62 protein-coding genes, 3 tRNA genes and 2 pseudogenes are annotated in these 84,398 nt (G+C 26.1%); 50 read left to right on the plus strand and 17 right to left on the minus strand.

What is annotated here, in order from left to right:
- Positions 1 to 573, minus strand: a 573-nt coding sequence (gene mobA / locus FD726_RS02120; protein ID WP_159989949.1) for a molybdenum cofactor guanylyltransferase MobA, incomplete at its 3' end; no start/stop codon positions are given.
- A gap of 127 nt (positions 574 to 700) precedes the next feature.
- Between mobA and FD726_RS02125 the strand changes: the two genes are divergently transcribed.
- The 3 genes from FD726_RS02125 to FD726_RS02135 all read left to right on the plus strand — a co-directional run bounded on the left by FD726_RS02125 (position 701) and on the right by FD726_RS02135 (position 4,113).
- On the plus strand, positions 701 to 1,318 hold the full coding sequence (locus tag FD726_RS02125) for a DsbA family protein (RefSeq protein WP_159989950.1): 618 nt from the start codon (positions 701 to 703) through the stop codon (positions 1,316 to 1,318).
- A 22-nt stretch (positions 1,319 to 1,340) separates the two neighbouring features.
- Positions 1,341 to 2,204: a 5'-3' exonuclease gene (locus FD726_RS02130; RefSeq protein WP_159989951.1), complete on the plus strand. Its 864-nt coding sequence runs from the start codon at positions 1,341 to 1,343 to the stop codon at positions 2,202 to 2,204.
- Positions 2,205 to 2,283: 79 nt separating this feature from the next.
- The gene (locus FD726_RS02135; protein WP_159989952.1) at positions 2,284 to 4,113 is read left to right on the plus strand and encodes a DNA polymerase; all 1,830 of its coding nucleotides are present in this window, start codon (positions 2,284 to 2,286) and stop codon (positions 4,111 to 4,113) included.
- Between the two features lie 20 nt (positions 4,114 to 4,133).
- Here FD726_RS02135 and yihA read toward each other — a convergent pair whose 3' ends face one another.
- The gene (yihA, locus tag FD726_RS02140; RefSeq protein ID WP_159989953.1) at positions 4,134 to 4,742 is read right to left on the minus strand and encodes a ribosome biogenesis GTP-binding protein YihA/YsxC; all 609 of its coding nucleotides are present in this window, start codon (positions 4,740 to 4,742) and stop codon (positions 4,134 to 4,136) included.
- 312 nt (positions 4,743 to 5,054) lie between these two features.
- Between yihA and typA the strand changes: the two genes are divergently transcribed.
- Positions 5,055 to 6,869, plus strand: a complete 1,815-nt coding sequence (gene typA / locus FD726_RS02145) for a translational GTPase TypA (protein ID WP_159989954.1) — start codon at positions 5,055 to 5,057, stop codon at positions 6,867 to 6,869.
- 26 nt (positions 6,870 to 6,895) lie between these two features.
- On the opposite strand, the gene recG is transcribed toward typA, so the two are convergent.
- The 3 genes from recG to gmk form a co-directional block, all read right to left on the minus strand.
- Positions 6,896 to 8,974, minus strand: a complete 2,079-nt coding sequence (gene recG, locus FD726_RS02150; RefSeq protein ID WP_159989955.1) for an ATP-dependent DNA helicase RecG — start codon at positions 8,972 to 8,974, stop codon at positions 6,896 to 6,898.
- 400 nt (positions 8,975 to 9,374) lie between these two features.
- Entirely contained in the window at positions 9,375 to 9,605 is a 231-nt protein-coding gene (gene rpoZ / locus FD726_RS02155) for a DNA-directed RNA polymerase subunit omega (protein ID WP_159989956.1), read from the minus strand.
- Positions 9,606 to 9,657: 52 nt separating this feature from the next.
- A complete protein-coding gene (gene gmk / locus FD726_RS02160) occupies positions 9,658 to 10,290 on the minus strand; it encodes a guanylate kinase (RefSeq protein WP_159989957.1) in 633 nt (210 codons plus the stop codon).
- 345 nt (positions 10,291 to 10,635) lie between these two features.
- Between gmk and prlC the strand changes: the two genes are divergently transcribed.
- Positions 10,636 to 12,684 (plus strand): oligopeptidase A, encoded by a 2,049-nt coding sequence (gene prlC / locus FD726_RS02165; protein ID WP_159989958.1) that lies wholly within the window; start codon positions 10,636 to 10,638, stop codon positions 12,682 to 12,684.
- A gap of 60 nt (positions 12,685 to 12,744) precedes the next feature.
- On the opposite strand, the gene pitA is transcribed toward prlC, so the two are convergent.
- Together pitA and metK are read right to left on the minus strand one after the other, a co-directional pair.
- Positions 12,745 to 14,253: an inorganic phosphate transporter PitA gene (gene pitA / locus FD726_RS02170; protein WP_159989959.1), complete on the minus strand. Its 1,509-nt coding sequence runs from the start codon at positions 14,251 to 14,253 to the stop codon at positions 12,745 to 12,747.
- Between the two features lie 187 nt (positions 14,254 to 14,440).
- Positions 14,441 to 15,589 carry a methionine adenosyltransferase gene (gene metK, locus FD726_RS02175; RefSeq protein WP_159989960.1) on the minus strand — a complete coding sequence of 383 codons (1,149 nt, stop codon included), beginning with the start codon at positions 15,587 to 15,589 and terminating at the stop codon, positions 14,441 to 14,443.
- Between the two features lie 581 nt (positions 15,590 to 16,170).
- Between metK and tkt the strand changes: the two genes are divergently transcribed.
- From tkt to serA, 7 genes are all read left to right on the plus strand, one after another.
- Complete coding sequence (tkt, locus tag FD726_RS02180; protein ID WP_159989961.1) at positions 16,171 to 18,174, plus strand: transketolase; 2,004 nt, start codon at positions 16,171 to 16,173, stop codon at positions 18,172 to 18,174.
- 122 nt (positions 18,175 to 18,296) lie between these two features.
- Positions 18,297 to 19,316, plus strand: coding sequence for an erythrose-4-phosphate dehydrogenase (gene epd, locus FD726_RS02185; RefSeq protein WP_159989962.1), 1,020 nt, complete (start codon positions 18,297 to 18,299; stop codon positions 19,314 to 19,316).
- Positions 19,317 to 19,378: 62 nt separating this feature from the next.
- Positions 19,379 to 20,551 (plus strand): phosphoglycerate kinase, encoded by a 1,173-nt coding sequence (locus FD726_RS02190; RefSeq protein ID WP_159990008.1) that lies wholly within the window; start codon positions 19,379 to 19,381, stop codon positions 20,549 to 20,551.
- Entirely contained in the window at positions 20,544 to 21,623 is a 1,080-nt protein-coding gene (gene fbaA, locus FD726_RS02195; protein WP_159989963.1) for a class II fructose-bisphosphate aldolase, read from the plus strand. The genes FD726_RS02190 and fbaA overlap by 8 nt, the downstream gene beginning before the upstream one ends.
- 86 nt (positions 21,624 to 21,709) lie before the next feature.
- Positions 21,710 to 22,540 carry a small-conductance mechanosensitive channel MscS gene (gene mscS / locus FD726_RS02200; RefSeq protein WP_159989964.1) on the plus strand — a complete coding sequence of 277 codons (831 nt, stop codon included), beginning with the start codon at positions 21,710 to 21,712 and terminating at the stop codon, positions 22,538 to 22,540.
- Positions 22,541 to 22,707: 167 nt separating this feature from the next.
- On the plus strand, positions 22,708 to 23,370 hold the full coding sequence (gene rpiA / locus FD726_RS02205; RefSeq protein ID WP_159989965.1) for a ribose-5-phosphate isomerase RpiA: 663 nt from the start codon (positions 22,708 to 22,710) through the stop codon (positions 23,368 to 23,370).
- A gap of 121 nt (positions 23,371 to 23,491) precedes the next feature.
- Positions 23,492 to 24,715 carry a phosphoglycerate dehydrogenase gene (serA, locus tag FD726_RS02210; RefSeq protein WP_159989966.1) on the plus strand — a complete coding sequence of 408 codons (1,224 nt, stop codon included), beginning with the start codon at positions 23,492 to 23,494 and terminating at the stop codon, positions 24,713 to 24,715.
- On the opposite strand, the gene FD726_RS02215 is transcribed toward serA, so the two are convergent.
- Complete coding sequence (locus tag FD726_RS02215) at positions 24,716 to 25,309, minus strand: 5-formyltetrahydrofolate cyclo-ligase (RefSeq protein WP_159989967.1); 594 nt, start codon at positions 25,307 to 25,309, stop codon at positions 24,716 to 24,718.
- Positions 25,310 to 25,569: 260 nt separating this feature from the next.
- On the opposite strand from FD726_RS02215, the gene pepP reads away from it, so the two are divergent.
- The gene (gene pepP, locus FD726_RS02220; RefSeq protein WP_159989968.1) at positions 25,570 to 26,892 is read left to right on the plus strand and encodes a Xaa-Pro aminopeptidase; all 1,323 of its coding nucleotides are present in this window, start codon (positions 25,570 to 25,572) and stop codon (positions 26,890 to 26,892) included.
- 53 nt (positions 26,893 to 26,945) lie between these two features.
- Here the strand turns inward: pepP and ygfZ are convergent, their stop codons facing one another.
- Positions 26,946 to 27,887 carry a tRNA-modifying protein YgfZ gene (ygfZ, locus tag FD726_RS02225; protein WP_159989969.1) on the minus strand — a complete coding sequence of 314 codons (942 nt, stop codon included), beginning with the start codon at positions 27,885 to 27,887 and terminating at the stop codon, positions 26,946 to 26,948.
- A gap of 308 nt (positions 27,888 to 28,195) precedes the next feature.
- Between ygfZ and recJ the strand changes: the two genes are divergently transcribed.
- From recJ to lysA, 4 genes are all read left to right on the plus strand, one after another.
- Complete coding sequence (recJ, locus tag FD726_RS02230) at positions 28,196 to 29,941, plus strand: single-stranded-DNA-specific exonuclease RecJ (protein ID WP_159989970.1); 1,746 nt, start codon at positions 28,196 to 28,198, stop codon at positions 29,939 to 29,941.
- Positions 29,942 to 30,043: 102 nt separating this feature from the next.
- Positions 30,044 to 31,142 (plus strand): peptide chain release factor 2 gene (gene prfB, locus FD726_RS02235; protein WP_236260981.1). Its coding sequence is split into 2 segments (ribosomal slippage): positions 30,044 to 30,112 and positions 30,114 to 31,142, totalling 1,098 coding nucleotides; the frame shifts between segments, so codons are not numbered across the junction.
- 8 nt (positions 31,143 to 31,150) lie between these two features.
- Positions 31,151 to 32,677 (plus strand): lysine--tRNA ligase, encoded by a 1,527-nt coding sequence (gene lysS, locus FD726_RS02240; RefSeq protein ID WP_159989971.1) that lies wholly within the window; start codon positions 31,151 to 31,153, stop codon positions 32,675 to 32,677.
- Between the two features lie 249 nt (positions 32,678 to 32,926).
- Entirely contained in the window at positions 32,927 to 34,201 is a 1,275-nt protein-coding gene (gene lysA, locus FD726_RS02245; RefSeq protein WP_159989972.1) for a diaminopimelate decarboxylase, read from the plus strand.
- Between the two features lies 1 nt (position 34,202).
- On the opposite strand, the gene mutH is transcribed toward lysA, so the two are convergent.
- Positions 34,203 to 34,859 (minus strand): DNA mismatch repair endonuclease MutH, encoded by a 657-nt coding sequence (gene mutH, locus FD726_RS02250; RefSeq protein WP_236260982.1) that lies wholly within the window; start codon positions 34,857 to 34,859, stop codon positions 34,203 to 34,205.
- A gap of 305 nt (positions 34,860 to 35,164) precedes the next feature.
- Here mutH and lgt point away from each other — a divergent pair, with 305 nt between their 5' ends.
- From lgt to recB, 4 genes are all read left to right on the plus strand, one after another.
- Positions 35,165 to 36,028, plus strand: coding sequence for a prolipoprotein diacylglyceryl transferase (gene lgt, locus FD726_RS02255; RefSeq protein ID WP_159989974.1), 864 nt, complete (start codon positions 35,165 to 35,167; stop codon positions 36,026 to 36,028).
- Positions 36,029 to 36,032: 4 nt separating this feature from the next.
- Positions 36,033 to 36,824 (plus strand): thymidylate synthase, encoded by a 792-nt coding sequence (thyA, locus tag FD726_RS02260; protein WP_159989975.1) that lies wholly within the window; start codon positions 36,033 to 36,035, stop codon positions 36,822 to 36,824.
- A 72-nt stretch (positions 36,825 to 36,896) separates the two neighbouring features.
- The gene (gene recC / locus FD726_RS02265) at positions 36,897 to 40,265 is read left to right on the plus strand and encodes an exodeoxyribonuclease V subunit gamma (protein WP_159989976.1); all 3,369 of its coding nucleotides are present in this window, start codon (positions 36,897 to 36,899) and stop codon (positions 40,263 to 40,265) included.
- A 107-nt stretch (positions 40,266 to 40,372) separates the two neighbouring features.
- Entirely contained in the window at positions 40,373 to 42,937 is a 2,565-nt protein-coding gene (recB, locus tag FD726_RS02270) for an exodeoxyribonuclease V subunit beta (protein WP_159989977.1), read from the plus strand.
- Positions 42,938 to 43,169: 232 nt separating this feature from the next.
- Here recB and argA read toward each other — a convergent pair whose 3' ends face one another.
- The 3 genes from argA to queF all read right to left on the minus strand — a co-directional run bounded on the left by argA (position 43,170) and on the right by queF (position 45,871).
- Entirely contained in the window at positions 43,170 to 44,501 is a 1,332-nt protein-coding gene (gene argA, locus FD726_RS02275) for an amino-acid N-acetyltransferase (protein ID WP_159989978.1), read from the minus strand.
- A 245-nt stretch (positions 44,502 to 44,746) separates the two neighbouring features.
- Positions 44,747 to 44,823, minus strand: a tRNA-Met gene (locus FD726_RS02280).
- A gap of 208 nt (positions 44,824 to 45,031) precedes the next feature.
- Complete coding sequence (queF, locus tag FD726_RS02285; RefSeq protein ID WP_159989979.1) at positions 45,032 to 45,871, minus strand: NADPH-dependent 7-cyano-7-deazaguanine reductase QueF; 840 nt, start codon at positions 45,869 to 45,871, stop codon at positions 45,032 to 45,034.
- A 310-nt stretch (positions 45,872 to 46,181) separates the two neighbouring features.
- On the opposite strand from queF, the gene FD726_RS02290 reads away from it, so the two are divergent.
- Genes FD726_RS02290 through queE form a run of 3 tightly spaced genes read left to right on the plus strand, consistent with a single transcriptional unit; the run spans position 46,182 to position 49,821 of the window.
- Positions 46,182 to 47,804, plus strand: a complete 1,623-nt coding sequence (locus FD726_RS02290; protein ID WP_159989980.1) for a CTP synthase — start codon at positions 46,182 to 46,184, stop codon at positions 47,802 to 47,804.
- Positions 47,805 to 47,860: 56 nt separating this feature from the next.
- Positions 47,861 to 49,138: a phosphopyruvate hydratase gene (gene eno, locus FD726_RS02295; RefSeq protein ID WP_159989981.1), complete on the plus strand. Its 1,278-nt coding sequence runs from the start codon at positions 47,861 to 47,863 to the stop codon at positions 49,136 to 49,138.
- 11 nt (positions 49,139 to 49,149) lie between these two features.
- Complete coding sequence (queE, locus tag FD726_RS02300; protein WP_159989982.1) at positions 49,150 to 49,821, plus strand: 7-carboxy-7-deazaguanine synthase QueE; 672 nt, start codon at positions 49,150 to 49,152, stop codon at positions 49,819 to 49,821.
- An 80-nt stretch (positions 49,822 to 49,901) separates the two neighbouring features.
- Here queE and queD read toward each other — a convergent pair whose 3' ends face one another.
- On the minus strand, positions 49,902 to 50,264 hold the full coding sequence (gene queD, locus FD726_RS02305) for a 6-carboxytetrahydropterin synthase QueD (RefSeq protein WP_159989983.1): 363 nt from the start codon (positions 50,262 to 50,264) through the stop codon (positions 49,902 to 49,904).
- A gap of 228 nt (positions 50,265 to 50,492) precedes the next feature.
- Between queD and cysJ the strand changes: the two genes are divergently transcribed.
- From cysJ to rpoS, 10 genes are all read left to right on the plus strand, one after another.
- Positions 50,493 to 52,286, plus strand: coding sequence for an NADPH-dependent assimilatory sulfite reductase flavoprotein subunit (gene cysJ / locus FD726_RS02310; RefSeq protein ID WP_159989984.1), 1,794 nt, complete (start codon positions 50,493 to 50,495; stop codon positions 52,284 to 52,286).
- Entirely contained in the window at positions 52,286 to 54,001 is a 1,716-nt protein-coding gene (gene cysI, locus FD726_RS02315; RefSeq protein WP_159989985.1) for an assimilatory sulfite reductase (NADPH) hemoprotein subunit, read from the plus strand. The genes cysJ and cysI overlap by 1 nt, the downstream gene beginning before the upstream one ends.
- Positions 54,002 to 54,006: 5 nt before the next feature.
- Positions 54,007 to 54,750 carry a phosphoadenosine phosphosulfate reductase gene (gene cysH, locus FD726_RS02320; RefSeq protein ID WP_159989986.1) on the plus strand — a complete coding sequence of 248 codons (744 nt, stop codon included), beginning with the start codon at positions 54,007 to 54,009 and terminating at the stop codon, positions 54,748 to 54,750.
- A gap of 246 nt (positions 54,751 to 54,996) precedes the next feature.
- Positions 54,997 to 56,415 carry a siroheme synthase CysG gene (gene cysG / locus FD726_RS02325; protein ID WP_159989987.1) on the plus strand — a complete coding sequence of 473 codons (1,419 nt, stop codon included), beginning with the start codon at positions 54,997 to 54,999 and terminating at the stop codon, positions 56,413 to 56,415.
- Between the two features lie 9 nt (positions 56,416 to 56,424).
- Positions 56,425 to 57,333, plus strand: a complete 909-nt coding sequence (gene cysD / locus FD726_RS02330; protein WP_159989988.1) for a sulfate adenylyltransferase subunit CysD — start codon at positions 56,425 to 56,427, stop codon at positions 57,331 to 57,333.
- A 12-nt stretch (positions 57,334 to 57,345) separates the two neighbouring features.
- Positions 57,346 to 58,776: a sulfate adenylyltransferase subunit CysN gene (cysN, locus tag FD726_RS02335; RefSeq protein ID WP_159989989.1), complete on the plus strand. Its 1,431-nt coding sequence runs from the start codon at positions 57,346 to 57,348 to the stop codon at positions 58,774 to 58,776.
- Positions 58,777 to 58,778: 2 nt separating this feature from the next.
- Positions 58,779 to 59,375, plus strand: coding sequence for an adenylyl-sulfate kinase (gene cysC / locus FD726_RS02340; protein WP_159990010.1), 597 nt, complete (start codon positions 58,779 to 58,781; stop codon positions 59,373 to 59,375).
- Positions 59,376 to 59,475: 100 nt separating this feature from the next.
- Positions 59,476 to 60,189: a 2-C-methyl-D-erythritol 4-phosphate cytidylyltransferase gene (gene ispD / locus FD726_RS02345; protein WP_159989990.1), complete on the plus strand. Its 714-nt coding sequence runs from the start codon at positions 59,476 to 59,478 to the stop codon at positions 60,187 to 60,189.
- 2 nt (positions 60,190 to 60,191) lie between these two features.
- Entirely contained in the window at positions 60,192 to 60,677 is a 486-nt protein-coding gene (gene ispF, locus FD726_RS02350; protein ID WP_159990011.1) for a 2-C-methyl-D-erythritol 2,4-cyclodiphosphate synthase, read from the plus strand.
- 820 nt (positions 60,678 to 61,497) lie between these two features.
- On the plus strand, positions 61,498 to 62,484 hold the full coding sequence (rpoS, locus tag FD726_RS02355; RefSeq protein WP_159989991.1) for an RNA polymerase sigma factor RpoS: 987 nt from the start codon (positions 61,498 to 61,500) through the stop codon (positions 62,482 to 62,484).
- Positions 62,485 to 62,512: 28 nt separating this feature from the next.
- Here rpoS and mutS read toward each other — a convergent pair whose 3' ends face one another.
- A complete protein-coding gene (gene mutS, locus FD726_RS02360; RefSeq protein WP_159989992.1) occupies positions 62,513 to 65,083 on the minus strand; it encodes a DNA mismatch repair protein MutS in 2,571 nt (856 codons plus the stop codon).
- Positions 65,084 to 65,313: 230 nt separating this feature from the next.
- Here mutS and pncC point away from each other — a divergent pair, with 230 nt between their 5' ends.
- The 14 genes from pncC (at position 65,314) to tyrA (ending at position 78,623) form a co-directional block, all read left to right on the plus strand.
- On the plus strand, positions 65,314 to 65,808 hold the full coding sequence (gene pncC, locus FD726_RS02365; protein WP_159989993.1) for a nicotinamide-nucleotide amidase: 495 nt from the start codon (positions 65,314 to 65,316) through the stop codon (positions 65,806 to 65,808).
- 41 nt (positions 65,809 to 65,849) lie between these two features.
- Positions 65,850 to 66,893 (plus strand): recombinase RecA, encoded by a 1,044-nt coding sequence (gene recA / locus FD726_RS02370; RefSeq protein ID WP_159989994.1) that lies wholly within the window; start codon positions 65,850 to 65,852, stop codon positions 66,891 to 66,893.
- 147 nt (positions 66,894 to 67,040) lie between these two features.
- On the plus strand, positions 67,041 to 69,686 hold the full coding sequence (alaS, locus tag FD726_RS02375) for an alanine--tRNA ligase (protein WP_159989995.1): 2,646 nt from the start codon (positions 67,041 to 67,043) through the stop codon (positions 69,684 to 69,686).
- 253 nt (positions 69,687 to 69,939) lie between these two features.
- Positions 69,940 to 70,122, plus strand: a complete 183-nt coding sequence (csrA, locus tag FD726_RS02380) for a carbon storage regulator CsrA (RefSeq protein ID WP_159989996.1) — start codon at positions 69,940 to 69,942, stop codon at positions 70,120 to 70,122.
- 190 nt (positions 70,123 to 70,312) lie between these two features.
- Positions 70,313 to 70,402, plus strand: a tRNA-Ser gene (locus FD726_RS02385).
- Positions 70,403 to 70,417: 15 nt separating this feature from the next.
- Positions 70,418 to 70,491, plus strand: a tRNA-Arg gene (locus FD726_RS02390).
- Positions 70,492 to 70,796: 305 nt separating this feature from the next.
- Positions 70,797 to 72,359 (plus strand): glutamate--cysteine ligase, encoded by a 1,563-nt coding sequence (gene gshA / locus FD726_RS02395; RefSeq protein ID WP_159989997.1) that lies wholly within the window; start codon positions 70,797 to 70,799, stop codon positions 72,357 to 72,359.
- Positions 72,360 to 72,671: 312 nt separating this feature from the next.
- Positions 72,672 to 74,033, plus strand: coding sequence for a signal recognition particle protein (gene ffh / locus FD726_RS02400; RefSeq protein ID WP_159989998.1), 1,362 nt, complete (start codon positions 72,672 to 72,674; stop codon positions 74,031 to 74,033).
- Positions 74,034 to 74,172: 139 nt separating this feature from the next.
- On the plus strand, positions 74,173 to 74,418 hold the full coding sequence (gene rpsP / locus FD726_RS02405; RefSeq protein ID WP_159989999.1) for a 30S ribosomal protein S16: 246 nt from the start codon (positions 74,173 to 74,175) through the stop codon (positions 74,416 to 74,418).
- An 18-nt stretch (positions 74,419 to 74,436) separates the two neighbouring features.
- The gene (rimM, locus tag FD726_RS02410; RefSeq protein ID WP_159990000.1) at positions 74,437 to 74,991 is read left to right on the plus strand and encodes a ribosome maturation factor RimM; all 555 of its coding nucleotides are present in this window, start codon (positions 74,437 to 74,439) and stop codon (positions 74,989 to 74,991) included.
- Between the two features lie 27 nt (positions 74,992 to 75,018).
- Positions 75,019 to 75,765 (plus strand): tRNA (guanosine(37)-N1)-methyltransferase TrmD, encoded by a 747-nt coding sequence (gene trmD / locus FD726_RS02415; RefSeq protein WP_159990001.1) that lies wholly within the window; start codon positions 75,019 to 75,021, stop codon positions 75,763 to 75,765.
- A gap of 18 nt (positions 75,766 to 75,783) precedes the next feature.
- Positions 75,784 to 76,131 (plus strand): 50S ribosomal protein L19, encoded by a 348-nt coding sequence (gene rplS / locus FD726_RS02420; RefSeq protein WP_159990002.1) that lies wholly within the window; start codon positions 75,784 to 75,786, stop codon positions 76,129 to 76,131.
- Positions 76,132 to 76,434: 303 nt separating this feature from the next.
- Positions 76,435 to 77,499: a 3-deoxy-7-phosphoheptulonate synthase gene (locus FD726_RS02425; protein ID WP_159990003.1), complete on the plus strand. Its 1,065-nt coding sequence runs from the start codon at positions 76,435 to 76,437 to the stop codon at positions 77,497 to 77,499.
- Between the two features lie 17 nt (positions 77,500 to 77,516).
- A complete protein-coding gene (tyrA, locus tag FD726_RS02430; RefSeq protein WP_159990004.1) occupies positions 77,517 to 78,623 on the plus strand; it encodes a bifunctional chorismate mutase/prephenate dehydrogenase in 1,107 nt (368 codons plus the stop codon).
- Here tyrA and pheA read toward each other — a convergent pair.
- A complete protein-coding gene (gene pheA / locus FD726_RS02435; protein WP_159990005.1) occupies positions 78,620 to 79,801 on the minus strand; it encodes a bifunctional chorismate mutase/prephenate dehydratase in 1,182 nt (393 codons plus the stop codon). The two genes, tyrA and pheA, sit on opposite strands and share 4 nt — an antisense overlap.
- 367 nt (positions 79,802 to 80,168) lie before the next feature.
- Positions 80,169 to 80,900 (minus strand): outer membrane protein assembly factor BamD, encoded by a 732-nt coding sequence (gene bamD / locus FD726_RS02440; RefSeq protein WP_159990006.1) that lies wholly within the window; start codon positions 80,898 to 80,900, stop codon positions 80,169 to 80,171.
- A gap of 99 nt (positions 80,901 to 80,999) precedes the next feature.
- Here bamD and rluD point away from each other — a divergent pair.
- A pseudogene (rluD, locus tag FD726_RS02445) lies at positions 81,000 to 81,952 on the plus strand (23S rRNA pseudouridine(1911/1915/1917) synthase RluD).
- Between the two features lie 301 nt (positions 81,953 to 82,253).
- A pseudogene (locus tag FD726_RS02450) lies at positions 82,254 to 84,386 on the plus strand (AAA family ATPase); the annotation flags it as partial.
- Positions 84,387 to 84,398 lie beyond the last annotated feature (12 nt).

Raw genomic sequence — 84,398 nt, forward strand, 5'->3', positions numbered from 1 at the left:
ATTTTTTAAATCTAAAGGAGTATTAATATTGTAAAATGATAATTCATTATCAATAAATAATATTGAATGTCCTCCATATTTTTTAAAAAATTCAATTAAACTATATCTATTAAAATCATTTTTTTTATATTTAATTTCTGAATTATATAATTCAATTACTTTTCTATTAATTAATGCCAAAGTAGGATGATTTCTTTTTTCTGATCTTACCCATAAAATTGAATAAGAACTTCTCTGTTCAAGAAGTTTTTGTATGTAATTTAATGGTATGTTAGGAGTATCACATGGACAAAATGCTGCCCAATCTGTATTAATAAAATTAAAAGCGCTTATTATACCACACAAAGGACCATTTATATCTTTAAATGAATCTTGAAAAACATCATATCCACTTAGTTTATAAAAATTAATATTATTATTAGCATTTATTATTATGTTATTAACTTGCGGTTTTAACCTCTTAAGAACATGTTGATAAAGTGGGATTCCATTTAATAATATAGTCCCCTTATCTTGCCCTCCCATGCGTAAACCTTTTCCACCTGCAAGAATTATTCCAGTTATTAAATCCATATTAAAAGTACCATGTTATTTATTATAAAATAATGAAAAAATATATTGCGTAAATATATCAAAACATCATCATTATAATTAAGCATTTAATTTATATCAAAAACAATAATAATGAGGAAATTTTAATATGAAAAGAATTTATATAATGTTTATTGGAATACTAATAACATTTAATGTATTTGCTACACAATTTATTGAAGGGAAACACTATATTACTTTGTCTAAACCACTTTTAAATCAACCTCAAGTGGTAGAATTTTTCTCATTTTTTTGTAAATATTGTTATAAATTAGAAAATCAGTTAAGTGATTATCCAGCACCAAAAAAAATTAAAATATCTAAATATCATATTGATTATATGGGAAAAGATTCTGTAATAACTCATGCTTGGGCTATTGCTATTGCTTTAGGTGTTGAAGATAAAGTGATGAAACCAATTTTTAATAGCACAAAACAAATGCAAGATCTTACAAATACCGATATAGTAAAAAATATATTTTTAAAAACTCTGAATATTTCTTCTGAAGAATATGAAGCACTATGGAATAGCTATACAGTAAAAATCTTAATTGATAAACAAAAAAAAGCATCTGAAGATTTTAACATATTAAATATACCAGTTACATTTGTTAAGGGAAAATATATGATAAATATTAATGAATTAGAGATAGAAAAAAATAAAAATAATAGTTATGTAATTAAGAATTATTTCGATATAATAGAGTTTCTAATCAATAAAAAATAGAATTTAAAAGATAATTATTATTGTGAATAAATTACTGAAACATTTGATTTTAATTGATGGATTATCTATCTTATACAGAGCATATTATGCTTTCCCTTGTCTAAGTAATAGTAAAGGTGAACCAACTGGTGCAATATTTGGTTTTATTAATATATTAAAAAATATAATTAATCAATATAAACCAAGTCATATTGCTGTAATATTTGACAGTTATTCAAAAACCTTTAGAAATAAAATATTTGATGATTATAAGTGTAACCGTTTACCTATGCCTAATCATATGCGTATACAAATTGAACCATTATATGAAATTATATTAGCAATGGGTTTAAAAATTATTCAAGTAAATGGCGTAGAGGCAGATGATGTTATTGGAACGTTAGTTCATAAGTGGTGTAATAAATTGGATATTTTTATATTAATTAATAGTAATGATAAAGATATGGCTCAATTAGTCAAACCTAATGTAAATATAATTGATAATACCACTAAAACAATTTTAGGTCCTGATGATATTAAAAAAAAATATGGTGTTGCTCCTGAATTAATTGTAGATCTGCTAGCCATTATGGGTGACAGTTCAGATAATATCCCTGGAATACCTAAAATAGGAAAAAAAACTGCATTAATATTAATAAAAGAGTTAGGAAATATAGAATCAATATATTCTAATATTAACAAAATATCTTTCATGTCATTCCGTGGTGCAAAAAATACCGCTATTAGGCTTAATAAATATCGTGAAATAGCTTTCTTATCATATAAATTAGCAAAAATCAAAACAGATGTTATAGTTAATGTAGAATATGAAGATTTGATTATTAATCATATAAATATTATAAAACTAAAAAAATTGTTTAATCGTTATGAAATTAAAAGTTTTTAGGTATTTGATTTAATGAGAAAGAAATATATGAATTATTTCATCAATTTTTTATTATATTAAATATAGTAAAATAAGATTAATGAAAAAGTTTCATCTAATCCTTGATTATAAGATGTTAAGTTTTTGGCTTGAAAAAATCAAGAAAAATAGTATTTTTGCGTTTCGTTTAACAACTAATTCAATGGATATATTTTCTAATGAAATTATAGGAATTAGTTTTTCTACAATATTAGATGATACTGCAGTTTACTTACCACTGGCTCATGATTATAAAGGTGTGCCAAAACAACTAGATACTAATTTCGTATTAAAACATCTAAAACCATTATTTGAAAATGTAAAAATATATAAAATAGGTCAAAATATAAAAGAACAAATATTAATTTTAAAAAATTATAATATAGAAATAAATAATATTTTTGATATTAACATTGAATCTTATGTTCTTAATAATTTATTAAGTAAATGCGATTTAGTTGGTTTATCTAGGATTTGGTTGAAAACTTATGAGATAAATTACTTTGAAAATATTTTTAATAAATTCAAAAATCAAAACAATTTTAGTAAAGTTCCTTTGGATATAACTGCATCTTATTTATGCGAAAATGTAAATATTATATTGATGTTACATTTAATAATGTGGAACAAAATAAAAAAAGATTTGCAATTAAAAAAAATATTGACAAAAATAGAAATACCGATGATAAAAGTTCTCGCATGCATTGAAAGAAATGGTGTTTTTATAGACCAAAAATTCCTTTTAGAAAAATCTAGATTGATTAATATTAATTTAAATAATTTAAAATTACAGGCACATAAAATATCAGGAAATGAATTTAACTTATCTTCTCCCAAACAAATTAGAGATATTTTATATAACATTAAGGAAATAGATATAACTAGGAAAACTCCTAGAGGAAACCTATCCACTAGTTACGAAGTTTTATCTAAATTAAAATCAAATCATCCTTTATTAAAGATAATATTAGAATACCGAAGTTTATTGAAGTTAAAATCTGCATACATTGATAAATTAATAAGCATGATAAACCATACTAGTTATCGTATTCATACTTCCTATCAACAATCATTAACAGTAACAGGTAGATTGTCATCTGTATCTCCTAATATACAAAATATTCCTCTGGAAAATCATTACGATATATTTATTCGTAAAGCATTTATTGCTAAAAAATTTAGTAAAATTATTTCTGCTGATTATTCTCAAATTGAGTTACGTATTATTGCACATTTATCCCAAGATCAAAATTTATTAAGTGCATTTAATAATAAAGAAGATATTCATTATTCAACTGCAGCGGAATTTTTTGATTTACCTATAGATAAGATAAATAGTAAACAAAGACGTATTGCAAAAACAATAAATTTTAGTTTAATTTATGGAATAAGTCCTTTTGGATTAGCATATAAATTAAATATTAATATTAAACAAGCAAAAGAGTATATAGATATTTTTTTCAATAGATATCCTCGTGTGTTAGAATATATAAGAAGCACTTATCAATCAGCAATGGATAAAGGATATATTAAAACCTTAGAAGGACGTAAGTTATATATATATAAAAACAAAAAATTAGGTAATTTAATGCATAACAAGTCTATTGAACGTACTGCTATTAATTTTCAAGTGCAAGGAACAGCGGCTGAAATAATTAAAAAATCTATGATTCATATAGATAGTTGGTTAAAAAACAAGGATAAACATGAGATCAAAATGATAATGCAATTACATGATGAGCTTGTATTTGAAATACATGATAATTATATAGAAAGATACATCAAAAAAATTAAATTTTTCATGGAACATAGTGCTAATTTATATCCTCCCTTATTAGTTAGAATAAGTATAGGATTAAATTGGCATGATATTCATTTACAAAATATCTAGACATAGAAAAATATAAAATTTTATGATTGAAACAATATATTTAGTTTTTGACGTATATTTTCAATACCTATATTCTTAATTGATGAAACTATTTCTACAAAAACATTATCATTAGTTATCAAATTTGACAAAACTTCTTTTGTTGAATTTAATTTCATTTTTCTTTTAGAAATATTTAATTTATCTGCTTTAGTTAATAAAATAAGCAAAGAAATGTTTTTTTTATTAGCTAATTTAATAATTAATTTATCAAAATCGTTAATTGTAGAATTAATATCTAATAATAAAAATAATCCCTTTAAGTTTTTATTATTTTTTATATATTCTATAATCATTACTTTCCAATGTTCTTTATCTTGTTTAGAAACTCTAGCGTATCCATAACCTGGAAGGTCTATTAAATATTTATTTTTCATTACTTCAAATAGATTAATTAATTTTGTACAGCCAGGAGTTTTACTAGTACGTGCTAAATGTTTTTGTTTTGTCAATTTATTTAATAAACTAGATTTTCCAGAATTAGAACGACCTATAAATGCTACTTGAATATGATTCATATATTTTGGTAAATAATTTAAGCTAGGAATGCTTATGAGAAAACGAGTATTTTGATAATTTAATTTGAGCAAAATAATATAATCCAAAATAAATGTATAAATATTAATAAAAATTAAATAAAATATAATTTTTATTATACTTGAGAAAATATCAATTTAAAAACATAAAAACTTGTTATGTTATTTATAGATAATATAATTTGGATTTATTATAAAGTATAAATATATAAATTATCCACAAATCTTATATTTTTTATTAGTTTAATATTCATTATTAAATCATAGTATATTTATAATATTTAATATGTGATAGTTATTTTTATAGGATCTATATTTAAAATATTTTAAGTAACATGATATTTATTATTAATATGAGGTAATATTTTGGTTAAAAATATACGTAATATAGCAATTATTGCACATGTAGATCACGGAAAAACTACACTAGTTGATAAATTACTTCAACAATCTGGTATATTTGATATCCATGATGCAAATATTGATAGAGTGATGGATTCAAATGAATTAGAAAAGGAAAGAGGAATTACTATCCTTTCAAAAAATACTGCAATTAAATGGAATCATTATCATATAAATATTATTGATACTCCAGGACATGCTGATTTTGGAGGTGAAGTTGAACGTATTTTATCAATGGTAGATGCAGTTTTATTAGTTGTAGATGCTATTGATGGTCCTATGCCTCAAACAAGTTTTGTTACCAAAAAATCATTGGAATATGATTTAAAAATCATATTAGTTGTTAACAAAATAGACAGAAATGGTGCTCGTCCAGATTGGGTTGTTAATAAAGTATTTGATATGTTTTTTAATTTAAACGCTAATGATGAACAATTAGATTTTCCTATAATATATACTTCTGCTTTATATGGAACGGCAGGATTAAACTATAATAATATGTCAGAAGATTTGACTCCTTTATACAACATAATTATTAAAAATACACCTCCACCAAAAGGTGAATTACATGCTCCTTTACAAATGCAAATTTCCCAACTGCATAAGGATAATTATCTAGGTTTAATGGGTATCGGACGTCTAAGAAATGGTGTAATTAAGCAAAATCAAAATGTAATAGTAACAAATTGTAATGGAAAAATGATTCAAGGTAAAATTAATAGAGTTTTATGTTATTTAGGATTAAAACAAATCAACGTTAAATCAGCTGAAGCAGGAGATATAGTAGCCATTACTGGCTTAAATGATTTAAATATATCTGATACTATATGTGATCCAAAACATGTAAAAACAATGCCTAATTTGAAAGTTGATGAACCAACAATTTCCATGTTTTTTAATGTTAACACTTCACCATTTTGTGGTAAAGATGGTAAATATTTAACTTCACGCAAAATTTTAGAACGTTTAAAAAAAGAAGCAATTTATAATGTTTCGCTTAAAATAGAAGAAACTGACAATTCTGATGTCTTTCGTGTATGTGGTAGAGGAGAGTTTCATCTTTCAATTTTAATAGAAAATATGAGACGTGAAGGTTTTGAATTAGCAGTATCGCGTCCAAAAGTAATTTTTCGTGAAATAAATGGACGTAGGCAAGAACCATTTGAAGAAATAATATTAGATATTGAAGAAATACATCAAGGATCAATAATGCAAGCAATAGGAGAACGTAAAGGTACACTGAAAACAATGGAAACCAATAAAAAAGGCCGAATAAGACTTGATTATATTATTCCTAGTCGTGGTTTAATTGGATTTCGTAATAAATTTATGAAAATGACTTCAGGTAGTGGTAATTTATATTCTACATTTAGCCACTATGATGAGGCATATAAATGTAATATCAGACAACGTAAAAATGGTGTTTTAATTTCCAATAGTCAAGGTAAGACAGTAGCATTTGCATTATACGGTCTTCAAGAACGTGGTAATTTGTTCATTGATCCAGGAACAGAAGTATATGAAGGACAAATAGTTGGTGTTCATAATCGTTCTAATGATTTAACTGTTAACTGTCTTGCAAGTAAAAAATTAACTAATATGAGAGCTTCCGGTTCAGATGAAACTATAAGTCTTACTACTACTTTAAAAATGACATTAGAGCAATCCATTGAATTTATTAATGATGATGAACTTGTAGAAGTAACTCCTAAAGCAATTAGAATACGAAAACTTTATTTAAAAGAAAACGAACGTAAACGAGCTTCACGTAATAATTGATATTATTTTAATAATATTTAAAAAAACTAAATATTTGTATCAAAAAATCTTTGTGAGATCCAACGTTCAATTATATCAATAGCTTTTTTAGGATAGTATTTATGAATATAACACGCTGTGTTTTGTGCTTCTGATATCATTTCTTGATGACGTAAAATATCTACTATTTTAAATTCAACAGTACCTGTTTGTTTTGTACCAAGTAATTCTCCTGGACCACGCATTTCTAAATCTAGTTGTGCTATCATAAATCCATCGTTAATATTTCTTATTGCTTCTAATCTTTTTTTTGCTACTTTACTTAGTGGTGGTTTATATAATAAAACACAATAAGATATAGAAGAACTCCTTCCTACTCGACCACGTAATTGATGCAATTGTGCTAAACCTAACCGTTCTGCATTTTCTATAATCATTAGAGTAGCATTAGGGACATCAACGCCTACTTCTATTACTGTTGTGGTAACTAACAATTGCAATTTATTGTTTTTGAAGTTATTCATGGCTAATTGTCTATCGGCTAATTTCATTCTTCCATGTACTAAACCAATATTTAATCCCGGTAATGTATTATTTAAAATTTTCCAATTAACTTCTGCTGCTTGTGCTTCTAGTAATTCTGATTCTTCAATCATAGAGCATACCCAGTAAACTTGACGACCTTCTAAACAAATATTTTTGACACGTGAAATAATTTCGTTTCGTCGAATATCTGGAATTACTATAGTACACACTGGAGTACGTCCGGGAGGAAGTTCATCTATAATAGAAATATTTAGATTAGAATAAGCAATCATTGCTAAAGTACGTGGAATTGGAGTTGCTGTCATTATTAACTGATGAGGACGAGAATTTTTTTTTTCTCCCTTTTTCCAAAAAGCTAAACGTTGATGTACCCCAAAACGATGTTGTTCATCTATTATAATTAAAGCTAATTTATTAAATTGTATTTTTTGCTGAAATAATGTATGAGTACCTACTACCATAGAGATATCACCATTAGAAATCATATCTACTTGTTCCTCTCTCTCTTTGCATTTTTGTTTTCCTACTATCCAACCTACTTTAATGCCTAGAGGAGTAAACCATTGACGTAAGTTATCAGCATGTTGTTCTGCCAGCAATTCAGTGGGTACCATTAATGCTACCTGTTTACCATGAGCTATAACATTAAGTGCAGCTAAAGCTGCTACTAATGTTTTACCAGAACCAACATCGCCTTGCAATAAACGTGTCATAGGATGATTTTTGAACAAATCTTGTTCTATTTCTTTAAGTACTTTTTTTTGAGAATTAGTTAAGGAGAAAGGAAGATTAGATAATAGCTTATTTATTAATTTATGATCTTTAGGTATTGGTGAAGCAGAGTATTTTTGTATAGCATCTTGTGCTATTAACATTTTAAGATTATAAGCTAATAATTCTTCAAAAACTAATCTGTTTATAGCTAAATTAACCTGTTTTTCTGCTTTTTCGGAATTATTATTTAAAGGAGGGTGATGTATAATATGCAAAGCTTTAGTAAAGCTAATTAAATTTTTATTTAATTTTTCAGGAATAATTTCATTTAATTTTTGTTTATCTAAGACAACTAATGCTTGATCTATTAAGGTGCGTAAAACTAATTGGCTAATACCTTCAGTAGTTGGATAAATAGGAGTTAACTTTTTCTTTATTACTATATTACTTTTTGTTTTATAAACATTATACTCAGGATGTATAAGTTCAATTCCATATATGCTGTTCTTTATTTCTCCATAAGCAATAATATATCGACCTGGAATCAAAATATTTTCTATTTTAGTATTAAAATTAAATAACTTAATTGTTAAAATACCGCTACCGTCACTAATTTGACATAACATAATACGACGACGGTGATAAGTTATCTTTGTTTGTATAACTTTTCCAACTACTGTAGTACATAAACCTAAAACTAAATTTTTAATTAGATGAACTTGTGTTCGATCTTCATAACGTATAGGAAAATGAAATAGTAAATCCTGAACGGTTTTTAAACCCATTTTAGTTAATTTTTTTATTTGAAATAAACTAATCTTGTTTAAGTCATGTATTGGTATATTATTTAACAAGCATTTTTTCATTTCAGAATTATTTATTATATTAATAAACTTTTTAAATATTCCTGTATAATATTATTTGCAACAACTAAATGTACAATAGGTTATTATATTAAATATTAAATAAATACATAGATAACAATAATCGTTTTATGAAATTAAAATTTTATAAGGTTATGTTTATAATTACTGTAAATTAGATAGTTAGTATAATTTATTTAGTGACTTGATCTTAATTTCATTTTTAAAACAATAAATAAGTCACTAAATAAAATAAATTAATTGCTCAAAACTATATTATTAATTTTTTATAAAAATATATTGCTATAATAGCTTATCGTATTTGATTTTAACTACTAACATGCATTATTTTTAATTAGTAATACAGTTTATTTTGTTAATCAACATTATTATAGAAAAATAATTAATTATTTTTTGTTTTCTTCAGATTATCGTAATTATTTAAAATTTGTTTTGTAATTAAATTTTTTTCAATTTCACGCAATGCTATTACAGTAGGTTTATCATTTTCTGGTGACACTAAAGGTTCAAGTCCTCCTACTTGCATCTGACGTGCTCGACGAGCCGCTACTAACACCAGATCAAAACGATTACCAATTTTTTCTACCGCTTTTTGAACTGTTATTCTTGCCATTTTAATATTTACTCTTATTATCATAATAATAACTAGTATTATATTAAATTATTTAATAAATTGCTAATAAATTATTAATTAAATTACTGTAACGTATTGTTTGCCGTAATATATTCAATCGTTCAGCATAAATAATTGATTTAAGTTCTGATAATGCTGTATTAAAATTATCATTTATGATTAAATAATCATATTCTTTATAATGGCTCATCTCTTCTATTGCTTTTTTCATTCTAAGTGTTATTACTTCTTTATTATCTTGACCCCGTAGAAGTAATCTTCTTTTGAGTTCAATTTTTGATGGAGGTAAAATAAAAATACTTTTGTTATTATAGATTTTATTACGAATTTGCTTAGCACCTTGCCAATCAATATCAAGTAAAACATCGCATTTTCTAGAGATTATTTGTTTAACTTTACTAAAAGAAGTTCCATAATAATTTTTAAATACTTTTGCATATTCAAGAAAATCATTATTTGCAATCATTTTTTTAAATTCTTCTTTTCTGACGAAATAATAATGTTTCCCGTGTATTTCTCCAGGACGTATGTCACGTGTGGTGTATGAAATGGACAATTGTGTAGAATACATTTTCTGTTCTGTTTGTTGTAATAATGCTTGAATTAAGCTAGATTTTCCTGTTCCACTAGGTGCTGAAACGATGTATAAAATACCATGAGACATTGTATTATTATAATTTAGATATATATGTTTATTGTTTATAAGATATTATACAACGTTAATAAAATTTAACTATGCAAAATTTGTTATATATTTAGATTTATTATACATTTAGTATGTATAACATTGTGTTTGTTTCATTTTGAAAATTATCATAAAAATTAATATAATGATTTAAATACATAATATTTTCAATAATATAATCGTAACTATTAGTCAATATATCTTTTGTCTTAAAAATTGTTTGATTTAATTAAATTTAATTATATGATAAAATTTTTGATTAACAATCAATTTAAGAAAATAATTAAAAGATATTGATACATAATATTCAAGGAATATGTTTTTATGACTAATCCATTACTTACTCCTTTTAAACTTCCACCATTTTCTAAAATTCAACTTAAACATATTATGCCAGCTATTACCGAAATTTTAAAAGATTGTAAATTGACTGTAAAAAAAGTATCTTCTAAAGAAATCAATCATAGTTGGAGCAATGTTGTAGAACCTATCGATGAAATAAATGATCGACTAAATAGGATTTTTTCACCAATTAATCATTTAAATTTAGTTAAAAATAATCCAGAATTACGTGAAATACATGAAAAAGTTTATTTACTAATTTCAGAATATAATACTTGGCTAAAACAAAATAAAAGTTTATATAAATCATATTTATCTTTAAAAGAACAAAAAAATTATTCATTGTTAAATAATACGCAAAAAAAACACTTAGAAAATATATTAAAAGATTTTAAATTATCGGGTATTAATTTAGAACAGGATAAACGAAATAGATATCGTGAAATTATTGATCGGTTATCTCAATTACAGCTAATGTATAGTAACAACTTATTAGATTCTACTATGGCATGGGAAAAATTGATCAATAATAAGGAAGAACTATCTGGAATAAATGAAAATATATTATTTTCTATTTATCGCAATGAAAAAAATAGTTCACAAGGAAATTGGATATTAAAGTTAGATTTTCCAATCTATTATTCAATAATAACTTATTGCGATAATAGAGAATTACGAAAAGAAATACACTTAGCTTATTCCACTCGTGCTTCTGATCAGGGACCTAATGCAAATAAATGGGATAATACTAATATTATTGATGAACAATTATATCTTAGATACGAATTGGCAAAATTATTAGGTTTTAAATCATTTGCTGAAAAAAAATTATTTGAAGAAACTGCTAAAGAACCACAAAAAGTAATGGATTTTCTAGAAGTTTTATTAAGATCTATTGATAAAAAAGTAAATAAAGAAATAGTACAATTAAGAAACTTTGTAAAAAAACAATATAATGTAGATAAATTACACGCATGGGATTTTGCTTATTACAGTCAAAAACAAAAACAATATATTTATAATTTTAATGATGAGCAATTACGTCCATATTTTCCTGAAACACGTGTTTTATCTGGTTTATTTAAATTAATCAATCGTATTTATGGAATTAATATTGTTCAGCGTAATCATATAGATTCGTATCATCCAGATATAAAATTTTTTGATGTATTTGATGAACAAGAAGAGTTGATAGGAGGTTTTTATCTTGATCTTTATTCTCGTAAGAACAAGTGTAGCGGAGCCTGGATGGATATCTGTACAAATAAAATGCGTAAAAATGGAAAAATACAAAAACCTATAGCTTATATTGTTTGTAACTTTACTGCACCTGATAAAAATAAGATAGCATTATTCACTCACAATGAAGTAATAACTTTATTTCATGAGTTTGGTCATTGTCTTCATCATATTTTAACATCTATAGAAATACCTGCAATTTCAGGAATTAATGGAATACCTCTAGATATAATTGAATTTCCTAGTCAATTCATGGAAAATTGGTGTTGGGAACCAGATCTAATTTTATTAATATCTGGACATTATGAAACCAATGATCCTATACCTAGTGATATTTTATACAAAAAATTACAATCAAAAAATTATCAAACAAGTTTATTTATCCTTCGTCAATTGGAATTTAGTTTATTTGATCTAACTTTACACTATAAATTTCATCCTGAAAAAAATAAAAATGTACTAGAAATTTTAAAAAAAATAAGACGACGTATTTCTATTATTCCTTATATAAATCAAGATAGATTGCCACATTCTTTTAGTCATATTTTTAGTGGTGGTTATGCCGCACGTTATTATAGTTACTTATGGGCTAATGTTTTAGCTTGTGATGCTTATTCTGTGTTTAAAAAAAATGGTATTTTCAACCCTGAAATTGGTAGATCTTTTTTAAATAATATATTAAGACTTGGTGGTTCAGAAGATTTTATGACTATGTTTAAAAGGTTTCTCGGTCGTGAACCAAACATAGAAGCATTACTTCAACAATACGGTATAGAAATAAATGAAAAATAACATATTCTGCTTTATTAAATTAATAATGGCATGTTAAAATCAAAACATGCCATTATAATGTTAGGTTGTTAATAATTTTAACATTATCAAATAAACTAAACCAGATAATAAAATACATATTGGAATAGTTAAGATCCATGCCATAATAATATTTTTAATTGTACGCCAATGTAATCCTCCTCCATCAGCTAGCATGGCTCCAGCTACTGAAGAAGAAAGTATATGAGTAGTGGATACTGGCATCCCTGTATAACTTGCAATTCCAATTGAAATTGCAGCTGTTATTTGTGCACACATTCCTTGAGCATATGTCATACCTCTTTTCCCTATCTTATTACCTATAGTAGCAGCTACTCGACGCCAACCAATCATTGTTCCAATTCCTATTGCTAAAGCCACTGTAATTATAATCCATAGAGGTGCATATTCTACTGTACATAATAAATCTTTTTTTAATTTATTAAGCAAGTTCTTATCACTTACATTTATATCTGGTAATTTTACAAATTTATCAATAGTATCAGCCATACATAACAGTAAATATCTAATTTTGATCTTTTTACTAACTGGTAGACTGTCATAGTTCTGTAAATTATCAAATAATATTTTAGTTTGTTTTATTGTATCTAATTCATTAATAGAATTACAATGAAATTTTTTATCTTCTTTATTATCTTTATCTGTAGATTTTGAAATATCTGATTTATTTAATTGGTGTAATACCTGTAAATATACTGCATGTTTATTACAATAATTTTCTAGGTTTATGATAGCATCATGAGTACGTGTAATTTCATAATTAGAAGCATCAATGTTAACTACAAATCCTGCAGGAACAACACTGATTAATACTAACATTATTAAACCGATTCCTTTCTGTCCGTCATTAGAACCATGTGAATAACTAACACCCATAGCTGATAAAACAAGAATAACTCTTGTCCAAAATGGTGGTTTTTTTTTCCCATCTATTTTTTTACGTTGAGAAGGAGTCATATGAATACGTACGTGTTTTTTACTATTTTTATAACAATGACGTAAAATAAAAATTAATCCACCTGAAATTAATAAACCTATAATTGGTGATATTACTAATGAACTAAAAACACTAATAATTTTGGAAACATTAAGAACATTAATCAATGAAGAATCAGTTAATATTGTGTTTGTTAAAGCGATGCCAATAATTGCGCTTATTAAAGTATGAGAACTAGAAGTAGGTAATCCTAAATACCATGTACTAAGATTCCAAATAATAGCAGTCAAAAGCATAGAAAATATCATAATAAGTCCATGACATGATCCTATATTTAGCAACAAATCTGTAGGAAGTAAATGTACTATGGTATAAGCTACACTTAATCCTCCTAACAAAACACCAAAAAAATTAAATATGCCTGACATAATTACAGCAAGTTGGGCATGCATAGTACGTGTATATATCACTGTTACTACTGCATTAGCCGTGTCGTGAAAACCATTTATTGCTTCGTAACATAATACAAATATTAGAGCTATAATTAATAGTAATCCAGTATTTATATTCATACCAGCAAATAGATGTAACATAAATTTTACGCCATTTTTAGAGAATATGAACAATATATTATATTATCCATGACGATCTTCTCTATCTAGAAAAAGAAAAAATTAGTGTTAATTTAATGATGAGTTATAATTATTTCGAATATAGTTCATTAAAAAACCAAAAATAAAATAATTTAATAATTATTTTTAAATAAAAATTTACTATATTTTAATACAGAGCATCTCTTAATTGTTTTACTTTATCAGTTTTTTCCCAGGGAAAATTTTCTCTACCAAAATGACCATATGATGCTGTTTTTTTATAAATAGGATATTCTAAATTAAGCATTTTTATAAGTCCATAGGGACGTAAATCGAATAAATCACGTATTACTAAATTTAATTTTTGAACAGAAATCTTTTCAGTACCAAAAGTATTTATCATAATAGAAGTAGGATCAGCAATTCCTATAGTATAGGATAATTGAATTTCACAGCGGTCTGCAAGATTAGCCGCAACTATATTTTTAGCAATATAACGAGCAGCATATGCTGCTGAACGATCAACCTTAGAGGGATCTTTTCCTGAAAAAGCTCCACCACCATGTCTAGCCATACCTCCATAAGTGTCAACGATGATTTTTCTTCCTGTTAAACCACAATCACCCATGGGTCCACCAATAACAAATCTACCTGTCGGATTAATATGATATTTGGTTTGATTATGTAACCATTTTTTAGGTAATACTGGTTTAATAATATTTTCCATGATAGCTTCTTGTATGTCTATTTGTTTTACATAATTTGCATGTTGAGTAGATAGTACAACAGTATCAATTCCAATAATTTTATCATTTTTATATTGAAAAGTAACTTGGCTTTTTGCATCTGGTAGCAACCATGGTATTGTTCCATTTTTTCTTAATTCAGCTTGACGTTTTACCAAACGATGCGCATAAGTTATAGGAGCTGGCATAAGTACATCAGTTTCATTTGTAGCATAGCCAAACATTATACCTTGGTCACCTGCACCTTGGTTAAATGGATTACCATTATCAATACCTTTATTAATGTCTTGAGATTGTTTGCCAATAGCATTTAAAATGGCACATGAATTAGCATCAAAACCCATATCTGAATTGGTATATCCAATTTCTCTAACTGTATTTCTAATAATTTCTTCAACATCTATTCGAGCATTAGTATTAATTTCTCCTCCAACTAAAACCATACCAGTTTTAACGTATGTTTCGCATGCTACACGACCTTTACTATCTTGTTCAATAATTGCATCAAGAATAGCATCAGAAATTTGATCCGCAATTTTATCTGGATGACCTTCTGATACAGATTCAGATGTAAATAGAGTTGTAGCCATTGTGTTTTTTATGCCTTATAAAATAATTTTTGTTAGATTGCGTTCCAAATATAAAATAATATTTATATTATCTTATCAATTTGAATTTTCATATAATAAATTTATTATCCTAATTATAAAATGCGATATAATTAATTCGACAAAAATTAAATATAATTTATTTGTTAATATATTAATATTAATTAATAATCTACTCTGTAATATATACATAACTTATTAAAATAATAAAATATTTAATGAATTTATAAATTTATTTTATAAAATAATATATTAACAATACAAATTTCATTCAAAAAATAAAATAACATAAATGTATTATCGCATTACTATAAATTATTTAAGTAAATATTATATAATAATTAAAATATTAATTAATATCTTAAGAAAATTTAATAAAATTATTTTACCTATAATTCAAACATTCATTACAAAACAGTTATGTTAAAAAATCTTAAATTTATATAAAATATTTAGTAATAACGTTATTTTTAGTATATAAAAATATGCAATTAATTTTATGATTATAATTTTTATTTTAATAAAAATACTATATTTATATTAATCTATTTTTGGAGTACAAAATGCCATCTCATAAAGAACTTGCTAACGCTATTAGAGTATTAAGTATGGATGCAGTGCAAAAAGCTAATTCTGGTCATCCTGGTGCTCCAATGGGTATGGCAGATATTGCAGAAGCGTTATGGAGAAAACATTTAAATCATAATCCCAATAATCCACTTTGGTTTAATCGTGATAGATTTGTGTTATCCAACGGTCACGGTTCAATGTTGATTTATAGTCTTTTACATTTAACTGGATATGATCTTCCTATAAGTGAAATTAAAAACTTTCGGCAATTAAATTCCAAAACCCCAGGTCACCCTGAATACCAACATACAATGGGTATTGAAACTACAACTGGTCCATTAGGACAGGGACTTGCGAATGCTGTAGGATTTGCTCTTGCAGAAAAAACATTATCAGCACAATTTAATCGTTCTGATTGTAATATTGTAGATCATAATACCTATGTATTTGTAGGAGATGGTTGTATGATGGAAGGAATATCACATGAAGTTTGTTCTTTAGCAGGAACTTTAAAATTAGGTAAATTAATAGTATTTTATGACGATAATGATATTTCTATTGATGGAAAAACTAAATATTGGTTCACAGATAATACAGCTAAGCGTTTTGAATCTTATAATTGGCATGTAATAAAAGAAATTGACGGACACGATCATCATAGTATAACACAAGCAATAGAACAGGCAAAAAATATTCATAACAAACCTTCTCTATTGATATGTAAGACCATAATTGGCTATGGATCACCAAATAAACAAGGAACTCATGATGTTCATGGATCACCCCTAGGAGAAAACGAAGTAATACTTACTCGTAAATTTTTAAAATGGAAATATCCGCAATTTGTAATTCCAGCAGAAATATACAATGAGTGGGATGCAAAGGTAAGTGGTCAAAATTTAGAAAAAAAATGGAATGAAAAACTAAAGTATTATGAAAAAAAATATCCGAAATTAGCTGTTGAATTTAAGAGACGTATAAATAAAATACTACCAGATAATTGGGATACTATAACAAAAAAATTTATAAAAATTTTACAAGAAAATCCCGAAAATGTTGCTGGTAGAAAATCTTCCCAAAATACTATTGAAGTACTAGGAAATATTTTACCAGAATTAATTGGTGGTTCTGCTGACTTAACACCTAGTAATCTTACTATGTGGTCTGGTTCTAATCCAATTAATAGAAATATTGATGGAAATTACATTCATTATGGCGTAAGAGAATTTGGTATGACTGCAATTGCCAATGGTATTTCAATATACGGTGGTTTTTTACCTTATACTGCTACTTTTCTTATGTTTAGTGAATATGCAAGAAATGCTATACGTATGGCAGCATTAATGAAACTTCGTCATGTTATGGTATATACTCATGACTCTATTGGTGTAGGAGAAGATGGACCTACTCATCAACCAATTGAACAAATTTCTAATTTACGTATGATACCTAATATACATCTATGGCGTCCTTGCGATCAAGTTGAATCTGCAGTAGCTTGGAAATGTGCTGTTGAAAGGCAAGATGGTCCAAGTATTTTAGTCCTTTCTAGACAAAATTTAGTACAACAAAGTCGAACTATAGAGCAGTTAAAAAATATAAAAAGAGGTGGTTATATATTAAAAGATTGTAATACAAAAGAACCTGATATTATCTTAATAGCAACTGGTTCAGAAGTGGAATTAGCTGTTAATGCTTATTATAAATTATCTTATCATGATAATCTAAAAGTTCGTGTAGTATCTATGCCATGTACTAATATATTTGATCAACAAAGCGAATATTATCGTGAATTAGTTCTTCCAAGTAAAATAAAAATTAGAATTGCTATTGAAGCAGGGATAGCTGATTTTTGGTTTAAATATGTTGGTACTAACGGTAAAGTAATTGGAATAAATAGTTTTGGTATGTCAGGATCAACTGATAATTTATTTAAATTATTTGGTTTTACCGTGGATAATATTATATCTACAGCGCAAAGTTTATTAAATTGTTAAAATATTTTTAATTTTAATTATTTTTCCTTTACAATATTCAAAAAATTATTTTTAGATATTTTCGGTATATATTTAATAATAATTAAAATATAATTGTATTTTAATTACTTATTGGTATAAATATGATTGTTAAAGTAGCAATTAACGGTTTTGGACGTATAGGACGTAATATAGTACGCGGATTATACGAAAGTAAAAGAAATAAAATAATCAAAATAGTTGCCATCAATGAAGTAGCTGATTCAATTGGAATGGCTTATTTACTTAAATATGATACCACTCATGGTACTTTTTATTTTAATGTACGTCAAGAAAAAGATACAATTTGGATTAATGATGATCTTATTCAAATTTTTCATCATCACAATATTAATGAATTACCTTGGAATAAACTTAATATTGATGTTGTATTAGACTGTACTGGGATTTATGGTACACGTAAAGATGGTGAAGCACATTTAAAAGCAGGTGCTAAAAAAGTGCTATTTTGCCATCCTGGAGATAACGATCTTGATGCAACCATAGTATACGGAATTAATGAAAAAACAATTTCAACAGAACATCGCATTATTTCTAATGCATCATGTACTACTAATTGTATTATTCCTATTATTAAATTATTAGATGATGAATTTAGTATTAAATTTGGAACAATTACTACTATCCATTCATCAATGAATGATCAAAAAGTAATAGATTTTTATCATAATGATGATTTACGTCGATCTCGTTCTGCTAGTCAATCTATCGTACCAATTAATACACATTTGGCAGATGGAATTTATAGAATCTTTCCTAAATTTAAGAATTGTTTTGAGGCTATATCTCTACGGGTACCTACTATTAATGTTACAGCAATTGATTTTAACGTAGTGGTTAGCAAATCTACTGATTCAAATAAAGTTAACAAATTATTTAAAAATGCTGCAAAAAAATCATTAAAAGGTATTATTGAATATAATGATTTACCATTGGTTTCTATAGATTTTAATCACAATTCACACAGTGTTATAATAGATAGCACTCAAACTAAGGTAAGTGGTTGTTATATGATAAAAACTTTACTATGGTGTGATAACGAGTGGGGATATTCAAACAGAATGATAGATACATTGATATACATATCTAAACTTGGCAAGTGAAACTAATTTTAGTATTAGATAATTTTCAGTATTAATTTAATAATGAAACATAAGGATATAATATATTTATGATAACAATGGATGAATTAGATATTAATAATAAACGTATATTAATAAGAGTAGATTTTAATGTACCAATAAAACAAGGAAATATTATATCACATACAAGAATTATTGCTGCTTTGCCTACTATTAAATTTGCTCTAAAAAAAAATGCAAAAGTTATGGTTATGTCTCATTTAGGTCGTCCATATGAAGGTATTTATGACGATGAATTTTCTTTATTACCAATAGTAAAATATTTAAAACATAAACTAGCAAATACCAAGATAAAATTAATAAAAAATTATTTAGACGGAATTGAATTAAATAATGGTGAATTAGTTATATTAGAAAATGTTAGATTTAATAAAGGTGAAAATATAAATGACGAGTTATTAGCGAAAAAATATGCTGCTTTATGTGATATATTTGTAATGGATGCTTTCGGTGCTGGACATAGGATACAAGCTTCTACTTGTGGAGTAGCTAAATTTGCTAAAATTTCATGTATAGGCCCATTATTTTCATGTGAGCTAAATATTTTGAGTAAGGCAATTAAAAAACCAAAACGTCCGTTAGTTGTAATTGTAGGTGGTTCGAAAATTTCTACTAAATTTAATTTATTAAATAACTTATCTAAAATTGCAGACAACGTTATTGTAGGGGGAGGTATTGCAAATACTTTTTTAGCTATAGAAAATAAAATAGGTAAATCATTATATGAGCCAGAATTTATTGAATTAGCTAGAAAACTACTAGATAAATATAATATCCAAATTCCTCTTGATTTACGAGTATCAACAGAATATTCTGAAAATGCTTTAGCTATTACAAAAAATCGTACAGATATTTCAGATAATGAATTTATTTTAGATTTCGGAGATAAAACTATACAATCATTGGTAATATTACTTAAAAAAGCTAATACAATTTTATGGAATGGTCCTATAGGAGTTTTTGAATTTCCAAATTTTTGTACAGGTACTAAAATTATTGCTCAAAATATTGCTAACAGTAGTGCTTTTTCTATAGCAGGAGGCGGAGATACGTTAGCTGCTATTGATTTATTTGGCATTAAAGATAAAATATCTTATATTTCTACTGGTGGAGGTGCATTTCTAAAATTTATTGAAAGCAAAACATTACCAATTATTTCTATAATACAAGAAAATGGATATAACAAGGATGTCTAAAATTTTAAGTTTTTTAAATGCTGGAGTTGTTAATGGTAATGATCTTAAAAAAATATTTAAGATAGCAAAAAAAAATAAATTTGCTTTACCTGCTATAAATTGCATTAATACTGATTCTATAAATGCTGTTTTAGAAGTTGCTTCTAAAGTTAAATCTCCTGTAATAATTCAATTTTCCAATAGTGGATCAGTATTTTTTGCTGGAAAAGGATTAATATCTAAAAAACCGCAAGATACAGCTATTATAGGTTGTATTGCTGGTGCTCATTATGTACATTTTATAGCAGAAAAGTATAAAGTTCCTGTTATTTTACATACAGATCATTGTACAAAAGATTTACTACCATGGATCGATGGACTTTTAGAGGTTAATAAGGAATATTTTCTTAAAACAGGGAAACCTTTGTTTTCTTCTCATATGATTGATCTTTCAAAAGAACCATTAAAAGAAAATATTGATATTTGTAGTAATTACTTAACACAAATGTCTAAAATAAATATGACTTTAGAAATAGAATTAGGATGTACAGGCGGTGAAGAAGATGGTATAGATAACAGTTATATAGATCCCTCTAAACTGTATACTAGTCCTGAAGATGTAAATTATGCATATGAAACATTAAGTAGCATTAGCAATAATTTTACAATTGCTGCATCATTTGGAAATGTTCATGGTGTTTATACAAAAGGAAATGTTAAGTTAAAACCAATAATATTATATAATTCTCAAAAGTTAATTTCTAATAAACATAATTTACCCAATAACACATTAGATTTTGTATTTCATGGAGGTTCTGGCTCTTCTGACAAAGAAATTAAAGAATCTATTAATTATGGTGTAGTGAAAGTTAATATAGATACAGATTCTCAATGGGCAACATGGAATGGGTTACTTAGTTACTATAAAAATAATTTTAATTATTTACAAAATCAATTAGGTAATCCAAAAGGTTTAAATATGCCTAACAAACAATATTACGATCCAAGAACCTGGTTACGTTATACTCAATTATCTTTACAAGATTGTTTAGAAAGATATTTTAAAAAACTTAATGCAATCGATTTGTTATAAATAAATATATAATCTAATTATATTAAGACAGTTCTTATAAAATAAAAATGATCTTGTAAACTTATTAATAATAAAAAATTTTAAACATGACAAACTCATATATACTTAATAAAATAAATGAATTAACGTGTTGGGTTTCAAATAATCAGTCAATTATTCTAATTCATATTTTTAATATAGTTTCTGCTATATTAATAATTACAATTGGTGTATTAATTTCTAGGATAATATCTAATGGAATTAGACACATATTGCTCGTGCGTAATATTGAAATCACTGTTGCTGATTTTCTGTCCGGATTAATAAGATATAGTATAGTTGCTTGTGTTATTAGTGCAGCTCTAGGTAGAATCGGTATACAATCCACATCTTTAATTACTGTATTGGGAGCTGCTAGTTTAGCTGTAGGATTAGCTCTACAGGGTTCACTGGCAAATTTAGCAGCTGGAGTTTTATTAATAACATTTTATCCATGTCGAGCAGGAGAATTTGTTGATATAGGTGGAGTATCAGGAAGTATTATAAAAATTGAAGTTTTTTCAACTACTCTAAAAAGTTATGATGGTAAAATTATTATTTTACCAAATAGTAAAATTATCAGCAGTGTTATAGTGAATTTTTCGAGAGAGCAAATTAGATGCAATGAATTTACTATTAATGTGGCATATGAAGCTAATATAGATAAAGTGATAAAATTATTAAGAGAAGTTGTTGAATCAGATAAGCGAGTGTTAAAAGATAGAGAAATTCAGATTGGTTTAAATGAAATTAATACATCATCAATGAAATTTATTGTTAGGTGCTGGTGTAAAACAGATGATTTACAAAACGTTTACTGGGATTTATTAAAAGATTTTAAAATTATGTTAGATAATAATAACTTCAGTATTCCATATTTTCGAAATATTAAAAATTAGAAAATATATCTTAAGCTATAATCAATATTTATTTCATATTAAAATATATTACTATATACTCCAATTTTCAATTAGACATTTTTTATGTTTATTGATAATTAACAAATTATTAGTACAATGAAATTTATAATGTTATTCCACTTTATTTTTTAAGGTTTAAATACATCATGGATCGGGATAGCTTAAAAAAAGCTGTAGGTTTAGCTGCAATTAAATTTATACAAGCTGATAGCATAATTGGAATAGGTACAGGATCAACAGTTGATCATTTTATTAATGCATTGGATTTTATTAAATATAAAATAAAAGGTGTTGTATCTAGTTCAGAACAAACAACAAATAAACTAAAAAAATTTGGAATAAAGATATTAAATTTAAATGAAGTAAAAATTTTACCTATTTATATTGATAGTGCAGATGAGATAGATCATCAAATGTGTATGATTAAAGGTGGTGGTGCAGCATTGACGAAAGAAAAAATTATAGCATCTGCAGCAAAACAATTTATCTGTATTGCGGATATTTCTAAAAGAGTTAATATTTTAGGAAAATTTCCTCTACCAATTGAAATAATAGATATTTCTCGTAGTTTAGTTACTGAGGAAATAGAAAGAATAGGAGGTACTGTTAGGTACCGTAAGGGAGTAATAACAGAAAATGGAAATATCATTTTAGATGTATATAATTTATCTATTAAACAACCTGAAGTATTAGAGCAACATATTAATAGTATACCTGGTGTTGTTACCGTAGGTCTTTTTGCTGCTCGTAAAGCAGATCTTTTGTTAATTAGCAATCCTAGTAGTGGTATTGAGACTATTACAAGATGATTTTTAAAATATATAACAAATAATTATTGGTTAATACAATAACTTATAAACCAATTTATTTGATAATATTTTTTAAGTATATTCCCATCAATTAACTTTATATAAATATATTATATAGGATATGGAAAAAAATAAAATAAAATTCTTATTATTAGAAGATATACATCAAAGTGCAAGAGATAATTTACAATCTGCAGGTTATTCTAATATTGAATGTTACAAAACAGCTCTAGATATGAAATGCTTAACCAATTCTTTAAATAATGTACATTTTATTGGTATTCGTTCTAGATCGCAAATAAATCAGCATGTTTTATCTTTAACAAAAGAACTACTAGCTATCGGTTGTTTCTGTATCGGTACTGATCACATTGACTTAAATGATGCAACTGTTAGAGGTATCCCAATTTTTAATGCACCTTTTTCAAATACTCGTTCTGTTGCAGAATTAGTTATCGGTGAAATGTTGATTATGTTACGAGGAATTCCAGCATTTAATGCAAAAATGCATCGTAATATTTGGTATAAAACTTCACAAGGTTCCTACGAGGCGCGTAGTAAAAAAATTGGTATTATTGGTTACGGTCATATTGGTACTCAATTAGGCATATTAGCAGAAAGTCTGGGAATGCATGTCTTTTTTTATGATATCGAAAACAAACTGCCTTTAGGTAATGCTGTGCAAGTTGATAAAATGCATGAATTACTTAAGATAAGTGATGTAGTTAGTTTACATGTACCAGAAACTAAACTAACTAATAACATGATTAGTACTAAAGAATTAGCTTATATGAAATCAACAGGTCTATTAATTAATACTTCACGTGGTAATGTAGTAAATCTAACTGCATTATATAATGCACTAAAAGATAGAAAAATAGCAGGTGCAGCTATTGATGTGTTTCCACATGAACCCACGAATAACAGTTCTTTTATTTCTTCTTTAGAAGAATTTGATAATGTTATTCTCACTCCTCATATAGGAGGTTCTACAGAAGAAGCACAGGAAAATATTGGAATAGAAGTGAGTAGTAAATTAATAAAATATGTTAACAACGGTTCTACAATATCCGCTATAAACTTTCCAGAAGTTTCATTACCTATTCATAAATATAATATTAGTCGCTTTATACATATACATAAAAATCGTCCTGGAATATTGAAAGCTATTAATAAAATTTTTGCTGATAAAAACATTAATATTTCTTCTCAACATCTTCAAACTTCATTATCTATAGGTTATGTAGTAATAGATGCGATAAATACTAATAAAAAAACACTTAGAACAGTTTTGCAATTAATGCAATCTATTGAAGGAACGATCAGAACTCGGTTGTTGTATTAATTAATAACATTTCCATATTTTCGAAGGAGTTATTATTATAGGTAAAGGTATATCCCATTTTTTTTTAGGTATTTCTTTTGTTAACTGAAAATCATATGCTAATCCAATAGGCAGAAATGAATATTTTTCCCAATATTTTAAAATACGGTCATAAAATCCCCCTCCAAAACCTAAACGTTGACCACTTATATCGAATGCTACTAACGGTACTAACATGACATCGATATTCTCAAGATTTATTAAATTTTTAGCGTTAAATTCTGGTTCTGGAATATTAAATTTATTTAAAATCAAATTAGTTTCTAATTCATATTTTATAAATAAAAGATTATGAGGTTTACAAGGATCCAATATAGGAAGAAAAATGTTTTTTCTTTTTTGTAAAAATATATATGTTGCAAGATTAGTATCTATTTCACCATCTACAGATAAAAAAGAAGCTATGTTATTTGCTTTTATTAATGAAGTATAATTCACTAAAAGTTTAGTTAATTTTGTTGATGATTCTAGTTGTTGTTTTTTTGATATTGAATTTCTTAAATTTCTCATGTATTTTCTAATATCATTTCGTTTTAGCAAAAAATTTTTTAACATTATATTTTCTATTTTAATAAAATATTTTTGTTTTTTCGATATAAAATAAATTATAAGTTTAATAAATATCTTTAAATTGATTTGTAGTTTTTTAATTTAGTTATATTAAAAGTTTGTGTAAACTGTAATGATTATTATTTTATTATATTTGTGTTACTGTATTTAATTTAATTATTATACCCTTTAAAATTGTTTTTTAACAGATATTGGATAAATTATAATTTATTTAACATTTAGATGTGAATAATATAGGAAAATATATGATTCCAATCAATATATTAAAATCCCGCCGAAAAAAAATTTTGTCAAAAATGATTTCAGGAAGTGCAATATTAATATTTGCAAATCCAAAAAATAATAAAAATAATAGCTATCAATTTTATCAAAACAAAAATTTTTGGTATTTTACTGGTTTTAATGAACCTTATTCTTTATTAATCATGATAAAACAAGATAATAAAGACAATCTAAAAATACTATTTAATAGAGCTAGAAATGTAGATGAAGAAATTTGGGTTAGTCGTCGTTTAGGACTAAATGAAGCTGTAACTAAGATAGATGTTGATTATGCTTTACCGTGGGATAGTGTACATGAACATCTTTTTAAATTATTGAATGGATTAAAAATAATATATCATGCATGGGGAGAACATAAATATGCTGATAAATTAGTATTTAATGTACTTGAAGATTTACGTTTAAGAACATTAAAACATCAAGATTATATAAGTCCGAGTACGATTATTGATTGGCGTCCCTTAGTTTATGAAATGCGTTTATTTAAAGATCCTGAAGAAATAAATTTACTACGTACTTCTGGTAAAATTAATGCATTAGCACACACTAGAGCTATGAAATGTTGCCGACCGGGTATGTTTGAATATCAATTAGCAGGAGAAATCCATCACGAATTTAATCGTAATGGATCAAGGCGTTTATCTTATGATACAATTATTGGTTCTGGAGAAAATACATGTATTCTACACTATACAAAAAATGAAAATCAAATGCAGGATGGCGATCTAGTATTAGTTGATGCAGGATGTGATTTTAATGAATATGCTAGCGATATTACTCGCACTTTTCCAGTAAATGGAAAATTTAATAAACAACAAAAAGACATATATAATATTGTTTTAAATTCATTAAATACTGCAAGATCAATGTTAAAACCGAATATTAATATGCAAGATATTAATAATCATGTAATACATATAATAATTAATGGTTTAATTAAATTAGGTTTATTAAAAGGTAAAATAGATGAATTAATTGCTACACATGCTTACCATAAATTTTTCATGCATAATTTAGGTCATTGGTTAGGACTTGAAGTACATGATGTTGGTTTTTACGGTAAAACAATTAATAATCAAATTCTTAAACCAAATATGGTACTTACAATAGAACCTGGAATATATATTTTACCAAATAAAAAACATATTCCAGTTGAATACCATGGTATTGGTGTTCGTATAGAGGATAACTTCATTATTACTGAAACAGGAAACGAGTGTATTACTGACGGTGTTGTAAAAGAAATTAAAGATATAGAAAATATAATGAGAATATTAAATAAATAGATATATGTTATATTTCCATTATTTAAAAGCCTTTGTTGTTTTAATATAATTGATTATATAGGTTTAATTTTTAGAAAACTATGTCTATCATCTTTAACGCGAAAAATGCTATTTAGACAAATATCTTTATTTAATACTGCTTGCACCCAAACAAGGTTACTATCTAATTTTACTGATGCTAAAACTTTACCAATATTTTTCCAATTTTCATTTATTTTAATTTCTAAACAATCACTTACTAATGGTAAATGATTAGATTTTCCTTCTAACCAATATAACTTTTTTTTATTAATTTCAAGATATTTAGCACGAGCTATTATCTCTTGTCCTATATAACAACCTTTACTAAAATCTATACCACCTAACATATGTAAATTAGTAGCTTGTGGTATAAATTTACCAGCATTTTTAAAATCTATTACAGGAATACCAGATTCAATATCTAATGCTAACCATTGTCTACTATCTTTAAAATCAACTGTACTTGACAATTTCTTTTTTAAAATATTTCCTTTTTCATAACTAATAATTATTAAAAAACGTTCTATTGGATTTTGAAACCATAAGATGGTAGTGTCATTATGATGGACTACTGGAATATCTATATTAGGAACTACATTAAAAAAATTTTTTAATATTTTATTTGCTTGCGGTCCAGCTAAACCTAATAATAATTGTTCATTGTATACAAAATTTACTTGTGAAAATAATGAATATTTTTTTATCTCTTTTAGTTGAATTTCAATTAGTTCTCTACGTATAATATATGCTAAATTTTTGCTAAAATGGAAAATACGCAAATTACTCCACATTTTTCCAGAAGAATTACAATGTGCTGTTAAATAGTGTTGATTTTTATTTATTTTTGTAATGTCTAAAGTTAATTGAGTTTGTAAATATTTAGCTGTATCAGCACCATGTACTGAAATTAAAGCCCAATCATCAAGAGCCATTAAAGTTAGTGGCAAAAGTGAAGATTCTGTAGGTAGTATCATAAGTTATTTAAAAGTTGACATTAATAATGAATTAATTATAAATATAAAAAATAACTTTTATTAAAGCTAGTAAATTTTATATATTATTACTATAAAATTATTTTTATATATATACAAGTCAAATTATTTTTATATATTAATTGTTAACATAATATTATTTATAAAACAAATATTAACTACATATTAATTAACAAATTAATGTTATGATATATAAAGACTATTGATTGAAAAATTACTAATTATGTATGTTAATTGTTTATAAAATACATATACATGAAACTTAATGAAGTTAATATAGTGAATAATCAGTGTTAAATTATAAAATTGAATTACGTAGGCGCAAAGCTACTATTAATAATAGTTTACCATCACACTTACCGCCACTGATAAAGCGTGTTTACTTAAATCGTGGATTATGTAATTCTGAACAGTTAGAAAGGGGTACAAAAAAACTATTTTCATTTAGATCACTATATAACATAGATAAAGCAGTAGTATTAATTCATGATATGTTATTAAATAATCGCAAGATTGTAATTGTAGGAGATTTTGATGCAGATGGAGCAACTAGTACTGCATTAGTTGTATTAGCATTAAGAAGTATGGGATATAAGAATGTACAATATGTTATACCAAACCGCTTTAAAGATGGATACGGTTTGACCGAACAAATAGTAACTAACTTACATAAAAATGGTGCTGATATGATAATTACAGTGGATAATGGCATCTCATCTCATGAAGGTATTACATGTGCTAAAAAATATAATATACCTGTAATTATTACCGATCATCATCTTCCTACTGATAATCTTCCGGATGCTCAAGTTATTATAAATCCTAATATTTCAAAATGTTCATCTGCATTATGCTCATTAGCCGGAGTTGGAGTTGCTTTTTACTTAATGATAGCTCTGAGAACATATTTACGTGAAAAAGGATGGTTTAGTAAAAAATGTATGGATCCTCCAAATTTAGCAAATTTATTAGATCTTGTTGCTTTAGGTACAGTTGTAGATGCAGTACCTCTTGATCTCAATAATAGAATTTTAGTTTGGCAAGGATTAAATCGAATTCGATCTGGAATATGTCGTCCAGGTATAATAGCTTTATTAGAATTATCTAACTGCAGTTTTGATGAATTATCAACATATGATCTTAGTTATGTATTAGGACCTCGTATTAATGCAGCTGGCAGATTACATGATATGTCCAAGGGAGTTGCTTTATTATTAACAGATGATTTAAATCAAGCTCGAATGTTATCTGCTGAATTAGATATTCTGAATCAAAATCGTAAAAAAATAGAAACTGTTATGCAAAACGATGCATGGAAATTATGTAATATATTACATAAAGAAGAAAAAAATCTGCCTCCTGGTATTACAGTTTATCATCCTACATGGCATCAAGGAGTAGTTGGCATAATAGCTTCACGTCTAAAAGAACGTTTTCATCGACCAGTGGTTGCATTTGCACCTACAGGCATTGGAGATGGTATTTTAAAAGGTTCTGGTCGTTCTGTAGAAAATTTACATTTAAGAGATATACTTTCACATTTAAATATGTTAAAACCAAAATTAATGTTAAAATTTGGTGGACATGCTATGGCTGCTGGTTTATCTATTAAAGAATCAGATTATTATGAATTTAGCAAACACTTTTCCAAAGTGGTTGAAAAATTATTTAAAGATAAGTCAGTTTCATGTATTGTCTGGTCAGATGGTTGTTTAAAACCTTCAGATTTTTCTGTTGAAACTGCTGATTTATTACAAAAAGCAGGACCTTGGGGAAATTCATTTCCTGAACCAACTTTTGATGGAAAATTTGAATTAATCAAACAACGTTTGATAAACAAAAAACATTTACATGTTTTATTAAGAATTTTTGAAAATGGCCCTGTGATTAACGGAGTATCATTTAATGTAGATACAAACTATTGGCCAAATAATAACATTAATAAAGTTGAATTATTGTATCGATTAGATATAACAAAATACCGTGGTAAACGTTTTATTCAACTAATCATAGATTATTTATGGCCTATATATTAATAAAAAATTCTAATATATTAATTTTAAGTAAAAATATGATTTAAATCAGCATTTAAATTGGTACTATTATATAATTTAATTTTAAATAAAGAGCTAACTATAATGATTGAATTTCAGTTAATTAATAATCTTATTCATAGTCTACACGAACGAAATAATAGACTTAGGAGTTGTTTTTGATTATATAAATAAAAAAAATCGGCTTGAACAAATTAATGTTGAATTAGAACAATCAAATATATGGAGTAATCACAATTTAGCACAAGCTTTAAGTAAAGAAAGATCTATTTTAAAATTAATAATTAACGATCTTGATAAAATTTCTTTAAAATTACGTGATGCAGAAGATCTTTTTGAATTAATAAAAAATGTTAAAGATGAATTTAGTACTAAGGAAGTTATAAAAGAACTAGACACAATAAAAGATGATTTAGAAAAATTAGAATTTAGGAATATGTTTTCAAACGATAATGATAAATGTGATTGTTATATAGATTTTCAATCTGGTTCTGGTGGAACTGAAGCACAAGACTGGACCAGTATATTGATGAGAATGTATCTCCGTTGGTTAGAATTTAAAGGTTTTAAAAGTCAAATTATTGATGAACATCCAGGTGATATTGTTGGTATAAAATCATCTACCATTCATGTGTCTGGTAATTATGCATTTGGATGGTTACGTACAGAAACAGGCATTCATAGATTAGTAAGAAAAAGCCCTTTTGATTCAGGAAATCGCAGACATACTTCATTTAGTTCAGTTTTTGTATATCCAGAATTAGATAACTATATTAATATTGATATTAATTTATCAGACTTACGTATTGATGTTTATAGAGCATCAGGTGCTGGAGGACAACATGTTAATCGTACTGAATCAGCAGTGCGTGTTACTCATATGCTTACTGGTACTGTTACTCAGTGTCAAAATAACCGCTCTCAGCATAAAAATAAAGAGCAAGCAATCAAACAAATGAAAGCTAAATTATATGAAATTGAGATGAAAAAGAAAAACGATGAAAAAAAATTTTTAGAAGATAATAAATCTTGTATAAGTTGGGGTAATCAAATTAGATCTTATATACTAGATGATTCCCGTATTAGAGATCTAAGAACTGGAATAGAAGTACGTAATACCCAAGAAGTATTAAACGGTAATTTAGACCCATTTATTAAAGAAAGTTTAAAATTAGGTTTATAGGAAAAAATATGGTTGAAAAAAAACAACATATTTATAAAACAGATGAAGAAAATATCAAATTAAATGCTGAATTAAAATTACGTAGAGAAAAATTAAATATATTACGTAAAAATGGTTTTGTTTTTCCTAATAATTTTAGAAGGAATTGTACTTCTGATCAATTACATATTAAGTATGATCACATGACTGATAAACAAATAAAAAAATTAAGTAATGAAGTAAGTATTGCTGGTCGTATGATAACAAGAAGAATTTTAGGTAAGGCTTCTTTTATTACTTTACAGGATGTTGGTGGTCGTATTCAATTATACGTAACCTGTCAGGATATATCAGAACATATTTATACTAATCATTTTAAAAAGTGGGATATAGGAGATATTATTGGTGCTTGTGGACAATTATTTAAAACAAAGACAGGAGAACTATCCGTCCATTGTTCAAATATTTATTTATTAACTAAATCTCTTCGTCCATTACCTGATAAATTTCATGGACTTAATAATCAAGAATTAATATATCGCCAACGTTATTTAGATTTAATTGTAAATTATAGATCTAATAATATCTTTAAAATGCGTGCTCATATCATAAAAATTATTCGCAATTTTATGACAAATCATAATTTTATGGAAGTAGAGACTCCTATGATGCAAACTATACCAGGAGGAGCTACAGCGCGTCCATTTATTACTCATCATAATAAATTAAATATTGATATGTATCTACGTGTTGCACCAGAATTATACTTAAAACGTTTAGTAGTAGGAGGATTTGAACGTGTATTTGAAATTAATCGAAATTTTCGTAATGAAGGAATATCACCTATTCATAATCCAGAATTTACTATGATGGAACTTTATATGTCTTATGCTGATTATAAAGATTTAATAAAGTTAACAGAAGAACTATTTCGTTTAATAGCTAAAACTGTTATTGGTACAACTACTTTATCTTATGGTAAACTAAAATTTGATTTTAATAAATCATTTGAAATATTAACTATGAAAAATGCAATAAAAAAGTATTGCAATCAAATAACCACCGATATTTTAAAAGATTTTGATAAATTATCTAGGATAGCTAAATGCATGGATATTGAATTAAAAAGTAATTGGAAATTGGGTCATATAATAAATGAAATTTTTGAAAAATATGTAACTCCAAATTTAATTCAGCCTACATTTATTACAGAATATCCAATAGAAGTTTCTCCTTTAGCTCGTAGAAATGATATCAATCCTGAAATAGCAGATAGATTTGAATTTTTTATTGATGGTTATGAAATTTGCAACGGTTTTTCAGAACTTAATGATCCAGATGATCAAGCTGAGAGATTTATGCAACAATTTGGAGATAAATACCCAACAAGTGATAAATCAATATTTTATGATGAAGATTACATTACAGCTTTAGAGCATGGTTTACCTCCTACAGCTGGCTTAGGTTTAGGTATTGATCGAATTATCATGTTATTTACTAATAGTAATAACATTCGTGATGTTATTTTATTTCCTACACTTCGACCAAAAAAATAGTTGAATAACTATTTTTTTATTAATAGAATAATTTTCTAATAGTGCATTATTTACAATAATATTTTATTAATTATACCTTAGTTATCTTATCTACAAATATAAAATTTCATTTTTATAAATGATTACAAAATAGATGCTGAAATGTTTATTAAAAAAATCGTATATATTTTATATTAGATAATACCTAAATGTTATAACCTTTTGGTAATTATAGTATATTTTTATATTCAATATTAGAAGAGATTAATTATGCCACTTCCTTTAGAAAGCAAAAACACAGCACTAAACTATAAAAATTTATTACCATTAGCAAAATATTACAAAAGCCCATTTTGGGCTTATGATGCCCAGATTATAAAATCTCGTATTGCTCAACTACGTAATTTTGATGTTATACGTTTTGCACAAAAATCTAATTCAAATATTAATATTTTACGTTTAATGCGTTCAGAAGGTGTAAAGGTTGATTCTGTTTCTTTAGGAGAAATAGAACGTGCTTTAGTGGCTGGTTATAAAAATCATAATGATGACATAGTTTTTACTGCAGATATATTTGATGAAAATACATTAAAACGTGTTGTTGAACTGAAATTACAAGTAAATATTGGATCTATTGATATGTTAATTCAACTTGGATCAATATCTCCTGGACATTCAATTTGGTTACGTGTAAATCCTGGTTTTGGTCATGGATTTAATCAAAAAACTAATACAGGAGGAGAAAATAGTAAACATGGAATTTGGTATAATCATTTATTTTTAGCACTATCAATAATTAGAAGATATAAATTGCGTTTATTAGGTATTCATATACATATAGGTTCTGGTACAGATTATAAGCATTTAAAGTTGGTATGTAATTCAATGATACGCATAGTTATAGAGTTAAACCACGATTTAGAAATTATTTCTGCAGGAGGAGGATTGTCTATTCCTTATCATTTTGATGATACTACAGTAGATACCGAATGTTATTTTCGCATGTGGAATAGAGTAAAACAATGTATTTCAAATTATCTGGGTCACTCAGTTAAATTAGAAATTGAACCTGGTCGTTTTCTAGTAGCTGAATCAGGAGTATTAGTATCACAGATAAGAGCTATAAAAAATATGGGAGATAAACATTTTATTTTAGTCAATGCTGGTTTTAATGATTTGATGAGACCATCAATGTATGGCTGTTATCATCATATATCCTTAATGACCAAGGACAATCGTTTTATAGATACAAAAAAAACTGATAGCATAGTAGCAGGACATTTATGTGAATCTGGAGATATATTTACTCAATCAGAAGGATATACATTGCAAACTCGTGCTCTCCCTTCTTTAGCACAAGTAGGAGATTATTTGGTATTTCATGATTCTGGTGCATATGGTGCATCTATGTCTTCTAATTATAATAGTCGTCCATTAATTCCAGAAGTATTATTTGATAATGGTAAATGGATAGAAATTCGTAGAGCACAAACAATTCAAGATTTGATATCTTTAGAACTAATTAAAAATCCATATGATATTTAAGTTAAATATGATGGCCTGATATTATTATTTTAGTAAAAAATTTTTTTAAATAAAACTTTCTAGGCAAAGTTAAAATTATCATATCTTTATTTTCAATATCTTTATTTAATAATTTACTATTAAGGGTTTTAGCTCCTAGTTGTAACAGTAATCCTGTATACTTATTAATATGATTAATTTTACCAAAAATTATCAAATTCATAATTTCTTCCCAATCTTTACGTAACATCATATCTTCTTTTATGCTAGGACTCCAAAGAAAAGGTCTACCAATTCTACGTATTTTTAGAGGAATATTTTTATCACCTTCTATAGGAATCCATAGAATTTTTGACAGTCTATTTTTTATATTACTTGTTCTCCAAGTAGTATTTTTATTCTTTATTAAAGAAGCTGTACATATGAAAGTATTTTCTGTTGGATTTCCTAATGAATCTATAGGTATAGTTTTTAGCTCTATTCCAAGATCTATAAAATCTTGTTCAGATTTATTGTATGAAATTACACCTAAATATATTTCTATTAATCTTCCAATCCAACCCTTATTAATTTTTAAATCACTAGGAACTAACAAATCAGCATTTCTAGCTAAATTTCCTATAGTAAATCCTGCTAATGCTTGTGCTCTTGACAATAAAGTAAATTCGTTTTTTGGCATATTTTGGAAATATTTCATATTATTTTTATTAACCATTAATATAACTAATAATTTAATATAGGCATTGTAATTGGAAAAAATAAAAATTATCAATAATTTCTCTATATTAATTTATTTTAATTATTAAAATAAAAAATAAATTATAACAATAATATTTTAGTTTATTAATAGTTTGTTTAACATAATAATTATGTCAATAAAAAGATTTAAAGATATAATGTTAGTTTATTTTGTTTACAATAGGTGGTATGCTATCGCTGATAGTGAAAATAAATTTGATAATATTTAGTTAAACTTTAAAATATATGAATATACATTGTATACCTTTTCCTAAGATTAATCCTATTATTTTTTCTATTGGACCAATTTCTTTTCGTTGGTATGGTCTAATGTATTTAATAGGATTAATATTTGCTCTTTGGCTAGCTAATCGTCGTATCAATAATAGTCCTTTTAGGGACATAAAAGAAATAGAAAATTTGATATATCTTTGTTTTTTTGGTGCGATTATCGGTGGTAGAATAGGTTATATGCTGTTTTACAATTTGCCATTACTGATTGAAAAACCTTTAAATTTAATTAAAATTTGGGATGGAGGTATGTCTTTTCATGGAGGATTAATGGGTGTTATTTTGGTTATTTTTTATTATTCATATAAAACCAAACGTATGTTTCTTGAAATATCAGATTTTATAGCTCCATTAATTCCATTTGGACTAGGTGCTGGACGTTTAGGAAATTTTATTAATGGTGAATTATGGGGTAGAGTAGATTTAAATTTTCCATTTACAGTATTATTTCCTAATGCATATTATGAAGATTTAAAACTTTCTATAGAAAATCCAAAATACCAAGTATTATTAAACCAATACGGATCTTTACCACGTCATCCTTCTCAATTATATGAATTTATTCTAGAAGGAGTAATTCTATTTTTTATACTAAATCTATTTATACATAAATGTAGAAATACAGGTATCATATCTGGTATTTTTTTAATTTTTTATAGTATATTTAGAATCTCAGTAGAATTTTTCCGTGAACCAGATATTCAATTAGGATTGTTTTATAATAGTATTACTATGGGACAAATTTTATCTTTTCCAATGCTAATCATAGGTGTAATTATTGTCTTATGGTCTAACTATAATTTAAAAGAAAAGAACTAAATAAATGCAAAAATATCTAGAATTAATAAAATATATATTAAAACATGGAGTTATAAAACCTGATCGTACTGGTATTGGAACAAAATCTATATTTGGTTATCAAATGAGATTTAATTTAGATGATGGTTTTCCATTAATCACCACTAAAAAATGCCATTTTCCTTCGATAGTTCATGAATTAATTTGGTTTTTGCATGGTGATACTAACATTAAATATTTGAAAGAAAATAAAATTTCTATTTGGAATGAATGGGCTGATACAAAAGGAAATTTAGGACCAATCTATGGAAAACAATGGCGTAATTGGAATACAAAAACAGGAAAGATAGATCAAATACAACAAGTTATTGATACATTAAATATCAATCCACATTCTCGTCGTATTATTGTTTCTTCATGGAATGTTAGTGACTTAAACGATATGGCATTACCACCTTGCCATATTTTATTTCAGTTTTATGTATCAGATAATAAATTATCATGTCATTTATATCAGCGTTCATGTGATGTTTTTCTAGGATTACCTTTTAACCTTGCAAGTTATTCACTATTATTACACATGGTAGCACAGCAATGTAATTTCAGTACTGGAGAGTTAGTTTGGAGTGTCGGAGATGCTCATCTATATCAAAACCATCTAGAACAAGCTTATTTACAAATCAATAGAAAACCGCGCGAACTGCCCAGTTTAATTATCAAAAGAAAACCAAATACAATATTTAATTATAATTTCAATGATTTTAAAATCAAAGGTTATTATCCTTACCCAATAATTCAAGCACCTGTTGCTATTTAATCACTTTAATATCAATTATACATTTTATATATTGATATTAAAGAATAATTATATTTAATAAAAAAGGATTTTATGCTTTACATATATCATTCTAATCAACTTGATATTCTTAAAAGTTTATTACATTCAACGATTAATACTACAATTAATAATCATACTTTTAAATCAGAATATATACTTGTACAAAACTTAGACATGATAAAGTGGTTAAAAAAAGGAACAGCATTAGAACTTAATATGTCTACTGATCTTAAATTTAGTGTATTTATAAGTTTCATTTGGGATATTATGGATCAAATATCTCCTCATGTAATTACAAAAAATTTTTCTAATAAAAATAACATGGTTTTTATGATTATATGTAGAATGTCAAAAATATTAAAAAAAAATTATTTTCCTTTCCTTTGTAATTATCTGGATAATTGTTGTAATGAAGACAATTTATTCCACTTGAGTGTTATTACAGCAAATATTTTTGAAAAATATATAATATATCGCCCAGACTGGATTAATCTTTGGGAAAAAGGGAAATTAGTTGATTATCTTGGAGATGAACAATTATGGCAAGCAGCAATTTGGAATGATTTAATATCTGTATATGCAATTAAATCAAAAAAATATAAAGTTCAACAAAATAACTTTTATGATATTTTTATTCAAAAATTACACAAAATTTCTAAAATAAAAAAATTTTTGCCATCGCGATTGTTTATTTTCGCAATATCATCTTTTTCTCCTTATCATCTACAAGTTTTGCATGCAATGAGTAACTATATTGATATTCATGTATTTTTTATAAACCATTGTAGAAACTATTGGGGAGATATTCAAGATCATATTTTTCTATCAAGAAAATCAAAAAATGACAAAATCATTATGAATGATGATCAAATTGAAACTAGTAATTATTGGTCAGATTTTTTTAATAATATGTATGAACAACACATTAATAATCCATTAATAGTATCATGGGGAAAAATAGGTTGTGATAATCTCTTTCTTATTAACCAATTAGAACCCAGTAATCATATTGATAATTTTATAGATATTAAAGAAGATAATTTATTACATTGTATTCAGAATGATATTTTAAATCTTAAAAATAGTAGTGTAATTGGATTAACTTGCAAAGATTTAAAATGTAATGACCAAAAAAGACCAATAGATATTGATGATAGATCAATTTCAATTAATATTTGTCATGATATACAACATGAAGTACAAATATTACATAATTATTTACTATATTTAATGAATTCTAATTTAGATATTAAAGAAAATGATATTATAATAATGGTAGCCAATATTGATACTTATATGCCATTTATAAAATCAATATTTTTCAATAAATGTATTAACAATATTTTATCTGTTAAAATATCAGATTATAATATTATAAATAAAAATCCAATAACTGTTGTTTTTTTTAAATTATTATCTTTATTTGATAATGATTATGTTATTGAAGATATATTAACCTTATTAGATGTAAGCACTTTAGCAAAAAATTTTTCAGTCGATGAAAATCAATTAATTTTATTACAAAATTTAATTGATAATATTAACACTTACGAAAAATTGAATGAGTTTAAAACTGCATCATTAAATAAAAATATTCAAGATAAAGCAATCATCATAGTTCATATTAAACAATTTTTATTAAATTACCTAAATAATTATTTACAATATATTTCATTATCTAAAATACCAATAAATAATTTGTTAGATATTTTATTGAAAAATTTATGTAACATTATTTTTAAAATTAATAAGTGGACTATCATATTTAAAAAAAATTATCTATTACAAGATTGGTTATTTCTATACAAACAATTAATTAATGATTTTTTTCATGTAGATAATACATCTAAATCGATTTTTTTCTTCATGGAACATAATTGGAATCAATTAATACAAAATAGCAATAATTTTATCTTTAAAGAAATTTCAATTAAATTGTTAAAAAATATGTTTTTCAATCAGTTAAAACAGAACAATAACAATAATTTTTCTTTTTGTGATGGAACAGAAGTGAATTTTTGTAAATTAACTTATACTCGTTTTCTTCCTTTCAAAGTTATATGTTTGCTAGGGATGAATAAAGACGATTATCCTAGAAAATCAAATTTTAATGAATTAAATTTAATGCATAAAAAACCACGTAAAGGTGATTGTCATATTATCGACGAAGATCAATATTTATTTCTAGATATTTTAATGTGTTCTAAAATGAAGCTTTATATCAGTTATATTGATAGATCTAAACAGGAAAGCACAAAATATTACCCTTCTAATTTAATAACTGAACTATTAGAATATATTGGACAAAATTTTTATCTTAAAGGAGATGAGAATCTTGAAATAGATAAAAGTCATGAAAATATTAAAAAACATTTATTACAATATCACGACTATAACCTATTATTACCGTGTAATATATCCAATAATATTAAGATAGTCAATTATATTGATGAGGTATTTCCTGCAATAAAAATTCTAGAAAGATCACAGTATAGATTCATTAATGAATTAAAAATACCTAAAATGGATTTTTTAAATATAAAACAATTATTATATTTCTGGCAACATCCAATACGTGCTTGGTTTAATAATAGATTAAATGTATTTTTTTCTTTAAATCAATATTTATCAAAAAATGAGTCCTATTATTTTAATAAGTTAAAACTTTACCAACTTAAAAATGAGTTATTGAATGCATTAATAGAAAAAAATGATGAAAATATTGAAAATATTTATAATCACCATAAAAAATTTGATTACTTCCCTCCAGGTATTTTTTCAGAAATATTTTGGCAAGATCAAAAGAAGGAAATGCAACAAATAGCAATAAAAGTTCTTGATAATTTACAAGAAATGACAGAATGGAAAATTAATTTAAAACTTTACAATATAACTTTAACAGGTTCATTAAAACAAGTGCAAAATAATGGATTATTACGTTGGTGTCCAAATAAGCTTACAATTAAAGATGGCCTTATATTTTTATTAGAACATCTTATATATTGTGCAACAGGAGGGAATGGGAATAGTAAAATATTTGGTATGTCTAAAAGTTATTGGTATTTCAATAATATAAAAAAAAATATAGCTATTGATTTTTTAAATAACTATATTTTTGGTTATATTTCTGGAATGACTAAACCTTTATTGTTATTAAACAAAAGTAGTAGCACTTGGTTAAAATATTGCTATGATAAAAAAACAAAAAAATTAGTCACTGATAATGTTTCTATAACAAAAGCGCATCATAAGTTATTAATTTCTTTAAATGGAGAATATAAAATTTCTGGAGATAATGATGATCCTTATGTAAAACGTTTATATCGTAATTTAAGCAATGTAGAGATCAAAAAAATTAAACAATGTTCAGAAATTTGGCATTTACCGGTTTTACAGATCCATGAAAACATAATATGGTAACAAAATATATCATAAATTTTATATTTTGCTATCTAGTAATTGATACAAATCAATAAAAATAAATAGGATTAAATTATTAAAAATACTGGAAATATAAAATAACATCCATGAATCATCAAGATAATATCAAAATATTAAATCCTATAATAGTTCCATTACAAGGAAGTAGTCTTATTGAAGCTTCAGCAGGAACTGGTAAAACTTTCACTATTAGTTTACTATATTTAAGATTAATATTAGGATTAAAAAATAAAGATGAATGCCCTAGACGACCTTTATCTGTTGAAGAAATTCTAGTAGTAACTTTTACTGAAGTTGCTACAAATGAATTACGAAAACGTATAATAGATGATATACATCAATTACGTCTAAGTTGTATGCGAGGAAAAAGCTGTAATAATATGCATCAATCATTACTAGAACAAATTGATGACACTCAAAAAGCCATAGAAATATTATTGCGTGCAGAATCAAACATATCTAATGCAACTATTTATACTATACATAGTTTTTGTAGAAAAGTTCTTAAGGTTTTTAACTGTGAATTTAACATATCATTAAAAAATGAAATAATACATGATGAATACAACTTATTAAAGAAGATTACTTTTAAATTTTGGAACAATAAATGTTGTTCAATGTCATTAGATTTAGGACGTATTATTATAAATGAATGGAAAAACGCCGAAGATTTTTTATCTACTTTATATCCTATATTTAAAAATAAATATATACAAAGTACTGATGACTTATATTACCATAGTAATAATTTAGAATTACAACATATTGAAAATTTAACTTATATTAATTCAATAAAAAACGTATGGAAAATGTTTTACAAGGATATGTTGATATATATAAATTCCGTTAATATTAACAAACATATTTATAACATTAAGAATTTAAACAATTGGATTGATAAAATAACAATATGGGCTAATAGTATTACTTATGATTATGAAATACCTAAAGAATTAACAAAATTTAGACAATCTGTAATCGAAAAAAATATAATTGGTTCTTTTACTAAACATATATTATTTGAACATATAGATAACTTTTTATCTTTAGATCTATCATTAAGAAATATTTTTATTAAAGAAGCGTTTATTAAAATAAGTAGTGATTTAAAAAAAGAAAAAAATTTACACGGATTACTCAGTTTCGATGATTTATTATATTTTTTAGATAAAGCTTTAAAGAAATCAGATGGCGATTTATTAGCAAATAAGATTAGAAACTATTTTCCAGTGTTATTAATTGACGAATTTCAAGATATTGATCCACAACAATATCGAATATTTCATAAAATTTATCTAAATCAACCAAAAAATATATTAATCATAATAGGAGATCCTAAACAAGCAATTTATGCTTTTCGTGGTGCTGATATATACACATATCTTAATATGCGTGATAATATTAAAAATGTTTATACTTTAGAAATAAACTGGCGTTCATCACCAGAAATGATTGAAAGTGTTAATTGCTTATTCTCACAGAAAAAATTACCGTTTATCTCTAATAAAATTTCTTTTAATCCTGTGAAACCTACCATTCATAATAAAACATTAAAATTTATTCTTAATAAAAAAAAATATCCTGCTATGCGTTTTTGGATCCATCCTGTTGATAAAATTAATATAATTAATTTCGAACAAGATATTGCTAAACAATGTGCATCTAACGTAAAAAATTGGCTCATATCTGCAAATAAAAAACAAGCTTACTTAGTAAAAAATGATGAATTATATGTATTACAGCCTAGTGATATTGCAATTCTAGTCCGTAATCGTCGCGAGGCTAATATAATTAGCAATGCACTTAATTTGTTTAAGATTTCATCTGTTTATCTTTCTGATTTTAATAGTGTTTATAATACAATAGAAGCGCAAGAACTATTTTATCTGTTAAAAGCAATACAATATCCTACACAAAAGAGATGGATTTGTACTGCGTTAGCTACTTCTATTTTTTTTATAGAATCAGCTTACATTGAATCATTATCAACAAACGATACAAGAATAAATATTTGGATAAATCAATTTTCTACGTGGAAATTATTGTGGCATAAATATGGTTTATTACACATGATACGCACCATAATATCAAATAATATTATGATTTTAGATCATTCTAAATGTAAATTAACTAATTTAGTACATTTATGTGAATTACTGCAAGTAGAATATATTAAATCGACTGGTCCAAACCAATTATTAAATTTTTTTTTAAACCAAATTAAAAATCCAGATAATCACGATATCAATCAACAAATACGTTTGGAAAAAGATTTAAATACCATCCGTATTATTACTATACATAAATCGAAAGGATTACAATATCCCTTAATATGGTTACCTTTTGCAGTCAATTTTGCTGCTAATAATAAAAATTTATATTTTTTTAATAAAAATTTTAATCAAAAAGAACGAATAGAAAGTATAATTAGTGAGGATATAAGACTTCTTTATGTTGCTGTTACTAGATCTATTTATCACTGTAGTATTGGTGTTTCTACTTTTACGAAAGGAATCCACAAAGAGTCAACCGACCTATATAAAAGTGCTTTAGGTTATTTATTAAATTGTAATAAAGATGTTGATTTACAAACATTTATTAATTATATTAATAAGTTAAATATTATTGATATTAAATTAATAGATTTTTAATTAAAATTTAATAATTATTTAAAAACTGACAAAAGCATTTAATAAAAAATGAAATTTTAAGTAATATATTAATCACTATAAAATAAAAAGTAAAAAATGATATTTTAAAACATACATTAATTTTATTATTATTTGATAATATAAAACATAAGATTACAGCTATAAAAATTTTTTAATTTCATAATGTATTTATTTTTTAATAAGATATATTATAATACAAAGCATATATTTTTTAATTTAAATCAGTAATAAGGATTCTAGAACGTCTTTTATAATTGTAAATTTCTTTTTTTATTTTAGGTAAAAATTCAATACCTGCTGGTCTAAAACCACGTTCTTGAAACCAATGAATACTTCTAGTTGTTAAAACAAAAATTTTTTTTAATCCTATTTGACGAGCTTGTAATAGTATCTTTTGTAATAATATTTCACCACGAGATGAATTACGGTAGTCAGGATGAACAGCTAAACAAGCCATTTCACCTATTTTATCTTCAATAAAAGGATATAACGCTACACAAGCAATAGTTAAATTATCTCTAGTAATTATTGTAAATTTATCTATTTCTATTTCTAATTGCTCTCGGGATCTCCTAATTAAAATACCTTGCTGTTCTAAAGGATGAATTAATTCTAATATTCCACCAATATCATTAATTGTTGCTCTTTTTATCTGTTCAGATGATTCCATAACTATTTGTGTGCCTATACCATCACGTGAAAATAGTTCTTGTAGTAAAGCGCCATCTTCTTTATAACTAATTAAGTGACAACGATACACTCCATTTCTACATGCTGTAACGGATCCTTGTAGAAAACGTACAGTATCTGATAAATGATAATTTTTAGTTTTTTGCATAATATTTATATAATATTCTGCTTTTTTTGGAAGCAATTCAGAAATTATTTTTCCGGTGTTACTTATAACTCCTTGTTCAGAACAAAATCCAATCATTTTTTCTGCTTTCAGTTTAATAGCTAAGTATGTAGCAATTTCTTCGGAATTTAAATTGAAGCTTTCTCCAGTTACGGAAACTGCTACTGGTCCTAATAATACAATAGTGTGATTATCTAGCTGATAGTTAATTGCTTTTTCATCAATACGACGTATTTTACCACTATGACAATAATCCACCCCATCATCTATACCTAATGGTTGAGCAGTAATGAAATTACCACTAACAACATTAATATTAGCTCCTTGTAGTGGAGTATTGCTTAATGACATAGACAAAAGAGAAGTAATATCAAGTTGAAGACGACCTGCTGTTTGTTTTACTATTTCAAGTGTTTTTTTATTGGTAATACGATTATATTTATAATATGTTGATTTTATTTTATTAATTGACATACATTCATCTATTTGCGGACGTGCTCCGTATACTAGTACCAACCGAATTCCTAAGCTATGTATTAAACCTATATCATTAATAATATTATAAAAGTTATTGGTTGCAATAGCTTCACCACTTAGCATGATTACAAATATTTTTCCTCTATGAGCATTAATATATGGTACTATATGGCGGAAGCTGCGAATTAATTCATTGCTACTTTTTTTCACATATGACCTTTACTAAATTAATATATGTTTATGCATAAATATTATTGATTATTTTAAAGAAATAAAAAGAACTAATCTTATCAGATTAAGTGAAAAGGTGATTTGTAGTATTATTTTTATGCTAATTTTTGATATCATTCATTTAAAACTAGCATATTATAATCATGGAATAATATAGCTTATATACCATTTGATTATTCTATATAGATACATGCTAATAAATAATATAATAATTGTATTATCTGTGGTTGCGGGGGCTGGATTTGAACCAACGACCTTCGGGTTATGAGCCCGACGAGCTACCAAACTGCTCCACCCCGCTATATATAATATATGTTAAGTATACTTAATATTGAATTTTATTGCAAATTTTAATTTTTTAACAAAATTTTTGTTAAAATTAATTATAAATAAAATACTGTAACTATTATATAATTATAAAAATAACATTTCAATACAATTAAAACTATTTTTTGTATTAATTATATATCTGATAATATATTAAAATTAAATTTTTATAAATATACTTTTTATTGACGTACTAAACGTAAACAAACAGGAGAGAAAGGCACATTACTACGCCAAGGATTTATATCTATACCTCCTCGACGAGTATACCTTGCATATACTGTTAGTTTTTCAGGATGACAGAAACACAATATATCATTAAATATTCTTTCAACACAATGTTCATGAAATTCATTTTGATTACGAAATGAAATTAAATAACGAAGAAGTAATTCATAGTTAATACTTGATCCTGTATAACTAATCATAATTGAACCCCAATCTGGATGATTAGTAATAGGACAATTAGATTTAAATAAATGACTAATCAAAGTTTCCGTAACTATTTTATTGCTTGTTGAGTTTGATAAGTAATTTGGATTTACATAATAGTCGTCAATTTCTATGTCCTGTTCATCAATACAATAACCACTAAAATGATTTATGGATTGTACTTTAATTTCATTTAAACGAAATAATGATACGCAAACTTTACTTTCAGTACAAATGCTTAAATCACGTTCTAAAATTTCACGTATATCACTCCAGCTATTAAATTTGTTTTGATTAAAACTATGCATATATAATTTTAGACTTTTAGATTCTATTAAATTTTTGCTATTAGCATTAAATATTATTTTTCCTATACTTATCTGAGGTAATCCCTTATTATTTAACCAAGATAATTCATATAGGGTCCAAATATCATTTCCAAAAAACGGGATAGTTTTGGAACACCAGCCAATATTTTTGCGATGTAAACTACGTGGTATTGATTTTAAAATGTCACTGCCATAATTTTTTTTAATAATATTGTTTCTTAACAAGATATTATTTGATATATTTTTTTTATATATAGACATAATTATTTCCGACAATTACATGTATTAGTTGTATTTTTTTAATATTATGAAATTGAGCAATATAATGTTGCGTAAAATATATCATTCATATGGGTGGAATTTCATGAAAATACACATCATTACTGTATAATACAAAATAATATACATTGTAACTAATATAACTTAAATTATTAATTATATCTATTTTTTATATATACTGTTTTTATATAAAAATATTAAAATAATAATCAATTGTTAGTATAAAATATTTAATATATAATATTAATCCGTCTTGGTTATTACATTTTTAATTTAACATTTAGAATTCACTATGAAACAGAATTATATTTTTATAACCGGCGGAGTTATCTCGTCTTTAGGTAAAGGTATTACTACAGCTTCTCTTGCAGCTGTTTTAGAAGCTCGTAATTTTCATGTAACTATAATTAAATTAGATCCTTATATAAATGTAGATTCCGGTACTATGAATCCTAATCAACACGGTGAAGTCTTTGTCACTGAAGATGGAGCAGAAACTGATCTAGATTTAGGACATTATGAACGTTTTATTAATACAAAAATGTCAGGTAAAAATAATTTTACTACTGGTCAAATATATTCAGAAGTATTATATAAAGAACGCCAGGGTGATTACCTAGGATCTACTATTCAAGTTATTCCACATATAACAAATATTATTAAAGAAAAAATTATTTATGGAGGAAAAGGATATGATATTGTTTTAGTAGAAATCGGTGGAACAGTAGGCGATATAGAATCTTTGCCGTTTTTAGAAGCCATCCGTCAGATGTCAGTAGATATGGGTAGTGAACACATTATTTACATACATTTAACTTTAGTTCCTTATATATCTACAGCTAATGAGTTAAAAACTAAGCCTACACAACGATCTGTAAAAGAACTGCTTTCTATTGGAATACAGCCAAATGTTATAATATGTCGTTCTAGCCGTGCTATTCCTGAAAGTGAACGTAACAAAATTTCTTTGTTTTGTAATGTACCAAAACAAGCGATTATCTCTTTAGAAGATGTTGATTCTGTATATAAAATACCAGGAATGATAAAAAGTCAAGGTTTAGATAACTATATCTGTAATTTTTTTAAATTAACAGCACCCGCAGCAAATTTATCAAAATGGGATAGAGTAATCTATGAAGAATCTAACCCTATAGGTAAAGTGAATATTGGAGTAATAGGTAAATATGTTACTCTACCAGATGCTTATAAATCAGTGATTGAAGCTCTAAAACATGGTGGCTTAAAAAATCGCATTGCTATTAATATAAAATTAATTGATTCTCAAAAAGTTGAATTATATGGTGTAAAATTATTGCAAGAAGTAGATGGAATTTTAATACCTGGAGGTTTCGGTTCCCGTGGTATCGATGGTAAACTAATGGGCATAAAATATGCTAGAGAAAATAGAATTCCTTATTTAGGTATCTGTTTAGGTATGCAATTAGCGATATTAGAATTTGCTCGTAATGTTATAGGAATAGAAGAAGCTAATTCTACAGAATTTATGCCTAACTGTAAAAATCCTCTAATTTTTTTAGTAAAAGACAAAAATAAAAAAAATAATATAATTGGTATTAAACCAAATAAATTAATAGGTAATATGAGATTGGGAAGTATAAAATGTAAGTTAATAAATGATAGTAAAGTAAGACAAATATATAACACTGATAAAATTTTTGAAAGACATAGACATCGTTACGAAGTAAACAATTTAATTTGGGAAAATACCCAATATCTAGGTTTAAAAGTTACTGGACGTTCTAAAAATAATAAATCCATTGAAATTATAGAAATACCAGATCATCCTTGGTTTATAGCTTGTCAATTTCATCCGGAATTTCAATCTAATCCACGTTATGGTCATCCACTTTTTATTGATTTTATTAAGGCTGCATATAAATACCAAAACAGGTAGGAAATATTTTTATTTTTTAAAACTATGGAATTTCTATATAATATTAAGGAATAATAATGTCTAAAATTATAAAAACAATAGGTCGCGAAATTATAGATTCACGTGGATATCCAACTATAGAAGCAGAAGTTCATTTAGAAAATGGTTCAGTGGGTATAGCTTCTGTACCATCAGGTGCTTCTACAGGATCAAGGGAAGCAATAGAATTACGTGATGGAGATCCATGTAGATTTTCAGGAAAAGGTGTTATTAAAGCTACTAATGTAATTAATGATATTATAAGCCAGTCAATAAAAAATAAAGATGCTAGAGATCAAGAAAATATTGATAATATCATGATTACTTTAGACGGTACTGAAAATAAATCTAATCTTGGTGCAAATTCTATTTTAGCTGTTTCATTGGCTAATGCTAAAGCTGCTGCTGTTTCAAAAAATCTATTGCTCTATGAACATATCGCTGAATTACATGGTACACCTAAAACATATTCTATGCCTCTACCTATGATCAATATAATTAATGGAGGAAAACATTCAGATAATAATGTTGATATACAAGAATTCATGATTCAACCTATTGGTGCAAAAAATATTAAAGAAGCTATTCGTATGAGTGCAGAAATATTTCATAATTTATCTATAGTACTTAGAAATAATGAAATGAGTACAAATGTAGGAGATGAAGGAGGATATGCACCAAATTTAAAATCTAATACCGAAGCTTTAGACATTATAATTGAAGCTATAATAATGACTGGTTATGAATTAGGTACCGATATCACTTTAGCTATAGATTGTGCTGCCTCTGAATTTTATAGAAGAAATTTATACCATTTAAAAGGAGAAAATAAAACATTTACCTCAGAAAAATTTACTGATTTTTTAAGAGAACTAACTGAAAAATATCCAATTACTTCAATAGAAGATGGTTTAGATGAATCTGATTGGGATGGATTTGCTTATCAAACTAAAATTTTAGGAAAAACAATACAATTAGTTGGTGATGATTTATTTGTAACTAATACTAAAATTCTTAAAAAAGGCATAGATCAAGGAATTGCTAATTCCATATTAATAAAATACAATCAAATTGGTTCACTAACAGAAACCTTGGCGGCCATTAAAATGGCAAAAAATGCTAATTATAAAACAATAATATCTCATCGTTCTGGAGAAACAGAGGATACTACAATAGCTGATTTAGCAGTAGGTACTGCAGCAGGTCAAATTAAAACAGGATCATTAAGTCGTTCAGAACGTGTAGCTAAGTATAACCAATTACTTCGTATAGAAGACAATCTTAGTCATAAAATAACTTTTAATTATTTTAAGTAAATGTATTTAAGATGATTTATCCAATTAATGAAATATTTCATACTATACAGGGTGAAGGATTATATACTGGTATTCCGGCTATTTTTATTCGTTTTCAGGGATGTCCAGTAAATTGCAGTTGGTGCGACACTAAATATACCTGGAAAAAATTAAAAAGTAGAATTGGTTTATTAGAAGATATTTTATCTAAAAAAACAGAAAATAATATTTGGTGTTATTTAAGTTCTACATTTATAGTAAAGATAATTGAACGACAAAAATGGAATATAAATCATATAGTAATTACTGGTGGTGAACCGTCAATATATGATCTTCGTCCGTTGACTTTTGCCTTAGAAAAAGCCGGTTTTTTTTGTCAATTAGAAACAAGTGGTACTTATAAAATTTACTGTTCTGAGAAAACATGGGTAACTGTTTCACCAAAGATCAATGTAAATAAAGATTATCCGATATTATCACAACCTTTATTCAGATCAGATGAAATAAAATATTTAGTAGAAAATGAAAATGATATTAATTTATTAGATTCAATTTTACTACAAGTTAACGATAATAAAAAACGTATTATTTCCTTACAACCTGTTAGTTGTAGTCAAATTGCAACTGATATTTGTATAAAAAATTGCATATCTCATAATTGGCATTTATCTATTCAAACACATAAGTACTTAAGTATTAAATAATTTTAATTATAAATAATATATTGCCTACAAAAACTATAATTTCAATGTTTTTTATATGTTATTAACAATAATATTTCATATTATTTTCCTCTATATGTGCATCCACAGGTACATGTTTCTTGAATCGTTACTGCACTTAAAAAAGGCAAATTAGGTCTTAGTTGATTCCAAATCCATTGTGCTAAAATTTCACTAGTAGGATTTTCTAATCCCGGAATTTCATTAAGATAACTATGATCCAACCGATCATAAATTGGTTTAAATATTTCAGTTACTTCAGAAAAATCTATTAACCACCCAGTTTTTGGGTTTATTTCTCCGGTGATTTCTAATGTTACTAGAAATGAATGTCCATGCACCTTACTACATTTGTGGTTAGTTTTTACATAGGGCAAGAAATGTGCAGCTTCAAATTTAAATTTTTTGAATAATATCATCGGCATATATAGTATTTATATTCATTTTGTTTTTTAATTAAATTTTTAATAGATTATATATAAAAACTTCTATTTTTTGAAGCAAACATTAACAATAAATATTTTATTTTATTGTCTATTTAGTTATTTAATATATTTAAGGTTTATTTAATTATTAAATTATAATTTGCTAATTTTAACTTCAAAATATCAAATTTACAAATAAAATTACCAAATAGTGGCACTATTAATTAGATGAACAATTATGAAAGATTTTCTGATCTTAAAATTCCAATTAATTTGGAACAAGTAGATAAGTTGCATTCTATTATAAAAGATTTATCAGACGATCAATTATTATGGATTTCAGGATACCTTTATGGTGTAGCTGACAAAAATATATCTACAAAAAAAAATATATCTATAAAAAAAGAAATACCTAAAATAACAATTTTATCTGCATCACAAACAGGTAATGCTAGACGTTTAGCTCAGTGGTTTAATGAAAAACTTAAACTAGCTAAATTATCTACTAACTTAATTAATGCTAGCAACTATAAATTTAAAAAAATACATCAAGAGAAAATACTACTAATAATAATATCTACTCAAGGGGAAGGTGAACCTCCAGAAGAATCTATATCTCTGTATAAATATTTAATGTCAAAAAGAGCTCTGAAAATGAATAACACTTCATTTGCAGTATTTGGTTTAGGAGATTCATCATATGAATTTTTTAGCAAAGCTGGGAAAGATTTCGATAATAGACTATCTGAATTAGGCGCAAAAAGATTAATAAATAGAGTTGATGCTGATATTGACTATGAAGATCAAATGCAAATTTGGTGTGACTCAATAATAAAAAAACTTAATAGTCATATAACTAACAAATCATCACTGGAACAACTTACAAAAAACGATAATAAAGGTTTTATAAATCATTACAATAAACAAAATCCGTTTAATGCTAATTGTTTGATAAATCAAAAGATAACTGGTAGAAATTCAGAGAAAGATATACGTCATATTGAAATTGATATAAGTAATTCTGATATATTGTATTATCCAGGTGATGCAATTGGAGTATGGTATAAAAATAATAATAATCTAATTAGTGAAATATTACATTTAGTCGGTTTACAAGGTAATGAACCAATTAAAATTAAAAATGATATTGTATTAATTAAAGATGCTTTAAAACATAATTTCGAACTAACAAAAAACAGCAATAGTATAGTAAAAAAATATGCTGCACTATCAAAAAATGAAAATTTACTTTCCATATCACATGATAAGAGTAAATTAAAGGAATATGCAAATTTTTATCCTATCGTTGATATGATTCGTTTGAATCCAATTAATTTATTGCCAGAACAATTAATTAGTTTATTGCGTCCTTTAACACCTAGATTATATTCTATATCTTCATCACAAGATGAAGTTGAAGATGAAATACATATTACAGTTAGTATAGTTAATTTTAGTATTGAAAATTATTGTAGAGGTGGAGGAGCATCCACTTGGTTAGCTAATTGTATAGAAGGAGATCAAATAAGTTTATTTATAGAGAAAAATGATATTTTTCGTTTACCGACAGATAAAACAATGCCAATAATTATGATTTGTACTGGTACTGGTATTGCTCCTTTTAGATCATTTATGCAACAGCGTGAATATGATAATGCTTCTGGTAAAAATTGGCTATTTTTTGGTAATCATTGTTTTACAGAAGATTTTTTATATCAACTTGAATTGCAAGAATATGTAAAAAAAGGTGTTATTAATAAGATAAGTTTAGCATGGTCACGTGACCAATCTGAAAAAATTTATGTACAAGATAAAATTCGTAATAATGGAAAGGATATATGGAATTGGATTAATGAAGGAGCATATATTTATGTTTGCGGAGATGCTAACGGTATGGCAAAAGATGTTGAAAAAGCTCTAATAGAAGTTTTTTCTAAACAAGGTCATATGGAAGTTGAAAAAGCTGAATATTTCCTAAACGAGTTACGTGTTAAACAACGGTATAAAAGAGATGTTTACTAATGAATGAAAAATATCAAACCAATGTTTTAGTTGTCAAAGGACAATTAGAAGATGCAGAACGTGTAAAAGAACAAAGTAACTACTTGCGTGGTACTATTATTCAAGATCTTGAAAATGAAATTACCGGTGGTTTTACTGGAGATAATTTTTTACTGATTCGTTTTCATGGTATGTATCAGCAAGATAATAGAGATATTAGAATTGAACGCATGCGACAAAAATTAGAACCATTATATTCTGTAATGTTACGCTGTAGATTACCAGGAGGTGTTATTACAACAGAACAATGGCTGAATATTGATAATTTTGCTAGTAATAAAACCACTTACGGTAGTATTCGTTTAACAAATCGTCAAACATTTCAATTTCATGGTATTCTTAAGAAGAATATCAAATCCACTCACAAAATGTTACATAAAATAGGTCTAGATTCATTGGCTACTGCTAATGATGTTAATCGTAATGTACTATGTACTTCTAACCCTCTTGAATCAACGCTACATCAAAAAGTTTATAACTTAGCAAAAAGACTTTCTGATCATTTTTTACCGCGTACAAAAGCATATGAAGAAATTTGGTTAGATAAAAATATAAATATAAATACAGATATAGAACCTATATTGGGTAAAACTTATCTACCACGCAAATTTAAAACTACAATTGTGATTCCTCCTCATAATGATGTTGATTTACATGCAAATGATCTTAATTTTATATCTATTGTAAAAAATGGAGAATTAATCGGTTTTAATTTATTAATAGGAGGAGGTTTGTCTATAGAACATTGCAATAAAAAAACTTATCCTCGTACAGCTACTGATTTTGGTTTCTTCTCAATTGAAAAAATACTAGATGTTGCTACTGCGGTAATTACTATACAACGAGATTGGGGTAATCGTACCAATCGTAAAAATGCTAAAACCAAGTATACATTAGAACGTGTAGGTATTGAAATTTTTAAAAAAGAAATAGAATTAAGATCCGGTATTAAATTACAACCCAGTATTCCTTATCAATTAAATACTAGAGGTGATCGTATTGGATGGATTAAAGGTATAGATAAAAAATGGCATTTAACATTATTTATTGAAAATGGACGTATAATAGATTATCCGAAATATCATTTAAAGAAAGGAATAGCTGAAATAGCAAAATTTCATCGAGGATATTTTCGTATCACAGCTAATCAAAATTTAATTATATCTGGAGTTGAAGAAAATAAAAAAACAAATATTGAATCCATTGCACTTAAATATGGTTTAATAAATAACATATCAGCACAAAGAAAAAATTCTATGGCTTGTGTTTCTTTCCCTACTTGTCCGTTGGCTATGGCAGAAGCTGAACGTTTTTTGCCAAACTTCATCACAAAAATAGAAAAGATAATGCAATCTAATGGTATAGGAGAAAAATACATAATATTAAGAGTTACAGGTTGTCCTAATGGTTGTGGTAGAGCTATGTTAGCTGAAATTGGTTTAATAGGTAAAGGTATTGGACGTTATAACTTACATATAGGAGGTAACAGAATAGGCACAAGAATTGCTCGAATGTATCGTGAAAATATCAATGAAATTGAGATTATTTCTCACATTTCCGAATTGATAAAACATTGGTCAAAAGAAAGTTATAATGATGAAGATTTTGGTGATTTTGTAATAAGAGCTGGAATAATAAAACCAGTTTTAGATCCAGCTAGAGATTTTTGGGAATAAAAGATATGATTGCATTAAATTTTTCAGATTTTTCAATTTTTGAAACAATATCAAAATCAGAACAAGAAAAAATATTACTTGAAATAAATGTTCAGTTGGAATCTTATTCAGCAGAAGATAGAATTTCTTGGGCTTTAGAAAATTTACCTAGTGCTCATACTTTATCTTCTAGTTTTGGCATTCAAGCTTCTGTTTGTTTACATTTAGTGACAAGTTTAAAGCCCGATATTCCAGTAATTTTAATAGATACTGGATATTTGTTTCCAGAAACTTATAGATTTATTGATGAATTAGTTAATCAATTTAGTCTAAATTTATGTGTTTTTCGCCCTAAAATTTCTCCTGCATGGCAAGAAGCACGCTATGGAAAATTATGGCAACAAGGCATAAAAGGAATCAATAAATATAACCAAATAAATAAAATAGATCCTATCAACTTTGCTTTTCAATCTCTAAATATAAAGAGTTGGTTTGCTGGTTTACGTCGTACTCAAGCTATCAGTAGGTCTAATTTATCGGTATTAACAATGCAACGTAATATTTTTAAGATATTACCTATTATAGATTGGGATAATCATAAAATTTATAAATATTTGAAAAAACATAACTTAAAATACCATCCTTTATGGGATAAAGGCTACTTATCTTTAGGAGATATTCATACTACTAGCATTTGGAAACCAGGCATGAAAGAAGAAGATACTCGTTTTTTTGGTATAAAACGTGAATGTGGAATTCATGAAAATTAATTGTTTATAATAAGGATTATAATTTTAATTTTATTTTATTTCTTAATCTAAATAATTTAATTGATTTTATATTTATAATTATAAAAAGTAATTTATATATTTTTAATATAGTATTTTAAGATAGCTTTCAATCAAATATTTATTCTATTCAGTAACTACTCATAATAATTCATCATTTAATTGTAATAAATACCCAGAGGTATAATTCAAGTTAAAAAATAATATGTCATTATGGTTAATGTTAAAGTGAATTATTTACCCATATTTGTTAATTTGCATAGCCGTCCAGTTCTAGTTATTGGTGGAGGCATTATAGCTAAAAGAAAAATTGATCAACTACATCGTGCCGGTGCTTACATTAAAATTGTTGCAAGTAACATCTGTAATGAAATAAAGGAACTTATGGAAATATATCATATTGAATGGATATCTACCAAATTTGATCCTATACAGATAGATAGTGTATTTTTAGTAATAGCAGCAACAAATGATACTGTTCTTAATAAGAATATATATTTAGAAGCAAATATCAGATATAAATTAGTTAATGTAGTAGATGATAAACTAAATTGTAATTTTATATTTCCTTCTATTATAAACCGCTTCCCTATAATATTAGCCATATCTTCTAGTGCAACATCCCCTATATTAGTTAGAGTATTAAAAGAAAAATTAGAAGCATTATTACCAAAAAATATAAATGAAATTGCTATAATAGCTGGCAAATGGCGTAATAAAGTTAAAAAAAAATTTTTTTCTTTATCCGACAGACGTCGTTTTTGGGAAAGAATATTTAATGGACCTTTAGTTAATCAAATATTAAAAAGCAATTCAAAAGAAGTAAAACTAATTTTAAATCATTCATTAAATAATCAATCAAACTATACAGGTGAAATTTTTTTAGTAGGTGCCGGACCTGGAGATAGTGGTTTGTTGACTCTACGAGCTTTACAAGTAATGCAGTTAGCAGATGTAGTATTATATGATAATTTAGTCAGTAAAGAAGTATTAGAGCTAGTACGTAAAGATGCTGATTTTATTTTTGTTGGTAAAAAAATTGGATCTCATTTATTTTCACAAAAAGAAATTAATGCAATTTTAGTCAAATTAGCATTACAGGGAAAATACGTAGTACGACTAAAAGGTGGAGATCCATTTATTTTTGGAAGAGGAGGTGAAGAAATTCTAGCCGCAAAAGAAGCTGGTATTCCATTTCAAGTTGTTCCTGGAATAACAGCAGCAACAGGTGCTACTACATATGCTGGTATTCCACTAACTCATCGTAATTATTCTCAAAGCGTTACTTTTATTACAGGTCATTATCATTTAGAAAATAATCTTAATAATTGTGTTGCTCTTATACTTAAAGGTCAAACATTAGTTATTTATATGGGAATCATAACAGCAACCAAGATTAGTAATCTATTAATTTATAAAGGTTGCACTAAATCTACTCCAGTAGCAGTTATTAGTAAAGGAACACTACAAGATCAAAAAGTATTAATTGGAACATTAGAGCAATTAGGATCTTTAGCAGCCTCAGTATCTACTCCTGCAATAATAGTAATAGGAGATATCGTTAATCTTCATAATAAACTTTCATGGTTTAATGACAAAGTTAAATATAAACCTCCTAAATCTTCTTGTATTATTAACTTATCATGAGGCAATAATATGACATCTGAGAAATTAAATCACATATATCAATTAGAAGCAGAAAGTATATATATAATTCGAGAAGTTATATCAGAATTTACAAATCCAGTAATGATGTATTCTATCGGCAAAGATTCTTCAGTAATGTTACATTTAGCACAAAAAGCATTTTATCCTGCTCCAATTCCATTTCCTTTATTACATATAGATACAGGTTGGAAATTTAGTGAAATGTATGATTTTCGTGATCGTATAGTTCAATCAATAGGAGCAGAATTATTAATTCATCGAAATTTAAAAGGGATTAATATGGGTATTAATCCTTTTATACATGGTAGTACAAAATATACTGACATAATGAAAACAGATGCTTTAAAACAAGCTCTAAACAAATATAGATTTGATGCAGCATTTGGTGGAGCACGTCGTGATGAAGAAAGATCTAGAGCAAAAGAGAGAATTTACTCTTTTAGAGATAGGTTTCATCGATGGGATCCTAAAAATCAAAGACCTGAAATGTGGAACAACTATAACGGACAAATTAATAAAGGTGAAAGTATTCGTGTATTTCCCTTATCAAACTGGACTGAACTAGATATATGGCAATATATTCTTTTAGAAAAAATTAAAATTGTACCACTTTATTTAGCAGCGAAACGTCCTGTTCTAAAAAGAGGTAATATGATTATTGTGATTAATGATAATAGAATAAATCTAGAAGAACATGAATTAATAGAAAAGCGTATGGTACGTTTTCGTACTCTAGGATGCTGGCCTTTAACTGGTGCTGTTGAATCCACTGCACAAACACTAGAAGAAATTATAGAAGAAATGATATTATCTAGAACTAGCGAACGTAAAGACCGATTAATTGATGTAGATCAATCAAATTCCATGGAACATAAAAAAAGACAAGGATATTTTTAAGGAATTAAGTAGATGAATGATGTAGTAGAAGATATTAAGAATAATATTAAGAAAAATGGTATTAAAAATTGGTTATTTGCACAAAAAGATAAAGATCTACTACGTTTTCTGACTTGTGGTAATGTAGATGATGGTAAAAGTACTTTAATTGGTCGTCTGTTGCATGATTGTTGTTATATACATGAAGATCAGCTATCGTTGTTGTATAATGATAGTAAGCGTTATAGTATTCAAGGTGAAAAACTTAATTTAGCACTGCTTGTTGATGGATTACAGGCTGAACGGGAGCAAGGAATTACAATTGATGTAGCATATAGATATTTTTCTACTGCAAAAAGAAATTTTATAATTGCTGATACTCCTGGACACGATCAATATACTAGAAATATGGTAACTGGTGCTTCTACTTGTCAATTAGCTATAATATTAATAGATGCCCGCAAAGGAATAGTTGCTCAAACTCGTAGACATAGTTTTATATCTACTTTATTAAATATTAAGCAATTAATAGTAGCTGTTAATAAAATGGATTTAATTAATTATGATTTTGATATATTTAATAAAATTAAAAAAGATTATATTGATTTTTCAATAAAATTACCTAAAGATTTAAAAGTTGATTTTGTTCCAATATCTGCTCTTAGGGGTGATAATGTAGTGTCTAGAAGTACAATAATGACTTGGTATAATGGTAATACTTTATTAGATATATTAGAAAATACTGATTTACATAAAGTAATCAATGATCAACCTATGCGTTTTCCAGTACAATATATAAACCGTTTTAATACAGATTTTCGTGGTTATTGTGGGACTGTAGCTTCAGGTAACATAACTATGGGACAAAGTATAAAAGTTCTTCCATCTGGTTTAGAGTCTAGCATAGCACGTATTGTCACTTTTGATGGTGATTTAAACAGAGCAACTGTTGGTCAAGCGATTACTTTAATTTTAAAAGATGAAATTGATATCAGCAGAGGAGATTTAATTTTAGATGTCGACGATAATATAAAACCAGTAAATAGCGCATTTGTTACAATTGTTTGGATGTCAGAAAAACCTATGAAAGTAAATCAAAGTTATTATATTAAAATAGCTAGTAAAATAGTTGTTATTAATGTAGAAAAAATAATACATCAAATTAATATGAATTCTATGGAAAAATATAAAGTCAATAATTTAATATTGAATAGTATTGGATTAGTAAAGATAAATTTTGAAGAACCTGTCATCATAGATACCTTTAAGGAAAATAAAGTAACTGGTGGATTAATTTTTATTGATCGCATTAGTAATTCTACTATGGGTGCAGGCATGATATATGAAAAAAAAATTGATGTTAAAAATTATAATGACAAGTATAGTAATTTTGAATTAGAATTAAATTCACTAATTCGCAATTATTTTCCACATTGGAACGTCCGAGATTTATTGAAGAAATAAAAATTATGCAACATAAAAATATAAGTTGGTACCGCCATACTGTTACACGTAGATTAAGAGAAGATAAAAATAGACATAAAGCTACAGTTTTATGGTTTACTGGTCTCTCTGGTTCTGGTAAGTCCACTATTGCAGATTTTTTAGAACAAAAACTATATGATATGAATATTAAAACTTATTTGTTAGATGGAGATAATTTGCGTTGTGGATTATGTAGTGATTTAGGTTTTAGTAATTTAGATCGCAAAGAAAATATACGTCGAATAGGTCATATAGCAAAATTAATGGTAGATGCTGGTTTATTAGTAATTACTGCTTTTATTTCTCCTTATCGAAAAGACAGGGAAATGATACGAAATTTATTTAATAAAGATCAGTTTATTGAAGTATTTATTAATACTCCATTAAGTACTTGTGAAGCAAGAGATCCTAAAGGCTTATATGAACAAGTTCGTTCTGGAAAATTGTGTGATTTTACAGGCATTGACAATAAATATGAAATTCCAGAAAAACCAGATATCCAGTTAAATGGTGAAGAATCAATTAATAAATTAGTCAATAATTTGTTAGATTTACTAAAAATAAGAGGTATTATTTAATTAACTTTTGAAAATTTTTTATTAAAGTAAAAAACATCTTTATAACTATATTGATAATGGTAATTTTATATAGTAGATAAAGAATCATTTATTTTTAACCATGGATAAATTGTTTATCAAACAAAATATAGTTGCTATAGTACCAGCTGCTGGTATTGGTAAACGGATGCAAATATCAATACCAAAACAATATATAATTATTGGTAAAAAAACTATTATTGAACACTGTATTTCTGTTTTACTTTCTAAGTATTATATTAATCAAGTTATTGTCGTTTTAAGTGATAATGATAAGTATTTTTATAAACTTCCTATAGCACATAATAGTAGAATAATATGTGTTTCAGGAGGAAAAACTAGAGCTCAATCCGTTTTATCTGGTCTACAAGCTGTAAGTGATTCCAATTGGGTAATAATACACGATGCATCAAGACCATGTTTGCATGGAGAAGATTTAGATCGGTTAATAAAAATACGTTATAAAAGTAATATAGGGGGAATATTAGCTGTTCCTGTAATTGATACTATAAAACTTAGTAATGATAATAATGATATTATTAAAAAAACAATAGAACGTGCAAATTTATGGCGTGCTATGACACCACAATTTTTTTATTACCCATTAATTACCTCCTGTCTGAAACTAGCTATGAAAAAAGGAATAAATATTACAGACGAAGCTTCAGCTTTAGAATATTGCGGTTATTATCCTCTATTAATACAGGGACGTAATGATAATATAAAAATAACTTATCCTGAAGATTTATTAATTGCAGAATTTTACCTTAATAAAAATTGTTATGGTATCGAATAATGATACGTATCGGACATGGTTTTGATGTTCATGCTTTTAGCAAAAGTAATATTGATAATCCTCTTGTGCTTGGAGGAGTAATCATACCTTTTGAATATGGTTTAATAGCACACTCCGATGGAGATGTTGTTATACATGCTCTCATTGATGCTTTTTTAGGAGCTACATCAATGGGTGATATAGGAACTTTATTTCCAGATACAAATCCTAGTTTTAAAAAAATTGATAGTTTTTATTTACTAGATAAGGTATGGCAAGATATAGTTTTCAAGGGATATTATATAGGAAATATAGATTTAACGATTATAGCACAAGCTCCAAAACTTATTTCATATTTTAAACAAATGCGCTTTAATATTTCTAAAAATATTAATTGTCACATGAATAAGATTAATATAAAAGCTACTACAACAGAAAAATTAGGGTTTATTGGTCGTGAAGAAGGAATTGCATGTGAAGCCGTAGTATTGATATTAAAAAATTGCTAATTTTAAACAAAATATTATTAATTATTTATTTTTTATAAATCATTCATATAGATAAATAATCTAAAGTATAAAATTATTTACAATAATTATCATCTTCTATAAATATTTATTCCCCTGTTCTTATTTTGATAATTTATGTTATTAAGTTATATAATTAATATAATTTTTAGTCTAAATTTATATAAATAGCACTAGAAATTCAAATATAATAAAATTATTTTTAACTGTAATAAAACTTAACAGTTATAATATATTTATCTTTAATACTTGTATTAAAGATAAATATATTATAAAATTAACTAGGCTAATTTTAAATTACATAACAGGATATTATGTAAGTTTTATCTATTTGATATTTTAACTTTAGTAATATAAAAAATTGCTTTTTCGTAAGGGAATTAATTTTAAGATTATAAATTTTGATTAGCTAAAATTAAAAATATTTTAAATTAAATAGTTAATATTAATAATTAATGACTTGAAGTCATGTTTTTTAAATAAAAAATCAAATCATTATTTAATGAATAACAATTGATTTTTGATATAAAATCAATAATATTATTATATAATGATATATCACTAAATTGTTAATTATTATTTTATATATCTATAAATAAGATATGTTTTTGGTTCAAAAACAATACGAAAAATCAAACTATAAAGGATATTTCTAAATATGAATAATTTATAGAAATTAGTTTTATAACATTATATTTTGAAATTCGTTATTTATAAGGAAGAATCCGTAAACGTTGTGTTATAAATTACAGCGCAATCTGGCAGAAACTATTTTGCTTTGAGATCACGGGTAGGACCGAGTATGAATCATGATATACTAAAATCTAAAATGCATGAAAATGTAGATTTTGAAGAATATAAAAATGAAATTTTTGATAGTAATGATTTTATCGAAACAGAATTAGGAGATGATGACATTATAGAAGAAGAAATACTTCCAGGAGCTACTCAAAGAATTTTAGATGCTACGCAATTGTATCTAGGTGAGATAGGGTATTCTCCTTTATTAACTGCAGAAGAAGAAGTTTTTTTTGCTCGACGTGCTTTACAAGGTGACATTTTCTCTCGTAAACGCATGATAGAAAGTAATTTACGATTAGTAGTAAAAATAGCTCGTCGTTATAGTAACAGAGGTATGGCACTATTAGATTTAATTGAAGAAGGTAATCTTGGTTTAATTAGGGCTGTAGAAAAATTTGATCCAGAGCGGGGTTTTCGTTTTTCTACTTATTCTACTTGGTGGATACGTCAAACTATAGAAAGAGCTATTATGAACCAAACTCGTACTATTCGCTTACCTATCCATATTATGAAAGAATTAAACGTTTACTTACGTACTGCTCGTGAACTTTCTCATAAACTAGATCACGAACCTAGTGCAGAAGAAATAGCAGAAAAATTAGACAAATCGGTTGACGATGTTAATCGTATGTTAAAATTAAATGAACATATTACTTCAGTTGATATGCCATTAGGTATGGATTCTGAAAAAGCCTTATTAGATATATTAGCAGATGAGAAAGATAATGGTCCTGAAAATGCTACTCAAGATGATGATATGAAACAAAGTATAATTAAATGGTTATTTGAGTTAAGCATAAAACAAAGAGAAGTGTTATCACGCAGATTTGGTTTATTAGGATATGATGCTGCAACTTTAGAAGATGTTGGTCGTGAAATTGGATTAACAAGAGAGCGGGTACGTCAAATTCAAGTTGAAGGATTACGACGATTGCGTGAAATTTTACAATCTCATGGTTTAAATATTGAAGCGTTATTTTGCAAATAGGATAATTATAAAATTCTAAAGTGTATTTTTAGCTTTTTATCGATTTTAAAATATATATTAAATTAATAGCTTCATTTGGTGTTATATTATCTGGATCTATTTTTTTAATGATATTCTGTATAACAGATGTAGTTTTTTTTTCTACCGGTATTAACAAAGAATCATTGGTAATAGCTGAAGTTGAGTTAGAGCGAAAATTACTGTTTTCTATCTCTAACTCATTTAATTTTTCTTTTGCTAAGTTGATAACTTGTTTAGGAATTCCAGCTAGTAAAGCTACAGAAAAACCATAACTTTTGTTCATACTTCCATTTTTAACAGTATGCATAAATGCTATTTTATCTTCATGTTCTATTGCATCGAAATATACGTTTGTTATACCTATAAATTTTTCTTTAATAAAAGTTAACTCAAAATAATGTGTTGCAAATAATGTAATAGCTTTAATTTTATTATTAATATATTCTGCGCAAGACCATGCTAAAGCAAGACCATCGTATGTTGAAGTTCCTCTGCCAATTTCATCCATGATAACTAAACTATTACTAGTGGAGTTATGCAAGATATTTGCTGCTTCAGTCATTTCAACCATAAAAGTTGAACGGCCAGATGCTAAATCATCAGATGCACCAATTCTTGTAAAAATACGATCAAAATTTCCTATTAATGCTTCTTTTGCTGGCACAAAACTTCCTATATATGCCATTAAAACTATTAATGCTGTTTGACGCATATATGTACTTTTACCACCCATATTTGGTCCGGTAATAATTAGCATTCTATTTTTCTTGGATAAAGATATTGAATTTGGAATAAAAGGTTCTATTAATACTTTTTCTACTACCGGGTGACGTCCATCTACAATATTTATCTTGGGTTCTTTTTGTAATACAGGTCTACAATAATTAAGGTTATGAGCACGTTCTGCTAGGTTACTTAACACATCTAATTTAGCTAATGCTTGTGAACTAAGTTGAAGTGATTCAGTGTACGGCATAATATAATCAAATATTGATTCATATAAAAATTTTTCTAATGATAAGGATTTTTCTTTAGAAATTATTATTTTATTTTCATATTCTTTTAATTCAGGAATAATATAACGATTCACATTCTTTAATGTTTGACGAAGTATATAATGATTAGGAATTTTATTGACTTGACTTTTGCTTACTTGGACGTAATATCCATATATCTTAGTAAAACCTATTTTTAATGTATCTAATGATAAATTTTTACGCTCTTTCATTTCAATTTTTTTCAAATAATTTTCCGCACCCTTTGCTAAATTACGCCATTTGTCAAGTTCTTCATTGTAACCTAAAGCAATAACTCCCCCTTCTCTAATAAGCATAGGTGGAAATTCAACTATCGCTTGTTCAAGTAAATTACGCAGTTCTTTGAATTCTCCTATTTGTCTAAATATTTTTCTTAATTTTTTTGCCTTAAATTGTGCTGTAACTTGATTTAGTTCAGGAAATTGTTGCAAAGCACAACGTAATCTAACAAAATCACGTGGTCTAGCAGAACGAAGTGCTATACGTGCTAATATGCGTTCCAAATCTCCTATTTTTTGTAAAATAGGTTGTATTTCTTCATAGCAGTCTTTTAATTCTAAAATAGATTCCTGACGTTGATTTATAATATCAATATCACGAATCGGTGTCTGCAACCATCTTTTTAACATTCTATTTCCCATAGATGTTACTGTTAAATTTAATATTTCATCTAATGTATTTTTAGTACCACCTTCTAAATTTTTTATTATTTCTAAATTACGACATGTATTTTGATCAATTATGACATTATCTTGTGGATGTTGTATAATTACCGATTTAATATGAGGGATTATATCAGTACATTGAGTGTTTTTTACGTATTGTAATAAACAACCAGCTGCTCTTAAAGCTAAAAAATTATTCTCTATACCGAATCCTTTTAGTTCTTTAGTTCCAAACTGTAAATTTAATTGTTGATATGCCGTATCAATTTCAAATTCCCATAAAGGTCTACTTCTTAATCCTCTATAATTTTTAATTAATGAAAAATTATGAAAGTCTTCAGGATACAATAATTCTGAAGGATTAGTATTGTATAATTCGATAGACATAAGTTCAGCATTATTTAAGTTTTTTAGAAGAAAACGACCAGAAGCCATATCTAGAGTAGCATAACCATAACTACATTTATTTTGAATAATAGCTGCTATTATATTATCATATTTTTCCTGTAGCATAGCTTCATCACTAATAGTACCAGGAGTAATAATACGAACAACTTTTCGATTCACTAATCCTTTATTTTGTGATAAAGATAAATGTTCTATTTGTTCACATAGTGCTACAGATTCTCCTAACTGTACTAGTTTAGTTAAGTAACTATCAATGTTATGATGAGGAACACCTGCCATTGGAATGGGTTTTCCAGCAGATTGACCTCTTTTAGTTAAAGATATTTCCAATAATTTAGATGCTTTTTTAGCATCATCATAAAATAGTTCATAAAAATCTCCCATACGATAAAATAATAACATATCAGGATATTCAGATTTAATTTTTAAATATTGTTTCATCATAGGTGTATGTGAATCATTATTCATGATATCTCTCTTATAATTAAAAAATTTTCTTTAATCATTATTAATTTATTACAACACAATATTATGTTTATTATTCATAAGTGGAACAATAAATAATTTATTAAAAATAAAATCATTAAATTTATAATATTTATATAAAAATATAAAATAAAAATTATAGACCTTTTATATTATTACAATATTTTATATAATCATGATTATATATTTAAAATAAAAATACAGAAAAAGTTATGTTTTATTCTAAAATACAACTAATTAGCAAACAAGTAGGTAATGCATTAAAAATACAGAAAGCAACTATTTCCTGCGCTGAATCTTGTACAGGCGGTTGGATATCTAAAATTCTTACTGATAATGCTGGTAGTTCTAATTGGTTTGACTGTGGATTCATAACGTATAGTAATAAAGCTAAAGAAAAATTACTTGGTATAAATAAAAAATTATTAACAAAATTTGGTTCAGTAAGTGAAAATACTGTACGTGCAATGGCTTTAGCTGCAAAATATAAATCAGGTTCTTCTTATTCTATTGCAGTTAGTGGAATAGCTGGACCTAGTGGCGGGAATATTGAAAAACCAATTGGTACAGTATGGTTTGGTTTTGTTACGATAGATAATAAAGTATTTATCATGCATAAACAATTTAATGGTAATCGTGATATAATAAGATATCAATCAGTATATTTTGCCTTACAAATCTTTTATGAAAAAATTTTAATAAATTAAATAAATTAGTAATTGTTTGTCAATTAAAAATGGGAGTTTAAATGGCAATTGATGAAAACAAAAAGCAAGCATTAGAAGTTGCAATATCTCAGATTGAAAAACAATTTGGCAAAGGTTCTATAATGCGTTTGGGGGAAGATAGATCAATGGATGTAGAAACTATATCAACAGGTTCTTTATCTTTAGATATTGCTTTAGGTGCAGGAGGACTTCCTTTAGGTCGTATAGTCGAAATATATGGTCCTGAATCATCAGGCAAAACAACTTTAACTCTTCAGGTCATAGCTGCTGCTCAACTTAAAGGAAAAACTTGTGCTTTCATTGATGCTGAACATGCTCTTGATCCAACATATGCCAAAAAACTTGGTGTTGACATTGATAATTTACTATGTTCACAACCAGATACTGGTGAACAAGCTTTAGAGATTTGTGATGCTTTAGCAAGATCAGGAGCTATTGATGTTATAATTGTTGATTCTGTAGCTGCTTTAACTCCTAAAGCTGAAATTGAAGGAGAAATTGGTGCTTCACATATGGGTCTTGCAGCACGTATGATGAGTCAAGCTATGCGTAAACTAGCAGGTAATCTTAAACAATCAAATACTTTGTTGATATTTATTAATCAGATTCGTATGAAAATAGGTGTTATGTTCGGTAATCCTGAAACTACTACTGGAGGTAATGCATTAAAGTTCTATGCTTCCATTCGGCTTGATATACGTCGTATTGGTGCAATAAAAGAAGGAGATAATGTTATTGGAAGTGAAACTCGTGTTAAAGTAGTAAAAAATAAAATAGCCGTTCCATTTAAACAAGCAGATTTTCAAATCATGTATGGAGAAGGTATTAATATTTTTGGAGAACTAATAGAATTAGGTGTAAAACATGGCATAATTGATAAATCAGGATCTTGGTATAGTTATAAAGAAAATAAAATTGGTCAAGGTAAATTCAATGCTAGTTCTTTTCTAAAAAAAAATACGATAATAGCAAATGAAATTGATATAAAACTAAGAGAAATGTTGTTATGTACTAACAAAGTAACCAATAATGCTTCAATTAACAAGGAAGTGTTATCTACATAAATTATTTAAGAGATATAATATATTTAATTAATAAAATTATTTAAATATACTTACTTAATCTATAGTTAATTATCTATTTTTTCTGTAGTTAACGATAATAATTAACATTATTTTTGATAAAAAACAAATTGGGATACAGATATTAATATGATAAAAAGTACTAATGAGATTCGTCAAATGTTTATTGATTTTTTTTATAGTAAAGGACATACAATTGTACCTAGTAGCTCATTAGTGCCAGATAATGATCCAACTTTATTATTTACTAATGCAGGAATGAATCAATTTAAAAATATTTTCTTATGCAGAGAAGCTAGTAAATATTTGCGGGTTGTAACATCTCAGCGTTGTATTCGTGCAGGAGGCAAACATAACGATTTAGAAAATGTAGGATATACTGAAAGACATCATACTTTTTTTGAAATGTTAGGAAATTTTAGTTTCGGGGATTATTTTAAAAGAGAAGCTATTTCATTTGCTTGGGAATTGTTGACACATATAAACTGGTTTAATATACCTAAAAATCGTTTATTAGTGACTGTTTATGAATTAGATAAAGAAACTTATGACATATGGACCAATGAAATAGGTATTCCTAAAAATCGTATCATTATGGTAGGAGATCAAAATAATCTTCCATTTGTATCAGATAATTTTTGGCAAATGGGAGATACTGGCCCTTGTGGTCCATGTACTGAAATTATATATGATTATGGAGATATTAAAGTAGATTGTTTAAGTAAAGATTTAAAATTAAACAATAACAATTACCTTGAACTATGGAACATAGTTTTTTTACAATTTGATCGGCAATCTAATGGAAAAATGATACCTTTATTAAAACCTTCTATTGATACAGGCATGGGTCTTGAAAGAATTGTTTCTGTAATGCAACATGTTAAATCTAACTATGAAATTGATTTTTTTAAAAATCTTATTTTAAAAATAGCCAAACTTACTTGTACTAAAGATATTAACAATATTTCTCTCAGGGTTATTGCAGATCATATACGTTGTTGTGCATTTTTAATTGCAGACGGTGTATTTCCTTCAAATGAAAATCGTGGTTACGTACTTCGTCGTATTATTCGTCGTGCAATTTGTTATGGAAATAAACTTGGAGTCAAAAAAGTTTTCTTATATTTGTTAATTAAGCCTTTAATTGAAGTTTTGGGAGAATCAGCTAAAAATTTAAGTAATCATCAAGCTAAGATAGAAAGAATATTAAAATTTGAGGAAGAACAGTTTGATAAGATATTAAAACGAGGTATATCACTATTGGATAGTGAACTATTAAATTTAAAAGAAAACGATATTTTAAGTGGAGAAATAGCATTTCGTCTTCATGATACTTTCGGATTTCCTATTGATTTAATCAAAGACATATGTAAAGAACGTAATTTTAAATTAGATATTACAGGTTTTGAAAAAGCAATGAAATTGCAACAAATACGTGCTCGTAAATTCAGTAAATTTGAATGTAGTTATGATAACAAAATACTGTTTAATATTCAATCTCATTTTAATGGATATGATCAACTTGATTTATCATCTACTATAAAAGCAATTTACATTGCAGATAAGCCTATAGAAAAAATTACTACTTCTAGTAATAGTAATAATGAAGATGTGGTTATTATTCTAGACAAAACTCCTTTTTATGCTGAAGCTGGTGGTCAGATTGGAGATATAGGAAATTTAAAAAAACCTAATTCTGAATTTATTGTAAAAAATACTATAAAATTTGGTAATGCTATTTGTCATATAGGTAATTTAATATCTGGTGATTTTTCAGTAGGTGATATTTGTAATGCTACAGTTGATTCTATACATCGCAAACTTATTTCTATTAATCATTCAGCAACACATTTGCTTCATGCTGCATTATGTAAAGTTTTAGGTAATCATGTAGTTCAAAAGGGATCATTAATAAGTGATAAATATTTTCGCTTTGATTTTTTACATTATAATCCTTTGAAATTGCAAGAAATAGATAAAATTGAAGAAATTGTAAACGAGCATATTTTTAGTAACACAAATATTGAAACTAAAATAATTAGTATTGATAATGCAAAATTACAAAAAGCAAAAATGTTATTTAAAGAAAAATATAGTAATTATGTACGTATTGTAAAAATAGGCAATATCTCAAAAGAACTGTGCGGTGGTACTCACGTATTAAACACATCAGAGATAGGATTATTTTGTATAAAATCTGAATATGGAATTTCTTCAGGAGTTCGTAGAATAGAAGTGAACACTGGGAAAAATGCCTTTATTCAAATGAATAATAATAAAAAACAATTAAATATTTTATCTAGTTTAATGAAAACTAATAATAGTAATTTAAACGAAAAATTTTATAATTTAATAAATCATGTAAATATTATTGAAAGAGAATTACAAAATCTAAGAAAAAATCAAGTTAATTACGAAACTGATCTACTAATGGATAGAGTTATTGAAATAAAAAACACTAAAATTTTAGTAAGTAAAGTAGATAATTTTACCTCTTTAATGTTAAATAATATAATAATAAAATTAAAAAATAAATTAAGCTCATCAGTTTTAGTATTAGCTACAATAATAGAAGGTAAAATTTTACTAATAGCAAGTGTTACGAAAGATTTAACCAATAAAATTCAAGCTAATGATCTAATAAAATATTTAGCAAAACAAATTGGCGGTGATGGAGGCGGAAAAATAGATCTAGCACGAGGTAGTGGTAAAGAAATAAAATTATTAGAAAAAACATTGCTAAGTGTTAAACCATGGATATCTGATAAATTATAATAACGGAAATGTATATAAAATAATGCTAGAAAATTATTCTAGCTTTCTTTTTTATATTAAGATTAATGTTTAATACAGTTAAACTTAAAATAGTATACTTCAAATACATTAATATACAATATATTGTATATGTACATGTTTACTTACATACATTTATCATTCTTGAGTTAACATTCGATATTAAACAATAATTAGTTATAAATGCAATAGATACTCCATATAAGCTCGACTATTTTATTTTAAGGAGCAAATAATGCTTATTCTAACTCGTCGAGTTGGTGAAACCCTAGTAATTGGAAACGAAGTAATTGTAACAGTGTTAGCAGTTAAAGGTAATCAGGTTCGAATTGGTGTTAAAGCACCTAAAGAAATATCTGTACATCGTGAAGAAATTTATCAACGTATTAGAACTGAAATAAAGCAAACAATACTTTAAAAAAGTTTAATGCCTCGCTAAAAATAAAGCGAGGCAAAAAGTATCTCAATAGAAACAAAAAATCTTTATTGCTAATTTATATTTATTTTATTAATTTTACATTATTGTTGCAATTAGTATTAAAAATTATTTGACTTATTTGAATATAAAAGTAATATAAATAAACATATAATTCAATAAAAATTCTCTAGGTGAGGTGGCCGAGAGGCTGAAGGCGCTCCCCTGCTAAGGGAGTATGTGGTGTTAAAACTGCTCGAGGGTTCGAATCCCTCCCTCACCGCAATTTTATATTAATGCATCCGTAGCTCAGTTGGATAGAGTACTCGGCTACGAACCGAGCGGTCGGAGGTTCGAATCCTCCCGGATGCGATAACCTAATGATTAAAAAATTTTCTCTACTTTATTTACATTTATCAATAAATAATTTTTTAAAAAATGACTCTAAATTTATACAAATAATTTGTTGTTTATTAGTATTAATAATTAAATAAATAAATTGAATTAATATTAAATCATTAATTTTACTAAAATTAAAATGTTAATATAAAAATACCAAATTATATTGATTACTATAATTTAAACTTATAAAGTTCACTTATCTATTATATAAACCACAGATTATTAAATTTGATACTATTTTTTTATAAAAATTCTTACTTCAACCGGAGGTTAATGTGATATCTGATATATCTAATACATTAGCTTGGTTAGAAAATAACTTACCTATTTTAAAAAATATTAATCGAGGTATTGAAAGAGAAACATTAAGAGTTAAACCAAATGGTGATATTGCAGTTAGTAAACATCCTATAGATCTAGGATCCGCTCTTCAGAATGAATGGATTACTACTGATTTTGCTGAATCTCTATTAGAATTTATTACACCAGTTGATAATAGAATAGAATATATGCTTTATTTTTTAAGAGATATTCATCGTTATGTTTATCGTATATTGAATAAAGAGTTTCTATGGCCATTAAGTATGCCGTGTAGAATTGAAGATATAAATAAAATTAAATTAGCTGATTATGGAAAATCTAATATTGGGTTAATGAAAACCTTATATCGTAAAGGTTTAAAGACCAGATATGGTGCGATGATGCAAACAATATCTGGTATTCATTATAATTTCTCATTACCAGTTACCTTTTGGAAAGAATGGGCAGATTTACAAAATTTAGAAAATTGTAAAGAGACTATTTCAGCAGGATATTTAATATTAATTCGTAATTACTACCGTTTTGGTTGGATAATACCATATCTTTTTGGTGCATCTCCAGCAATATGTTCTAGTTTTTTACAAAAAAATAATAATATCAAGCTCATTTTTGAGATAAATAATAAAAATACGCTTTGGCTACCTTATGCAACTTCATTACGTCTAAGTGATTTAGGATACAATAATAAGGTATCAAATATATTAAAAATAACCTTTAATTCACTTGAAGAATATGTTAATAAATTAAGGATAGCATTAAAAACACCGTGGGAACAATTTGTAGAAATAGGTATCAAAGATAAATATGGTAATAGGATACAACTTAATACTAATATTCTCCAGATTGAAAATGAATTTTATTCTCCAATACGTCCTAAATGTGTTAATCGTTTTGGTAAATCATATTCAGATACACTTTTACATAATGGTATTGAATATATAGAAGTTAGGTCTCTTGATATAAATCCATTTTCTGCTATAGGTATTAATAAAACTCAAGTATATTTTCTTGATTTATTTCTAATTTGGTGTATTTTATCCGATATTTCTGACATGAGTACTGAAGAACTTCATTATAGTAATGAAAATTGGAAAATAGTAACATTAGAAGGAAGAAAACCAAATCTGAAAATTAATGTAGGATTTAATAAAAAATACTTTTTAGCAGATATAGGAAAAAAAATTTTTCATGATCTTCGTAGAGTAGCAGAAATTTTAGATAAAAATGAACAAAACAAAATATATCAAAAAATTTGTGACGAGTTATTTTTATACTTTGATAATCCAGAATTAACTTATTCAGCACGAATTCTTAATGCTATAAAACAAAATGGTGTTATTGAAACTGGTATATCTCTGTCAAAACAATACCGAGATATTCTTTGTACAGAACCACTCAACGTACTACAAGAAAAAGATCTTAAAATAAAAGCAAAAAAATCAATTTTAGAACAAAAAAAAATAGAAAAAAATGATTTTATAAACTTTGAAACTTATCTTAATAATTTATCTTACTAAGATTAAAATTAAATGATTTATATTTTTGAGTAAACAATACTATATAATTAGTAATAATTATTTTACTACATATCAGTCTGTAAATTTAATATATAAATTATCTTTTATATTAAGATTTGTTTACATTAGCAGCGAATTATAAAAATAATTTAATTATTATACCATGTAAATTAACAATGTAGTATAATTAAGATATTTTTTGCGTAAACGATAACATTATATTTTTTATTAAAAATAAATATTATGATATTATGTTATCATTAATATTAATTATTTTGAAATTAAAATTAATCAATTTTAAGTGAGATAAATTTGTTTGAAAATCTAACTAATCGTCTATCAAAAACTTTTAATAATATTATTGGTAGAGGAAGATTAACAGAAGGTAACATAAAAGAAACATTACACGAAGTTCGTATAGCATTATTGGAAGCTGATGTAGCTTTTTCTGTAGTACGTAATTTTACTAATTCTGTAAAAGAAAAAGCAATTGGTCAAGAAGTAAATAAACGAATGACACCTGGACAAGAATTTATTAAAATTGTTCGTGATGAACTAATTAATATTATGGGTGAAAAAAATACTAGTATTAATTTGTCAACAGTACCACCTGCTACTATATTATTAGTAGGCTTACAAGGTACAGGTAAGACTACTAGTACAGTTAAATTAGCTAAATTTATTACTGAAAAGTATAAAAAAAAAGTTTTGACAGTTTCTACAGATATTTATCGTCCTGCTGCTATTACACAACTTGCAACTTTATCAAATCAAATTAATGTAGATTGCTATCCTTCTAATTGTAATCAAGAACCAGTTCATATTGTAAAAAATGCATTAAGAGAAGCAAGAACTAAATTCTATGATATTCTCTTAATTGATACAGCTGGTCGTCTTCATGTTAATGACTCTATGATGGAAGAAATAAAACAAATACATACTACAGCTAATCCAATAGAAACTCTATTTGTAGCAGATTGTATGATGGGTCAAGATATCGCAAATGCTGCAGAAGTATTTGATAAAATGTTATCTTTTACTGGTATACTTTTAACTAAAGTAGATAGTGATGCAAGAGGAGGAGTAGCATTATCAATCCGTCATTTAACTGGTAAACCTATTAAATTCATAGGAGTAGGTGAAAAAATAGAAGCATTAGAACCTTTTTATCCAGAAAGAATAGCTTCTCGGATATTAGGAATGGGAGATATGATATCATTAATTGAAGATATCGAAAGTAAAATAGATAGTGAACAAATAGAACAATTCAGTAAAAAAATAAAGAAAGGCGATACTTTTGATCTTAATGACTTTCTGCAACAGTTAAAACAGATACGTAAAATGGGTAATATATCTGATTTATTAAGAAAAATTCCAGGATTAATGAAATTATCAGATGAAGCAACACCACAAATAGATGATAAAATATTAATACGTATGGAAGCTATGATTAATTCTATGACAATAAAAGAGCGTAAAAAACCCGAAATAATTAAAGGATCACGTAAACGTCGTATTGCTAATGGTTCAGGAATGAAAGTACAAGATGTTAATCGTCTACTCAAGCAATTTACAGATATGCAAAATATAGTAAAAAAAATGAAAAAAAATGGATTAGAAAAAATGTCAAGATATATAAAAAATATATTTCCACACAGTTTTTATAAACAGTAAAATTATTTTAATACTAGTTTAGTATAACTTGATTTTTACTAAATAAAATAGAATTAAAATTCGCAGTATTTTACTATCAATTAGATTAATATATTTAATATTAAAAAAACTAGATTTTAAATTTCAAATAGGAGGTATTATGGTTGTTATTCGGTTGGCAAGACATGGTTCTAAAAAACGTCCGTTTTATCAATTAGTTGTAACTGACAGTCGTAAAGCTCGCAATGGTCGTTTCATAGAAAATGTAGGTTTTTATAATCCAGTTAATTGTGGTTCACAACAAAGAGTATCTTTAGATGAAAAACGCATAAAATATTGGATAAGTAATGGTGCAAAATTGTCTAATAAAGTTAATAATTTATTGAAATTAAATAAAAATACTTAAGTTTTTATAAAATATAATATGATTATAAACAAAAAATCACTTGAATATTATCCTAATGATCCTATTACCTTAGGAAAGATAATAGGAGTATATGGTATTTTGGGCTGGATTAAGATTTTATCTTTTACTGAAAAATTAGATGATATTTTTCTTTATCAACCATGGTTTGTTAATCATATTAATAAATGGTATAAATTAGAAGTAAGTTGTTGGAAATATCATAACAAATTTATTATTGTAAAACTAAAAAACATAAACGATAGAAACATAGCTAATAAATTAATCAATATTGAAATTATTATAAATTCAAAACAATTACCACCCTTAGATCATGGAAATTATTATTTGAAAGATTTATTACAATGTCAGGTAATTCACATCAAAGGATATAATATGGGTACCATAGTTGATTTTATAAAAACGGGACCAAACTATGTTATAGTTGTTAAACCAAAAATAAAAAATAAATTTAATATAGGAGAAATTTTAATTCCTTTTATTGAAAAAAAAATTATTAAGATGGTAAATATTCATAAAAAACTAATTGAAGTAGATTGGAATCCTATTTTTTAAAAATTTTTATTTAAAGAAATTAATGAAATGTGGATAGGTGTTATTAGCTTATTTCCTGATATATTTAAAATTATCACTAACTATGGGGTTATTGGCCGAGGTATCAATAAAGGGTTTATAAAACTACAAATTTGGAATCCTCGTGATTTTACATATACAAAACGTTTTACAATAGATGATCGACCTTATGGTGGCGGACCTGGTATGATAATGATGTTTCAGCCATTATTTGATGCCATTTGTGCAGCAAAAATACAAGCAGGGAATGAAGAAGTAAAAGTAATTTATCTTTCTCCTCAGGGACGTATTCTAGATCAGAAAGCAGTAAATATATTAGCTAAACAAGATAAATTAATTTTAGTATGTGGTCGTTATAAAGGTATAGATGAAAGATTAATTGAAGCTAAAATAGATGAAGAATGGTCAGTTGGGGATTATGTACTTAGTGGCGGAGAACTACCTGCAATGATATTTATTGACGCTATAAGTAGGTTAATACCAGGGGTATTAGGTAAATATGAATCTGTAGAGCATGATTCTTTTTTTAATGGATTATTAGATTGTCCTCACTATACAAGACCCAAAATTTTACAAGGGAAAAAAGTACCAGATATATTATTAACAGGAAAACATTGCGAAATTTATCGTTGGAGGTTAAAACAATCATTAGGTAGAACTTGGCTAAGAAGACCTGAACTTTTAAAAAAACTAATTCTTACTGAAGAAGAATTAAAGTTATTAACTGAATTTAAAAAAGATATGATTTTAAAATAAATAAGAGATTTGATAATTATGATAGAAATCATTAAACAGTTAGAAAAGCAACAAATTAATAAAAAAATACCAAATTTCCGTTCGGGTGATTCTGTAGAAGTAAAAATTTGGGTAGTTGAAAGCGCTAAAAAACGTCTACAATCATTTGAAGGTATTGTTATAGCTAGAAGAAATCGTGGTTTGTCTTCTTCTTTTACTGTTAGAAAAATTTCTAATGGAGAAGGAGTTGAAAAAGTTTTTCAAACCTATTCTCCTGCAATAGATAGTATTTTAGTTAAACGTCATGGTGATGTTCGTAAAGCTAAATTATATTACATACGTAAATTATCAGGAAAAGCTGCACGTATTAAAGAACGACTGAATTAAATATTTTATATACTATATTATAGATAATCTGCAAAATAGTTTAACTTTATCTTTTAATTTTAATGACTTTTTATCATTTTTAATGATATTTATGTGTATTAATTTGTTAAATAGTAAAAAAACAAACTGATATTTACATATATTATTTTAATATTGGGAATATATATGATTAATGTTATTTAATCATATACTTCTTGTGAGTACTTAACTATTAAATTATTAATATACCAATTATAATTTTTCAGATTATTATACACAGAATATATAATTCTAGTACTGTTTAAATACATGGAGTATGCAATTATGAAAAGAGATGTATTAAATAATGTGCATATTGCTAACGAACAAATATTAATTACACCAGAAGAACTTAAATCTAAATTTCCTTTAACCTCACATCAAGAAATACAAATTGCTGCTTCTAGAAAAATTATTTCTGATATTATTGCAGGAAGAGATTTAAGGTTTTTAATAGTATGTGGGCCTTGTTCAATTCATGATACAAAGGCTGCTATTGATTATGCTAATAGATTATATAAACTTTCTAAGAAACTAAAAGATCAATTATATCTTGTTATGCGTGTTTATTTTGAAAAGCCTCGTACAACCATTGGATGGAAAGGATTAATAAATGATCCTTATATGGATAATTCTTTTGATATGGAAGCAGGATTACATATAGCACGTGACTTATTATTATCTTTAGTAAAAATAGGGTTACCGTTAGCAACAGAAGCATTAGATCCTAATAGTCCACAATATCTAGGTGATCTATTTAGTTGGTCAGCAATCGGAGCACGTACCACAGAATCACAAACACATCGTGAAATGGCTTCAGGTCTTTCTATGCCAGTTGGTTTTAAAAACGGAACAGATGGTAATTTGGATACAGCAATTAATGCTATGTGTGCTGCTTCAATGACACATCGTTTCGTCGGGATAAATCAATCAGGTCAAGTTTGTCTATTACAAACTAGAGGTAATCCAGATAGTCATATAATTTTAAGGGGTGGAAAATCGCCTAATTATAGCCCAAAAGACATTTTTGAATGTGAAAAAGAGATGGTTAAAGCAGGATTAAATCCTTCTTTAATGATAGATTGTAGTCACGGTAATTCAAATAAAAATTATAAAAAACAAATTTTAGTAGCTGAATCAGTAGTTAATCAAATTAAAGAAGGAAATCGTTCAATTATTGGACTTATGATTGAAAGTAATATAAATGAAGGCAATCAACCATCTGAAAAATTAAGTAGTGAAATGAAATATGGTGTTTCTGTAACTGACAGTTGTATAAATTGGGAATCAACAGAAAAATTATTATATGATATACACAGAAATTTGAAAGGAGTTTTATCAAAACGTTAAAGGAGTTTTAATAATCAATGATATTAGTAAATGAGCTAAATAAATTACATGATAGAATGAGTAATATAGACAAAGATTTGCTAAATTTGATAGCTAAAAAATTGTCTTTAGGTAATGAAATTAGTAATTTAAAACAATTCCACGGTTTATGCGCTTATAATCAAGAAAAAGATGATATTATAAGATCATCACTGCGCAAAAAAGCTATAAAACTTAATATTTCACCTGATCTAGTAGAAGATATATTTCTACGTATAGTAAAAGAATTATGTTATATAAAATATAAAAATTTTAAAAAAATATATCCGAATATGAAACCAATAGTTATAATTGGTGGTGATGGTAAAATGGGCAGTTTATTTAGTAAAATGTTAATATCATCTGGTTATAATGTTAAAATTCTTGATAAGAATGATTGGGATAAATCTAACAATTTATTTTCTGATGTCGGCATGGTAATCATAAGTGTACCTATAAATGAAAGTGAGCAAGTAATTGCAAAATTAACTGACTTACCTAAAGACTGTATTTTAGTAGATATTATATCAATAAAAAATGTTCCTTTAAAAGCTATGCTTGCAGTACATAATGGTCCAGTTTTAGGTTTACATCCTATGTTTGGTCCAGACATTTCTAGCTTAGTAAAACAGTTAGTACTTTATTGTGATGGTCGCAAACCCCAAGCTTATCAATGGTTTTTAGAACAAATGAAATCATGGGGATTATGTATTTATCGTATAAGTGCAAGAAAGCATGATTATAGTATGTCATTTATTCAAGCTCTTAGACAATTTACTACTTTTATTTATGGGTTACATTTAAATGAAGAAAAAGTTAATATAGAAAAACTGTTAGCTATTTCACCTCCTATATCTAAGTTAGAATTTACGCTTATAAATCGTCTATTTACTCAAAATCCTCAACTATATGCTGATATCATTATGTCTTCAAAAGATAATATAGAATTGATTAAACGTTATCATAAAAGATTTGGTAAAACCATTTTATTATTAGAAAAAGGAGATAAACAAAAATTTATTAAAAAATTCAATCGTGTTAAAAAATGGTTTTACCATAATACGAAGAAACATAATTTTATTCATTCAATAAATAATATTTTTTAATATTTGTTTGTTTTATTATAATCCATTGATGTAACACCTTCGCTAGGATAACATCCTAAAATCCTTAAAGAATAAGTTATATTTTTTAAATCTTTTAAAGCTCTTTTCATATTTTCTGATTTTAAATTATTTTTAATATCTATATAAAATATTTCTTCCCAAGGATTACCATTAATAGGTCTTGACTCAATTTTGTTAATAATTAAATTATACTTTCGTAGAACTAGCAATACATCAATTAACGTGCCTACACGTTGACCAGTTGCTATTATAATAGTTGTTTTAGCAGATATATGGTCTTCTACTTCAATTGGCTTACGCGATAAGACTATAAATCTGGTTTGGTTATATCTTTGATTTGCTAAATTTCGTCGTAATACTTGTAAATTATATAATGATCCTCCAACTTCACTACCTACTGCTGCTATTGTTGATAAATTTAATTCAGAAACTTTTTTCATTGCAGCTGCTGTGCTTTCTGTATATTTAATATTCCAATGAGGGAACATCTTAATAAAATTACTACATTGCTGAAAAGGTTGTGAATGACTATATATTGTTTTAATTTCATCTAAATTAGTTCCTTTTTTAGATAATATACAATGATCTATATATAGGGTTATTTCATGAGTAATTGATAAGTTTGTATTCTGTAATAAATCATATACTTCATTAATAGATCCAGAACTAGTATTTTCAATGGGTAATATAGCATAATCTGCAATACCTTTTTCAACATATTTAATAATATCATAAAAATTTACACAAGAACATTCAATGATATTATCAAAGTATCTAGTGAAATATTTCCTAGCTGCAATATGAGAATAAGATCCCTTAGGCCCTAGAAAAGTAATTTTAATCGCGTTGTTTTCATATGAACTTTTAGGTTTTTTTTTTATAATATATTTTTGTATTAAAACAGAATCTTCAATTATTAATTGAAATAATTTTATAATAAAACATGAATTTAATTGATATTTTTTCCCAATTGTAACTAGACGTTCCATAAGTAGCTGTTCTCTTTCTACATCACGAACTGGTCGATTATATCTAAATTTAATTTCAGCAATTTCAATAGATAACGATCTACGTTGAGATAATAATATCAATATTTTTTCATCAATTTCATTAATATTATTACGTAATATATCTAACGTTGAGTCTTTACAATTCATAAAGGTACCTTATTAAAAGGAAAAATAAAGGAATTTTTAGGAGTCATACTATGTCAATAATTAGATCTATCGTAAGTGCAAAGTTTACATTAAAAACCTTATCAATAATTTTAAGACCGTTATTGTGGGATTTATATTACAGGAGTTATTGATTTTTTATCAATAAAAAATATTATCTTTTTACTAAGATTTATTTTAAATTCAATATATTAATAAATATTAAAACTGTATTTTTACGATTTTATATACCATTAAAATTAATGGTATACAATATAAATAATAAAGAAATTACAGTATGATTATATAAATAATTTATTATATAATTGCATATAAATAAAAATTTATAAATTTTTATTTAATTATATTTTTAATGGTTTAATAGTATAATTTTAGAAATTTTATCAGCTTCATCATATATTTGTAGTTTACGATAAGCTTTTTCCATCAATGGTAAGGCATCATGAGTTGCTTTTGTATCAGGATAGTATATTAACATATTATTAACACGATTGATTACCGCTACGTAAGATTTTTTTTTATCGTAAAATGATACGATAGATAATTCATGATTTGCTAACCTGTTTTTTAAATATACTAAACGATTATAAGCATCTGTTGCATATTCGCTTTTAGGATAATTACGTAATAATTGTAAAAAAACAATAAATGCATTATAAGCATGTTCTGGATCTCTACTGGAACGATCAAAATGAAAAAATTTCATGCTCGCTGGATTATCCATAGACATTTCTGTTAATCCTTTCATATACATTACATAATCCATATTAGGATGTTTTGGATAAAAGTTAATAAAATGATTAATTATATTTTCTTCTGAATTAAAATCCCTGTTCTTATAATAAATATATATTAAATCAAGTTGTATTTGTTTTGCATATGGTCCGTTAGGATCTATGTTTTTTATAATTTTTAAATATTTAATTGCTTTTTTTAAATTTCCTTTTCTAATATTTTTTTGAGCAATATCATAAATTTCATTTAATGATTGATTAGATACTTCTTTAATGCTAAATTCAGAACATCCGGTCATAATGGCCATTGACAAGATAAAGATTGATACGTACTTTATAAATTTCATGATATGATTAACATCCTTTTCGATTATTAGATATAATTAAACAAAAAGACAGTATATTATGTTATTTTTGTAAAAATTAATTATTGTGAATAAATTATTATGTCAAATAAAAATCAATATACTTTAACTTTACCTAGAACTCAATTTAAACAAAGAATAGATATAGCGTTAAAACAATGTCTTACTAATTATTCTCGTTCTTGTATAAAAAATTGGATTTTAAATAAATCTATCACATTAAATGGTAATATAGTAGATAAACCAAAAAAAAAACACTGGGTGGTGAATTTGTAATTATTAATTTTGATAATGTAGAACAATCAAATTTAGAACCACAAAAGTTACCATTATATATTTTATATGAAGATGAATACATTTTAATCGTAAACAAGCAAAAAAATTTTGTAGTACATCCAGGAATAAATAATCTTAATGGAACATTATTAAATGCACTGTTATACAAATATCCTAATATAATTAATTTACCACGTGCAGGAATAGTACATAGACTAGATAAAAACACTACAGGTCTAATTATTATAGCAAAAACGTTTATTGCATACACAAAATTAGTTAACATGTTGCAAAAACATGAAATTATTCGTGAATACGAAGCAATTGTTGCTGGAATTACACCATTAAATGGTATTATTAATAAACCAATAGCTCGCCATGCAATTAAAAGAACTCAAATGGCAGTTAATTTAGAAGGTAAAAATGCTAAAACTTATTATAGAGCTATAGAATTTTATCAAAATTATTCTAGATTACGTATACGTTTGCAGACAGGTCGTACACATCAAATTCGCGTACATATGGCTTATATTAGACATCCAGTTATAGGAGACCCAGTATACTGCAAGCGACGTATTAAAATAGGAAAAAAAAGTTCAAATACTATTGAAAAAGAAATATATCATTTTAACAGACAAGCATTACATGCAGTAAAATTAACTTTTTATCATCCTATTACTAACGTTATGATGTTAGTTAAAGCTCCAATTCCCGAAGATATGACTAACCTTATTAATACACTTAGAAAGACAAAATGAATTTCAAAATTTTATCTAACACTTGTAATAAATAAAATATAAAGATTTAAATTTTAATTGTTTTCTCTAGTTTTTAATATTTAAACGCAAGATAATATTTTAATTTATTTAGTAATAATATCCATTTTATATCAAAGTTTGACTAAATAGAAAAATTTTAACAATAATTTTGTAATTAGTTGATTAGGTATTAGTAGTTAAATTTATAATCACAAAATTATAATATAATTGAAATAATTATTTTTTATAAATTAATAATTATAAGATATACCATTAATAATACTGGCAATAATATCTACGAGGTCACAAAATGAACGATCAAGGATATGACAGTAAAAGTTATTTAAATAAATATACTATTAATTTAACCCAACTTGCCGAAAATAATAAATTAGATCCAGTAATTGGACGCGATGAGGAAATACGTCGAACTATACAAGTTTTACAGCGTAAAACTAAAAATAATCCTGTTCTTATAGGAGAGCCAGGTGTAGGTAAAACTGCAATAATTGAAGGATTGGCTAAACGTATTGTTAATGGGGAAATACCAGAAAGTCTTAAGAAAAGTCAAATATTAGCACTTGATATGGGTAATTTAATAGCTGGAGCTAAGTACCGTGGTGAATTTGAAGAACGTCTCAAAGGTTTATTAAAAGATTTATCTCATCATCAAAATAATATCATATTATTTATTGACGAATTACATAATATAGTTACAGGAGGACAAGGCGATGGAACAATTAATGCTAGTAATATTTTAAAACCAGCATTAGCTAGAGGAGAACTTCATTGTGTAGGTGCAACTACTTTGGATGAATATCGATGTTATATTGAAAAAGATGCAGCTCTAGAACGTCGTTTTCAAAAAGTATATGTATCTGAACCAAGTGTTGAAGATACTATAGCTATCCTTAGAGGACTAAAAGAACGTTATGAATTACATCATCATGTTCAAATTACTGATAGAGCTATTGTTGCTGCAGCTAATTTATCAAACAGATATATTTCAGAACGTCACTTACCAGATAAAGCAATTGACTTAATTGACGAATCAGCTTCCAGTATTCGGTTACAAATGGATTCCAAACCTGAATTTCTTGATAGGCTTGAAAGACGAATTATACAATTAAAAATTGAACAGCAGACGCTAAAAAAAGAATCAGATCTAGCAAGCATAAAAAGGTTAGACCTTATAAATACAGAAATAAAACAAAAAGAGGTCGAATATAACATTTTTGAAGAAAAATGGAAAGCTGAAAAAGTTTCTCTACTGAATACACAAAATATTAAAACTAATCTTGAACAAGCTAAATTAGATTTAGATCAAGCTCGTCGTTTTGTAAATCTGAATAGAATGTCTGAATTACAATATGGAATAATTCCAGAATTAGAAAAAAAACTTATTAAATTAACTAATGAAGAAGAAAGTAATACAAAGTTATTAAGAAACCGTGTTAGTGAAAAAGAAATAGCAGATACCGTATCTCGTTGGACAGGTATTCCAGTATCTAACATGATGGAAAGTGAGCGAACAAAACTTTTACGAATGGAAAAAGAATTACATAAAAAAGTAATAGGACAAAATGAAGCAGTTAAAATAGTTTCAAATGCTATTCGTCGTAATCGTTCTGGTTTATCTGATTCTAATCGTCCGATTGGTTCATTCCTATTTTTAGGTACTAGTGGAATAGGAAAAACAGAATTGTCAAAATCATTAGCAAAATTTTTGTTTGATAGAGATAATTCAATAATAAGAATAGACATGTCAGAATTTATGGAAAAACATGCAGTTTCTAGACTAATAGGAGCACCTCCTGGATATATAGGATATGAACAAGGTGGATATATTACAGAAGCAGTACGTTTACATCCATATGCAGTAATTTTATTAGACGAAATTGAAAAAGCACATAAAGATATTTTTAATATTTTATTACAAGTACTAGATGAAGGACGATTAACAGATAATAAGGGACGAACTATTAATTTTCGTAATACAGTAATTATTATGACCTCTAATTTGGGTTGTAATTTAATACAAGAAAAATTTACTGTTGTTAATTATAGTAAAATAAAAGAATTAATAATAAATAAAGTTGATCAATACTTCCGACCTGAATTTATAAACCGTATTGATGAAATCGTTGTATTTCATCCACTTGACCAAAAACATATCACTTCTATATTAAAAATTCAATTAAAAATATTAAAAAAACGTCTAGAAGAACAAGGTTATAAATTATACATATGTGAAGAAGTATTTGATTTTTTAGGAAAAATAAGTTATAATCCCTTACATGGAGCAAGACCTCTTAAAAGAGCTATTCAACAAAAAATTGAAAATCCTTTGGCAAAAAAAATTCTTTCAGGAGAATTATCAAAAGAAAAAAATATAACAATAAGTATAAAAAATAAAATTATTGAAATAATTTAACTTATTTTAAAC

It is taken from the genome of Pantoea sp. SoEX (assembly GCF_009829945.1).
Classification (GTDB): Bacteria; Pseudomonadota; Gammaproteobacteria; order Enterobacterales; family Enterobacteriaceae; genus Pantoea_C.

Bases quoted from the DNA above. Each gene is read 5' to 3' on its own strand.
- FD726_RS02125 (WP_159989950.1), top strand. From the start codon at position 701: ATGAAAAGAATTTATATAATGTTTATTGGAATACTAATAACATTTAAT.
- FD726_RS02135 (WP_159989952.1), top strand. From the start codon at position 2,284: ATGAAAAAGTTTCATCTAATCCTTGATTATAAGATGTTAAGTTTTTGG.
- recG (WP_159989955.1), bottom strand. From the start codon at position 8,974: ATGAAAAAATGCTTGTTAAATAATATACCAATACATGACTTAAACAAG.
- rpoZ (WP_159989956.1), bottom strand. From the start codon at position 9,605: ATGGCAAGAATAACAGTTCAAAAAGCGGTAGAAAAAATTGGTAATCGT.
- gmk (WP_159989957.1), bottom strand. From the start codon at position 10,290: ATGTCTCATGGTATTTTATACATCGTTTCAGCACCTAGTGGAACAGGA.
- prlC (WP_159989958.1), top strand. From the start codon at position 10,636: ATGACTAATCCATTACTTACTCCTTTTAAACTTCCACCATTTTCTAAA.
- pitA (WP_159989959.1), bottom strand. From the start codon at position 14,253: ATGTTACATCTATTTGCTGGTATGAATATAAATACTGGATTACTATTA.
- metK (WP_159989960.1), bottom strand. From the start codon at position 15,589: ATGGCTACAACTCTATTTACATCTGAATCTGTATCAGAAGGTCATCCA.
- tkt (WP_159989961.1), top strand. From the start codon at position 16,171: ATGCCATCTCATAAAGAACTTGCTAACGCTATTAGAGTATTAAGTATG.
- epd (WP_159989962.1), top strand. From the start codon at position 18,297: ATGATTGTTAAAGTAGCAATTAACGGTTTTGGACGTATAGGACGTAAT.
- fbaA (WP_159989963.1), top strand. From the start codon at position 20,544: ATGTCTAAAATTTTAAGTTTTTTAAATGCTGGAGTTGTTAATGGTAAT.
- mscS (WP_159989964.1), top strand. From the start codon at position 21,710: ATGACAAACTCATATATACTTAATAAAATAAATGAATTAACGTGTTGG.
- rpiA (WP_159989965.1), top strand. From the start codon at position 22,708: ATGGATCGGGATAGCTTAAAAAAAGCTGTAGGTTTAGCTGCAATTAAA.
- serA (WP_159989966.1), top strand. From the start codon at position 23,492: ATGGAAAAAAATAAAATAAAATTCTTATTATTAGAAGATATACATCAA.
- FD726_RS02215 (WP_159989967.1), bottom strand. From the start codon at position 25,309: ATGTTAAAAAATTTTTTGCTAAAACGAAATGATATTAGAAAATACATG.
- pepP (WP_159989968.1), top strand. From the start codon at position 25,570: ATGATTCCAATCAATATATTAAAATCCCGCCGAAAAAAAATTTTGTCA.
- ygfZ (WP_159989969.1), bottom strand. From the start codon at position 27,887: ATGATACTACCTACAGAATCTTCACTTTTGCCACTAACTTTAATGGCT.
- lysS (WP_159989971.1), top strand. From the start codon at position 31,151: ATGGTTGAAAAAAAACAACATATTTATAAAACAGATGAAGAAAATATC.
- lysA (WP_159989972.1), top strand. From the start codon at position 32,927: ATGCCACTTCCTTTAGAAAGCAAAAACACAGCACTAAACTATAAAAAT.
- mutH (WP_236260982.1), bottom strand. From the start codon at position 34,859: ATGCCAAAAAACGAATTTACTTTATTGTCAAGAGCACAAGCATTAGCA.
- lgt (WP_159989974.1), top strand. From the start codon at position 35,165: ATGAATATACATTGTATACCTTTTCCTAAGATTAATCCTATTATTTTT.
- thyA (WP_159989975.1), top strand. From the start codon at position 36,033: ATGCAAAAATATCTAGAATTAATAAAATATATATTAAAACATGGAGTT.
- recC (WP_159989976.1), top strand. From the start codon at position 36,897: ATGCTTTACATATATCATTCTAATCAACTTGATATTCTTAAAAGTTTA.
- recB (WP_159989977.1), top strand. From the start codon at position 40,373: ATGAATCATCAAGATAATATCAAAATATTAAATCCTATAATAGTTCCA.
- queF (WP_159989979.1), bottom strand. From the start codon at position 45,871: ATGTCTATATATAAAAAAAATATATCAAATAATATCTTGTTAAGAAAC.
- FD726_RS02290 (WP_159989980.1), top strand. From the start codon at position 46,182: ATGAAACAGAATTATATTTTTATAACCGGCGGAGTTATCTCGTCTTTA.
- eno (WP_159989981.1), top strand. From the start codon at position 47,861: ATGTCTAAAATTATAAAAACAATAGGTCGCGAAATTATAGATTCACGT.
- queE (WP_159989982.1), top strand. From the start codon at position 49,150: ATGATTTATCCAATTAATGAAATATTTCATACTATACAGGGTGAAGGA.
- queD (WP_159989983.1), bottom strand. From the start codon at position 50,264: ATGCCGATGATATTATTCAAAAAATTTAAATTTGAAGCTGCACATTTC.
- cysJ (WP_159989984.1), top strand. From the start codon at position 50,493: ATGAACAATTATGAAAGATTTTCTGATCTTAAAATTCCAATTAATTTG.
- cysI (WP_159989985.1), top strand. From the start codon at position 52,286: ATGAATGAAAAATATCAAACCAATGTTTTAGTTGTCAAAGGACAATTA.
- cysH (WP_159989986.1), top strand. From the start codon at position 54,007: ATGATTGCATTAAATTTTTCAGATTTTTCAATTTTTGAAACAATATCA.
- cysD (WP_159989988.1), top strand. From the start codon at position 56,425: ATGACATCTGAGAAATTAAATCACATATATCAATTAGAAGCAGAAAGT.
- cysN (WP_159989989.1), top strand. From the start codon at position 57,346: ATGAATGATGTAGTAGAAGATATTAAGAATAATATTAAGAAAAATGGT.
- ispD (WP_159989990.1), top strand. From the start codon at position 59,476: ATGGATAAATTGTTTATCAAACAAAATATAGTTGCTATAGTACCAGCT.
- rpoS (WP_159989991.1), top strand. From the start codon at position 61,498: ATGAATCATGATATACTAAAATCTAAAATGCATGAAAATGTAGATTTT.
- mutS (WP_159989992.1), bottom strand. From the start codon at position 65,083: ATGAATAATGATTCACATACACCTATGATGAAACAATATTTAAAAATT.
- pncC (WP_159989993.1), top strand. From the start codon at position 65,314: ATGTTTTATTCTAAAATACAACTAATTAGCAAACAAGTAGGTAATGCA.
- recA (WP_159989994.1), top strand. From the start codon at position 65,850: ATGGCAATTGATGAAAACAAAAAGCAAGCATTAGAAGTTGCAATATCT.
- alaS (WP_159989995.1), top strand. From the start codon at position 67,041: ATGATAAAAAGTACTAATGAGATTCGTCAAATGTTTATTGATTTTTTT.
- csrA (WP_159989996.1), top strand. From the start codon at position 69,940: ATGCTTATTCTAACTCGTCGAGTTGGTGAAACCCTAGTAATTGGAAAC.
- rpsP (WP_159989999.1), top strand. From the start codon at position 74,173: ATGGTTGTTATTCGGTTGGCAAGACATGGTTCTAAAAAACGTCCGTTT.
- rimM (WP_159990000.1), top strand. From the start codon at position 74,437: ATGATTATAAACAAAAAATCACTTGAATATTATCCTAATGATCCTATT.
- trmD (WP_159990001.1), top strand. From the start codon at position 75,019: ATGTGGATAGGTGTTATTAGCTTATTTCCTGATATATTTAAAATTATC.
- rplS (WP_159990002.1), top strand. From the start codon at position 75,784: ATGATAGAAATCATTAAACAGTTAGAAAAGCAACAAATTAATAAAAAA.
- FD726_RS02425 (WP_159990003.1), top strand. From the start codon at position 76,435: ATGAAAAGAGATGTATTAAATAATGTGCATATTGCTAACGAACAAATA.
- tyrA (WP_159990004.1), top strand. From the start codon at position 77,517: ATGATATTAGTAAATGAGCTAAATAAATTACATGATAGAATGAGTAAT.
- pheA (WP_159990005.1), bottom strand. From the start codon at position 79,801: ATGAATTGTAAAGACTCAACGTTAGATATATTACGTAATAATATTAAT.
- bamD (WP_159990006.1), bottom strand. From the start codon at position 80,900: ATGAAATTTATAAAGTACGTATCAATCTTTATCTTGTCAATGGCCATT.